A 115,343-nucleotide genomic window follows, 5' to 3' on the forward strand; every position below is an offset into this window, starting at 1 on the left:
CCCCCACCCGGGCAGTCACCCACCCCCCGCCCAGGTGCGAGAAACCACGGGAAAAACACCCACCCAAAACCACGAAACCCCACCCCCCGCCGTCGAACCCGGGACCAAACGCCAGCCAATGAACCGGCAGGTTCCGATATCCCCGCGTCGCAGGATAGCTCAGCTGCAGCTTCCCCCGATCCGATTCCCCTATCGTCATGAGTGCTGGTTTCGCCATTTTCTTCCAAGCAGACAGGGTGCCCACATGGGGCTGCATCTCCCTCCAAGAATCGGACGTCCTGCGGTATCAGCGAGGGGCAGTTCCCGGAGATAGGATCGTCATGGGAGTGGACGATGACATCTTCAGCCAGGAAATCACATGCAACGCACCTCGGACTGTTCCTCGTCGGCGCTTTGACGATGGCGGGCTGTACTGCCCCTTCGAATGCGAATAGAGGCGCGCAGACGCCCACACCCGGGGAACAGACCAGCAGCCATCCCGGTTCCCCATCGGCCCTGAATTCAGGAACCCCGGAGCCGTTGCCCAGTCAAGCCCGTGACGGATCCACGCTGATACCGACGCACGAGATCCTGACCTGCTCAGCTCTGCCTCCCGATCGTATCCGCGACATCCTGGGCGAGGTGGCTGACGAAATCCAGCCAGCTCAAACAGCGGGAACGATTGATCCGGCCGGGGTGAGGCGCGAGAACTGCTTCTACCCCCTGGATTCCAGCGGGACGACCACGCACGCCGTCATCCTCGAAATCAGCACTTATCCGGACAGGGACAGTCTCGAGGCCGATAAGCCCTTGGAATCCCCGAACGGCGCTACGGAGGTTTCCGACCTTAAGGGCGAGGCTCGCTTCTCCACTAACACGCTTAGCCAGTCGAGGGAATCTTCCTTGACGGCGGTAGATGGAACAACTGTCCGCAGGCTGGTGCTGGCGCTCCCGAACACCGACCGCTCGCTGGAGGGAACCGAGGGCTTGTCCTCACTCAAGGAGTTGGCCAAGGCCGCCGGATTCTAGGGCGCTGCTCGACTACAATGGACTCTGGCCTCGAGGCGCGGCTCCCGATCGGATCTGCCGCATGGCACAAGGCAACTAGAGTAGCACGGCTGCAAGCGCGCTAGCCGGGGGCTCGCAACAGGAGGAACCCATCATGGCTGAGCATAACGGCGGCAATCGCGGCGGCAATCGCGGCAACTTCGGCGGAGATCGCGACAACCGCGGCCCTTTCCGTGCCAATAACAACTCAGGCGGGGACCCGCGCGGCTTCCGGGCACGCGACGGCCGCCCCGGCGATCGGGATCGTAAGCCGTATGGTGACCGTCCGTCCCGTGAGGGTGGCGAGGGCCGCGGCTTTGGTGACAGGGATCGTAAGCCGTTTGGCGATCGCGATCGTAAGCCCTTTGGTGATCGTCCGCGCCGGGAAGGCGACGGCGAACGCCGCACCTTTGGTGGTGACAGGGACCGCAGGCCCTTTGAGGACCGTGACCGTAAACCCTATGGCGATCGTCCGCGCCGTGAAGGTGACGGCGACCGTCGCAGCTTTGGTGGTGATCGTGACCGTAAGCCGTTTGGCGATCGCGATCGTAAGCCCTTTGGTGATCGTCCGCGCCGTGAAGGTGACGGCGACCGTCGCAGCTTTGGTGGCGATCGCGATCGTAAACCCTTTGGTGACCGTCCGTCCCGTGAAGGAGAAGGCGACCGTCGCAGCTTTGGTGATCGTGACCGTAAGCCGTTTGGCGATCGCGATCGTAAGCCGTACGGCGACCGTCCCTCCCGTAGCGGTGAAGGTGACCGTCGCAGCTTTGGTGATCGTGACCGCAAACCCTTCGGCGACCGCCCTGAGCGTGGCCCCCGCAAGTTCGACGGCCCCGGTTCAGGACCCCGGCGCTCAGAAACCGAGGCCTACACAGAACGCCCCGGGCATACCCACAACGTTGCCGACCTGCGTAGTTCCAACCGTCCGGATCGGGAACGGTCGCCGGAAATCGACGAAGACGTCACAGGCCAGGAACTTGACCGCGCTACCAAGCACCAAATCAAGACGCTCGAGGAGCGGAGCGCCGACTGGGTTGCCAAGCACCTTGTGATGGCCGGCCGCTTCATCGACGTCGAGCCTGAATTGGCCTTCCAGCACGCCTTGGCAGCCAGCCGTCGCGGCGGACGGCTTTCGGCGGTCAGGGAAGCAGTTGGTTTGACGGCCTACGCTGCCGGACACTACGGCGAGGCTCTCCGTGAATTCCGGACCTACCGGCGCATCAGCGGCTCCAACGTTCACCTTCCGATCATGGCCGACTGCGAACGTGGCCTTGGCCGCGCTGACCGGGCACTCGACGTCGTACGCTCACCGGAAGCGCAGGACCTCGACGCCCCCGGCAAGGTTGAACTTGCCATCGTTGCCTCGGGGGCACGGGCTGATTTGGGCCAGCTTGATGCTGCAGTTGCCGAACTGGAAATCCCGCAACTGGACATCAACCGCGCCTTCTCCTACAGTCCCCGGCTGTTCCGTGCCTACGCTGATGCCCTGAAAGCGGTCGGGCGGACGGAGGAAGCCGAAAAGTGGCAGCGCCAGGCGGTCGTTGCGGAAAACGCGCTGGGCGTCGGGGAATTCGAGGAACCGGACATCATCGATCTTGGCTGGGATGAGCAAGAAGAGGAACGCGAAGCAAAGGCCCGGAAGCCCCGTAAGGAATCCGAAGAGTCCCGCCCCCAGGATGAAGAAACGTCGCCTGGCGTTGCCGAGGCTAATGCAGCCGAGGTGACCTTCTCGGAAGCACCCGCCGCGAACGCCGGCACTGTAGCGACGGAAGACGTCGACCTCGACGACGCCGAAACCGACTACTTTGAGTCCGACGACCCCGAATCCGACCTCGACTCGGTGGAAGACGTCGAGCTTGAGGGCAATGAGGCAGACGACGACGAGGACGGCTCAGCGGTAGCATCGTCAGACCTGGACGCCGACCTGGACGGCGACAGCGAGGATTTCACGGTGACGGACGTGACGGATGGCGGAGAAGACCGCAGGAATGACTGAGAGCGCGCTGATCTCGTCCTTTGATGCCATTCTCTCCGACCTGGACGGGGTGGTTTATGCCGGCCCTCATGCCATTCCCGGCGCAGTTGAATCGCTGAGGCGGCTGGAACCGGCAGGAGTCGGCCTCGGCTACGTCACGAACAACGCGTCGCGCACGCCTGCCCAGGTTGCCGAGCACCTCCGTGAACTTGGCGCGCCGGCAGAAGACCATCAAGTGGTCAGTTCGTCGCAGGCAGCGGGTGAGCTTCTGGCATCGCTGCTTCCTCCGGGGGCACGGGTGCTGATCACCGGCAGTGCGGCATTGGCTCAGGAGATTGAGTTGGCCGGGCTGACGCCCGTCCACAGCGCCGCGGATCAGCCAGTTGCCGTAGTCCAGGGATTCAACCCCGAGATCGCGTGGAAGGACCTTGCCGAGGCATCGTATGTTGTTGCCGCCGGGGCTTTATGGGTGGCTACCAACACGGATATGTCGATTCCCCAGGCTCGGGGGATCGCTCCTGGCAACGGGACCCTCGTAGCCGCTGTCGCCGCGGCCACGGGCAAGCTTCCGCAGGTCGCAGGGAAACCCGAGGCTCCGCTCTTCCACGTTGCGGCGAAGCGGCTGCAGGCTGAGCGTCCGTTGGTGGTGGGGGACCGGCTGGATACGGACATCCTGGGCGGGAACCGGGCTGGCTTCGCTACCGCCGCTGTCCTGACCGGCGTCGATACCCCGTTCTCGATTCTGGCAGCCCGAACTGCTGAGCGCCCGGGTTACCTGCTGGCCGATCTGAGGGCTCTCTTCGAGCCCTACCCTGCCATCGTCCAAAACGATGGTGGCTTCCGCTGCGGCCTGGCGACCGCTCGAGTCCTGGACGGCACGGTGCAGATTAGCGGCACGGAAGACAGCCTCGATTCCTGGCGTGCGGCCTGTTCCGCCTGGTGGGACGCCACGCCGGAGGCAGCCGCCCCGACTACGCCCCAGCTGGAATGGCTGGGTCACTAGACTGGTGGTCATGACGGAGCTGAACGACCTTCCGGAACCCGCCGTGGAGCACCCCGAAGCCGTCTGGCCGGAGAACCTTGCCACAACGGGTGACGAATGGGTTGACTCTGCCCTGGCGCGGCTCGGCGGGATCCCCGGCACTCCGGTGGCTGAGCATAGCGGGATCTATTCCGGCCTGCATGACTCGCTGCTCGCCGCGCTCAATGCCGAACCGGGAAACGCTGCCCGCGCCATGGCCTCAGGCCTGGCTGCTCCTGAAACCGGCGCTGCTCCTGAAGCCGGTGGCGCCTAGGAATGCCTCGCCTGGATCAAGTTCTCGTAAGCCGCGGCTTGGCGAGGTCACGCACCCATGCCGCCAAACTGATTGCCGACGGCAAAGTCAGCACCAGCGGCGATGTCCTGTCCAAAGCCTCGCAGCAGGTTCCCGAAGACGTTCCGATTGACGTACAGGAGCACCTGGAGGATGCCTATGTCAGCAGGGCAGGCCACAAGCTGGCCGGAGCCCTGGCGGCCTTTCCCGACGTCGTTGTCCAAGGCCGTCGCTGCCTGGACGCGGGGGCTTCAACAGGGGGTTTTACGGACGTCCTGCTAAGGCAGGGGGCCGCGCGCGTGGTGGCGGTCGACGTCGGACACGGCCAGCTGGTGCCGTCCCTCAGGGAGGATCCCCGCGTGGAAGTCCACGAGGGGCTCAACGTCCGTTACATGCAGCCGGAACAGATCGGCGGACCTGTCAACCTGACCGTCGCTGACCTGTCCTTTATCTCCCTCACGCTCGTGCTGCAGCCGCTGGCTGCCTGCACCGAACCGGGAGGGGATCTGGTCCTGATGGTCAAACCCCAGTTTGAGGTCGGCAGGGAGCGTCTCAGCCGGACCGGCGTTGTCACTTCGGAACACGAGCGCCGTCGGGCGGTTGCCCAGGTCGCCGCCGCGGCCGTTGACGCCGGACTGGAACTTTGCGGCCTCGCGTCAAGCCCGCTGCCCGGTCAGGACGGAAATGTGGAGTACTTCCTGTGGATAAGGCGAAGGATTGGGGACCTCCTGCCTAAGATCGAAGGGCGTGACGCCGAAGTAGCCGCGCTGTTGGAAATGATTTGGCCGAACCACTAGAAAGCGATACCCGATGAGCAGGCGCGTACTGGTCCTTGCCCACACCGGTCGGGAGGAATCTCTCCGCGCCGCCTGGGACGCTTGCACGCAGCTCCACCACGCCGGCTTGATTCCGGTTCTTCAGAAATCAGAACTGGGGGACGTCGAGCGCTTCTTCGGCCTGATCGACAAGCCCATCGAGATCCTTCATGAGGACGTCAGGCTGGAGGACGTCGAACTCGGAATGGTCCTGGGCGGCGACGGCACCATCCTGCGCGCCGCGGAGCTTGTCCGTGAAGTGGATGTTCCCCTGCTGGGGGTCAACCTTGGCCACGTAGGCTTCCTGGCCGAAAGCGAACGCGCTGACCTGGCCCAGACCGTGGACTGGATCGCCAGCCGTGAGTACACGGTTGAGGAGCGCATGACCATTGATGTGCAGGTGTGGGTCCGCGGCCAGAAGATCTGGCACACGTGGGCACTGAACGAGGCCGCCATCGAAAAGGCCAACAGGGAACGCATGATCGAAGTCGTCACTGAAGTGGATGAGCGGCCGCTTATGACCTTCGGATGCGACGGGATCGTCGTCGCAACACCTACAGGTTCCACGGCCTACGCATTCTCTGCCGGAGGACCGGTGGTCTGGCCCGAAGTGGAAGCCCTTGTCATCGCCCCCATCGCAGCCCATGCACTTTTCGCCAAGCCGCTGGTTGTGTCACCGAGCTCGCGGCTGGCTATTGAAGTACTGAACCGCACTTCCGCCCAGGGGGTCCTGTGGTGCGACGGCCGACGCTCGGTTGACCTGCCGGCAGGTGCGCGTGTGGAGATTACCCGTTCTCCCAGGCCCGTCCGCCTCGCCAGGACACATCTGACACCGTTCTCGGCCCGGCTCGTGCGCAAGTTCGAGCTGCCGATCCATGGCTGGCGCGGTCCTGTGCCACGCGCAAAGGAAATCCACACCGGACCGATTCCGATCGTCCGCACACCCAGGCCCCTGCCGCCCTTGTCCACGGACCGCATTGCCAGTGGCGAAGCCGGCACCAGGGAAGAACCCGCCGACCCGAAAAGTGGGGAGTGATCCATGCTCGAAGAACTTCGAATCCGCGACTTGGGCGTCATCACCGATGCAACGCTTCCGCTCGGACCGGGACTAAGCGTGGTGACCGGTGAGACCGGCGCGGGCAAGACCATGGTGGTCACCGCCGTCGGCCTCCTCCTGGGCGCCCGCTCCGATGCCGGCGCAGTCCGCAGTGGAGCCAAGTCGGCCTCCGCGGAGGCCCTCCTGAAGCTGGATCCCGGCCACGCCGCGGTGGAACGCGTTCGCGAGGCCGGCGGCGAGGCGGAGGTGTACGACGGCGGAGCTGAAGTCATGTTGGCCCGCAGCGTGGGCGCCGACGGACGCAGCCGTGCTTACGTCGGTGGTCGATCCGCACCAGTAGGCGTCCTGGCGGAGCTGGGCGAGAGCCTGGTAGTAGTCCATGGCCAGACCGACCAGATCAGGCTCAAGGGCGCCCCTGCGCAGAGGCTGGCCCTTGACCGGTTCGCGGGGGCAGGACATGCGGCCGCTCTGCAGGAGTATCGCGAGCTTTACGAGCACTGGAAGGCTATCCAAACGGAGCTGGACACGCTCAGGGGCGAGGCGCGTGAGCGCCTGCGCGAGGCCGAATCCCTGGAAGCTGCACTGCAGGAAATTGACGACGTCGACCCCCAGCCGGGCGAGGACGAAAGCCTGAAGGCTGAGGCAACCAAGCTTGCCAATGTTGAAGAGCTGCGGCTCGCCGCAGCGGCCGCTCACGAAGCCTTAATTGCAGAGGACTTTGGCGATGCCGGAGATGCCACGTCCCTGGTTGACACCGCAAAGAGGGCCCTCGAACATGTGGCCGTGCACGACGAAGCCCTGGGTGCTGCCGCGACCAGGCTCGCCGAAGTGGGCTTCCTGCTCAATGACATCGCTGCCGAACTCTCCAGCTACCAGGCCTCGCTCGACACCGAGGGCCCCGAGCGTCTCTCGGAAATCGAAGAACGCAGGGCTGTCCTGGCGAAACTGATTCGAAAGTACGCCCCAAGCATTGACGAAGTCCTCCTCTGGGCCGAAACCGCCCGTGCCCGCCTTGACGAGCTGCAGGATGACACCAGCCGGATCGAGGCGCTGGATGCGGAGGGAGGCACCACAGAAGCGAGGCTCCGGAAACAGGCTTCCGGCCTGAGCAAGGCACGGTCCAAGGCGGCCAAGGAGCTGTCCAGACGCGTTAGTGCCGAACTCACCGCCCTGGCCATGCCGGATGCCACGCTCCTGATTGAGGTGGAAAGCGGCGAACAGCTCGGGCCGAACGGAGCTGACGAAATCGCCTTCCTGCTGCGGCCCCATGCCGGAGCCCCGGCCCGTCCGCTGGGCAAGGGAGCCTCGGGCGGCGAACTGTCCCGGGTCATGCTGGCCATCGAGGTCGTGCTGGCTGCGGTGGACCCTGTGCCGACGTTTGTGTTCGATGAGGTCGACGCCGGAGTGGGTGGCCGGGCAGCCGTCGAGATTGGCCGTCGACTGGCCATGCTTGCACGCCACGTGCAGGTCCTCGTGGTGACCCACTTGCCGCAGGTGGCAGCCTTTGCGGACCAGCACATCCGGGTTATCAAGAACTCCGTGCGAGGCGCAGACGGCGGAACCGAGAGCGGCTTCACCTCCAGCGACGTGCACCTCCTGGACGGGGAGGAGCGTGTCAGGGAACTGGCGCGGATGCTCGCCGGTCAGGAAGACTCGGAATCAGCCCGCGCCCACGCGCAGGAGCTACTTGAGGATGCAAGGCTGCTTCCGCAGGGAGGCTAGCCTGTGTCTGTCTCTCTGAGTATGGTGACCGCCCGCAGCATCATTGAGCGGACCACCAGCGGGTGGACAACCCGTACCGGGGCGAAATAGATACGACCCCGCCAGCCCTTGAGCTGAACAGTGGTAGTGAGTCGCAGAAGGCGGGTCCCGGCGTCGAACGCCACCCCGCAGCGAAAGTCCAGGTGCTTGTCATCAGCCGCGATGAGGGCTTCTTCGCCCTCTACCCGGGCAACGGCGAACACGTCGACGGGCGCCCGCGGTATGCCCAGCAGACCGACAAGCCCCTGCCTGATGGCCATGAGGGTGCGGACCCAGCCTGGCGTTGAGTGCAGGGAGAAGAGTGTTTCCGCCCACACGCGCGGGTCCGTGGTTGCGGGTCGCGGGCAGGGAACGACGATTACATCGGCGTAGTCGGGCCGGGGCATCTCGTCCAGCGCCAGGGAGCGGAAAACAGGATTCCGGCTTGGGGAAGCGGCGGTTTCGCCCGGATTCTCGTCGCTCACCCCTTGATCCTAGACCGGGCCGGGGCGGAATATGGAGCATTTGGGAAACAGAAACGGAGCCGTGGGAGGCGCAATTGGTGATAAGCTCGAATTCCGTGGTGCAGCGATCAAATTCCCGTGTAAATTCCCGGTTCCCGGGCTCGTCCAAGACGACCAAACACATCTTTGTCACTGGCGGTGTGGCGTCCTCGCTCGGCAAGGGACTGACGGCTTCCAGCCTCGGTCATCTGCTGCGGGCACGCGGTTTGTCTGTAACAATGCAGAAGCTGGATCCCTATCTGAACGTGGATCCAGGCACGATGAACCCCTTCCAGCACGGTGAAGTCTTCGTTACCGACGACGGCGCCGAGACTGACCTCGACATTGGACACTACGAGCGCTTCCTCGACGAGAACCTCGAAGGATCGGCCAACGTAACCACGGGCCAGGTCTACTCCACGGTCATCGCCAAGGAACGCCGCGGCGAATACCTCGGCGACACCGTCCAGGTGATCCCGCACATCACCGATGAGATCAAGCGCCGCATGCGCCTTCCCGCGGAGGGAAAGAACGCGCCCGACGTCATCATCACCGAAATCGGCGGCACGGTTGGCGACATAGAATCCCAGCCGTTCCTCGAATCCGCCCGTCAGGTTCGGCAGGACGTGGGCCGCAACAATGTGTTCTTCCTGCACGTATCGCTGGTCCCGTACATCGGCCCGTCCCAGGAACTGAAGACCAAGCCGACGCAGCATTCGGTCGCCGCACTTCGCTCCATCGGCATCCAGCCCGAGGCCATCGTCATCCGCTCGGACCGCGAGGTCCCCGACGCGATGCGCGAGAAGATCGGCCGCATGTGCGACGTCGATATCGACGCCGTTGTGAACGCCGCCGATGCACCCAGCATTTACGACATCCCCAAGACGCTGCACTCCCAGGGACTGGATTCGTACATCGTTCGCGCACTGGACCTGCCCTTCAAGGATGTCGACTGGACCAAGTGGGACAAGCTGCTGGCCACGGTCCACAACCCCAAGCACGAGGTTGAAGTCGCGCTGGTAGGGAAGTACATCGACCTTCCCGACGCCTACCTTTCGGTTACCGAGGCCCTGCGCGCGGGCGGTTTCGCCAACGAAGCAAAGGTGAAGATCCGCTGGGTACCGTCGGACGAGTGCGAGACGCTCGCCGGGGCTACGGAATCCCTGGCCGGAGTTGACGCGATTTGCGTGCCCGGAGGCTTCGGCATCCGCGGGCTCGAAGGAAAGCTGGGCGCCCTGAAGTTCGCCCGCGAGACCAAGCTTCCGGTCCTGGGCCTGTGCCTTGGCCTGCAGTGCATGGTCATTGAATACGCCCGCAATGTGGTTGGCCTCGAAGGCGCTTCCTCGAGCGAATTCGAGCCCGACTCCAAGTACCCGGTCATCGCCACAATGGAAGAGCAGCTCGACATTGTCGAGGGCAAGGGCGACCTCGGCGGCACCATGCGCCTGGGCCTCTACGAAGCCAAGCTTGACGCAGGCTCAGTCGTCGCCGAAACCTATGGAACCACCATGGTCAGCGAACGCCACCGCCACCGCTACGAGGTCAACAACAAGTACCGCGAGCAGATCGCTGCACAGGGCCTGGTATTCTCCGGCACGTCCCCGGACGGCAAGCTGGTGGAGTACGTTGAACTCCCGCGCGAAGTCCACCCGTACTACGTAGCAACCCAGGCGCACCCGGAGCTCAGCTCCCGCCCGACACGCCCGCATCCGCTGTTCGCCGGCCTCGTCAAGGCCGCCCTGGACCGCCGCGAAGGCTTCGTGGAGGCTTCCTCGGAGGAGACATTGGCCGGAGCTGCGGCTACGGACGCAGACGCGGACCCGCGCGCCCACAAGGTCGCCGCCAAGTAATCGAACCACGTAGACAAAGGACGGCGTGATGCCCGCTACATCTGAAACTCCTCCCACAACCCGGAACGTTTCCGATGAAATGAGCCCGCGCCGTCTTTTGTCTTCATCCAAGGTCTATGAAGGCCGTATCTGGGATGTGGTCAGCGACTCCTTCCAGCTAGGCGACCACTCCGGCACCCTGGTCCGTGACTACATCGACCATCCCGGGGCCGTTGCAGTCCTGCCAATGAATGACGACGGCGAGATCCTCTTGCTCAAGCAGTACAGGCACCCCGTGGGCATGGACCTCTGGGAAATCCCCGCCGGACTGCTCGACGTCGAAGGCGAAGACTTCGTCGCGGGAGCCACGCGGGAACTGGCCGAGGAAGCTGACCTCACGGCCAGTACCTGGAATGTGCTGGCCGACTTCTTCAACTCGCCCGGATCATCAAGCGAAGCCATTCGTATCTACCTTGCGCGTGGACTCGAATACGTTGACGAGGCGGATAGGCATGTTCGGACTGACGAGGAAGCCGAAATTGAGTTCCATTGGGTCGCCCTTGACGATGCCGTGAGGGCAGTCCTCGAAGGACGACTGCACAACCCCTCCGCCGTCGTCGGGATCCTTGCCGCAGCGGCAGCGCGTGCGGACGACTTCAGGAGCCTGCGGCCGGCCGACGCGCCTTGGCCTGCGCACCCGAGCCAGCGCTAAGCATGGTTCCTCCGGCCGCCACCCGCGCAAAAACCGCAGTGGAACGCGCAGTAACTGATTACCTACAGCATCTTGGCGTGGAACGTGGACTGGCCGCCAATACCCTGGCCGCCTACAAGCGGGATCTCACGCGTTACTCAAGCTTCCTCGCGGCCTCCGGCGTCGAGGACCCCCAGGAGATCACCCGCCATCACGTGACGTCCTTCGTCCAGGCTTTGTCCGACGGATCTGACGGGGCGTCGCCTTTGGGAGTCCGTTCCGCAGCCAGGACGGTTGTAGCTGTCCGTGGCCTGCACAGGTTCTGGGCATTGGAGGGGACAACGACGTCGGACGCCGCCAGCGATGTCCACCCGCCAATGCCGGGCAAGCGGCTCCCGAAAGCGATCAGCGTTGACGAGGTCACGCGTATCCTGGAGGCCTCAGGGGAGGATTCGGCCACCGGCCTCCGTGACCGGGCGCTGCTGGAATTCCTGTACTCCACCGGCGCCCGCATCAGTGAAGCCGTCGGGCTGGACGTCGACGACATCTCCCTCGACAAGGGCGGCGACGGGCCTGCCATCGTGCGCCTCTTTGGCAAGGGGTCCAAGGAACGCCTCGTCCCGCTCGGTTCCTATGGCGCGCGTGCCGTTGATGCCTACCTGATCCGGGGACGCCCATTGCTGGCGGGCAAGGGTAAGGGCACCCCCGCCCTCTTCCTCAATGCCCGCGGCGGCCGGATCAGCCGCCAAAGCGCGTGGACCATCCTCAAGTCCGCCGCGGAAAAGGCCAACATCACCAAGGAAGTGTCACCGCATACGCTCCGACACTCTTTCGCGACGCATCTGCTGGAAGGCGGCGCCGACGTGCGCGTCGTCCAGGAACTTCTTGGCCACGCCTCCGTGACCACCACCGAGGTTTACACGCTGGTCACCGCGGACACACTGCGCGAGGTCTACGCGGCGGCGCATCCGCGGGCATTGGGCTAGGCGTGGACTAGGCTTACTCCATGACAGCCCACCACGTGGCCCTGTGCTTCCTCCTCCGCGACAGCGATGCCGGACGAGAAGTCCTATTGGGTCGGAAGCGTACGGGATTCGGCATCGACAAAGTTGTCGGTATCGGCGGGCATATCGAACCAGGGGAAACGGCCGTCCAGGCCATTTGCCGGGAAGTCCAGGAAGAAGTGAACGTCCAAGTACTGCCCGAGGACCTGGTCTCAGCCGGCAGCGTGGACTTTGTGTTCCCCGCAAAGCCGGACTGGAATATGTACACAACTGTCTTCCTGGCCGAATCGTGGGTGGGGGAACCCTCCGAGAGCGACGAGATCACCCCGCAGTGGTATCCGACAGACAGGTTGCCAGTGACCCACATGTGGGCGGACGCCGAGCATTGGCTGCCCGCAATGATGTCCGGCAGGCGCATGGACGTGCGAGTGGTCTTGGGGACGGACAACGAGAGCGTTGCTGAGGTTTTCCACACTGACTGGATCCTGGGAGGAACGGAAGGCGTCGCCGAGCAACAATGGTCCCGCGGGCTGTAGTCCGGCACCAGCGAAGTCAGGCATTAACGACGACGGGCCGGTCACCTTTCAAAACGTGACCGGACCGCCGTCGTACCCTTCCGGGAATTACGGAAGGTGCCTTTCGTCCGGACCGCTGTATTCGCTTAGCGGCCGGATCAGCGAGTTCGAGGCGAACTGCTCCATGATGTGGGCAGTCCAGCCAGTGATACGGCTGGCTACGAAGAGCGGAGTGAAGGTCGCGGTGTCGAATCCCATGAGGTGGTAGGTGGGGCCGGTGGGGTAGTCGAGGTTGGGCTTGATTCCCTTGGCCTCATCCATGGCCTGCTCCAGGCCGTTGTACAGTCCCAGCAGCTCCGGTCGGCCGTAGTACGCGATCATCTTGTCCAGGGCGGCCTTCATGGTGGGAACGCGCGAATCGCCGTGCTTGTACACGCGGTGTCCGAAGCCCATGATCTTCTTCTTTTGCGCCAGGGCGTTCTCCATCCATGCCTTCGCCCGGGTGGCTGCTTCCTCCAGCGTTTCCTCGCTGCGGATGCCAATCTCGTCAAACGTGTGCATGACGGCCTCGTTGGCGCCACCGTGCAGCGGACCCTTGAGTGCCCCAATCGCAGCGGTCACCCCGGAATGGAGATCGGAGAGGGTGGAGGTCACAACACGAGCCGTGAAAGTGGAGGCGTTGAACGAGTGCTCTGCGTAGAGGATCATCGAGACGTTGAAGGCCTCAACCACCTCATCCGCCGGGTCCTCGCCGAACGTCATCCAGAGGAAGTTTGCCGAGTAGTCGAGGTCGTCCCGCGGCTCTACGACATCCTGCCCGCGGCGGCGCCGCTGATCATAAGCGACGATTGCGGGCATGGCGGCGAACACGTCGATAGCCTTGGACATGTTGGCTTCCACGGAGGAATCTTCGGCAAGGGGATGCCGGGCACCGAGCACGGAGGCGGCGGTCCGGCAAACGTCCATGGGGTGGGCGGTGGTCGGAAGCGTGTCGATGACGCTCTTCACTACAGGGTCCAGCCGACGGCCGGCTCGCTCGCGGGCGGTGAACTCCGCAAGCTGGACGTCATTGGGGATCTCCCCGTTCCACAGCAGGTACGCGACTTCCTCAAACATGCAGCGGGCTGCCAGTTCCTGGACGGGGTAGCCGCGGTACAGCAGGGAGTTGGTGTCGGGGTTGACCTTGGAGATGGCGGTGTAGTCCACTACGACACCGTCAAGGCCTTTCTTGATGTGTTCGTCAGCCATGCTGAACTCCTTCGTTCCTTGAGCAATATGTGCCGGCACTGCCGGTGGTCGGTTGCAAACTGTGCGGGATCCGCTACTGCGTTCCCGGAACCTTGAAGTTGAATACGCCGGTATCGAAGTGGTTGTAGGCCTCGTAGTCCACGAGGTCATAAAGTCGGGCGCGAGTGAGCATGTTCTGCACCTGCCCTTCCTGAGATCCCGTGCTCTTGATCGATTCCAGCGTACGCTCCGCAGCGCCCATCGCAATGCGCAAAAGGGTAACGGGATAGATCACGATATTGACGCCGACATTCTGCAGCTGGTCCACGGTGAACAGCTCGCTTTGGCCGAATTCGGTCATGTTGGCCAGGATGGGCACATCGACGGCGTCGCGTATTGCCTTGAACTCGCCAAGGTCCTTCATGGCTTCCGGGAAGATCGCGTCCGCCCCGGCATCTACCAGGGCCTTCGCGCGGTCCTGTGCTGCCTTCAGGCCTTCGACGGCGCGGATGTCGGTGCGTGCCATGATCAGGAAGTCGGGGTCTCGTCGGGCATCCGCTGCGGCGCGGATGCGTTTGGTTGCGGTTTCAAGGTCGACGACGTTCTTGCCGTCCAGATGGCCGCAGCGCTTGGGGTTGAACTGGTCTTCGATGTGGCATCCGGCCAATCCGGCGTTCTCCAGTTCTTGGACGGTGCGGGCGACGTTCATCGGCTCGCCGAATCCGGTGTCGGCGTCCACCAGGCAGGGCAGGTCGGTCATGCGGGCGATCTGGCCTGCGCGCTGCGCGACTTCGGTGAGGGTGGTGAGTCCGATGTCGGGCAGGCCGAGGTCGTTGGCGAGGACGGCGCCGGAGATGTAGACGCCGGCGAAGCCTTTTTCTTCGATGAGCCGGGCGGAGAGCGGATTGAAGGCTCCGGGGAACTGCTGGATGGCCCCGGAGTTCAGCAGGTCCCGCAGCCGGACCCGCTTTTGTTCCGGCGTGGTTTTGGAGTAGAGCATTTAGAACAGTCCCTTGGGTGCGGCGGCGAGGTCGATGACGCCGTCGGCGGCGGTGATGTTCAGTTGGTCCAGTTCCCCGGCGGCGAGTTGGGGGAGGCGTTCGGCGGCGGCGAGGAACCGTTCGATTTCGGCGTCGTCCACGATCCTGGCGGCGAGGGTGCGGAATTTGTTGATGTACTGCTCGCGGGCGAAGGGGCGGGCGCCGAGGGGGTGGGCGTCGGCGACGGCTATCTGGTCGGTGATGACGGTGCCGTTGGTGAGGGTGATTTCGACGGAGCCGCCGAAGGCTTTCTCGTTGATGTCCAGGGAGTGGTAGCGGCGGGTCCATTCCGGGTCTTCGACGGTGGTGACTTTCTGCCACAGGTCTACGGTGTCGGGACGTGCGGCGCGGGCGGGGGTGTAGGAGTGTACGTGGTGCCAGGCGCCGTCCTGCAGGGCGACGGTGAAGATGTAGGGGATGGAGTGGTCCAGGGTTTCGCGGCTGGCCTTGGGGTCGTACTTCTGCGGGTCGTTCGCTCCGGAGCCGATGACGTAGTGGGTGTGGTGGCTCGTCTTGATCAGCACGGACTGAACGTTGGTCGGGTCGGTGGCTTCGGGGTGTTCGCGGTGGAGTTTGCGGGCGAGGTCGATCCAGGCCTGGGCCTGGTACTCGGCGGAGTGTTCCTTGGTGTAGGTGTCCAGGATGGCGCGCTTGGCTTCACCGGGCGTTGGCAGCGGAACCATGTATGACGCGTCGGGCCCGTCGAGCATCCAGGCGATGACGCCGTCTTCACCTTCGTAGATGGGCACGGGGGAGGTCTGGCCGCGCATGGCCCGGTCTGCGGCTTCAACGGCCATCTTGCCGGCGAAGGCGGGGGCGTGGGCCTTCCAGGTGGAGATCTCGCCCTTCCGGGACTGCCGGGTTGCGGTGGTGGTGTGCAGGGCCTGGCCGACGGACTGGAAGATGGTCTCAACGTCGAGCCCCAGCAGCGTGCCGATCCCGGCTGCCGCCGAGGGTCCGAGATGGGCCACATGATCGATCTTGTGCTTGTGCAGGCAGATCGCCTTGACGAGGTTCACCTGGATTTCGTAGCCGGTGGCGATGCCACGGACCAGGTCCTGGCCGTTGGAGCCCACGTGCTGGGCAACCGCCAGGATAGGCGGGATGTTGTCCCCTGGGTGGGAATAGTCCGCCGCCAGGAAGGTGTCGTGGTAGTCGAGCTCACGCACCGCTACGCCGTTGGCCCAGGCAGCCCACTCGGGCGAGACGCGCTCGTCAATGCCGAACACTTTGGCGCCCTGGCCGTTCGCCGAAGGATTGTGCGTAAGAGCCTGTGCCCGTGCGGCAACGATCGGCGCCCGGTTCAGGGAAGCGATCGCCACGGAAGCGTTGTCAATGACCCGGTTGATCACCATGTCCGTGACTTCCGGTGTAACAGCAACGGGATCAGCGGCGACCTTCGCGATCTTGTGGGCCAGCTGGTCTTCGCGGGCCAGCTTCTCTTCACTCTTGTAGACCCTGACGTGGTGTTCCTTAACCATGGTTTTCCTCTCGATGGGTGGCCTTGATGTGTGAAAGGCTGCGATGCAGGTGGACGGTGGTAGCGGCCTCCGCCAGCCGGGAATTTCCCGCTGCAATTGCCTCGGCAATCGCCGCATGTTCTGCGGCCGCGGCGCAAAGCCGGGCGACGTCGTCCGAGGCCAGCCGCCTGACCCTGACAAGGTGGACGCGCAGGCTTCGCATCGCCTGGGCCAGATAGGAGTTGGTGATCGCGGCGTCCAAAGCATCATCCAGCTGGTTGACCAGGGCATAGTAGTCGTGACGTGCGGGATCCTCTCCGCTGAGAAGTTCGGGTGCCCGCAGCAATTCGTGCTGCAGCCGAGTGAAGATACTTGGGTCTCCGCGAACTGCCGCCAGTGCGGCCGCCTTGCCCTCCAGGATTTCGCGCAGCTCGAAGAGTTCATCGATATCCTCCAGCGAGATATCGGTGACGACGACGCCGCGCCCGCCCGCCGTCGTCAATCCCTCAGCAGTGAGGCGGCCCAATGCCTCCCGCAGGGGAGTCCGTGAGACGCCCAGGCGTTCGGATTGCTCCACCTCCGCGAGTACAGTCCCCGGAAGCAGGCGCCATTCGATGATGTCTTCCCTCAGGGCTGTGTAAGCCCGTTCACTTGCCCGCATGGAAGACAGTGTATACAGAGAAGGTGATTTCTACCAGCGAATCCACTCAAAGTGCCATTGCTGTATACATCGCTCGTTTCCCCGGCTGGAAAAGCCGACTAGGACCTGTTCCAGCGGTATTCGTTTTCCGGACGGCCCGGAGTCCCGTAGCGCGGCGCCCGGGTGACGGTCCCGGCGTCGGCGAGATACTCCAGGTAGCGTCGGGCTGTAACCCGGGACATGCCCAGCGTCTCGGTGACTTCGATGGCCGAAACGGGCCTGTCACCGTTTCGGACCAGGTCCTTGACGGCCTCCAGCGTGGAAGGCGAAAGCCCCTTGGGCAACGGCAGCTCCGTGGGGGCCCGCAAGCTCGCGAACGCCTGGTCAACTTCGCTTTGCGACGCTCCGGACTTGGGGTTTCCGGAGGCGGCAAGCTGTTCCCGGAAGGTGCGGTAATTGTTGAGCTTGTCGGCGAACATCGCGAACGTGAACGGCTTGATCAGGTACTGCACGACGCCGATCGACACAGCGCTGCGGACAATGTTTAGTTCGCGCACGGCAGTGATGGCGATGATGTCCGAGAACAGCCCGGACGAATGCATCCGGCGGGCGACGTCCAGTCCGTGGAGGTCGGGCAGGTTCATGTCGAGCAGGACAAGGTCCACGGGATTGCCGGAGCTTGCGAATTCGGCCAGGAGCCGGAGGGCTGACTGGCCGTCAGGCGCCGTACCGGCCAGGCTGAAACCGGCCATTCGGCTCACATAGATGGCGTGTGCGTCCGCGGCGATCGGTTCGTCTTCGACCACCAGCACGCGGATGTCTGTCATTCGGTATCTTCCTTGGAATCCGGCGCCGGCAGCAGGACACGGAACCGTGCGCCTCCAAGGGAGCCGACATTGCCGCTGCCGGCTTCTGGCTCGGCCCGATTACCGTTCCGGCCGTTGCTGATGGACATCTTACCGCCCAGGCGCTGGACCGCCTGCCGGACCAAGGCCAGACCCACGCCGCGACGTCCACTCCCCGTTCCCGCATCACTCGCCGCATCCTTCGTGCTGAACCCGTACTGGAAGATCCTGTCCACGGATTCCGGGTCCAGGCCCGGCCCGGAATCGGTAACGGTGAACGCCACCGCACCATCGCCGGCGGATACTTCAAGCTCAACTTTGCGGGGGAGGGAGCCGTCGGACGCGGCGTCGATCGCATTGTCCAGCAGGTTGCCCAGAATGGTCACCAGATCCTGCACTTCCAGTGCGCCGAGCCCGCCTTCCCCTGAAGTGTGCAGCACCAGCTCGACGCCGCGTTCGTGCGCTTCCGCCGCCTTGCCCATGACCAGTGCACTCAAGACCGGTTCATCCACCGTCCCCAAAAGGTCATCGGTCAACTGCTGGCTCAGTTCCAGGTCCTTCGTCGCGAACTCCAGTGCCTGCTCCGAACGGCCGATCTCCATAAGGGACACAATGGTGTGCAGCCTGTTGGCGTGTTCGTGTGTCTGCGCTCGCAGTGCATCGGACAAAGTCTTCATGGTCTGCAGCTCCGTTCCCAGCGACTCGATCTCCGTGCGGTCGCGGATGGTTGCCACAGTGCCGAAAACGGCGCCCTTCCGCCCGCGCATGTTCGAAGGACCCACGGCAGGCGCCTGGTTGACCACCAGGACCCGGGATCCGGTCAGATGGATTTCGTCATGTGCGGTGCGACCAGATTCGAAGAGTTTGCGCAGGCTTCCCTCAAGGGGCAGCTCGGACAGCAGCGGCGCGTCCTGGGTGGAACGGTCGACGTCGACAGGGTCAAGTCCCAGCAGCTCCGCGGCCTGGTCGTTGTACATGACGGCCTTGCCGTTGGTATCGATGAGGATGACACCCTCCCTTACCGAATGGAGGACCGATTCGTAATAGGCGAAAAGCTGCGCCAGTTGCTCCGGACCCCAGCCGCGTGTCACCGAACGAAGGTAACGTCCCAACAGCCAGGCGGCAAGGGAACCGCCCAGCACCAGGACGAGCGCGATTGCCGCGATGCCAGCCAGCCTCCCCTCCACCGCGACGTCCACCGTACGAACGGTGACCCCGGCTGAAACAAGGGCCCTGACCGCACCGCCGTCGTCCTTGACCGGCACGATTGTCCGCACTGACGGGCCCAGCGTTCCCGAGGTGATCTCGGTGTACGTTTCCCCGCGGAGTGCCGGTTCAATGGTGCCAATGTAGGGCCTGCCGATTTCCGCCGGATTCGCGTGCGTCCAGCGGGTCCTGTCCGGGGCCATGATGGTGATGAAATCCGCGCCTGCATTGGCCATGACGGACGCGGCATAGGGCTGCAGCAGCGCAGAGGGGTCAGGCGAGTCGGCTGCCTGGAGCACCAGGGGATTGTCCGCAATGGCAGCGGCGATTCCCTGCATGCGCCGGCCTGCCTCCTCATAGATCCGGTCCCGTGCATCAACGAAGGCCACGCCGCCTGCAAGGGTGGCAAGCACCAGCACGAACAGCAGGTTCGCCACAAACAAGCGCGTGGCAATGCTCCAGTGGTGAAACACATGCACCTCCAATGACCAATATGAACGCAACGGTGATGCATGTCACTTGGTGCCCAATGATGGATATCACATCAACCGGCGACGTGGCTGTAGAAGCAGGACCGCAGCGCCTTACAGAGTATCCAAAGGAGTAAACCCATGACCTCTCAAAGAGGAGAGTCGGCCGCACCGGCCACCGGTGCACGCAAGGGGCTCGACAAGTCGCACTACTTGTACATCGCAGTCATCGCCGCCGTGGTTCTCGGAGCCCTGATCGGACTGATGTTCCCCGAGGTCGGCAAGTCGCTCAAGCCACTTGGTGACGGCTTCATCAAGCTCATCAAGATGATGATCGCTCCGGTCATCTTCTGCACCATCGTCCTCGGCATCGGCTCGATCGCCAAGGCGGCCACCGTCGGAAAGGTCGGCGGCCTCGCCCTCGGCTACTTCCTGCTCATGTCAACCTTCGCCCTCGCCATCGGCCTGGTAGTCGGCAACCTGATCCATCCGGGTGACGGCCTGAAGCTGGCGCCCTACGACCCGAACAAGAAGGCGGAAGTAGACAGCACCGTTTCCTTCCTGCTTGGCATCATCCCCGGTGACATTCCGGTCCTGCCTACACTCCTCGCCGCAATCCTCGTTGGCTTCGCGCTGCAGCGGATGGGCAAGCAGGGCGCGCCGATCCTCAAGGCCATCGGCCACGGGCAGGCACTGGTTTTCCGTATCCTCATCATGATCATGTGGCTCGCTCCGGTGGGCGCATTCGGTGCCATTGCCGCCGTCGTTGGCGCAACCGGCCCCGCCGCCATCCTGAGCATGTTCACCCTCATGGCAGCGTTCTACGTGACCTGCGCACTCTTCATCGTGGTCATCCTGGGTGGCCTCCTGCAGACTGTGGCCGGAGTCAATATCTTCAAGCTCATGAAGTACTTGGCCCGTGAGTACCTCCTCATCTTCTCCACCTCTTCTTCCGAAGCTGCCCTGCCGCGCCTCATCGCCAAGATGGAGCACCTGGGTGTCTCCAAGCCCGTCGTCGGCGTAACGGTCCCCACCGGATACTCCTTCAACCTGGACGGCACGGCCATCTACCTGACCATGGCTTCCCTCTTCGTCGCCAACGCGATGGGAACCCCGCTGGACCTCGGCGCCCAGATTTCGCTGCTGGTCTTCATGATCATCGCCTCCAAGGGTGCAGCCGGCGTCACCGGTGCCGGACTGGCCACCCTTGCGGCAGGCCTCCAGGCACACAAGCCGGAGCTGCTGGGCGGCGTAGGCATGATCGTAGGCATCGACCGCTTTATGTCCGAAGCCCGCGCACTGACCAACTTCACCGGAAACGCAGTGGCCACGGTGCTCATCGGCACCTGGGTCAAGGAAATCGACGGCGGCCAGGTGCGGCGCGTCCTGTCGGGCCAGGAGCCCTTCGACGAGCAGACCATGATCGCCCACCACGACCACGCTCCGCAGGAGCAGGAACTGGAAAAGGCAGCCGTCTAGCCTTCCTGGTTGCATCTGCTGACAGATCGAGTGTCCTATAAATGCAGCAGGGCCGGCATCCGTAAGGGTGCCGGCCCTGCTGCATTTATAGGACGTGTGTCGGGGCTAACCTTCGACTTAAACTAGAAGGTAAAGGCTCAAATGGCGGACAAAGTCAAGTTCCCCGAAATGCCGTGTCGGGCGCTGTAGCCTAGGGTGGAAGAAGCGCTGAAGCTGATCAGCCAGCGGCAGAAAATCACCGTCATCGAAAGTGTGGATAGATACGTGAGCAGCGAACGGGGTTCAGCAACTCTCGAGGGAACGGAACTGGATCTGGACGACGCCATCATGGGTCCAACAGGCCGCCCGCTCCGCGAATTTCCCGAGCCGGCGCCCTTGTCTTCGCATGGTCCGGCCCGCGTCATTGCGATGGTCAACCAAAAGGGCGGAGTCGGCAAGACCACTTCCACGATCAACCTTGCGGCTGCGCTTGCGGAGTATGGCCGTCGGGTACTCCTCGTTGACTTTGATCCGCAAGGGGCGTTGTCGGCGGGACTCGGCACCAACCCCCACGAATTGGACCTTACGGTCTACAACGTCCTGATGGACCGGAAGGTGGACATTCGCCACGCCATCCAAGGAACCGGCGTCGAAAATGTGGACCTGCTACCGGCCAACATCGATCTCTCCGCGGCAGAGGTGCAACTGGTCAACGAGGTCGCACGCGAACAGGTGCTTGACCGTGCGCTCAAGAGCGTCGAGGACGATTACGACGTCGTGCTGATCGACTGCCAGCCCTCCCTTGGCCTGCTCACCGTCAATGCCCTGACAGCGGCACATGGGGTCATCATTCCGCTGATTTGTGAATTCTTCGCCCTCCGGGCGGTAGCGCTGCTTGTGGAAACCATCGACAAGGTCCAGGATCGCCTGAACCCGCGGCTGCAAGTGGACGGCGTTCTGGCCACCATGTATGACGCCCGAACCCTGCACAGCAGGGAGGTCATCGCAAGGCTTGTCGAAGCCTTCGGCGACAAGGTCTTCGAAACCGTCATCAAGCGGTCCATCAAGTTCGCCGACGCCACGGTCGCCGCCGAACCCATCACGAGCTACGCGAGTACGCACGTCGGCGCCGAGGCCTACCGCCGGCTGGCCAAGGAGCTCATTTCGCGCGGCGGCGCTCCTTAGCCGCTGCCGTGGCAGATCCTGCCGAGCCGCTTGCGGAATCCGGCGGCGGTAAGTCCGGCTTCGAAGTTCGGCTGGCCAACTTCACAGGCCCCTTCGACCTCCTGCTGGGCCTGATTTCCAAGCACCAACTCGACATCACAGAAGTGGCCCTGGCCACTGTCACCGACGAATTCATCAAATACATCCGGCGGCTGCAGGAACTGGGCGAAGAGTGGGCCCTCGACGAAGCCAGCGAATTCCTGGTGATCGCCGCGACCCTGCTGGACCTAAAGGCGGCCAGGCTCCTGCCCGCAGGCGAGGTCGAAGACGACGAGGACATCGCACTGCTCGAGGCCAGGGACCTTCTCTTCGCAAGGCTCCTGCAATACAAGGCCTTCAAGCAGGTTGCCGGCATCATGGGCGACACCCTCGACCTTGAGGCCCGGCGTTTTCCCCGCCAGGTCGCCCTGGAAGGGCACCTCGCCGCGCTCCTTCCGGAACTCGTGTGGCGTCACAGTCCCGAGCAGTTTGCTGAATTGGCCGCTCGTGCCCTCGTGCCCAAGGACAACACGCTACCCCAGGTGGGCCTCGCCCACCTTCACGCCCCGGCGGTCAGCGTCAAGGAACAGGCCGAGATCCTGGGTCTCCGCCTCCAGCAGGGACGGCGTCTGTCCTTCCGCGCCCTGATCGCCGACGCGGAAAACACCCTGGTGGTCGTGGCTCGGTTCCTGGCACTGCTGGAGCTGTTCCGGGACCGTGTAGTGGCCTTCGACCAGGTCAGCCCGCTCGGGGAGCTCACTGTGCGCTGGACCGGCTCCGAAACCGGGTGGAACAGTGGCAAGCTGAGCGAAGACTACGAAGACTATCCAGGCACAGGCACCCCGGGGGAACTTGCGCATGTGCCGGGGGAGGAGCAGCTATGAACATCAGTAATGCGCGGGCGGCGCTGGAAGCCGTGCTAATGGTGATCGACGAACCTGCTACGTCTGACGAGCTCGCCGCAGGCCTCGGCCTCACCGTTGAAGTGGTGGAGGAGTTGCTGGTGGCGCTGCGGCAGGACTATGACGGCTATACTGTTAAAGCCCCGGACGTGGACGCAGTCGGCACTGCCGCACCAAGCGTCGCACCCCGGGGTTTTGAGTTACGGAACGTGGCCGGAGGGTGGCGGATCTACTCGAGGGCCGAGTTTGCCGACGTCGTAGGGAAGTTTGTCCTTGAAGGCCAGACCGCCAGGCTAACGCAGGCAGCCCTGGAGACATTGGCTGTCGTTGCCTACCGTCAGCCCGTCTCACGGGCGCGAGTGTCGGCAATCCGGGGCGTGAACGTGGATTCGGTGGTCCGGACCTTGACCCAGCGAGGCTTGATCGAGGATGCGGGAACGGACCCGGAATCAGGTGCAATCCTGTACCGGACCACGTCCTATTTTCTCGAGCGGATGGGTCTTGGCTCCGTCGACGAGCTGCCAAGGCTGTCCCCGCACCTGCCAGGACTGGAAGGCATCGAGGAGTTCTACGACGCCGGGCGGATGTAGGGTTTCATCCGCTGCGGCCGCAACTCAAGAGAACAATAGAAAACGGATAGCTGGATAAGGTTGTCATGGGACAACACTTGCCAGGCAGCATTTTAAAGGACGGGTCATGACACAGGCGGGACGCCAGGGTTCACCACGTAACGGTTCGGGACGCAATGGTTCCGGACGCAATGAGGCAGACGGCCGCGGCAGCGCAGGCCGCAGCAGCCGGCAGGATTCCGGCGGAGCCGGCAAACGGAGCTTCTCCCAGGGTGCCGGCTCAGGAAGGGGGGACCGCCCCTTCAAGCCCTCGCGTCCGCGTGAAGAGCGCCCGTTCGATCCGGACAACCCTACGACGGCGGCCCGCAGCGGAGGCCGCGAGGATCGCTTCGGCCGAGCCGGCGACCCCAAGACCGGAAAGCCGCGCAAACCCGGGTCCAACAAGCCCGGTGCCGGCAAGGCGCCCGGCACACCAGGTGCACTCAAGCCCAAACCCAAGCCCGGAAACAAGAAGCAGTACGGATCGCGTGCCTTTGGCAGCGAACGCTTCGGCCAGAACTTGGGACCCGTCCGCAGGCCGACCCGCGCGTCACGGCGAGACGTCGCGCAGTCGGAACAGCACGACGTCGACGGCGTCCGCCTGCAGAAAGTCATGGCGCAGGCCGGCGTCGCATCCCGACGCGTCTGCGAAGAGATGATCCTCGAGGGCCGGGTCGAGGTCAACGGGCAAGTGACCACTGAACTCGGCATGCGCGTCGATCCCCAGACTGCCGTCATCCACGTGGACGGCATCCGTATCCAGCTGGACGAAACCCTCGTCTACATGGTCTTCAACAAGCCCAAGGGCGTTGTGTCCACCATGGAAGACCCGGAAGGCCGCCCATGCATCAGCGATTTCCTTAAGAACAAGGGCGAACGCCTCTTCCACGTCGGTCGGCTCGACGTCGCCACCGAAGGCCTCCTGCTCCTGACTAACGACGGCGAGCTGGCCAACCGGCTTACCCACCCGTCCTACGAAGTTCCGAAGACCTACCTCGTGCAGGTCCGCGGGCCGTTCCCGCAGGGAATCGGCGCCCAGCTGAAGTCCGGCGTCGAACTGGAGGACGGCCTCGCCTCCGTGGATTCCTTCCGGCTCGTGGACTCTACGCCAGGCCACGTCCTGATCGAGGTTGTGCTGCACTCCGGGAAGAACCGGATTGTCCGCCGCATGTTCGACGCCGTCGGCTTCCCCGTGCAGCGGCTCGTCCGCGTCAAGGTGGGGCCCATCGGCCTGGGTGACCAGCGCCAGGGCAGTATCCGTAACCTCGGCAGGCAGGAAGTCGGCCACCTCCTGGCATCCGTAGGGCTGTAACCATGGCGGCATTCTCCTCACACGGTCGTGGCCACCTGAACGGTCCCGTGGTAGTCCTCGGCACGGGCCTGCTCGGCGCAAGCATTGGCCTTGGGCTGCGCGGACGGGGTGTACCGGTGTACTTGTCCGATCCCTCGCCTACCAACCAGGCGGTAGCGGTGGACATTGGCGCCGGCCGGCCCCTTGACGAGCTGGGCAGCGAACAGCCCCAGCTCGTCGTTGTTGCCGCGCCGCCGGATGTTACGGCCGACGTCGTGGAGGGCGCGCTGCGGAACTACCCGTCCGCCGTCGTCGTGGACATTGCGAGCGTCAAGCTGGCCATTCAGTCCGAACTCCGCAAACGCGGCGTGGACCTTTCCCGTTATGTCGGCACGCACCCTATGGCCGGGCGGGAAAAGTCCGGACCGGTGGCTGCCCGCGGGGAGCTCTTCACGTCCATGCCGTGGGTGCTGTGCCCTTCCGAGGACACCGGTCCTGAGGCGCTCCAAACGGCGCGTTCACTGGCCGGGGACCTTGGCGCGCTTGTTTCCCAGTTCAGTGCCGAAGAGCATGATGAAGCCGTCGCCCTGGTTTCCCACCTGCCACAGGTGATGTCTTCGCTGCTGGCCAGCCGGCTGCAAGGCACCCCGCTGAATGCGTTGTCACTGGCCGGCAACGGCCTCCGCGACGTGACCCGCATCGCGGCAAGCGACCCCACCTTGTGGGTACAGATCCTTGGCGGCAATGCGGACCGAGTAGTAAAGATCCTTTACGGTGTTCGCGAGGACCTCGACCGGCTCATCGGAACCCTGGAAGACCCACTGGCTCCGGGGGCGCGGCTGGACCTTGCCCAGCTCATTAGTGAGGGCAATGCGGGCCAGGCGAGGATTCCCGGCAAGCACGGTGGTCCGCCCCAGGCCTATTCGTGGTTGACGGTACTGGTTGACGACAAGCCTGGGCAGATCGCCCGCTTGCTCACCGAAATAGGGGAAATAGGGGTGAACGTCGAAGACCTGCGCCTTGACCATTCTTCCGGACAGAATGTGGGCATGGTGGAGCTCTCCGTCCTGCCAAACAAGCACGACCTCCTCGTAGAAGCCCTCAGCGATCGTGGATGGCGGGTACTGCAGTAATGACGCATAAACTCTTTGGCCCGGAGCAAGTGGTCCGCCCCGGCAAACCCCTGGTGATCGCCATCGACGGACCCTCGGGATCGGGCAAATCCAGTGTGAGCAAGGAAGTGGCGCTGCGCCTCAAGCTTGCCTATCTGGACACTGGAGCTATGTACCGCGCCTTGACCTGGTATTGCCTCGAGCATGGTATCGACCTGACAGACAGCGCTGCCGTGGAACAGGCCTCCGAGATTATGCCGTTGGAAATCAGCACGGCTGCGGCCACCGAGTACGTGGCCGTCAACGGCACCGATATCACCGAGGAGATCCGCAAGCCACGGATTTCAGAGGCTGTCAGCTCCGTAGCTACCACGCTAGGTGCGCGCACAGAACTTATCCGCCGTCAGCGGCAGCTCATCGACCAGCACCACCGGCGCATGGTGGTCGAGGGCCGGGACATTACCACCGTCGTGGCCCCCGGAGCCGAGGTACGGATGCTCCTGACCGCAAGCGAAGAGGCACGGCTGCGACGCCGGGGCCTCCAGCTGGGCGGTACCCAAAGCGCCGACCAGCTGGCAGAACAGGTCACTGGCCGCGACGCCAAGGACTCCACGGTGGTGAACTTCACCCAGGCCGCAGACGGAGTGGTCATCCTCGATTCTTCGGACCTTGACTTCGAGGAGACGGTGGGGGCTGCCCTCACGATTGTGGGCAAGGTCATTTACGGTGACTGAGGCCAGGGCCGCCCGGTCGCTCGGCTCGATAGTGCCCGGGGCATGGACAATGGCCTGGAGTCGCCTAGTTGGCTGGCTGCTTGCCAATGTCGCCTACCGGACGTCAGTGACAGGTAAAGCCAATATTCCCACCGGCGGCCCGGTAATCTTCGCCGCCAACCACATCAGCCTCCTGGATGGTCCTGTGATGTTCGGAGTTGCGCCCCGGAGCATGCACATCCTGGTCAAAAAGGAAATGTTCCGCGGTTTCCTCGGACGGGTCCTGCGGGCGTCAGGCCAGATCGCCGTGGACCGGTCAGGGGACAGGGCAGCCCTGCACATGGGGAAGAAACTGCTCGACGCCGGACGTTGCGTGGGGATCCTGCCCGAGGGAACACGGGGGAGCGGGACCGCCGGAGCCATTAGCAGCGGCGTCGCCTGGCTGGCCTTGAATTCAGGGGCACAGGTGGTTCCCGTGGCCATCCTTGGTACCCGGAGCGGGGAAGAGCACCGTGACGCGCTCCCGCCGCTGGGCAGAAGATTCCACGTCAGCTTCGGCCCGTCCCTGGCAGTCGGCCGCCGAACCGGCGAGTCGGGCCGTGTTTCAATGGACAGGGCGGCCGATGAAATCCGCAAGGCCTTGGCGAGCCACATCCAGGACGCGGTCAGCTTGACTCGACAGGCGCTGCCGTCGGTTCCGGCAACAGGCGGCGGACAGCCACAAGAACGCCATACAGAAGTAGCCGGAACGCCGGCAGACCACCACTAAGGAAAGTGCAATGAGCGATACGACTCAAAAATCCGGCAACACCGGGGCTGGCGAAGACGAATACACGCCCACCGGCACGGACCAGGTGGCGGAGAACCTTGCCGCCCTGGACGATGAGGAAGCCGAACTTCGCGCTGCCTCCCTGCGGGCAGGACTTGAGGACTACGACCTCGACGAAGACGATGCGGCGCTGCTGGACGGACATTACGACGACGAAGGCGAGGCCGGGCCGCTCAAGCTCGACCCCGTCCTGGCCATCATCGGCCGTCCCAACGTGGGTAAATCTACGCTGGTGAACCGCATCCTGGGACGCCGTGAGGCCGTTGTGGAGGATACTCCCGGCGTCACACGAGACCGTGTCATGTATTCAGCCCGCTGGAACGGCCGGAACTTCACCCTGGTAGATACTGGCGGCTGGGAACACGACGCCAGGGGCATCCACGCCCGCGTTGCCGAACAGGCCGAAATGGCTGTTGAACTGGCCGACGCCGTGCTCTTCGTTGTCGACTCCGCAGTAGGGGCTACCGCCACTGACGAAGGCGTCATGAAGATGCTCCGCAAGAGCAAGAAGCCGGTCATTATGGTGGCCAACAAGGTGGACGATTTCGCCCAGGAAGCCGATTCGGCAGCTCTTTGGGGCCTTGGCTTCGGTGAGCCGTACCCCGTGTCCGCCCTTCATGGCCGTGGCGTCGCTGACCTTTTGGACCATGTCATGGACGTCCTGCCTGAATTCTCCAATGTTGAGACAATCGAGCGCTCCGGTGGCCCGCGACGCGTGGCCCTCATCGGCCGTCCGAATGTCGGCAAATCCTCACTGTTGAACAAGCTTGCCGGAACGGAGAGGGTTGTGGTGGATCCCCTCGCCGGAACCACGCGCGACCCCGTCGACGAGTTCATCGAGCTCGGCGGGCGCACTTGGCGCTTCGTGGACACCGCGGGTATCCGTCGTCGCCAGCACATGGCACAGGGCGCGGACTTCTACGCTTCCCTGCGCACGCAGGCCGCGCTGGAGAAGGCGGAGGTCGCCGTCGTACTGCTCGCTGTAGATGAGGTCCTCAGCGAACAGGACGTCCGCATCCTTCAGCTGGCTATCGAATCCGGCCGGGCGCTGGTCCTGGCCTTCAACAAATGGGACCTCCTAGACGATGAGCGCCGCCGGTACCTTGAGCGTGAAATCGAGCAGGACCTGGCGCACGTCGATTGGGCTCCGCGCGTCAATATCTCAGCTAAGACCGGCTGGCACAAGGATCGCCTGGTTCCCGCGCTGGACAAGGCACTTGAAGGCTGGGACAAGCGGATAGCTACCGGGCGCCTCAACGCGTTCCTCGGCGAACTCGTGGCCGCCCACCCGCACCCGGTTCGAGGCGGCAAGCAGCCCCGCATCCTGTTCGGCACCCAGGCCTCCAGCCGTCCGCCCAAGTTCGTTCTGTTTACGACAGGCTTCCTGGACCCCGGCTACCGCCGATTCATCACCCGCCGCCTGCGCGAAACCTTCGGCTTCGAGGGAACCCCGATTGAGGTCAGCATGCGTGTCCGGGAGAAGCGCGGCAAGAAGCGCTGATTGCGACGCGCTTCACAAACGACATCCTCCAAGTTGTCATTGACAGCCTCCAACATCGTGTAAGCTTTTGGAGGTGGTTCGGCCGGACTGCTTAGGGAAACTGAGAATGAATCCTTGGCGGAGAACGGCGGAACTGACGGGCTGTAGCGCAGCTTGGTAGCGCACTTGACTGGGGGTCAAGGGGTCGCAGGTTCAAATCCTGTCAGCCCGACCAACAAAGAAACCCCGCCGCTTCCTTCACCGGAAGCGGCGGGGTTTTTTGTATTTCAAACCTTAGGCGTGCTGGAGGGCACCCAACGCCTTGACCAGGGGTTCCAGCTCCGGAACTTCTTCAGCCTCAGCCAGTGACTGCGCCAGTGTCGCATCGTGGACAGGGCGGGCCGAGAGCAGCAGCTTTTCTCCTGCCGCCGTCAGTTCTGTATAGATTCCCCGGCGGTCGTCGGCACACAGGACGCGCGTAAGCAGTCCCCGGTCCTCTAGCCGGTTGACCAGGCGCGTCGTCGCGCTGCTTGACAGGGCGGTGGCCCGGGCCAGTTGCTGCATGCGCATGTGCCAGCCGTCCTGCCGGCTCAGTGCGTCAAGGACGGTGTACTCCACTACCGACAATTCCGCGGCCGATTGAAGGGCCTTCTCCAGTTCAGCCTCAATACGGCCATGCAAGGCTGCTAGCGTGCGCCATCCTTGGGCACGTATTTCGACGGCGTCGTCCTTGATGCCCATGCTCTTTCCCGCTCCTTCAAATCGTGAATTAGTTGCAGACGCGCTATAGCTGTTTGCGCAATTACCCGGCGCATGCAACTATATATACAGCGTCTGCAACTATATTCTACGGTCCTCGCAGTCGTACTTCCAATGAGCAGGACCGTTCGATGTTTTACATCCCTATGTTCTAAGGAGTTCCACATGCCTGCAGGATTGCTTGCCTTGGCTATTGGTGGTTTCGGGATCGGCCTGACCGAGTTCGTCATCATGGGCCTTTTGCCGGAAGTCGCCGCGGATTTCGCTGTCAACGAAGCCGCGGCCGGCTGGTTTATTTCCGGCTATGCGCTGAGCGTTGTTGTGGGTGCGCTCCTTGTAACCGCCGCGGTGACCAGCCTTCCCAGGAAACCGGTGCTGATGGCACTGCTCGTCCTGTTCATTGCCGGAAACTTCCTCTCGGCCATTGCTGATTCCTATGCTGCAATGCTTCTCGGTCGCGTCATTGCAGCCCTGTGCCACGGAGCCTTCTTCGGAATCGGCTCCGTGGTTGCTGCCAGCCTGGTCCCGGCCCACAAGAAGGCAGGCGCCATCGCGATCATGTTTACGGGCCTCACGGCAGCCAATGTGCTGGGCGTTCCGTTTGGCACCTTCCTGGGACAGAACCTCGGCTGGCGGTCCACGTTCTGGGCCATTACCGTCATCGGCGTGATCGCGCTACTTGGTATCGCTTTCCTGGTGCCTTCCACCGCCGCTGCGGCTCCGTCGGGCGGGCTCCGCACAGAACTGGGCGCCTTTGCGTCCGGCCAGATCTGGCTCTCGATTATTGTGACCATCCTCGGCTTTGGTGGAATGTTCGGCGCGTTCACCTATATTGCCTTCACCCTGACCGAGGTCTCAGGCTTCGACGCCGGTCTGGTACCTTGGCTGCTCGTCCTCTTCGGCGCGGGCCTTTTCGTGGGCAACTTCGCCGGGGGCAAGGGCGCTGACCGTGCCCTGGACAAATCCCTTGTGATCATCCTCGCCGGACTGGTTGTGGTGCTGATCTTCTTCGCCCTGACCGCAACAAGCCCTGTCGCAACCGTCTTCTCCCTGGCCCTGATGGGCGGCTTCGGCTTTGCCACCGTGCCCGGACTCCAGACGCGCGTCATGAAATTCGCCTGCTCCGCACCGACGCTTGCCTCCGGCGCCAACATTGGAGCGTTCAACCTCGGCAATGCAATGGGCGCCTGGGTCGGCGGCCTCACCATCAGCATGGGCCTGGGATACACCTCCCCGATCTGGGCCGGCGCAATCATCACCGCCGCGGCGCTGGCAGTGATGCTCGTGGCTGCCTCCGCCGTCGTCAAGAGCAGTAGCCGGAACGGGGGAGTGACGGAAACAGCGGCGGCCGCGACCGTCGACGTCGAAGCTGTATCGGAGCATTCTGCAACAGAGCAGGCCCTTGGGGAAAACGCCGCCGTGCGCTGATCCTCAGCATCCTGCCCTCCTATTTCAGGAATTTTGAGGTCCTGCGGTCTGCCAGCAGCTTGCCTCCCGTCTGGCACGTGGGGCAGTACTGCAAGGAGCTGTCGGAAAAGGAGACCTCCTGGACCGTGTCGCCGCAAACGGGGCACGCTTCCCCGGTGCGGCCATGGACGCGCATGGATGAACGCTTGGAGTCCTTCAGCTCTGACGGTGGTTTCCCGCTGGCTTCGCGGATGGCGTCCATCAAGGTTGCGCGGAGGGCGGCGTAGAGCCGCTCCACTTCCTCAGGCTCCAGCGATGAGGCAAGCGCGAAGGGGGACAGCTTCGCCACATGGAGGATCTCGTCGCTATAGGCATTTCCGATTCCTGCGATCATCTTTTGGTTGCGCAGCACTCCCTTGATCTGCTGGCGATGAGTGAGCAGTTTGCTGAAGGTTTCAAGATCGAATGCGGAATCGAGCGGCTCGGGACCGAGTTCCGCCACTGCCGGAACGTCTTCCGGGGACCGAACGACGTAAATGGCCAGTCTCTTCCAGGTTCCCGCTTCGGTCAGGTCGAACCCAAGCTCGCGGCCATCCTTCCTGAAGCCCACCCGGGCATCGATGAGGACCTTGCCTGACTTCAACTTGGTCTGGGGAAGTTCGTCGTAATAGTGCACCCAGCCTGCCTTGGCCAGGTGGAACATGAGGTGCAGGCGTTCATTGCCGTTACTTCGGGAGTCTTCCGGGCCATCCTCCTGCCGGTCTGGAACGGTGGAAATTACGACGAATTTTCCGCGGCACCACACGGAGTCCACGATCCGGCCGGTGAGGGCGGTGTATGGGGGCTCGGCGGTCTTGAGGGCAAAAAAAGCACCAATCTGCAGTTTGGTGACTTCGGCACCTGCAAGGTGCTCATCAAGAAAACTCGCCAAGGCCGTGACTTCAGGCAGTTCGGGCATGATCAGCCTCCTTGGGCGGCATTCCAGGCTGGCCGGAATCGGTCATGTGCCAATCATTCCAGACACCCCCCTGCTGAAGGGATGGATGTGCCTATACTTTCAGCGGTGGCCGGATCCCGGGGCCGCCGTCGAGGTCTTTGACCGTCCCGATGAAAGGCGAGCGATGAGCAACATTCCCGAAGAACTGTCCTACACGGCCGAACACGAATGGGTATCTGCGCCAAATGCCGACGGTATCGTTCGCGTGGGCATCACCGACTTCGCCCAGGACGCACTTGGCGACGTCGTATATGCACAAATGCCGGAAGCCGGTACCGAAATCAAGGGAAATGACGTTGTTGGGGAGGTTGAATCCACCAAGAGCGTCAGCGACATTTATGCTCCGGTCAGTGGCGAAGTTATTGCGCGTAACGACGCGCTGGACACCGATCCTTCTCTCATTAATTCCGATCCTTACGGCGACGGCTGGCTAATCGAAGTCAAGTTGGCAGAGCCCGACGCGGTGGATTCGCTCCTCAGTGCGTCCGAGTACGAACAACAGGTAGGCTAAAGATACTCGGCCCGCCAGTCCGGCTTTCCCCACCGTGGGATAGCCGCAGCGGCGGGCCAGGAACCGTTGGGCCCGGCGGAATCGGGCAGGTGTGAGCGGCAGTCGGGGATTACTGCGGCGGATGAGGAGGAATCCATGGTTGGCGGCGGACAGAACCAGACCAGCGGCGGGTCCGGTGAAGCGGAACGGCCGGCTTCGGAGACCACCTCGATCAACCTCACCCCTATCCGGGAAGAACCAACTATCCCGCCACGGCTCTCCCGCGAGGAGATGGCTGCTGTTGAGGCCCTTCCCCCGGGATCGGCCCTGCTCATCGCCCACAGCGGCCCGAACGCCGGCGCGCGATTCCTGCTCGACTCTGACATCACAACGGCCGGTCGCCATCCAGACGCCGACATCTTCCTGGATGACGTCACCGTGTCGCGGAAACATGTGGAGTTCCGCCGTACGCCCTCGGGCTTCGAGGTGGTAGACACCGGGAGCCTGAACGGCACCTATGTGAATCAGGATCGCGTGGACAACGTCCGGCTGAGGAACGGCAACGAGGTCCAGATCGGCAAGTTCCGCCTCACGTACTACCTGAGCCCTGCACGTGCAGCAGGCCAGGGCTGACGGGGTAGCTGCCTGTGGCAATGGCCCAGCCGGAACGACGCGGACCTCTGGTCCTCAACATCGGGGAAGTGCTCGCCCAGTTGAGCGACGACTTTCCCAACATGAGCGCGTCTAAAATCAGGTTCCTCGAAGAGAAGGGACTGATCAATCCCAAACGTACTCCCGCGGGGTATCGCCAATACTCAGAGAGCGACGTCGAGAGATTGCGCTTTGTCCTTGCCCTCCAGCGGGACCAGTACCTTCCCCTGAAGGTCATCAAGGACTATCTGGACGCCATTGACAGGGGAGAACGTCCCGATAATCTTCCACCGGGAGTTACTGTGTCCCCCCGGATTGTTTCCGACGAACTGGCCGCCGAGCTCCAAGGCAGGGCCCGGGCCTTGTCTGAAGAACAGTTGCGTGCCGAATCGGGGGCAAGTGTCCCGCTTCTGCAGTCGCTACTAAGCTTCGGCCTGATCAGTCACGTCGGGGGGCAGTTCGACGAACATGCCCTGCAGGTCGCACGCGCGTGCGTCCAGCTGGAGAGCCATGGCCTGGAGCCTCGCCACCTGCGTCCCTTTCAGGCAGCGGCTGAACGCGAATTCGGGCTTGTTGAGCGGGCGGTGGCGCCTTTGATGTCACGCAAGGATGCCGCCTCGCAGTCCCGGGCAGCTGAAGCTGCCCGCGAAATCAGTGACCTGTGCCTCAGCCTTCACCGGGCGCTGGTCCAGGACCGTATCTCCCGCATGGAATCGTCATGATCGAAGTAGAGATTGTCGGCGTACGGATCGAACTGCCGTCAAACCAGCCGCTGGTTCTCCTCAAGGAGATGCATGGCGAACGGCATGTTCCGATCTGGATCGGAACTCCTGAGGCAAGTGCAATCGCACTTGCCCAGCAAGGCGTTGTGCCGCCCCGCCCGATGACACACGATCTCCTCGTAGACGTCGTGGAGGCGCTGGGCCACGCTATTATCAGCGTGAACATCGTGGCGGTTGAGGACAACATCTTCTACGGCCAGTTGCAGTTCGACGACGGCACGGTGGTGAGTTCCCGGGCCTCGGACGCGCTGGCCCTGGCACTGCGGGCAAAGTGCCGAATCTGGTGTGCCGATGCCGTGATGGAAGAGGCCGGTGTCCGAATCACTGAGCATGATGAAGGCGAAGAGGCTGAACCGGGACCGGTTGTGGATGAGGAACGCGAACTACGCCGTTTCCGTGAATTCCTCGATGACGTTGAGCCCGAAGACTTCGACGGCTAGGTCACGTTAAGGTTAAAGTTGAGGCTGAAAGTTTCGACACGCCCCGATTTCGAGCCAAGCATCTTTGACCTTGGGGCCTCGCGGGCCTAACGTCGAAGTATCAAGTTCCCATTGCGTGCAACAGCTGCGCAAGTCACACTGGAATGTGCGGACGCTGCTGAAATTACACGGCTGGTTTTTAACCCGTGAAAGCTGTTGCCTGCACCTCCCCAGCGGGAACTTACGACAAGGAGGGTTCACGTGAGTCCGAAAGGCGAAGCAGGCGAGCTAAAGCATGCCTCTACGGCAGGTGTTGCCAAGCCCGCAAGCGGTGCCCAAGGCCTCCTCTTCACGGAGGACCTTCCGGTCCTGGACGAGGACGCCGGTTATCGCGGACCCACAGCGTGCAAGGCTGCGGGGATCACTTACCGGCAGCTGGACTATTGGGCCCGCACCGGGCTTGTGGAGCCTGCGGTGCGTGGAGCAGCCGGATCCGGGTCGCAGCGGCTATACGGCTTCCGCGACATCCTGGTCCTGAAGGTCGTAAAACGCCTGCTTGATACCGGCGTTTCCCTTCAGCAGATCCGCACCGCCGTGGAGCACCTGCGTGAACGCGGTGTGGAGGATCTCGCCCAAATCACCCTGATGAGTGACGGTGCGAGTGTCTATGAGTGCACCTCTGCCGATGAAGTCATCGATCTTGTCCAAGGGGGCCAAGGTGTCTTCGGCATCGCGGTGGGCAGGGTCTGGCGTGAGGTTGAGGGCAGCCTGGCTGAACTCCCAAGCGAACACGCGGCGGAACAATCCTTTCCCGGCGACGAGCTGAGCAAGCGACGGGTTGCCCGCCGCATCAGCTGAGCTTTCCGGGCGGCCGGTTTCCTTGGCGCAGCCTGTTGATCCGGCGCTGCCCCTGTGGCTCTATATAGAGCAGCCGATTACGCTCTAGCGCTGCCTGCGGTCCCTGAGCCCGGCCGGAGCCGCAAGCATGTTCTCAAGCAGGCGGTCGTACAGCCGGGCCGCATTCTTCGCTGAGTCGCCAGGCCACTGGTGGACCGCGTGGGCCGCTCCTTGGATCTGCTGCCAGTTGGCCTGTTCGGGAATCGAGGGTGCCAGAAGAAGATCCCCGAACATAGACTCCATTTCGGCCAGTCGGAAAGCGTGCTCAGTGGAACCGGAACGCACCCTGTTGGCGACAATGCCGGCCGGTGTGAGGTTCGGTGCGAACTCCTCGCGGAAGAGCTGGATGGCCCGCATGGTCCGTTCCGTGCCGGCAACTGAGAAGAGGCCAGGCTCGGCCACGAGGACCACGCGGTCGCTGGCGCTCCAGGCTATACGGGTCAGTCCGTTGAGGGACGGCGGGCAGTCTACCAGCACGAGTTCATAACCCTTGGCGTCTGCCAGCACAGCAGACAAGCGGCGAAGGTCGCGCCTGCCGAGATCAGGCCGATCATAGATTCCCGTGTAGGCGGACCCGACAGCAACGTCCAGGACGGGGCGCCCGTGGCCATTGACCGCAGCTGTATTCACCCAGCCGCTGCTGAGGACGTTTTCGGAGAGTTTCGCCTTTCGGGGGGCCTTCAGCATGCGGCCTATATCGAGCTGGTCGCCTGACTGCACACCCAGTGCGGTGGTGGCATCGGCATGCGGATCAAGGTCCACCACCAATGTCGGAATTCCCGCCGCCAGGGCCGCAGAGGCCAGTCCTGTTGTTACCGATGTCTTTCCGACACCGCCTTTGAGGCTGCTGATGCTGACTACTTGCACTTGAAAACCCAAAACCTAACGCCGGTTGCCGTGTATTGCGGTACTCGATGCCTGGCCGCTGCTCAGGCACGGGGCCTCTCCGCCGCCCTTCAACATCATATGTTGACCTGGCGGCGAAACCTGCCTCATCCGGCCGTGGCCCCGGTGCTGACGCCAATCTTCAGGGCGCGAAGCTCAATCCTGAAAGTACACTGGACATGACATCCCAATCTGTGACGGTAGCCACAATGATTTGTATTTGATGCGAGCTGTCTTACACACTGTGACCACCTACCGATACACCCGCAATGATGCAGGAGAAGTATGTTTTCCAAGATTCTGGTGGCCAACCGCGGCGAAATCGCGATCAGGGCCTTCCGTGCCAGCTATGAGCTAGGCGCTAAGACCGTTGCCGTTTTTCCGCATGAGGACCGTAACTCGATCCACCGCCAGAAGGCAGATGAGGCGTATCTGATCGGCGAGGAAGGCCATCCAGTCCGTGCGTACCTCAACGTGGATGAGGTTGTCCGTGTCGCCAAGGAGTCCGGGGCAGACGCCATCTACCCCGGCTACGGCTTCCTTTCGGAGAACCCGGACCTGGCGCGAGCGGCCAAGGCGGCCGGAATTACCTTCGTGGGTCCTCCCGCCGAAGTCCTTGAGCTTGCCGGAAACAAGGTGGCTGCCCTCGAAGCTGCCCGCACGGCCGGGGTTCCGGTCCTGAAGTCCAGCGCGCCGTCGAAAGACCTGGATGAGCTGATTGCCGCCGCGGATGAGATCGGATTCCCGATCTTTGCCAAGGCCGTGGCTGGCGGCGGTGGCCGTGGCATGCGCCGGGTGGATACCCGCGAGGCACTGCCGGAGGCCCTGCAGGCCGCCATGCGCGAAGCGGACGCCGCCTTCGGCGATCCCACCATGTTCCTGGAGCAGGCAGTCCTTCGTCCCCGGCACATCGAGGTCCAGATCCTCGCTGATGCAGAGGGCAACGTAATTCACCTGTTCGAGCGTGACTGTTCCATCCAGCGGCGCCATCAGAAGGTCGTGGAGATCGCGCCTGCGCCGAACCTTGACGAAGGCATCCGGCAGGCCCTGTTCCGCGACGCCGTAAAGTTCGCCAAGGCGCTGAACTACGTCAATGCCGGCACAGTAGAGTTCCTCGTGGACACGGTCGGTGAACGGGCCGGGCAACATGTGTTCATTGAAATGAACCCGCGCATTCAGGTGGAGCACACCGTAACGGAGGAAGTGACCGACGTCGACCTCGTGCAGGCCCAGCTGCGTATCGCCTCGGGCGAGACCCTTGCGGATCTTGGGCTCAGCCAGGACTCGGTTTTCGTGAAGGGCGCGGCCCTTCAGTGCCGGATCACCACGGAAGATCCCGCCAACGGCTTCCGGCCAGACGTCGGAAAGATCACCGGCTACCGCTCGGCCGGCGGTGCCGGAGTGCGGCTCGACGGCGGTACGGTCTACTCGGGTGCCGAGATCAGCCCCCACTTTGACTCCATGCTGGTCAAGCTGACATGCCGTGGACGCGACTATCCTGCCGCCGTCGCCCGTGCCCGCCGCGCCCTGGCAGAGTTCCGTATCCGTGGTGTCTCCACCAACATCTCCTTCCTGCAGGCCGTGCTGGACGACGAGGACTTCGTGGCCGGCAACGTGGCCACCTCCTTCATCGATGAACGGCCCGAGCTGCTGAAGTCACGCGTCTCCGCAGACCGCGGCACCAAACTCCTCACCTGGCTTGCCGACGTCACCGTCAACAAGCCGAACGGCGAGCTCAAGGTCCTGTCCGATCCCGCCGCCAAGCTGCCCGCCGTAGACGGCGCGCTTGCTCCCGCAGGATCCAGGCAGAAGCTGCTTGAACTAGGTCCCGAGGGATTCGCCAAGGCGCTGCGTGAGCAGAATGCCGTCGCCGTCACGGACACCACCTTCCGGGATGCCCACCAGTCCCTCCTGGCCACCCGCGTCCGTACCCGCGACCTCGTTGCCGCGGGCCCGGCCGTGTCATCGCTCATGCCGCAGTTGCTCTCCGTAGAGGCGTGGGGCGGTGCCACTTACGACGTCGCCCTCCGGTTCCTCGGCGAGGACCCTTGGGACCGCCTTGCGGCCCTGCGCAAGGCCCTGCCGAACATCTGCCTGCAAATGCTGCTGCGTGGACGCAACACCGTGGGCTACACACCGTACCCGGAGGAGGTCACCGAGGCGTTCGTGAATGAAGCGGCCGCAACGGGAATCGACATCTTCCGCATCTTCGACGCCCTGAACGACGTCAACCAGATGGCACCGGCTATCCGGGCTGTCCGGGCAACGGGTACCGCCGTCGCCGAGGTTGCCCTCTGCTACACCGGCGACATGCTGGACCCGGAGGAAAAGCTCTACACGCTGGACTACTACCTGGAGTTGGCGCAGAAGATCGTCGACGCCGGTGCCCACATCCTGGCCATCAAGGACATGGCAGGCCTGCTTCGGCCGGCGGCCGCAGCCAAGCTGGTCGGTGCCCTGCGCGAGCGGTTCGACCTGCCGGTCCACCTCCACACGCACGATACCGCGGGCGGCCAACTGGCAACGCTCCTGGCCGCCGTGGATGCCGGAGTCGACGCCGTCGACGTCGCTGCTGCCTCGCTGGCCGGAACCACCAGCCAGCCTTCAGCCTCCGCACTAGTCGCCGCGCTGGCCCACACTCCCCGGGAAACCGGGCTGAGCCTGGCCAACGTAAGCGCCATGGAGCCCTACTGGGAAGCGGTGCGCCGTGTCTACGCCCCCTTTGAGTCGGGGCTGCCAGGCCCGACAGGCCGCGTATACCAGCACGAGATTCCGGGCGGACAGTTGTCCAACCTCCGCCAGCAGGCCATGGCCCTCGGCCTGGGCGAGCGCTTCGAGGCGATCGAGGACATGTACACCGCCGCGGACCGGATCCTCGGCCACCTGGTCAAGGTGACGCCGTCGTCCAAGGTGGTGGGTGACCTGGCCCTGCACCTCGTGGGACTCAACGCTGATCCCGCCGATTTCAATGAGAACCCGCAGAACTATGACATTCCGGATTCTGTTATCGGCTTCCTCTCCGGCGAACTGGGAGATCCTCCCGGAGGATGGCCGGAGCCGTTCCGTACGAAGGCGCTTCAGGGCCGGAGCGTCAAGGTTCGCGACGTCGAACTGAGTGCGGAGGATAGCGCTGCGCTCAAGGCAGACTCCAAGACGCGCCAGCAGACCCTGAACAGGCTCCTCTTCGAAGGGCCGACCAAGGATTACCTGAGGAGCGTCGAAACGTACGGCAACCTCTCCGTCTTGGATACTCGCGACTACCTGTACGGCTTCCAGCGCGGCGAAGAGCACGTGATCACACTGGAGAAGGGCGTCCGGCTCATCGCGTCCCTTGAAGCGGTGTCTGAGCCTGACGAGAAGGGCATGCGCACAGTGATGTGTACGCTCAACGGCCAGTCACGTCCCGTCGTCGTACGCGACCGCTCCGTGGTCAGCAACGTCAAGGCCGCCGAGAAGGCTGATCCTTCGAAGCCCGGGCATGTCGCAGCCCCGTTTGCCGGAGCCGTGACCGTAACCGTCAAGGCTGGCGATGTGGTCAAGGCCGGTGACACTGTAGCCACTATCGAGGCGATGAAGATGGAAGCGTCCATCACGACGCCGGTCGCCGGCACTGTATCCAGGCTCGCCATCTCTGCCGTGGAGCAGGTGCAGGGCGGCGATCTGCTGCTCGTCGTTGAGTGATCGAAATATTCAGTAGCCGGCTCCCAGCCGGCGGATGAGAAAGGGCCTCGGGCGATTGCCCGAGGCCCTTTGTCGTACGCCAGTTGTCAGACGCTTGGCGTTACGCGCCGGCCGTCTGCGCGCCTGGTTGGGGGGCTCGCGGCGCAGAATACATTTCGTCGATCACCGTGTTGAAGTCCTTCATGACCTGGGCCCGCTTGACCTTCATGGACGGAGTCAGGTGACCCGAAGCTTCAGTGAAGTCGGAAGTGACGATCCGGAAGGACTTGATGGCTTCAGCCTGCGATACTGACTGGTTGGCTTTGCTGATGAGCTCCTGGACCGCTGCCTTGACGACGGGGCTTTCCGCGGCTTCCTCAAGAGAGGTTGAGCCCGGAAGTCCGTGCCGTTCGAGCCAGCCTGGCAGGGCCTCCTCGTCCAAGGTGACCAACGCGCCGATAAACGGCCGGTTGTCTCCGACCACGAGCACCTGGGAGACCAGGGCATCGGCACGGATCTGGTCCTCCAGCTGTGCGGGCACGACGTTCTTGCCGCCCGCCGTGACGATGATTTCCTTTTTGCGCCCGGTGATCTTCAGGAACCCCTGGTCATCGAGCTCGCCGATATCCCCGGTACGGAACCAGCCGTCGTCGAACGTCTCGGCGGCGAGGTCTTCACGACGGTAGTAGCCCCGCATGACGCAGACGCCCTTGACGAGGATTTCACCGTCGTCGGCGATCCTCACCGAGTTGCCGGGAAGCGGCCTGCCCACGGTTCCGATCTTGATCAGCGACGGGGTGTTCACAGAGACCGGAGCGGTAGTTTCGGTCAGGCCGTAGCCTTCGAGGATCTGGAGGCCAATGCCCTGGAAGAAGTGGCCCAGCCGCTCACCCAGCGGCCCTCCGCCTGATACAGCGTGGGAAACATGGCCGCCCATGGCGTGGCGGAGCTTGCCGTACACAAGCTTGTCGAACAGGGCATGCCTGAGTTTCAGTCCCAAGCCAATGGACCCCGATTGGCATGCCTTGGAGAACTCGATGGCGGTGTCAACTGCCTTGTGGAAGATCGCTCCCTTCCCGCTGTCCTCAGCCTTGGTCAGGGCCGAGTTGTAGACCTTCTCGAACACGCGCGGTACGGCCAGGATGAAGGTGGGCTGGAAGCTTTGGAGGTCGGGCAGGAGGTGCTTGATATCCGGAGTATGTGCAACCTGGGCGCCAGCGGCTACAGCCAGGACCGAGATGAACCTGGCAAAGACATGTGCCATCGGCAGGAACATGATGGTCTTGGAGTTCTCGTTCACGACGTCGCCGATGATCGCCAGGGCATTTTCGGACAGCTCCACGAAATTCCCGTGCGTCAGTTCGCAGCCCTTGGGGCGTCCGGTGGTGCCTGAGGTGTAGATGATCGTGGCGACGTCCGAGAGACCGGCTGAACTACGGCGCGCCTCGAGTTCGTCGTCACTGACGCCCTCGCCGGCCTCGCGGAGGACATCCAGCCCTCCACTCTCCAGTTGCCAGACATTGCTCACCGCTTCCAGGCCTTGTGCCGCGATGGCCTGCCGGATGACGTCTTCGTGGTGAGCCGCTTCACCGAAGGCCGCAACCGCGCCCGAGTCTCCCAGGTTCCAGGCTACCTGTGAGGGTGAAGATGTCTCATAGATGGGAACAGACACGCCTCCGGCGAACCAGATGGCAAAATCCACCAGTGCCCACTCGTAGCGGGTCCTGGACATGATGCCCACCCTGTCGCCAAGGCCTACCCCGCTTGCGATCAGCCCCTTGGCCAGCGCCTTCACATCGGTGAGGAAATTGGTAGCCCTGATGGGCTGCCAGGTCCCGGAGGCGTCAAGGGTGGAGAACACCGCCGGGTTGGACGGCTTGGCTGCCTGCCGGATGACAAGGTCGGTGATGTTCGTTTCGGGGGAAACGGTGACGAGGGGCGGAACAGAGAATTCACGCACGATAGCTCCTTTGATATCAACAGACCTTTACGGGGCTGCTCTAACTCTAATACCCCGTGTCAGATCTGATGTGGCGTAGTTCACCTACTGGCGAGTAACTTTACGATGAACCTCGATCCCATGCCACTCGGGGTGCCGTTTGGACATGCTGCCGGCAGCTCGCATTCGCTGCGATACAGCCCCAGGGAAACCAATAGGATGGCTTTCATGAGCCACTCTTCCGCTGATGAGCCGTCCGCCACTGAACAGGCCTCATGGCGGAAGACAGCCGCAGCGCTGAAGGCCCTGCGGTCGGAAGGGCGACGAGCTGGACGGCCCGGCGCGTTAGGGCAGGGCTGGGCAGGCCGCGACTGGCCAAGTCAGGGATGGGCACGTCGCGGGTGGACGTCCCAAGGCCTGGTCGGGCGACGCAAGGACGGCAGGCTACATCTTGGTCGCAGGGGCCTGGCCATCGGGGTCGACATCGGCGGCACAAAGGTGGCAGCGGGTGTTGTCGACGCGGAGGGCAGGGTCCTTCGTGAAGCCCGGCGGCTGACTCCTGGAAGCAACCCGCGGGCAGTGGAGCACGTGATTGTGGAACTCGTGCGGGAGTTGAGCGAGGAGCATCGCATTGGCTCCGTGGGAATCGGCGCGGCCGGCTGGATGGACCTCGACGGCGGAACCGTCCTCTTCAGTCCACATCTGGCCTGGCGAAATGAGCCGCTCCGCGCGAACCTTCAACGGCTTCTCAGGCGGCCGGTCCTCTTGACGAACGACGCCGACGCCGCCGCGTGGGCGGAGTGGCGATTTGGAGCAGGCCACGGCGAGAGTCGGCTCGTGTGCATCACCCTCGGCACCGGCATCGGCGGCGCCATGGTGATGGACGGGCGGGTAGAACGCGGGCGCTTCGGCGTGGCCGGGGAGTTCGGACACCAGATAATTGTTCCCGGAGGCCACCGCTGCGAGTGCGGAAACCGCGGCTGCTGGGAACAGTATGCTTCCGGCAATGCCCTCGGACGTGAAGCCAGGGAGCTCGCCCGCGCCAATTCTCCCGTAGCCCAGGAACTGCTCAAGGCAGTGGATGGCGACGCAGAAACCATCACTGGCATCACAGTAACCGAGCTGGCCCAGGCCGGTGATCCGGCGTCGAAGGAACTCCTCGAGGACGTAGGGGAGTGGCTGGGACTGGGACTGGCCAACCTGGCTGCGGCGCTCGACCCGGGAACTTTCGTGATCGGCGGAGGATTATGCGACGCAGGCGAACTCCTGGTCGCGCCGGCCCGAAAGTCCTTCGCTCGCAACCTCACAGGGCGCGGCTTTCGGCCAGCCGCCAGCATCACCCTTGCCGCACTGGGGCCCAGGGCGGGCATGATCGGTGCGGCGGATCTTTCCCGCGTCAGTCGCCGGGTTCATAGCTGAACTGGGTAAGGGCGCGGGCGGCTGAAACGCGTCAGACGCGGGCGCCGTCGTCGTTCTCGTCCTTCTCCTGCGGAAGCCTCATAATCAGGTAGACCACCGACGCTACGAAAATAGCCACGATTCCAAGGATCACCATCAGCGGGGCCGTGCGCCAAAACATCACAGCCAGTAGCAGGGAGATCGGTCCGCCCACGGCACCAAGCCAGGCCAGGACCATCATCGGCTCGGCTCCGGCGAGGCTGGGAGGCTCATCCGGGACGAATCCGCCGTCGTCCTCTACTTCATAATCCCTCGGCCCGTCAGGTGATCCATCCTGTCCGTGTCCCGCCTCCAAATCCTCGCCGCGCTCGCGGGCAGACTTCTCAACCGGAGCTGAACCGGCCAGTCCCAACGGATCGAAATCGCCGAACAGGCTCTTGGTTCCCTTCTCGGGTTCAGGCGGAATGGCAGTGGGCGACTGCGCGCTTGGAGGCTGGGAACCGGGAGGCTGAGGACTTGGAGGCTGGGAACCGGGAGGCTGAGGACTTGGAGGCTGCGAACCCGGCGACTGGGGGCTTGGAGATTGCGGCCCTGCAGTCTCCTGCCGGGTGTCGGACGAGGTTGCCTGCAGCCGCGAGACAAGGTCCAGCCACACCGCGTCGTCGTCGCGGTTCGCGCTTTGATCCGGCGAGTTGGAATCGGGTCGGTTCATTGGCTCTGTCCTTGGCTCGTCTTCTCCCCAGTGGAAACCGCAGGCGCGCCTGGGTCATTCCCGGGGTCATGTCCCGTCCCTGCAATTGTGCGCCGAATGAATCGAACGGACTCGGCAAAGATTTCCGGTGCATCGTGATCCAGCGTAGCCACATGGTAGCTGTTGGCCAGGGATGTTACTTCCAGCTCGGCGCCCGTAAGCCTCCTGATCAGCAGTGCCATGCTGGCGTCCGAGATGACGTGGTCCACCGACGAGCGAAACACCCTGACCGGTGCCGTGATCCGAGGCAGCAACCGGGCCGTGTCCCGGTAGAGCCGGGCCAGTTCGTGGGCGGCTGCCACAGGGGTCCTGAGATAGGCGCCCTCGTCCTGGCCGGGTTTGAGGATGTCGTTCCCGATGGCCGGCGTCGACTTCAGAACGTACTTCAAGGCGCCGACGATCCGGGAGCGGGGATCATCGATCAGAAGGCCAGGGTTGACGATGATCGCGCCTGCCACGGGACGCGTCGCCGCCAGGCGCAGGGCCAGAGTAGCTCCCATGGAGAGACCGGCCACAAAGACGAAGTCGCACTCGGCGTCGAGCTCCCGGAAGGCCTGGTCAACAGCGGCATGCCACTCCTGCCAATGTCTCGTGGCCATGTCCTGCCACGTGGTCCCGTGGCCCGGCAGGAGCGGCAATCGCACCGCGAAGCCCTCCTGGGCGAACGACTCGGCCCACGGCCGGACACTTCGCGGGCTGCCAGTGAAGCCATGGGAAACTACCACTCCGATGCTTGGACCCTCGCCTGTGAAGGGGCTGCTGAAGGGCAGGGAATCAGGTGCGCTGGTCATGACTGCTTCGAGACCGCCGTGGCGGGTGCGTTTGCCTGGAAGAACTTCACTGACTGTTCAAAGATGGCGGGAGCGTCTATATCCAAGGTGGCTACATGGCCGCTCCCGGGAAGCTCAACAATGGAGAGCGACGACGATCCGATCCGCCGTTTGATCCTTTCCAGGGAGTTTGCCGGAACCACGCTGTCCGAAGCTGATTTGAAGACAATGGCCGGGGCGCTCACGAGCGGCAGCCTGCGGGCGGTTGACCGGAACAGCTGGCGCAATTCGTGGACGGCGGACAATGGGGTCCGGGCATAGTCGCCGTCGCTCGTGGGCAGGGCCGTCGGGTTCTGTTCCTCGATGGGCGTGGTGGTGGGCATGACATACTGCAGCAGTCCGACAAAATGGACCCTGCGGTCATAGAAGCTCAGGGCAGGATTTACGACGGCGACGCCGGCCACGCGGTGCCTTGAAGCGAGCTGCAGGGCCATGGCTCCACCCATTGAAAGGCCTGCCGCAAAGCAGCTTGTGGTGGTAGCGGAAAGGCCAAGGTAGCTCTCTTCGAAAGCGCCGTACCAGTCTCTCCAGCCTGTTCGGGCCAGGTCCTTCCAGTCAGTACCGTGGCCGGGAAGGAGGGGAACGGAGACGGCAAAACCGCGGCTGGCCAGCGCTTCGGCCCACGGCATGATGCTCAGGGGGCTGCCGGTGAATCCGTGGCAGAGAGCGATGCCGATGGTCGCATTCCTACCGTGCCCCGCGTAACTGAAGGACGCGGGTATGCCCCCTGCGCTGCTTTCCGTCATGTGTCCATCGTGTCACTGTTCGGGACAATTCTCACTAGAGTAGGGTGGCAATGGAGCGCCGGCAGGACCCGCTGGAGAGGCCGCCGGCCCGCCGGACGGGAGAGGGACGAAGTGTTCTACTGGATCATGAAACGGATCTTTCTCGGTCCGATTCTGAAGCTGCTCTTCCGCCCGTGGGTCAAAGGCCTGGACAACCTCCCCGTCGAGGGCCCGGCGATCCTCGCCTCAAACCACCTGTCCTTCTCAGATTCCATCTTCCTGCCTTTGATGGTGTCCCGACCCGTCATCTTCCTTGCCAAGGCGGAGTATTTTACGGGCACCGGCCTCAAAGGCAGGCTCACCGCCCTTTTCTTCCGCCTGAGCAATCAACTGCCCATGGACCGCTCCGGGGGTGCCGCCTCCGAGCAATCGCTGAAGGCCGGCATGGATGTGCTGGCCCGCGGAGGGCTGCTGGGGATCTATCCCGAAGGCACACGCAGTCCCGATGGCCGCCTCTACCGGGGCAAGGCAGGCGTCGCCAAGCTGGCGTTGAAAGCGGGGGTACCTGTCATTCCCGTGGCAATGATCGGAACGGACAAAGTCCAGCCCATCGGTAAGAGGGTACCCAACATACGGCGCATTGGTGTTATCTTCGGGCCCGCCCTTGATTTCAGCCGATGCCGGGGAATGGAGGACGACCGGGTTATCCAGCGCTCGGTGACGGATGAGATCATGTACGAGCTCATGCGGCTATCGGGCCAGGAATACGTTGACGAGTACGCCGCCGTCGTTAAGCAGCAGCTCGCCGGAAAGGCGCCCGAGACGAATGACGGATCCGCGGGGGGCTCGGACGGCAACGCGGCGTGACGCAGCATGACGGTCGGGGGATTGTGCTTTACGGAGCTGTCCCGCAAAACCCGGCCGGGCATCTACTCTTATATGGTGACTGAAGTTTCCGCGAAACCCGTTTCCCCCGTGATCAGCCCGTTGGGCAGCCCCCTGACCAGCACCGCCCAAAGTGGGGCGGCCAACTATCCGGGCCTCGACGACTGGCGCCAGCTGCCGATTTCACAGCAGCCCAACTGGGCCGACAGGGACGTCTTCGAATCGTCCGTCCGGGAACTTTCCATCCTGCCCCCGCTCGTGTTTGCCGGCGAAGTGGACATCCTGCGTGAACGGCTGGCAGCCGCTGCGCAGGGCAAGGCTTTCCTCCTGCAGGGCGGCGACTGCGCCGAAACCTTCGAGGCCGCCACCGCCGACAAGATCAGCGCAAGGGTCAAGACAATCCTGCAGATGGCTGTAGTGCTGACCTATGGTGCCGCCCTCCCGGTCATCAAGATGGGCCGCATGGCGGGCCAGTTCGCCAAGCCGCGTTCTTCCAACGACGAAACCCGTGACGGCGTGACCCTGCCCGCGTACCGGGGCGACATCGTCAACGGCTACGACTTCACTCCGGAATCGCGTGCCCATGACGCCGGCCGCATGCTCAAGGCCTACCACACGTCAGCGGCCACTTTGAACCTTATCCGCGCCTTCACGCAGGGCGGGTTTGCTGACCTTCGCCTGGTTCACCACTGGAACAAGGGCTTCACCGAGAACCCGGCCCACGCCCGCTATGAATCCCTTGCCCGCGATATCGACCGCGCCATCAAGTTCATGGACTCCTGCGGGGCCGACTTTGAAGCCCTCAAGCGAGTGGAATTCTTCGCCAGCCACGAAGCGCTCCTGCTGGACTACGAACGGGCGCTGACTCGCATCGATTCGCGAACTGGCCTTCCATATGACACGTCGGGGCATTTCCTGTGGATCGGAGAACGGACCCGGGAACTGGATCACGCGCACGTGGACTTCCTGTCCCGCGTCAGGAACCCCATCGGCGTCAAGCTTGGCCCGACAACCACCGGCGACGACGCCTTGCGGCTCATCGACCGGCTCGACCCCAACCGTGAACCCGGACGCCTCACGTTCATTACCCGAATGGGCGCCGGGAACATCCGCGAGAAGCTGCCCCCCGTCGTCGAGAAGGTCACGGCCTCCGGTGCTCAAGTCTTGTGGGTCACCGACCCCATGCACGGCAACACGGTTACCTCACCCAACGGCTACAAGACCCGCAACTTCGACGACGTGATTGACGAAGTCCGTGGTTTCTTCGAAGTCCACCATGCCCTCGGGACGGTCCCTGGCGGCCTCCACGTCGAAATGACCGGCGACGACGTCGCCGAGTGCCTGGGCGGCGCTGATCCAATCGACGAGGAGGCCTTCCTGGACCGCTACGAATCTGTCTGCGACCCCCGGCTCAACCACATGCAGTCCCTGGAGATGGCATTCCTCGTGGCAGGAGCGCTGTCCAAGCGGTAGAACGATCGCAGCGAAAAGGGGACGGTCCGGATTCTTCCGGATCGTCCCCTTTTTTGATTGATATTGGTGCTTGGCCTAAACGACGGTCAGGGTAACGGTGGACCCTTCCGGAACGTCCTTGTCCACCGGATCCTGGTCCCTTACGGTGCCAAAGAATCCGCCCAGGATATTGTTCACCCTGACTTCGAAGCCCAGCTTTTCGAGCTCCCGGCGCGCCTCCGCGGCCTGTTTCCCGACGTAGCTGGGGACCTTGACCATCTTGGGTCCCTTGGAAACTGTGAGTGTCACCGTGGCGCCGGGCGTCAGCGTTCCGCTGTTCGGGGACTGCGCCACCACCGCACCCTTGGGCACCTTCTTGTCGTTAACCGTCTCAGGGGAGATGACCGCCGTGAGCCCCGCTTGTTGAATAGCCTTTACGGCATCATCCTGGTCCATCCCGCGAACGTCGGGCACTGGAATCGGCTGCGGTCCCTTCGAAACAGTAAGGGCCACCGGTGTTCCCCTGCGCGACGGAGTATCCTTGGCCGGATCCTGGGCGATGACGGTCCCGGCCGGAACCTTCTCATCGTACTGCTCGGTGATAGTCCCCAGGGCCATGCTCGCGGCATTGAGCCCGTTCTTTGCTTCGTCCAGGGTCAGCCCGGTCAACGCCGGAAGGGGAAACAGCTGTGGCCCTTTCGAGACGAACAACGACACCTGCAGGAACTTCCGAACCTGCTGTCCCGCCTCCGGTTCGGTACCCACGGCGAGGCCTGCCTTCGTGTTGTCGTCGAAGACATCCTTGATTTCAGACTGGAAACCCGCTGTGCGCAGGAGTTGCTGTGCCTCGGCAACCGTTCTGTTCCTGACTTCAGGAATCGTGCCCGGGGAGCCCGGACCCATGCCGAAGAACCATCCTGCGGTAGCGGCAAGCAGGGCAAGAATGACAATGACAACTGTCCAGATAAGTCCGCGACGCCGGGGGTTGCCTTCGCGCAGGGAACGTACCGGAGTTGCTGCGGCACGGGCCTTGCTCCTGGCATCCTGCCGCTCGATCCGCCGCAGGTCACGTTTCCCCAAGGGGCGGTCTGGCACCTGGAGCGGTGGCTGAGGGTTCGGGAAGGACGACGACGGCAGCCGGGAGGGCATTACCGCCGTCGGATTGCTTTGCCGCGTGATGATCTCCGTGGGCTGCGCCGTGGCAAGCGACGTGGTTTCCGGGAAAGCCTGGGAGACGGGAAGGGCTTCGGTGGCAGGGCTGGAGCTCTCCTGCTCGCCGTCGACTGCACTTGAATCCGCCGTCCTGGAGACGGCGGACGGGGCCACGATGTCGAGCTGGGCGTCGCTGAGGCTCGTCCGGATATGCCGGAGCTCGGAGAGGAGCGCGGCGCCGTCCACAGGCCGCTGGTCGGGGTCGCTTGCTGTGCACCACTGCACCAGTTCGTCAAGGTCGGAAGCCAGGCCCGGCACCTTTGCCGACGGAGGTCCCACCACGGAGTTCACGTGCTGGTAGGCGACCTGAATGGGCACTTCACCCTGATACGGCTGCTCTCCGGTGAGGAGTTCGTAGAGCATGATGCCGGTCGAATAGATATCGCTGCGGGCGTCCGCAGGCTTGCCTAGGACGAGCTCCGGTGGCAGGTAGGCGACTGTACCAATGAGTGCCCCAGTGCTGGTGGTCGACGTCACCGCGCGCGCAAGCCCAAAGTCGCCCACCTTGATCCTGCCGTCGTCGGCAATCAGGACGTTCTCTGGTTTGACGTCCCGATGTATCAGGCCGGCTGCATGGGCGGCGGCAAGGCCATCGATGACGGGGTCGATCAGGGCCAGCGCCAGCCTGGGGGAAAGGGCGCCCTTGTCTTCCAGGACGTGGCGCAGAGTGTGCCCGGGGATGTACTCCATAACCAGGTAGGCTGTGGGACCATCCTGCCCCTGATCCAGCACGCCTACGACATGGGGATGGGAAAGCCTGGCTGCGGCCTTGGCTTCACGCCCCAGCCTGTCAAGGAAATTGTGGTCGTTGGCAAGGTGTGGATGGAGGACCTTGAAGGCTACGTCGCGTTCAAGCCGCTGGTCTGTGGCGAGGTAAACCGTGGACATTCCCCCGCGCGCCAACCTGGAACGGACAAGGTAGCGGCCGTCCACTAGCTTCCCGAGGAGATTGTCTGACCCGTTTTCCTGCACCTTACGATGGTAGTCGAGTCAGTGAAACGGGTCCGAATCGACATTCAATCCGGACCCGCATCGTTATCTGCGCAACAGACTCGTTATCTGCCCGGCAGGCTACTGGAAGTTCTTCCTGTGCGCGTTGATCGAAGCTACATACTGCTTTGTATCCTCGTACATGCCGTGCTTACTGACCGAGTACTGGCCCTGGTAGTAGCCGGCGATGGCGGTATCCAGGTCCTTGCTGGTACGCACGAGGGCCCGGATAATCGCAACGCCTGCAGTGACGTTGTCGTAGGGATCAAGAAGGTTCAGTTTGCGGCCCACAAGGTCGGAAGCCCATTCCCCGGAGGATGGGATGACCTGCATGGTGCCAATAGCATTCGCAGGGGAGACGGCTCGCTGGTCGAAGCCGGACTCCTGGTGTGCAAAGGCAAGCGCCAGGGCAGGATCCACGCCCATCTTCCGCGCCGTATCTGCCACGATTCCCCTCATTTGTTCACGGCTCGGGACCGGAGAGGCGTTAAGGAGGGCCTTGTTCTCGTTGGCGGAGTTCACCACGGCCGGAGGGTAGGTGAACCCCAGGAACGAACTCGGTACCAACGGAGTTTCGCTACTTGCCGGTTGGATAGCCGTACCGGGGATGCTCAGTTTCCGGCCAGGATAAATGATGCTTGTCATCGACAGATTGTTTGCCTCAAGCAGCGCTGAGAGCTTCACCCCGTGCCGTGAAGCAATGGCGCCCAGCGTATCGCCCGACTTAATGGTGTAGGAACCGGTGCCGGCGAGAGGCGCGGGAGCCGGAGCGGCCGGCGCTGCGGGAGCCGGGGCTGACGGCGCTGAATCAGCACCGATTTTGATCTTCTGGCCCGGATAGATGATTGAACCCATGTTCAAGCCGTTCCAGCTCAGAACATCCGAGAGTTTGACTTTGTGGCGTGAGGAAATGGCGCTGAGGGTGTCGCCCGACTTCACGACATACGTGGCACCACCGCTCGGAGTCGACGCCGGCTGCACAGTGGGCGCGGGTGTGCTGTTGCCGGGGGTGCCGGAAAGCTTGATCTTCTGGCCCGGGTAAATGATCGTGTTGGCCTGCATGTTGTTGAGGCGGAGGACATCACTTGTGTTGAGGCCGTAGCGGCCTGCGATGCCACTAATGGTGTCGCCGCGCACGATCGTGTATTCAGAGGGCGCTGCCGGAGCCATTGGCCGAAACGCCGGAATCGTGGTGGACACAGAGGCTTCTGGAATGAGTCCTCCCTGAACGGAAGCAGCCTGGGCCTCCATTGCCGCGGCGAGGGTTGCCGGAATCTTCCGGGCATGGACTGTCGGCGCTGCCACAGCCGGCTGCGCAACAGCCAACGAGGACAGTACGACGGCGGGCAAAGCTGCCGTGGTTGCCGCAATCATCGGCATGCTCGGGGTGTGCTTGGGCGAGCGGGGCGTCGTCATGGGGCTAATCCTCATCTCAGCATCGGCACCCATAAAAAGGGGCCAATGTTGCCAGTGATACAGATGTTACTAAAGTTCTTAATGGTGCAAATGTGATCATTGTGAATCTCTCACATAAATGCGATTAGCACAAGAAATTCGGCACCCATGCCAAATTGGCTTTAGACGGTGTGTCGGGCAAATCCGAGGCGGCTGCAAGACTGGCTAGGCGCAATGCGCACCTGCGTGGCACCCTTTATCCGTGAGTAATGTAGAAAGCCTTGTTGAAGAATGGCTGCCGCTTCCGGATGTTGCCGAGCTGCTGAATGTATCCATCACGAAAGTCCATGGACTCCTGGACGAACGTGCCCTCGTTGCAGTGCGCATAGGGGAGCGCAAAATCCGTTCCGTTCCAGCGGCATTCATTCAGGACGGTCACGTGCTGGATAGCCTGAAGGGTACTGTGGCGGTCCTTGGTGACGCCGGTTATACGGACGAGGAACTGATTACCTGGCTATTTACCCCTGATGAGTCGCTCCGGGGCCGGCCGGTGGATGCCTTGCGGGAAGGCCGGAAGACGGAAATACGGCGTCGGGCGCAGTCCCTGGCCTGGTAAGGGAGCTCGTAGCGGAGGCTGTTAAAGAGCTGCCTGCAAAAACCCCTTAGTCGGGGAACTTGACGTCAGGCAGCCCGACTGACGGCCGCTTCGGCAAGATGCCGGAGCGCCGTCAGTGGCAGCTCGTCCAGGGGAAGGTCCTCCAATGCGGAAAAGGCCTTCTCGCTGAACTCGTCGATCAGAGCTTCGGTGGCGGAAAGCGCACCGCAGTCGACAATAATCCGCCGGATTTCGGCTACTTCCTCTTCGCCCAGGTCCGGCCGCCCAAGCATCCGGTCGATGTACTCGGATTCGCTGGGCCTTGCCTTGTTGATCGCGAAGCCCACCAATACAGTGCGCTTGCCTTCCCGGAGGTCGTCCCCTGCGGGCTTGCCCGTTGTTGCCGGGTCGCCAAAGACTCCCAGCACGTCGTCGCGCAGCTGGAACGCCTCTCCGAGGGGCAGGGAAAAACTTGAATAGCCGTGGAGTAGGCCGGTCCGGGCGCCGGCAAGGGCACCTCCGAGAGCCAGGGGGTGTTCCGTGGAGTATTTCGCGGACTTGTAGCGGATGATGGATTGCGCACGTCCCACTGCACCGGCGCGATCCCGGACGGGCCCCGCAACCTCTTCGAGGATGTCCAGATACTGCCCGGCCATGACCTCCGCCCGCATCAGGTTGAAGATGCGCCGCGCTTCACTGCCTGCGGCCGATCTGAGGCCAATATCCGTAAAGACCTCTTCGCTGAAGGACAGGCACAGGTCACCGGTAAGGATTGCGGCGGCGTGGCCAAAGCGCTCTGCGTCCAGGGCCCAGCCCTGGACCTCGTGTAACTGCATGAAGCGTCGATGGACGCTCGGACCTCCGCGCCGCGTATCCGAACGGTCGATGATGTCGTCATGGATCAGGGCCGCCGCCTGGAACAGCTCCAGCGCGCAGCCGGCTGTGACGATGTCGGCGTCCTCGGCGCTGCCTCCGGCCCCGCGCCAGCCCCAGTAGCACAAGAGGGCCCGGAGCCGCTTGCCGCCGGTAACCAGGCTGGAGATGGATCCGATGAGCGGGGCGACGTCGGGGGAGATAGTAGCCATCATGGCCTCCTGCTCGCCCAGGAACTGGTTGAGCCGTCCGGAGACGGACGCAATGAAGTGTCCCTGCTCGCGCTGGAGCTGCGGATCAGGGGTCACTTGATGGACCCGGCAGCCACGTTCGCGCCGACTGTGAAGGTTGAAACCCCTGCCGTCTCGACCACAGCAATATTTACCATTTCCTGGTCCCCGCGCAGGAAGTCCTTGGACGCAGTGCCCTCAACGGCATCTCCCGGGACCGCTTTGAACCCCTGGGCATCGAAGGCCTGCGTATAGAAGGCGACGACCTCCGCCGTCGGAGACTTGATACTGCCGACGAGGGCCGCCGTCGCGGGCGTGGCTGACTTGTCGAAGCTGCTGGATACCACTGTGGCTCCGGGCATAACCGGAATCAGGGCCTGGGGGAAGCCAGGCACAAGAGCACCAACCGTGGCCGAGGCGCCAGGTTCAGAGGGGATGCCCGACGCCGAGGTGGTCCCGGACGCGGCCAGGGTTCCGGAGGTTGGTGATGCGGACGTCGTGGTCTCGGAAGGCGTTGATGTCGTGGCTGGGGAGCCGGGTGAAGCGGGACTGCAAGCGGCCGTTGCCAGGACAGCACCGACGGCTAGCGCCGCCAGGGCATGCGGCTGGGGCTTTCCAAAGAGCTTCACAGGTTTCCTTCAGGGGTAGGGCGCCGGACAATGCCTCCAGTTTAGTCAGAGGCCCGGCATAGTATTGCAGTTGTGAGGCCGGCAACAGATCCAGATGCGCCCGCTGGCCCGGCAAGGGGAGCGGGCGGTGCAGCCTCCGGGGACTTTGCCCAGGGTTCCTCCGAATCGCTGGCCTCGTTGCGGCGCGCAAGCATCATGCACGTGGACATGGATGCCTTTTTCGTGTCCGTCGAACTGCGGACCCGGCCCGAACTTCGTGGCAGGCAGGTCATCGTCGGGTTCCCCGCGGAGCGATCCGTTGTCTTGTCAGCGTCCTATGAGGCCCGGGCGCTTGGAGTGAAATCAGCTATGCCGATGGCAGTGGCCGCGAGGTTGTGCCCCGGTGCCGTGGTGATCGAGCCGCGGCACAGGCTGTACTACGAAGTCTCTGCCCAACTGATGAAGATCCTTGAATCAATCACGGACCTGGTGGAACCGCTTAGCGTCGATGAGGCATTCCTCGACGTAGGTGGTGCGATCCGCCGGCTCGGGCCGCCCTTGGAGATCGGGAAGCAGCTGCGGCGCAGAATCGCAACAGAGCTGGGGATTACTGCTTCTGTTGGCATTGCCGCCACAAAATTCGTTGCCAAAATCGCCTCAACCCGCTGCAAACCGGACGGCCTTCTGCTGATCCGGGAGGAGGAGACCGTTCCCTATCTTCACAGCCTGCCTGTGAACGCGCTGTGGGGCGTCGGCGGAAAATCGGCTGAGGTCCTGGCGCGGTTGGGGATCAGGACAGTTGCCGACGTCGCGGCGACACCAGTGGCCGCCCTCCGGAAGGTCCTTGGAGCCAGCGGTGAACACGTCCATCAGCTATCCCTTGGCCTTGACCCCAGGCCCGTTACTCCCACACGGCTGGAGAAGAGTATCGGCTCGGAAGAAACGTTCGCGGTGGACGTCACCGACGACGCTGTGCTGCATCGCGAACTCCTCCGGCTCTCCCACCGCACGGCCGTCCGGCTCCGGAGCTCCGGAATGTTGGCGAGGACAATTGCGCTCAAGCTTCGCTATGCAGACTTTTCGACTGTTACCAGAAGCAGGACCGTTCACTCGCCCGTGGACAGTGCCCAGCTGATCTACGGAACCGCTATCCAGTTATTGGAGTCCTTGGGGGACCGGCCTATGAGTGTCAGGCTGGTCGGCGTCCGCGCGGAACATCTGGAACCCGCAGGACAAACGTCACTGCAGTTGAGCCTGGATCGTCGCGACGACAACTGGCGGGCTGCGGAGCAGGCCCTGGACAAGGTTGCGGAAAGGTTCGGAAGCAAAACTGTCCTGCCTGCCCGGCTCCTGGACCAGCGGGACGACGGCGGCGGGAACCCTGCTCCTCACCGCGGACCTTGACGTTGGTGAAATCACGTCGGGACGCCCTTGCGGCGTCTTTCAGTACAGCGTCCAACAAACTATCCTAGAGATACATAGATTTCGAACGTCTGGACGAAAAGATCGCTCAACGTCGGGTCTGGCGGCTCCGCGTCAGTGACACGGAATTTTCCGGGAACGGACCGTTCAGCCCGAACGTTGAGGGGTCAGAAGCAGAGGCCGCGGTTCGTCCGGACGCAGGCCGACTAAAGGAGGTCGTGATGCCCCTCTCGGAGCACGAACAGAGGCTCCTCGAGCAACTCGAGAAGCAGCTGCACGAAGACGATCCGAAGTTTGCCAATTCGATGGGCTCTGACCCCAGCCGCACCTGGTCGACGCGCCACATCGTGATAGGCGTACTCGGAACAATTGCAGGGGTTTTGCTGTTGCTGGTGGGTATCTCGCTGCAGAACATCATCCTGGGTGTCCTTGGGTTCGTCGTTATGGGCGCCGGCGTCTACTTCGCGACGCTACGCAGCTCAGCGGTCGGAAAAGCAGGAGGCCGAGGGAAGAAGCCCGGGAAGTCACGGAGCTCCTTCATGAACAGCCTCGAAGAGCGATGGGATGAACGGCGAAAGGGAGAAAGCTAAGCCCCCACTTCCCACCACGGCTTTCGGCCTCCATCGAACTCAGACATAGAGACGAGCACGAAAAGACCCGATTTACGGGTCTTTTCGTCTTTTAAGCCCCGGGGTCACCTCTGATGCAGGCGCCTGGCGCCGGACCTCTCTTTCACGTCCCAACCCACAACTCCAAGGGTGATATTTCCCTCCACTTGCCTCCATTGCCTGAAATCCGCGCGATTTCAAGGCGATTTGATCATCCAAACTATGTAGAAACAGCCTGTGTCGGATTGACTGTGGAGGGTTGTGGAGTAAAGTGGAGGCTGTAAGAGGGTAGTGGCGGCATGGGGTAGTTCCGAACACCTTTGATGGACGGGCGGTGGGCCAGTGTTTCTTGGCACTCATTCACCGCGTTTGGACGAGAAGGGCCGGATTATCCTCCCCGCAAAGTTTCGAGAGGAACTTGCGGAGGGCCTGGTTCTCACAAGAGGCCAGGAGCGCTGCATCTACGTCTTCAGCCAGAGGGAATTCGAACGTATTCACGAATCCATGCGGGAGGCCCCCATCTCCTCCAAGCAGGCTCGTGATTACATCCGGGTTTTCCTCTCTGGAGCCTCTGACGAGGTGCCTGACAAGCAGGGGCGCGTGACGATTCCGCCGGCGCTCCGGGCATATGCAGGTCTTGACCGGGAACTGGCAGTGATTGGCGCCGGAACCCGCGCGGAGATCTGGGATGCCCAGGCCTGGAACGAGTACCTGGCCGAGAAGGAGTCCGCCTTCTCGGAAACCGACGACGACAACATTCCTGGATGCTTCTAGGACCAGAAAGCGGCTGACGGCCAGTCGCTTCTTGGATGGGATCTCCAGCCGCCCATCACTGCAGTCATCCTGGCTCACTTCCCCGGAGCCAGGCGGGCAAGGCGATAGGCGCGGATGGGGATCCGGCTCAAGAAGCACGGGCCGCAAAGTGGCAACTACAAGCACGATGCAAGGAACGAGGAGGAGGCGGCATGGACGGAAACGAACCTGCAAAGCCTACTTCCGAGCGCCACGTACCCGTCCTTAAGGATCGCTGCGTCAACCTGCTTGCCCCGGGCTTCGAGGCCGCACGGCTGCGCGGCGAGACCCCCGTGGCAATCGACGCCACACTGGGCATGGGCGGCCATTCCGAAGCTATGCTCCAGCGCTTTCCGGACCTGCACCTCATCGGAATAGACCGTGACGAGGAGGCGCTGGCACTGGCAGGCGATCGGCTTGAGCCCTTTGCCAACCGAACGGATCTTGTCCACGCCGTTTACGACGAGATCGCAGAGGTGCTGGAGGATCTCGGAGTGGACCAGGTGCACGGAATCCTCATGGACCTTGGAGTTTCGTCCTTGCAGCTGGACGAGCGGGAGCGAGGTTTCGCCTACTCCTACGACGCGCCACTGGACATGCGGATGGATACCAGCCGTGGACAGACGGCCGCGGACGTGGTGAACAACTACAGCGAAGAAGACCTCGTTCGCATCATCCGCAAGTGGGGCGAGGAGAAATTCGCGGGCCGCATAGCCAATCGGATTGTCACTGCCCGTGCGGAAAAGCCCTTTGCCACCACAGGGGAGTTGGTGGAGCAAATCCGGAGTGTGGTGCCGGCAGCAGCTGCCAAGTCCGGCGGTCACCCGGCCAAGCGGACGTTCCAGGCGCTGCGGATTGAAGTGAATGAGGAGCTGGACGTGCTGGAACGGGCCGTTCCTGCCGCCGTCGAGGCTATCGCCCTGGGCGGACGGATTGTTGTCATGTCCTATCACTCCCTGGAAGACAAGATCGTCAAGTCTGTCTTCCAGTCGCGCTCAAAGTCCTCGGCCCCGCTTGGCTTCCCGGTTGAACTCGAGGAGCACAAGCCGGAGCTAAAAACCATTACCAAGGGCACCGAGGTGCCAACTCCCGAAGAAATCGCAGAAAACCCCCGGGCCGCTTCCGCCCGGTTGCGAGCCGTTGAACGAATCAAGCCGAGGAGAGCCGAATGAGCGCTGCAGCAGCCAGGAACATTCCGTCCGTGGTCGGCAACACGGCTCGTGCCCTGCCAGCCGAGGCTCCGGGAACTGGTTCTCCCGGTTCCGACGCCGCCCGCCGGCAGCGCACGCCCCTCTCCCTCGTACGGAATGCCCCTGGAAAGCGGCGGGCACCGTTCGTTGTGTTTTGCTTCGCAGTCCTGGCTGCTGCCCTTTTGACGGTGCTCGTCCTGAACATCTCTGTTTCCACTGCCCAATACCAACTGGTTGAACTCAAGGGCGACGCCGCCACTTTGACCAAGCAGAACCAGGACCTGACACAGAAGGTGCAGAACTACGAAGCTCCCCAGAATCTGGCAGCCAAGGCCGCAGAATTGGGAATGGTGGCTTCCACGGTCAAGGGTCAGATCGACCTGAAAACCCTGATTGTCAGTGGCAAAGCGACGCCGGCTATCAAGGCTGACAACCCCGGGGCCGTGATTCCAGCACCGGCAGTTGCAGGGCAACTGAGCGTGGTTCCGCCACCTTCCATCAAGGAAGCCCTTGAAAACCGGAAGCCTGTGGACAAGCCAGCCGACAAGTCCGCAGAAAAGTCTGACAAGTCCGCAGAAAAGGCCGCGGACAAGGAGGCTTCGGCGGCGGACAAGAATGCCCCGCAACTCAATGGCGGCTCGGTGCCGGTGCCCCAGCAGAAGGCGCCAGGCCAGTAGTCGTCCGCAAAACCGGCCGTAAGGCAACAGCGAGGAAACAACGTGGCCCAAAGCACCGCCAAGGCTAAGAAACGGCAAGCGCCGGGGACCACCCGGCGCTTGCGCCTCGGGCTGGGAGTCATGTTGGCGCTGCTGCTGGTTGTGGGCGGCAAGTTGTTCTTTGTCCAGGGACTCGACGTCGGTGGCATGGCTGAAGCGGCCAGGAACAACAGGCTGACTCCCATGGACCTGCCGGCCGAGAGGGGCCGCATCATCGACTCCACCGGCGCGATCATGGCGGATAGTGTCATCCGCTACAACATCGTGGTGGACCAGACCGTGAACACCAAGACCGATGAGTTCAAGCGCCGCAACCCGGACACGGACACAATCGAAACCATCAGCCGCAGCCAGGGAATTGCCGAACTGGCGGCCGTACTGGGAATCGAGACGTCCAAGATCCGGGAGGCACTGACCGGCGAGAAGCGATACAACATCGTCGCCAAGGAGGTAAAGCCCGACATCGAGGATCGGATCTCCCAACTGGCCATTCCCGGAGTAGTGTCCGAAGGGGTCAGCAAGCGGGTGTATCCCAATGGCAGCGTCGCCGGAGGGATCGTGGGGTTCCTCAGGGACGGAACTACCGGGCAGTCAGGGCTTGAGCAAACCCAGGACGAGATCCTGAAGGGCACCCCCGGAAAACGGATCTTCGAAATTGGCGCAGACGGACTGCGGATTCCGGTCGCTACGGATGAACTCACCCCTGCCATTGACGGCAAGGATGTGAAGCTCACGCTGAACTCGGACATCCAGTATTTCGCCCAGCAGGCCATCCAGAGCCAGGTCAATAAGCTCAACGCCGAATGGGGCACGATTCTGGTGTTGGACACCAAGACGGGCAACATTATCGCGATGGCCGACACGAACGCTCCCGATCCCAACGACCCTGGGAAAGTCGACGCGAAGGACAGGGGAGTCCGTGCGGTCACCGCAGCTTACGAACCGGGTTCCGTGCAGAAGATGATCACGGCTGCGGCCCTGATCGAAGAGGGGAAATCAAGTCCCCTGGATCACTTCACCATCCCGCCGTCGTATGTTGTGGATGGCCAGCAGTTCACGGACTCCTTTGAGCACGGCACCGAGGAGCGCACGTTGGCCGGCATCCTTGGCTGGTCAATGAATACCGGCACGGTGATGGCCGGGCAGCGGCTCAGCAAGGAGCAGCGGTACGACTGGCTCAAGAAATTCGGCATCGGAGAAGCTCCGGACATCGGCCTGCCGGCACAGGCAGGAGGCATCCTTTCCAGGCCTGAGCAGTGGGACGACCGCCAGCAGTACACCGTTCTTTTTGGGCAGGGCGTTTCGCAGTCAACCCTGCAGACGGTGCGCGCCTACCAAAGTATCGCCAACGACGGCGTCATGTTGCAGCCCCGGTTGATTGATAGCTACATCACCCCAGAGGGGGTCGAGGAAAAGGTCCCGGCCCAGGAGTCTCGGCAGGTTGTTTCCAAGGAGACCGCGCAACAGGTCAGGGACATCCTTGAAAGCGCGGTGACCGAAGGCCAGATCAAGGAAGCGGGCATTGACGGCTACCGGGTGGGGGCCAAGACCGGTACGTCCCAGGCGCCCCGCGAAGACGGGCTGCCCGGCTTCGATGGTTTTACAGCCTCATTGGTGGGCATGGCGCCCATGGATGATCCGCGGTTTGTCGTCGAGGTCGTGGTCCAGAGACCCAAGGGAAACATCTACGGCATCACTAACGGACCGATCTTCCGCTCGGTCATGAGCCAGGTGCTGAGGACCTACAACGTTCCGCCCTCAACGGGAACCCCGGCCAGGCTCCCACAATTCGTCAAGTAAGCTTTTTGGGCGTCAGCACGTCTATGACGCGCCTTCCGGCGTCGTCGATCCCCAGCAGCGCCAGGCGGCCTGCGCCGCAATTCACGAGCACTATCGGAGAACCACTTGCCAGAGCAGAACCAGCCCGCTTTCCCGGACGACGAAGGCATTCCGGGGCGCCCGGAGGGCGCAGCATTCCGGCCCACCGCCGTAGCAGCTGTCCCCTTTGACGCCATCGCTGGTGCGCTAGGGATTGGTCTTCCCGATCCGGCGCCGGAGGTGGCCGTCACAGGCATCTCACTTAACTCCAGGGCTATCCAGCCCGGCGACCTCTACGTGGCCCTGCCCGGGTCCGCCAGGCACGGCGCAAACTTTGTGCAGCAGGCTATAGCGGCGGGTGCCGTGGCAGTTGTGACGGACGACGACGGTGCCCGCCAGCTGGCGCTCTCCGGGGAGATCCCCGTGCCGGTGCTTGTGGTCGACTCGCCGAGGGCCGCCGTCGGCCGCCTTGCAGCCCTGATCTATCGCAGCCAGCCAGCAGAAGGCGGCGCCCCCGCCCTGTTCGGCGTGACGGGCACCAACGGCAAGACCACCACCACCTATTTCATCAACTCGCTCCTGCAGTCACTGGGAAAGACAACCGGGCTGATCGGCACCATCGAAATTCTGGCGGGAGGCGAGGCAATCCCGAGCCTGCTGACCACCCCGGAATCTCCCGACGTCCATGCCCTCCTGGCCCTGATGAGGGAGCGCGGACTGGATGCTGCCTCCATGGAGGTCTCCTCGCATGCAGTCTCCTACCATCGGATCGATGGAGTCGTCTTCGACGTGGCTGGTTTCACCAACCTGACCCAGGACCATCTGGATCTCCATGGCAGCATGGAGGACTATTTCCTGACCAAGGCCGAACTGTTCACACCTGACAGGGCCCGCCAGGCTGTCGTCACCGTAGACGATGACTGGGGGCGGAGGCTGGCCGGCGAGGCCGAAGTTCCCGTGACCACTCTGTCCACCGCTGGCGGCACGGAGGCCGACTGGGTTGTGGGGGACGTGGCTCCCCGAGGCCTCGGCTCTGAATTCAAACTCAGCAACCGGGACGGCCGTACCCTCCGGATCCACACTGGGCTGCCTGGAACCTTCAACGTGGCCAACGCCGCACTGGCCACCCTCATGGTGCTCGCGTCAGGAGTTGACGTCGACGCGCTCCAGTCTGCCCTGGACTCCAAAGACCCTTTTACGGTGCCGGTTCCCGGCAGGATGCAGCTGGTGTCTACAGAGCCCGCGTCCGTGGTGGATTTCGCCCACAATCCCGACGCCCTCCAGCGCGCACTCGAAGCCGTACGCTCAGCCGAGCCAGGTTCCCGTGTCATCGTGGTCTTTGGCGCCACAGGCCAGCGTGACCAGGGCAAGCGGCCCACCATGGGGGCAATCGCCGCCCGCCTCGCGGACGTCGTCCTCGTGACGGACGATGACCCGCACGATGAAGACCCCGCGGCCATTCGCGCCGAGGTGCTGGCTGGTGCGGTCGCGGCATGTGAAAACGAGGGCCTAGGCTGCGAAATCATCGAATCCTTCCCCCGGGACGAGGCCATCAGGCAAGCAGTGGAGATCGCTACGCCCAAGGACACGATCCTGGTGGCGGGCCGGGGCCACGAGGTCTGGCAGGAAGTTAAGGGAGTCAACCTTGCCCTCGATGACAGGGTAGAGCTGCGCCAAGCCTTGACAGCCAGGGGATTCATGGTTTCACCGGACCAGCGGATAGAGTCCTAGACAGTCATGATTGCACTTACTGCGGCGGAGATCGCCCATATCACCAACGGCCAGTTGACGGCGGACCCGGGAATCGTTCCGACCTCCGTGATCACGGATTCCCGTGAGGCGACGGCAGGCTCCCTCTATGTAGCCAAGCCCGGAGAACATGCAGACGGACATTCCTTCGTCGGTGCTGCTTTCGACGGCGGCGCCGTCCTGGCGCTAACCGAGCGCATCGTTGAAGACGTCGACGGGCGTCCGTTTCCCGCCGTCGTCGTCCAGGACGCGGTCTTGGCCATGGGCGCCATCGCTGCCGAAGCGGTGCGCCGCATCCGGGCGGACCGGGAAGCCCGCGGCGAGGCCCTGACCGTCATCGGGATCACCGGCTCAGCCGGAAAGACCACCACGAAAGACCTTCTTGCAGGCATTCTTTCCGCCGAGGGCAAGACCGTCGCCCCAAAGGGATCTTTCAACGGCGAGATCGGGGTGCCGCTGACCGTCTTCCAGGCGGATCTGGATACCCGTTTTCTCGTGATCGAGATGGGTGCCACCGGAATCGGCCACATCCGCTACCTTGCAGATATGGTTGAGCCGGAAATCGGCGTGGTGCTGGGCGTCGGTACCGCCCACGCAGGTGAATTCGGCGGCATCGAAAACATCGCCCTGACCAAGGGCGAGCTGCTGGAAAAGCTGCCGGCCGAAGGCACCGCCATCATCAACATCGACGACGCCAGGGTTGCGGCCATGCGGTCACGATCCTCGGCTCCCGTCCTGGGCTTTACAGCCGGAAACGCTGCCCCCGTGGGGCGGACTGTCGAGGCCCGCAATGTGGTCGTCGACGATGCCGGGCATCCCGGTTTCGACCTTGTCTTTCCGGGCGGGGCTCCTGCCGTCCACGTGCAGAGCAAGCTCATCGGCAGCCACCACGTGACGAACCTCCTGGCAGCAGCCGGGGCCGCGTGGGCAGCCGGCGTTCCCGCAGAGCGCATCGCCGCCTCCCTCAGCACACAGCAGGCCGCCAGCCGGTGGCGCATGGAGCGCACCGAGCGTCCCGACGGCGTCACGATCATCAATGACGCCTACAACGCCAACCCGGAATCCATGCGTGCGGCCCTTCGTACGCTGGCGGACCTCGGCCAGGGCCGCCGGACCTGGGCTGTTCTGGGCGCCATGCTGGAACTTGGCGAGGACTCCATCCGCGAGCATGCCGCCGTCGGAACCCAGATTGTCCGACTCAATATCGACCGCCTGGTGGTGGTGGGCCGAGAGGCGCGCCCGCTGTACATTTCTGCCATCCAGGAAGGCTCATGGGGCAGCGAGTGCAGCTTCACGGAGACGGCCGAGGAAGCTTACGAACTCCTGCAGGCCGAGCTGCGCCCTGGCGACCTCGTGCTCTTCAAGTCTTCCAACGGCGTGGGGCTGAGGCACCTTGGGGACCGGATAGCACTACACCCGCTGGCTGACCCGAGAGGACTCAGCAACGCTGAGGCCGGCTCCAATGAAGGGAACGAGCTGCTGTGATTGCCCTCTTGATCGGCGCCGGCGTGGCCCTTCTGTTCGCGCTGGTAGGAACGCCCCTTTTCATCCGCCTGCTCGTGAACCGTGGCTACGGCCAGTTCATCCGCGACGACGGTCCGACGTCCCACCACACCAAGCGCGGAACGCCGACCATGGGCGGGACAGTGGTCGTGGCCGCGGTCCTTGTGGCGTATGGCGTTACGCACCTCATCATGTGGATGATGAATCCACGTTCGCCCGGCCCCTCGGTTTCCGGGCTCCTGCTCCTGTTCCTGATGGTAGGCATGGGCTTCGTGGGCTTCCTCGATGACTACATCAAGATCTCCAAGCAGCGCAGTCTCGGCCTCAATGCCAAAGCCAAGCTGATCCTCCAAGGCGCTGTCGGCATCCTCTTCGCCGTCCTTGCCCTGAACTTCCCGGACCAGGACGGCATCACCCCGGCCTCCATGCAGATCTCGCTGGTCCGCGACATTCCCTGGCTCAACCTTGCCTTCGGCGGAACGGTGCTGGGAGCCGTGCTGTTCGTGATCTGGTCAAACCTGATCGTCACGGCGGCAACCAACGGCGTCAACCTCACGGACGGCCTGGACGGACTAGCCTCCGGAGCGGCCATCATGGTCTTTGGTGCCTACACGCTGATGGGCATCTGGCAAAGCAACCAGGCCTGCGGTTCGCCCAGGGAAGCGGGGAGTGGCTGCTACATCGTGCGCGATCCGCTGGACCTGGCGCTTCTGGCCGCCATCCTCAGTGCCGCGCTGGTTGGCTTCCTCTGGTGGAACACGTCACCGGCAAAGATCTTCATGGGTGACACAGGTTCCCTTGCCATCGGCGGCGCAATCGCCGGTTTCGCCATCATGTCCCGGACCGAACTGCTGCTGGGCCTCATCGGTGGCCTCTTCGTCCTCATCACGCTGTCCGTCATTATCCAGGTGGGCTATTTCAGGATCACCAAAGGCAAACGCTTCTTCAAGATGGCGCCGCTCCAGCATCACTTTGAACTGAAGGGATGGGCGGAAATCACGGTGGTAGTCCGCTTTTGGATTCTCTGCGGACTCTTCGTGGCGGGCGGGCTGGGAATCTTCTACGCTGAATGGGTGGTGCTGCTGTGAACAGGACGAACGACGTCGCTCAGGCTTCGGCGAACCGGCTCGACTCCCTTGTCAGCTGGGACGCTGACTGGAGTGGACTGCGGGTAGTGGTGACGGGAATCGGCGTCTCGGGTTTCGCGGCAGCCGACACCCTCATTGAACTCGGGGCGAAGGTCGTCGTCGTTGACGCCGCCACCACTGCGAAGGCCCGGGCGCAGGCGGACACGCTGAAGATCGTCGGCGCCGTCGACGTCCTCCTTGGCGAAGACGCTGTCACGTCCATCCCCAGGATCGACGGCGAAAAGCCGGAGCTGATCGTCACCTCCCCGGGCTGGCGTCCGGACCAGGCACTTCTCGCCGCGGCCAAGCGGGCGCACATCCCGGTCTGGGGCGACGTCGAACTGGCCTGGCGCGTGCGGGAACGCAAGGGGCGCAAGACCGCGGACTGGCTGGCCATCACAGGAACCAACGGCAAGACCACCACGGTGGGCATGACTGAGGCGATGCTCCAGGCAGCCGGCCTGAAGGCGATCGCTGTCGGGAATGTCGGAACACCCATCCTCGACGCCCTCAGGGACCCCGTGGATTACGACGCTTTCGCCGTGGAGCTTTCCAGCTTCCAGCTGCATTGGAGCCATTCGCTGTCTCCCGAGGCGAGCGTCTGCCTCAATGTGGCCGAGGACCACATCGATTGGCACGGGTCCTATGATTCCTATCTGGCCGACAAGGCCAAGGTCTACGCCAATGTCCGGAAGGCCTGCATCTACAATGCAGAGCAGATTGAGACGGAGCGCATGGTGGAAAATGCCGACGTCGTCGAAGGCTGTCGCGCAATCGGCTTCACCACGAACACTCCCGCGATCAGCATGCTCGGCGTCGTGGAAGGCCTGCTCGTGGACCGCGCGTTCATCGAGGAGCGGAAGAACTCCGCCGCTGAGCTCGCCTCGATTGCTGACCTGGGGCCCATCGCCCCCCGGCATATGGTGGCCAATGCCCTCGCCGCCGCGGCCCTGGTTCGTGCCTACGGCGTTGAGCCTTCCGCCGTCCGCGAGGGGCTGAAGAAGTACCTCCCCGGAAACCACCGGATCCAGCCGGTAGCACAGGCGAACGGCGTGCTCTGGATCAATGATTCCAAGGCCACCAACCCACATGCGGCGGCGGCATCCCTCTCGGCATTCGAGAACATTGTCTGGATCGCCGGCGGCCTCTCCAAGGGCGTGAACTACGACGACCTGGTCAAGGAGCATTCCAAGCGGATCAAGGCGGTGGTCCTGCTTGGCACCGACACAACGGCCCTGGAGGCTGCGCTGCAACGACACGCCCCTGACGTCCCCGTGATAGGCCAGCCCAAGGGCGAAACTGAAGGAGTGCAGACTGCCGCGACGGACGGTGCCCCAGCAGGACATTCGCCGATCTTTGGTGAGACGGTGATGGCACGGGCCGTCGCATCAGCAGCCGAGGTTGCCGAGCCCGGCGACACAGTGCTGATGGCCCCGGCAGCTGCCTCCATGGATCAATTCTCTTCCTACGCTCACCGTGGCGACGCTTTCATCCAGGCAGTTCGCGAGCTCGTGGAAGGGCAGGCCAAGACCGCCGAGGAGTAAGAATGGTGAGCACGCCCACACGGACCCAGGGCGCCAAGCCCGGTGCCGGGAAGGCCACTCCTGCGCCGTTGCCCGCCAGGGTTCGTGGAGGGCTGAGGAGCTTTTGGAACGCGCTGGAGGGTTCCGGAAAATCCCGCAACGGATCCACTTACTACCTCATCCTTGGGTCGACGCTGGCCTTGACCGCGATCGGCATCATGATGGTGCTTTCCGCGTCAAGCGTCGAGTCCATCGCAGCGGGCGAATCCCCTTACTCGGCGGCCCTCAAACAGGGCATGTTCGCCGCCATTGGACTCGTCCTTATGACCGTGCTGTCGCGCGTGAACGTCCTATGGCTCAAGAGACTGGCCTGGCCCGGGATCTTCGTCGCCTACCTGCTCCTGGTCCTGGTGCTCCTGATTGGAACCAGCACCAATGGCAACCAGAACTGGATCGAGTTCGGTTCCTTCACCTTCCAGCCCTCAGAAGCAGCCAAGCTCGCCCTCGCGCTCTGGATGGCTACCGTACTGGCGCGCAAGGAGCGGCTCCTCATCCGCAGCCGCCACGCCCTCATCCCCGTGGTTCCCATCGCCCTGGGTATCATCGGCCTGGTCCTTGCCGGAAACGACCTCGGAACGGGCATGATCATCATGGTCATCATGGCTGCCGCCCTGTTCTTCTCAGGCGTTCGGCTGTATCTGTTCGGCCTCGCCGGTCTCCTGGCCGTTGCGGGCACCGCCATCATGGCCATTGCCAGCCCGAACCGGATGTGTCGAATCCTTTCCTGGACCGGCCAGACCTGCGCTGACGGCACGGACGTCAACTACCAGTCCACCAATGGCCTCTATGCGTTGGCCTCCGGCGGCTGGTTCGGAGTGGGGCTGGGACAGAGCCGGCAGAAGTACAGCTGGATCCCGGAAGCGCACAACGACTTCATCTTCGCCATCATCGGGGAGGAACTCGGCCTGGCAGGAACGATTGTCGTCCTGGCCCTCTTCGCCATTCTCGGCGCAGCGATTTACCGGGTTGTGGTGGCGCAGGAGGACATGTTCCACAGGGTGCTCGCGGGAACCATCATGGTGTGGCTCCTCGGGCAGGGCACCGTGAACATGGCGGTTGTAACCGGGCTGTTGCCTGTAATCGGTGTGCCATTGCCCTTCATTTCCTATGGCGGTTCGGCCCTGCTCATGTCCCTGTGCGGCATCGGCGTAGTCTTGTCCTTGGCCCGCGCACAAATGGCGCCAGGTATCCAGCCCAAGAGGATCCTGAAGCTGCCAGCGAAACCTGCACGAAAGCGTAAATAGCCCTTCATGAACTCCCAGAAATTGTCCGTGGTCCTGGCCGGCGGCGGCACCGCTGGCCACGTCAGCCCGTTGCTGGCCATTGCCGATGCCATCAAGGAGGCCAGGCCGGAAGCGTCGATCGTGGCTGTTGGTACCCCGGGAGGCATGGAAACACGCCTTGTGCCTGCCGCCGGCTATGAGCTTGCGACCATTGATCGAGTGCCGTTTCCCCGGCGCCCTTCGCTTGACCTCGCCAAGCTTCCTGGTCGGCTCGTGCGAGCCGTCAAGCAGGCGGAGGCTGTGCTTGACGCGGCCGATGCGGACGTCCTGGTCGGCGTCGGCGGCTATGTCTGCACTCCGATGTACCTTGCGGCCTCCCGGAAGAAGATCCCCATCGTCATCCACGAGGCCAACACCCGCCCAGGGCTCGCCAACAGGTTAGGAGCCCGGTTCAGCCGCCATGTGGCGGTGGCCTTTGCGGAAACTCCGCTCAGGAATGCCGGGCATGTAGGAATGCCCATGCGCAAGGCGGTGTCTACCCTGGACCGGGGTGCGGCGCGTGCCGCGGCCCGGGCCGCCCTTGGGCTGGATGCCGATCGGCCTGTTCTGGTTGTCACAGGCGGCTCGTCCGGTGCCCTCAGCATCAACCGAACCATTGCGCGTTCCGTTGAGGCCCTCGCAGAAGCCGGCATCCAGACCCTGCACATCACCGGTCGCGGGAAGGCTGTGCTGGACGTCGACGGCGGACAGCTCGCCGCCGACGGCTACCGGCAGGTGGAGTATGTGGACGGGATGGAGAACGTCTACGCCGCGGCAGATGTCCTGCTGGCCCGCTCCGGCGCGGCTACGGTCTGCGAAGTAGCGGCCGTCGGCGTGCCTGCCGTCTTCGTGCCCCTGCCCATTGGCAACGGAGAACAGGCCCTGAACGCCGCGGGCCTTGTTCGCAACGGTGCTGCTTTGATGGTGGAGGACAAGGCGCTGAACCCCGAATGGGTCCGGGAGCATCTCATTCCGCTTCTTACTGACTCCGGGCGGCTGGCTGAGATGTCACGGAAATCCGAAAGCCTGGGTATCCGTAACGCCGATCAACTTATGGCCGAACTCGTACTGGAAGCGGTATCCAAATGACCCAGCCCGTCTCACTGAACTCGCTTGGCCGTGTCCACTTTGTCGGTATCGGGGGAGTGGGGATGTCCGCCGTCGCCAGGATCATGGTGGCCCGTGAAGTGCCGGTCAGCGGCTCCGATGCCAAAGACCTTCCCGTCATGAAGGAACTTGAAGCAGCCGGCGCCCGGATCGCCGTCGGCTACTCAGCCCTTAACGTGGGGGACGCCCAGACCGTCGTTGCCGGTTCTGCCATCCGCCGGGACAATCCCGAACTCGAGGCGGCACGGGCCGCCGGCCTGCCGATCCTGCACCGGTCCGAGGCCCTTGCGGCCACGATGGGCGGGGACCGAGTGGTTGCGGTTGCAGGGACGCATGGCAAGTCCACCACGACATCCATGATCACCGTCCTGCTCAAGGAAGCCGGCCTGGATCCGTCGTTCGCGATCGGGGCCAACGTCCCGTCCCTGGGCGTCAACGCGGCGCATGGCGAGTCCGACATCTTTGTTGCCGAGGCCGATGAATCCGACGGCTCCTTCCTCAACTACCGGCCACGGATCGCCGTCGTTACGAACGTCGAAGCGGATCACCTGGACCACTACGGCACTCCGGAAGCCGTGTTTGCTTCCTTTGACAGCTTCGCTGCCCTGCTACCCGCGGATGGCCTGCTGCTCGCCTGTGCCGACGATGAGGGAGCGCGATCCCTCGCCTCCCGCACCCGCGCCGCCGGCACCACTCGGGTGCGCACCTACGGTACCTCTGGGGATGCGGACATCCGGCTGCACGACGGCGGGCCAGGAGCCGTGTGGCTCAGCGTCCGGATGCCCGCCAACGGGCAATCGCAGACGGGATTGCCGCTGCCCGCTGGGGAACGCTACCGGCTGGAGCTCCAGGTTCCCGGCCGGCACAATGCCCTCAATGCTGCGGCCGCGTTCGCAGTGGCGGTTGAGCTTGGCGTGGCGCCTGAAATGGCCGCGGTGGCATTGGGCCATTTCACCGGTGCATCACGCCGCTTCGAATTCAAGGGCGAGGGCAGGGGAGTACGCGTCTACGACGACTATGCCCACCATCCCACCGAAGTCCTGGCTGCGCTGTCCGCCGCCCGGTCAGTTGCCGGAGAGCACAAGGTGCATGTGCTGTTCCAGCCCCACCTTTTCTCGCGGACGAGGGAATTCGCACGGGAGTTTGCCGAGGCGCTCAATACGGCGGATACGGCCCTGGTCCTGGATATTTATCCGGCACGTGAGGACCCCATCCCAGGCGTCACCAGCAGGCTCATCACTGACCGGCTGACGTCGGGCCGCCTGGTTGCCGGGGGCAAGGAAGCCACCGAAGCGGTCGCTGCCGCCGCCGGCACGGGTGACGTTGTGCTCACGGTCGGCGCCGGCGATGTCACAGCCTACGGGTCGCAGATCGTCGAGGCACTGGATGGCTAGCGGACGCAAGCCCAGCTACCGGCCGGCTGCGCGTTCATCGCCCGCCGCCTCCGGTGTGTCCCGGCCCCGTTCTACCAGCAGGCCGGGCGGGCCCAGTGTGATCAGCGCCGAGCGTTCGCTGGATGCTGCCCAGGCCCAAGGGACCAACGCCCAGGGCCAGGGCGCCAAGGCCCACGCCAAGCTCCAGGAAGCCAAGGCCCCGGCCAAAGTCCTGACGTTCCCCGAATCCAGGCGGAGGAAGCTCAAGCGCAGGATCATCTGGGTTTCAAGCATTACCGCGGCGCTGGTAGCGGCGCTGATTGTCGGGGCGGTCTATTCCCCGGTGCTGGCCATCAGGACGTTCACCATCGATGGCACAAGGCTGCTCGCCCCGGACCAGGTGCGGACAGTCCTGGCACCGCTGGAAGGCAAGCCATTGCCGCAGGTGGGTAAGGACGAGGTCACGGGGCTGCTCAAACCGCTGGTTCAGGTTCGATCGGTCACCATCGAAGCCCACCCGCCCTCGGAGCTGGTGGTACACGTCCAGGAACGCGTTCCCGTGGCCCTCATGAAGCAAGGCGAGCAGTACCTGCTCGTCGACGTCGACGGCGTGCAGTTGGGCGCCACAGCCGATCCCGAGTCGGTGGCGCTGCCACTGATCGACGGGGGCGGCACGGCTGTGGGCAAGGACATCTTTGCCGCCATCACCGGCGTGCTGGGAACGCTCCCTCCGGACATCCTGGCTCGGATGTCAACGGCATCCGCCGAATCGGTGGATTCAGTGAAGCTGAAGCTCGACGACGGGAAGACCGTTGTATGGGGAAATGCCGAGGAAATGGAGCTCAAGGCACGTGTCCTGGAGGCGCTGCTCAGGGCGCCCGCGGATCCAAAGGTGCCGGTCTCGGTCTACGACGTCAGCACGCCTCGGCATGCCTTCACCAAGTGACGGCAAACCGGCAATTTCAGCAAAAACAAGCGACACGCTGCGGTGGTCATTGAATGTGGCAACCGGAGGAAATAGCGTCGCAGTCAAGAGTTACTTGACATAACTATAACCTTCAACTAGAGGGTTAGGGTCCGGGAATTCAAGTTGGACTCGATCAGTTTCGCTATAGGACACGAACAAGGGGCACGAAACGTGGCAGCACCGCAGAATTACTTGGCCGTCATCAAGGTCGTCGGCATCGGCGGCGGTGGCGTGAATGCAGTCAACCGCATGATCGAGGTCGGACTTCGCGGAGTCGAGTTCATCGCAATCAACACCGATGCCCAGGCCCTTCTGATGAGTGATGCAGACGTCAAGCTCGACGTCGGACGCGAGCTCACGCGTGGCCTGGGCGCCGGAGCCAACCCCGAGGTCGGCAAGCAGGCCGCAGAGGACCACGCGGACGAGATCGAGGAGGTCCTCCGTGGTGCCGACATGGTCTTCGTCACCGCTGGCGAAGGCGGCGGCACGGGCACCGGTGGCGCGCCCGTCGTGGCACGCATTGCCCGTTCGCTTGGCGCCCTCACCATCGGCGTCGTGACCCGCCCGTTCACCTTCGAAGGCCGCCGCCGCGCAGGTTCTGCCGAAGCGGGCATCGACGCCCTGCGGGACGAGGTCGACACCCTGATCGTGATCCCGAACGATCGCCTCCTGTCCATCAGCGACCGCAACGTCTCCGTCCTGGACGCCTTCCGTTCCGCTGACCAGGTGCTGCTGTCCGGCGTCCAGGGCATCACGGACCTCATTACCACTCCGGGCCTTATCAACCTGGACTTTGCGGACGTCAAATCCGTGATGCAGGGTGCAGGCTCCGCCCTTATGGGCATTGGCTCTGCCAGGGGCGAGGATCGTGCCGTCAAGGCCGCCGAGCTTGCCATTGCTTCCCCTCTGCTCGAAGCATCCATCGACGGAGCCCACGGTGTCCTGCTCTCCATCCAGGGTGGCTCCGACCTTGGCCTGTTCGAGATCAATGAGGCCGCGCGCCTGGTGCAGGAAGTGGCACACCCGGAAGCCAACATCATCTTTGGTGCCGTGATTGACGACGCCCTGGGTGACGAAGCGCGGGTCACCGTCATCGCCGCCGGTTTCGACGACGTCAAGGCCACCTCGCCTTCCCTCAACCAGGGTGCAGCACAGTCCGGTGCCCACGCCCAGCCAGTCCCGCATGAGGCACCGTCCGAGCGCCCTGCCGCGCCGGCAGCCGCACCCGTCCAGGCACCCGCCCATCAGCACATCGGGGCAGGAGTCGGGGCCGCCAGCCTGAGCAACTGGGGCCAGCAGCGGCCCTCGGCCCTACCAGCCGACTCGGGATTCGACGTCGACCTGCCCTCGATCGTGGAGCCCGACCTGTCCGGAAGCCGCACTGACGACCTCGACGTACCCGACTTCCTCAAGTAGGCCAACCGCCTGCTCGGACACATCTCGAAGGAGAACCTGCAACCGGTGTTTTGGTGGCGCAACGAAGTGCAGCCGGGAGTCTCGGTAGCCTTCACCGACACCGGTGCGGGCAATCTTGCCCTGCACGTGGGAGACGACCCTGGCGAGGTCCGGCAACGCCGGGCAAGGCTGGAAGAAGCGGCCGGCCTTGGCGCCCGCCGCTTTCAATACATGGATCAAGTGCACGGCAACGCGGTGGCGCTGATCGAGAGCATGTCGTCCACTGCTGCCCCTACCGCGGACGCCATGGTCTCGACAACGCAGCCCTTGGCCGTCATGGTGGCTGACTGTGTGCCCGTGGTGCTTGTCGGCGACGCCGCTTCCGGACGATCCCCGGTTACGGCTGTTGTCCATGCCGGGCGCCCCGGAGTCGCTTCGCGCGTAGTTCCCGCTGCCGTCGTCGAGATGCGGCGCGCGGGCGCGGAGGAGATCCGGGCCTGGATCGGGCCCTCCATCTGTGGGTCGTGCTACGAGGTGACTGAGTTCCTGCGCGAGGAGGTGGCCGCCGTCGAACCCTCAACATGGGCGACGACCTCTTGGGATACCCCTGCCCTGGACCTTCCGGCCGGAGTCAGCGCCCAGCTGCGGTCCGAAGGGGTTCGAATCGAGTATTCCGGTGGGTGCACGCTGGAGAACGGGAAGCTCTTTTCCTACCGGCGGAACAAGGAAACAGGACGCTTTGCAGGATTGGTTTGGACGCATGAGTGACATTGGCAACAACGCGGGAACCGTCGACGCCGGCGATACCCGCACCCATGAACTGCGGGGCCGCCTGGCCAGGGTCCGCGACAGGATCGCCGAAGCCACCATTGCTGCCGGGCGCGTCGAAGGGCCGCGACTGATTGTGGTCACGAAGTTCTATCCTGCGGCCGATGTCCGCAGGCTCGCAGGGCTCGGCGTTGAGGACGTTGGCGAGAGCCGGGACCAGGAGGCTTCCGGCAAGGCGGCTGAACTCGTCGAGCTGCCGTTGCGCTGGCACTTCATCGGCCAGCTCCAAAGCAACAAGGCAAAGTCTGTGGCCCGCTACGCTCATTCCGTCCACTCGATCGACCGTCCCCAGCTTGCAGACGCCTTGGCAAAGGCGGTGGCACTGGAACAGGAGCAGGGCGGGCGTTCACCCCTTGAGTGTTTCGTCCAGGTGAACCTCGACGACGACGCCGACGGCCACCGTGGCGGCGCCCTTCCCTCCGATGTCGGAATGCTGGCCGACAAGATCGAGTCGGCGGCGTCCCTGCATTTGGCGGGAGTGATGGCGGTGGCACCCCTCGGCGGCGATCCGGACGCGGCATTCGAAAAACTTGCCGGGATTGCCGCGCAGCTACGCGCCTCCCATCCGCATGCTACGGGCATTTCCGCCGGCATGAGCCAGGACCTTGAGGCCGCCGTCCGTTTTGGTGCGACACACCTGCGTATCGGCTCCGATATTCTCGGTTCCCGACCGGCGGTGGGGTAGCGTCAAGGTATTGGAAGCAGCGGGCCGGGATTCAGCAATGTCAGGTCATGGGCGGCCCGCCTGATGCAGACACGATAGGAGTCGACCATGGCTGGCGCTTTGCGCAAGACAATGATCTATCTTGGGCTCGCCGATGGCGACGAACACTACGAGTCTGAGCAGCACCTGATGCACAAGGACGACGACCGGTCCGTGGAACAGGAGCGCGAGGAACGCCGCGCCCCGGCCCCGATACGGGAAGTTGTCCGTGAAGCCCCCCAAGTTGTTGCCGAAGAGGAATACCGCGCACCCGTGACACCTATCAAGCGTGCGGCGTCGAGCCGCGAAGACGCCTCCGGCCTGAGGCAGATCACCACCGTCCACCCCCGCTCCTACAACGACGCCAAGATCATTGGCGAGAGTTTCCGGGACGGGATCCCCGTCATTATGAATGTCACTGACATGGGTGAAGCCGACGCCAAGCGCCTGGTCGACTTTTCCGCGGGCCTCGTCTTCGGCCTGCATGGCAGCATCGAGCGCGTCACCAACAAGGTTTTCCTGCTGTCGCCGTCCTACGTGGAGGTCATCGGAGACGACAAGAAGGCCACTGAATCCCAGGCCAGCTTCTTCAACCAGAGCTAGCGGCTAGCGTCATCAGATGCCAGGCGGGGAAACCTTCCTGGCATCTGTGCTGCAATAGAGGGACCGAATAGCGTTGCTGAGCAACAAGGAGATATGGGTTTCGTGGGATTGGTTTTCGGTCTTGTCTACATTGCACTTTTCTTGTTTTTTGTCGCCCTGATCACACGGCTGGTGTTCGAGTGGGTCCAGATGTTCGCCCGGCAGTGGCGGCCAAGGGGCGCAGCCCTCGTGACGGCACACCTGGTCTACTCGGTCACCGATCGGCCCCTGAGATGGCTGCGGCGGCTGATCCCGCCACTCCAGCTGGGCGGAATCTCGCTGGACCTGGGCTTTTTGGTGCTTTTCATCGTCGTCAGCATCGCCATGACAATCGTGTACAGTTTCGCTTAGTTTCCCGTAGCAGCCCGCAGCCGGCCGGCGGATCACTCCGATCGCCGATCCGACCGCAAATTCTCTGGTACAACACGATGTGTTGATTAGAGGAACCAGATCATATTTAGGTACCGTAGTTTTGAACGGCCGGAAGGCCTAATGACTAACTAGACCAACGAGGTGACCAGATGGCTTTGACGCCAGAAGACGTTGTCAACAAGCGCTTTCAGCCGACCAAGTTCCGCGAAGGCTACGACCAGGACGAGGTCGATGACTTCCTCGACGAAATTGTCGTAGAGCTTCGCCGCCTCAACCAGGAAAACGACGAGCTCCGCAAGAAGCTCGCCGAGAGCGGCAATGCCACACCGGCTGCTGCCACGGCGGCAGCTCCTGTCGTCGAAAAGGTTCCTGCCCCGGTCAAGTCCGAGAAGGATGCCAAGGCTGAAGCCGAAGCCAAGGCAGCAGAAGCCGCCAAGAAGAAGGAAGCAGAGCAGGCCGCTTCCGCGGCAGTCGTGCCCGCGCCTGTAGCAGGTGCCCCGGCCAACTCCTCTGCAGAGTCTGCCGCCGGGCTACTGGCCATGGCCCAGCAGATGCACGACAAGCACGTGGCTGATGGCCAGCAGCTGAAGGAAAAGATCATCGCCGAGGCGCAGATCGAAGCCAGCAGCCTGGTAAACGACGCCCAGGAGAAGTCCCGCAAGATCCTCGGAGCCCTCGAGCAGCAGCGTTCGGTCCTTGAGCGCAAGGTCGAGCAGCTCCGCGGCTTCGAACGCGACTACCGCTCGCGCCTGAAGGCCTACATCGAAGGTCAGCTCCGCGACCTTGACGCACGTGGCTCTGTTGCAGCCCCGGAAGTCGGCGAAGCCAACGCCGAGGTTTAACCAAGTATTCTGAAAGCCGGTGGCTGGGGATTCCTCGGCCACCGGCTTTTGCTGTTAAGCCTCAAACAGCCCACCTACGGATGAAAGACCTATGAGCGACGAACAACCCGGCGGCATCCCAACGCCCGCCCGACCGGCGCGCCCCCGCAGGCGCGCAGCCCTGCTTTGGCTTTTTGCCGGGCTGACAGTCTTCGCGTATGCCTTCGATCAGCTCACCAAACTGTGGGTTACGTCCACCATGGCTGAGGGGGAACGCATTCCGGTCCTCCCGCCCCTGCTGCACTGGTACTACATCCGAAACTCGGGGGCCGCGTTTTCCATCGGCGAAAACATCACCTGGGTGTTCAGCATCATTATGGCTACAGTTTCCGTGGTGATTCTCCTCCAGCTGCGCAGGCTGGGATCCATGTGGTGGGCGGTTGCCCTGGGACTGCTTCTCGGAGGAGCATTGGGAAACTTGACGGACAGGCTGTTCCGGGAGCCTTCGTTCGCCATGGGACACGTAGTTGACTTCATCCAGCTTCCGAACTTCGCGATCTTCAATATCGCAGATTCCGCCGTCGTCTCGGCTGTGGCGATCATCTGCCTGCTGACTCTTCGGGGCATCGGCCTGGATGGATCGCGCCAATCGGCTAAGGGGCAGCAGGCTTCCGCCACTGAGCAAGATTCCGCCAGTGGGCAGGGTTCCACACGCGGACAGGATGCGTCAGATGCCTGACCGGGTCATCATTCCCGACGAGCTCGGAGGGGCGCGGGCCGACGCCGGACTGGCGAAGCTCCTGGACATCTCCCGCTCCGCCGCGGCCCAGCTCATTGCGGAGGGCAATGTTGTGACGGCGGCCGGGGCGCTGGGAAAGTCTGCCAAACTCATCGCCGGAACAGTCCTGCAAGTGACCGTTCCGGAGCGGCGTGATCCGCTGGAAGTCGTGGAGGAAGTTGTGGAAGGCCTGGAGATTCTGCTGGACGACGACGACTTCGTGGTCATCGACAAACCCGTCGGGGTCGCCGCCCACCCTTCGCCCGGCTGGGTGGGGCCTACCGTCGTCGGTGGGCTTGCGGGCGCCGGCTACCGCATCTCGACGTCGGGTGCCTCCGAACGGGCGGGCATTGTGCACAGGCTCGACGTCGGGACGTCCGGCGTGATGGTCGTGGCGAAGACCGAGGACGCTTATACGGCCCTCAAGCGCGCCTTCAAGGAGCGAACGGTCGACAAGGTCTACCACGCGGTAGTCCAAGGCCTCCCGGACCCGCTTGAAGGCACAATTGACGCCCCTATCGGTCGCCATCCAGGCCATGACTGGCGCTTCGCCGTGATCGAGGACGGCCGCGCCTCGGTGACGCACTACGAGGTCCTCGAAGCGTACGGAAAGGCGACTCTGGTAGAGGTGCACCTCGAAACCGGCAGGACGCACCAGATCCGGGTCCATTTTGCGGCGCTCCGCCATCCTTGCGCCGGGGACCTTACCTACGGGGCGGACCCCCGCCTCGCCGCGAACCTGGGCCTCACACGGCAGTGGCTGCATGCCCGTCAGCTCGGCTTCAGCCACCCCCGCAGTGGCGAATGGATCGAGGTCACCAGCAAGTATCCCCCGGACCTGCAGTACGCGCTGGACCTGCTCGCCAGCGGCAACGCCTAACATCGGCGGCCACGCGCGCGTCGTCCGACAGTCTTTAGGGCAGCCCTATAGAATGTCGTGGTGACTTCCGGCAAGAACTCGTTTGTACATCTCCACAACCACACCGAGTACTCCATGCTGGATGGTGCAGCCAGGCTGGGGGACCTTTTCAGCCATGCCAAGGAACTCGGCATGGATTCCCTTGCCACCACTGACCACGGTTTCGTATTCGGTGCCTTCGACTTCTGGAACAAGGCCCGCAACGCAGGCGTGAAGCCCATCGTCGGCGTCGAGGCTTACTTGACGCCGGGCACCGCCCGGCAGGACAAGACTCGCGTCCGCTGGGGCGACGGCGGACGGGACGACGTCTCGGGTGCCGGCTCCTACACGCACATGACCATGTGGGCCGAAACCACCGAGGGCATGCACAACCTGTTCAGGATGTCGTCCCTGGCCTCGCTCGAAGGCTACCTTTACAAGCCTCGCATGGACCGGGACCTTCTTCAGACTTACGGCAAGGGCCTCATAGCAACCACTGGCTGCCCGTCCGGAGAAGTGCAGACCAAGCTGCGGCTGGGCCTGTACAAGGAAGCTATGCAGGCTGCCTCCGATTTCCGCGATATCTTCGGTGCGGACAACTTCTTCTGCGAACTGATGGACCACGGACTGGACATCGAGCGGAGCATCCAGGGCGACCTCATCAAGCTCGCCAAGGAGCTCGGGCTGCCGATGGTGGCCACCAACGACCTCCACTACACCCACGCCGAGGACGCTTCCTCGCATGCTGCGCTGCTGTGCGTGCAGTCCGGCTCCACCCTCGCGGACCCCAAGCGCTTCAAGTTCGACGCCGACGAGTTCTACCTGAAGTCCCCGGCGGAAATGCGGGCAATCTTCAGTGACCACCCGGAGGCCTGCGACAACACACTGCTCATCGCCGAGCGGTGCGATGTCGAGTTCAACACCAAGGCCAACTACATGCCCCGCTTCCCTGTGCCGGAAGGGGAAAACGAGGAATCCTGGTTCGTCAAGGAAGTCGAAAAGGGCCTGCAGTACCGCTACCCGAAGGGCATTCCTGATGCCGTCCGCAAGCAGGCGGACTACGAGGTCGGCGTCATCGTCCAGATGGGTTTCCCCGGCTACTTCCTGGTAGTTGCCGACTTCATCAACTGGGCCAAGAACAACGGAATCCGGGTCGGTCCGGGCCGTGGCTCGGGCGCGGGCTCCATGGCTGCCTATGCCATGCGCATCACGGACATCGACCCGCTGGAACACAGCCTGATCTTTGAACGCTTCCTCAACCCGGATCGCGTATCCATGCCCGACTTCGACGTCGACTTCGATGATCGTCGACGCCCCGAGGTCATCAAGTACGTCACCGGGAAATACGGTGACGAGCGCGTCGCCATGATCGTCACCTACGGCACCATCAAGGCCAAGCAGGCGCTCAAGGACTCCTCACGGGTGCTTGGTTACCCCTTCTCCACGGGAGAACGACTCACCAAGGCCATGCCCCCGGACGTCATGGGCAAGGGCATGCCCCTCTATGACATCCACAACCCGGAGGCGAAGCGCTATTCCGAGGCCGAAGAGATGCGGGAGCTGCTGAAGACAGATCCCGATTCGCAGAAGGTCTTTGAAACGGCCCTCGGCCTTGAAGGCCTGAAGCGTCAGTGGGGTGTCCACGCGGCCGGCGTCATCATGTCCTCGGACCCGTTGATCGACATCATCCCCATCATGCGCCGTGAGCAGGACGGCCAGGTCATCACGCAGTTCGACTACCCGACCTGCGAAGGCCTTGGCCTGATCAAGATGGACTTCCTCGGGCTTCGGAACCTGACGATCATCACCGACGCCGTCGAAAACATTAAGCTCAACAAGGGCATCGACCTGGTCCTTGAGGATCTTGAACTCACGGACAAGGCTTCCTATGAGCTGCTTGCCCGCGGAGACACCCTTGGGGTCTTCCAGCTCGACGGCGGGCCGATGCGGTCGCTGCTCAAGCTCATGCGGCCGGACCACTTCGAAGACATTTCCGCCGTGCTGGCCCTCTACCGGCCGGGCCCGATGGGCGCCAACTCGCACACCAACTACGCGTTGCGGAAAAACGGGCAGCAGGAAATCACGCCTATCCATGCCGAGCTCGAAGAGCCCCTGGCTGAAATCCTTGGTACCACCTATGGCCTGATTGTGTATCAGGAGCAGGTTATGGCCATTGCGCAGAAGGTGGCCGGATACTCCCTGGGCCAGGCGGATCTGCTCCGCCGTGCCATGGGCAAGAAGAAGAAGGAAGAGCTCGACAAGCAGTTTGAAGGCTTTTCCCAGGGCATGCGGGACAACGGCTATTCGGACGCGGCGATCAAGGCGCTGTGGGATATCCTCCTCCCGTTCTCCGACTACGCATTCAACAAGGCGCACACGGCCGCCTATGGAGTCATCTCGTACTGGACGGCCTACCTCAAGGCGCACCACCCTGCCGAGTACATGGCAGCGCTGCTCACCAGCGTGGGTGATGACAAGGACAAGCTGGCCATGTACCTGAACGAGTGCCGCAAGATGGGCATCACGGTCCTGCCACCGGATGTCAACGAATCCAGCGTCAACTTCACCCCGGTGGGCACGGATATCCGCTTTGGCATGGCCGCGATCCGGAACGTCGGCGTGAACGTCGTTGAGGCCATGGTGGCGGCACGCGGGTCCGAGGGCGCGTTCACGTCTTTTAAGGACTACCTGCTGAAGGTTCCCGCCGTCGTCTGCAACAAGCGGACCGTTGAATCACTCATTAAGGCCGGGGCGTTTGACTCCCTCGGGCATCCGCGGCGCGCCCTGGCGATGATCCATGAAGAAGCCATTGATTCGGTGATCACGCTCAAGCGGAATGAGGCGATCGGACAGTTTGACCTGTTCGCGGGATTCGAAGACCAGGAACCCGAAGCGTCGCTCACCACGGAGATTCCCGACCTGCCAGAGTGGGAGAAGAAGGACAAGCTCTCCTTCGAGCGCGACATGCTTGGGCTGTACGTGTCCGACCACCCGCTACAGGGCCTTGAAGGGCTCCTGAGCCAGCACGCGGACCAGACCATCACGTCCGTGATCGGCGAAGAAGGGCCCCAGGACGGTGCCATCATCACGATCGCCGGGATGATCACCTCCCTGAGCCGAAGGATAGCCAAGGCCAGCGGCAACGCCTACGCCCGTGCCGAAATCGAAGACCTCGGCGGCTCCATGGAGGTGATGTTCTTCGGGCAGGTCTACGGACCAATCGCCTCCGTCCTGGCCGAAGACCTCATTGTGGTGGTGAAGGGCCGGCTGCAAAAGCGCGACGACGGCGCCGTCACACTGAATGCCATGGAGCTCTCAGTGCCGGACCTCAGCGAAGGCGTCAATGGGCCCGTCGTGATCACCCTGGCAACTCACAAGGCGACGGAATCGGTGGTTACGGACCTCCGCGATGTCCTGCGGACCCACAGGGGTAACTCTGAGGTTCGCCTCAACCTGACCGGTGATACGAAGGTTGAGGTTATGGCTCTGCCCATCCACCTCCGCGTTAATCCCAACCCGGCTTTGTTCGGAGACCTGAAGGTCCTGTTGGGACCGGCCTGCCTGGACAACTGAGGAGGCGGGACAACCAGCCGTCAGATCTCGTAATCGAGGGGTGCGGGCTGGCTGTAGGCCCCGGAGTGGTATAGCAGGGGAGCCCCGTCTTCGCCTACCTGACCGTCCACAACTTCCACCACTACGACGGCGTTGTTTTCGAATGAGAGGCGCATCTGGATTTTGCCGATGAGCCAACCCGTCACGTCGTTGAGGATGGGTACCTCGTGGGGCCCGAATTCCCAGTGGTCGCCCTCGAAGCGGTTCCGTGTGCGCGCGAAGCGATCGGCGAGTTCCTGGTTCTCCAGCCCGAGCATGTGCAGGCCGATGTAGGTGGCGTTCGCGACGGCGGGCCAGGAGCGGGAACTCCTGGCCATGTTGAAGGTGAACCTTGGCGGTTCGGCGGACAGTGACGCGACTGATGTTGCAGTGAACCCATAGGGAACTCCGTCATGGTTGACGGTAAGGATGGCGACGCCTGCGGCATGGCGACGGAACATTTCCTTGAACGTGCCCACGAAGGCTGCGCTCTCTGGGGCCACTCTGATCGTTCTCCTGCCCTATCCGGTTGATTCAAGCCTTTCGGCAACAGTAGCGGCCGCCTGCCAACGCGACGCCCGCTCGGGATGGTCCTGACAATTTGTTAATGTTTATGTCATGACGCGACCCGAATCCGGCAGGCCCCTCTACGGTGAACTTTACGCTTCTCCAGGGGGCGAGGCTCCGGCTTCGGTGGCAACGACCGGCGCGAAGAAGGCACTCTGGCCGTGGGTGGTGTTTCAAGCCGCTGCAGGCCTGGCGGTTGGGCTGGCATGGTGGCTGCTTGCCCCGGGCGGGCTGAATCTCTTATCCGGGAACCCGTCACTGGCGGACGGAACGCGCATTGAGGCCTGGCTGCCACGGGACCTTGTCCTCGCCGGCCTCTTCCTGCTTGCAGGTAGTTTTGTCGCCGTCCTCCTTGATGGCAGGCCGCAGGATTCCCTTCTCCCGAGGAGGATTGTCCTGGTAGTCATAGGTGGAGCCGCGGGCGCCCTCACCGCCTGGCTCGTTGGTGTCCAGGCGGGGCAATGGTGGGGCCCGCCGGCCGATACCTTGGAGCATCCGAGCATGGCGTTCTCCCTGCGTTCCCTGGCAGTGCTTGCCTTGTGGCCGGGGGCCGCCGCGGCCTGCACCTTCGTCCTGAACCTCATAAGCCTGATGCGGAAGCCCTCCGTCGAACACTGACGGCCACCGACACCTGGCAGCCTTGGGTGCACGTAAAATAGCCGGGTGACCAATTCTCCGGAGAGCCCCACAGCATCCCTAGCCGCCCCAGTTGACTTCCGCACTATCGACCTGCGGGGCCGCCACATGTCACTGTTAGAGTTGCGAGCTGCCGTTCCCCGCGCCCGGCATGAAACCACGGCAGACGCCGAAGCGAAGGTCCTGGACATTATCAAGGGTGTCCGTGAACGCGGTTTCGAGGCGTTGGCCGAGCTGGCGAGCCGTTTCGACGGCGTTGAGCAGACTCATCCCCGGGTACCGGCGACGGCCATCCAGAACGCGCTGCAGAACCTCGACCCGGACGTCCGGGCTGCCATGGAGGAATCGATCAGCCGTGCCCGCCGTTTCGCGGAGGGGCAGAGGCCCGGGAACGTGGACGTTGAACTGGCCGACGGAGCTGTGGTCAGCCAAAACTGGGTTCCCGTGGCCCGTGTGGGACTTTACGTGCCTGGGGGACTGGCCGTTTATCCCTCTTCCGTCATTATGAACGTTGTGCCTGCCCTGGCAGCGGGCGTCTCCTCCATCGCGCTGGCATCCCCGCCGCAAAAGGAGTTCGATGGGCTCCCGCACCCCACCATCCTGGCGGCCGCAGCACTGCTCGGAATCGAGGAAGTCTATGCCATCGGCGGGGCACAGGCGATTGCATCCTTTGCCTACGGAGTTGAGGGGGAGGGCGAGCTTGGTCCGATTGAGCCCGTCGACGTCGTCACCGGGCCCGGCAATATCTTCGTTGCCACCGCCAAGCGACTGGTGAAGGGGGTTGTCGGAATTGACTCGGAGGCAGGGACCACTGAAATCGCCATCCTCGCCGACGCCAATGCCAAACCGGCACTGGTGGCCGCTGACCTCATCAGCCAGGCCGAGCACGATCCGAAGGCAGCGTCCGTGCTGGTCACGGACTCCGAAGAACTGGCTTACGCCGTACGCTCGGAACTGGCCCTCCAGGTTGCCTCAACCAAGCACTCCATCCGGGTACTGCAGGCTCTCTCCGGCCCGCAATCGGGCGTGGTCCTGGTTGACAACCTGAACCAGGGAATCGCCGTCTGCGATGCATACGCAGCAGAGCACCTTGAGATCATGACCGCCGACGCCCCGGCTGTCGCGGGCCGAATCCGCAATGCCGGCGCAATCTTTGTCGGCGATTACAGTCCCGTCAGCCTGGGTGACTACTGCGCGGGCTCCAACCACGTCCTGCCAACGAGCGGCACTGCCGCGTTTTCTTCCGGCCTCAATGTGACCACCTTCCTTCGGGCCGTGCAGGTCATCAACTACGACAGGAAAGCCCTCGAGGAAGTCAGCGGCCACATTGTGAGCTTGTCCGACGCCGAGGATCTTCCGGGGCACGGAGATGCCGTCAGGATTCGCTTTGGGGAACATGGCTAGCGGAGCGTGAACCTGGAAGCCTGAATGCCAGGGCGGCTGAAAACCGGGTCAGCCAGGCAACCACTACATGTGGTAATTACAAGCTTGTCATTAGGCTAAATGTAGTCGTAGACTGGTGCCGGAAGGGAAACTTCCGGCACCTTTTTGCGACTTCCGGCCACGCCGGCGTCGTACATTCCGAAAGCCGGACCCTCGCAGGGAGAGGACCAACGTGTATTGCCCGTTCTGCCGCAACCCTGATTCCCGCGTCGTCGACAGCCGCATGGCCGACGACGGATCCTCCATCCGCCGGCGGCGTCAGTGCCCGGAATGTGGCCGGCGCTTCACCACGGTTGAAACTACCAGCCTGTCCGTCATCAAGAGGTCGGGCGTGGCCGAGCCTTTCAGCCGCATCAAGGTGATCAACGGCGTTCGGAAAGCGTGCCAGGGCCGGCCTGTGACTGAAGACGACCTTGCACTGCTGGCACAGGAAGTCGAAGAGCAAATCCGTGCCTCCGGAGCCGCCGAGATCGACGCGCATGAGGTGGGGCTGGCCATCCTTGGTCCCCTCCAGAAGCTGGACAAGGTTGCGTACCTGCGTTTCGCCAGTGTCTACCAGGCCTTCGAATCCCTTGAGGACTTTGAATCAGCCATTTCGCTCCTGCGGCATGAGGGCGATGTGGAAGCGAAAGCTGCCGGGGGCAAGAGCCCGGATAAGAGCTCTGAAAAGAGCCGGCTCTAGTTCCGGTGGTGGCAGCGGAGGGGAAGCCGCAGCTACCACCGGCACAACGCCGTTATGTAAAGGTGTTGTGAACTGACGACGGCGACCAGCAAGCTTGGTTTTCTAGCCAAGTGCCGGTCGCCGTCGTGGTTTTTTGCGGCTGTCCGCCTACTCGGCGAGCTTGCGGTTTAGGGCAACTTCGAGGGCGGCGCCCACGATGCCGGCGTCGTTCTTCAGCTCGGCTGTGACGATCTTTGTGCGGAGCTTAAGGTGCGGGAAATATTCGTCCGAACGCTTCGAGATACCGCCGCCAACAATGAAGAGTTCCGGGGAGAACAGGAACTCGACATGGGAGAAATAGCGCTGGAGCAGGACGCTGTATTCTTCCCAGCTCAACCCGTCGCGTTCCCTGGCGACGGCGGACGCCTTGCTTTCGGCGTCGAATCCGTCGATTTCCAAGTGGCCGAGTTCGGCGTTGGGGACGAGCTTGCCGTCGAAGATAAAGGCTGAGCCGATTCCAGTGCCCAGGGTAATGACCAGGACGGTACCATTAACGCCTGCTCCGGCGCCGTAGCGGGCTTCGGCGAGGCCGGCGGCGTCGGCGTCGTTGATGACCTCGACGGGCCGGCCCAGGCGGGCCGTCAGCAGTGCATCGATGTCTTTGTCGAGCCAGGACTTATCCACATTGGCAGCCGACCGGACCACGCCGTGCTGGATGATGCCGGGGAAGGTGAGGCCTACGGGGGCATCGGCCGCGGGAGCATCCGGGCGGGAGGAGAGCTCCTCAACGATCTGGGCCACCACTTCGGCGACGGATTCAGGAGTTGCTGGCTGGGGCGTCGGGATGCGGAAGCGGTCACCGATCAGCTTGCCCTTTTTGAGGTCGACGATGCCGCCCTTGATCCCGGTACCGCCGATATCGATGCCGATCAGCGGGGCGCTCTTGTGTTTCTTCTCGTCCTTCTTGCTCAATGCGATTCCATTCGTGGCGGGGGCGGGTGGGCGTGGGGCAGCCACATGGCTGCGGTGCTCTTCCGGTAGCTCAGGGAAGGGTCAAAATCTCGGCGCCGGTCTCCGTGACCAGCAGGGTGTGCTCGAATTGGGCGGTGCGTTTGTGGTCCCGTGTCACAACGGTCCACTCATCGGCCCACATGTCCCATTCGATGGTGCCGAGCGTGAGCATCGGTTCAATGGTGAAGGTCATGCCGGGTTCAATGACTCTGTTGTAAGCGGGCGCGGCGTCGTAGTGGGGGATGATCAGGCCGGTGTGGAAAGCCTCGCCGACGCCGTGACCTGTGAAGTCGCGTACTACGCCATAGCCGAAACGCTTGGCATATGATTCGATCGCGCGGCCAATGACGTTGATTTCCCGGCCGGGGGCGACGGCCTTGATAGCACGGTTCAGCGCTTCCTGCGTACGTTCCACCAGGAGTCGCGATTCCTCGTCGACGTCTCCCACCATGAAGGTGTAGTTGGTGTCTCCATGGACTCCGCCGATGAACGCCGTGATGTCGATGTTCAGGATGTCCCCGTCCTGAACCACGGTGCTGTCTGGAATGCCGTGGCAAATGACCTCGTTCAGGGACGAGCAGAGCGATTTGGGGAATCCGCGGTAGCCCAGGGTCGAGGGGTAGGCGTTGTGGTCAAGGAGGAACTCGTGGCCGATACGGTCCAGCTGGTCGGTAGTAACTCCTGGCCAGATGTGCTTGCCGACCTCCACGATGGCCTGGGCGGCGATACGGCTGGCCACGCGGATCTTCTCGATGGTCTCAGCGGACTTGACCTCAGAGCCGGTGAACTTCTCGGGTCCCTTCCTGCCCACGTATTCCGGGCGCGGAATCGACGCCGGTACCGGCAGCTGGGGACTGACCGTTCCGGGAACCAGCATACCGATGGGTGCAGTCGAAGCGAGAGAAGGCATAGATTGATCATATAAGGGACGAAAGAGACGCAACTAACAGAGCCCGGAAAGACGACGCTGAGGCTTCAAAGGTTACGCCGGGCGGGACCGGCACAGGCCGGCCGGAGCCGTTTGCTGGCCGGTATCAACGACGATCAGCAGGAGGAACAGTGACCGAGTACTGGTACAACGTGAAGACGCATGAGATTGAAGAAGATGCGTTGTCTGACTGGACGCAGCTGATTGGGCCGTACAAGACGCGCGAAGAGGCGGAGCACGCCCTGGAAAAGGTCAGGGCACGCAACGAAGCCTGGGAGAAGGACGACGACTTCTAGCCGATCCTGCACTCTCCCTCCTCAGAAGGAGTGCTCAGGTCCCGGGAATTGGCCCGATCGGACATCATCCCCATAGGCCCTTGCAGCCTCGGCCAGGGTGCTGCGAAGATCCGCATACTGTTTGACGAAGCGGGCCATCTTGCCGCCCCGCAGTCCCGCCATGTCCTGCCAGACGAGAACCTGGCCTGTTGTTGCGTTCCCGGCACCGATTCCGATCGTCGGGACAGCGACGGCGGCGTCGACGGCGGCCGCCGTTTCGGCGGGGACCATTTCCATCAGGACACTAAAGGCCCCCGCGTCGGCAAGGGCGACGGCGTCTTCGATCAACCGGCTGGCGTCATCTCCGCGGCCCTGGACCCGATAACCGCCGAGGGAATGTTCGCTCTGGGGCGTGAAGCCGATGTGGGCCATGACTGGAATTCCGGCCTGTACCATCGCCTGGACCGTCTCGGCGTAGAACTTGCCGCCTTCGATCTTCACCGCGTGCGCGAGGCCCTCCTTCAGGAACCGGACTCCGCTGGCGACAGCCTGCTGGGGTGAAACCTCGTAGCTGCCGAAGGGGAGGTCCGCGACGATCAAGGCGCGCTTGGCCGAGCGGGCCACGGCACGGCACAGGGGCAGGAGCTCATCGACCGTGACGGGCAGGCTCGTCTCGTTTCCGAAAACATTGTTCGACGCAGAGTCGCCAACTAGAAGGACCTCGATGCCGGCCTGGTCAAAGATCTCCGCAGTGTACTGCTCGTAGGCCGTGAGCATGGCGAAGCGCGAGCCCTCCGCCTTGGCCTGCTGAAGGTGATGCGTGCGCACGCGTGAGGCAGGCTTCTTCGCCGTGCCGGATTCCACAGCTCCGGACGCCGCCGAAGTGCCGGTGGGACCGTTGCCGTAGGGCGCAGGAAGCTCTGTGGGCAGGTCTGGTTCAGGATTGTTGCTCGAGGCCATGATTAGAGAGTAGTGGTGGAGGCGGCGCCGTAGCCACTGGAGGCCCTGGCCATGGCGATGTAAACGCTGTGTTACGCACCCGATGCCTTCAGCATTCATTGGCAATGCTTAGTAGAGTGAATGCTGAGCTGCCGCACGCTTCCAGAAGGATGGAATCCGCGGCATGGACGTTGACCCGGGAAAGAGGGCCCTATGGACCGCCAGCAAGAATTTGTTCTGCGGACAATTGAAGAGCGTGACGTGCGCTTCGTGCGTCTGTGGTTCACCGACGTCGTCGGTTCGCTCAAGTCCGTGGCGCTGGCCCCGGCCGAGGTTGAAGGCGCTTTCGAAGAAGGCCTCGGTTTTGACGGCTCCGCCATTGAAGGCCTGGCCCGGGTGTTCGAATCCGACATGCTGGCTCAGCCGGATCCCTCCACGTTCCAGATCCTGCCGTGGCGCGGGGAGACCGAGCAGACCTCAAGGATGTTCTGTGACGTCCTGACTCCGGATGGCGAGCCTTCTACGGCCGATCCCCGAAACGTCCTCAAGCGCACGCTGGCGAAGGCCGCTGATATGGGCTTCACCTGCTACACACATCCCGAAATCGAGTTCTACCTGCTCAAATCGCAGGAGCTTGGCCCTAACGGTGCACCGGTGCCGGTGGACGAGGGCGGCTATTTTGACCATGTTCCGGGCGGCGTCGCCCAGGACTTCCGGCGCACGGCGGTTACCATGCTGGAGTCTGTCGGGATTTCCGTGGAGTTCAGCCATCATGAGGGCGGACCGGGGCAGAATGAAATTGACCTCCGGTATGCCGATGCCCTCCAGACGGCGGACAACGTTATGACGTTCCGCACGGTGATCAAGGAGGTGGCGCTCCAGCAGGGCACCTACGCCACATTCATGCCCAAGCCCTTCACGGACCACCCGGGCTCCGGGATGCACACCCACTTCTCCCTCTTTGAGGGCGACACCAACGCGTTCTACGAAGCCGGGGCGGAGTTCCAGCTCTCCAAGACGGCCCGCCAGTTCATTGCCGGCATCCTGCGGCATGCTCCGGAGTTCACCGCCGTCACCAACCAGTTCGTGAACTCCTACAAGCGGCTTTGGGGCGGGGGAGAGGCGCCGAGCTACCTGAGCTGGGGCCACAACAACCGCTCCGCGCTGGTGCGCGTACCGCTCTACAAGCCGGGCAAGGGGCAGAGCGCCCGCATCGAGTACCGAGGCATTGATTCCGCGACCAACCCGTACCTCGCCTATGCCGTGCTGTTGGGGGCGGGCTTGAAGGGCATCGAGGAAGGCTATGAACTGCCGCCGGCAGCGGAAGACGACGTCTGGTCGTTGACCTCGGCTGAGCGCCGCGCCATGGGTCACGATCCCCTGCCTGCGAGCCTGCATGATGCTATTCGGGCCATGGAGGAATCGGAACTGGTAGCGCAGATCCTGGGCGAGCAGGTCTTCGAACACTTCCTGCGGAACAAGCGTGCCGAATGGCAGGATTACCGCCTGCAGGTGACGCCGTACGAGCTGCAGCGCAATCTCGGTATTCTCTAGGCGGTACTCATGAGCCTTGCCCGGCGCCTTATTGCGTCCGGTTTTACTGATCTCGAAAAGGGGGAGCGGTTCCTTGCCGCGCCCGAGCTCGAAGGGATCGACCAGGACACGCTGTTTTCCGGACTTCAGCTTGCCGCCAGCCCAGACACTGCGCTCCAATCGCTTGTCCGGCTCATCGAGAAGAACGCCGCGGTCAGGGAACTGGCTGCCGCCCACCCGGATCGCAGTGAGTCCCTCTACAGACTGCTCGGTGCGTCCGAGGCGCTGGGTGAATTCCTGATCCGCCATCCGGAGCACTTGACGGTCTTCGATTCCCGGGTCAGCCCGGAGCCGATGCCTGCCGCGGCCGAGGCGCTGCGGGCCACCCTGTTGCGCTCTGTCCAGGCAGACCCGATGGTGGCGCGGCCGGTTGCGGCTTTGACCGGGCCTCCTGCGTATGCCGCACTTCGCACGGCGTATCGGCGCGGACTCGCAGACCTGGCCGTCAAGGATTTGTGCGCTGCCTCGCCGCAGGACTACATGCCGTCCGTCGGTGCTGAGCTGGCGGATCTCGCGGGCGCAGCCATTGAGGCGGCGCTGGCTGTGTCCCGAGCCGAAGCCTCGGCGAAGTTTGGGCCCGAGGACATTGCCGCCGTCGGCCTTGCCGTCATAGGCATGGGCAAGTGCGGTGCCCGGGAACTGAACTATATTTCCGACGTCGACGTCATCTACGTGATCGAGGCGGACGGCATGGATGACCCGCAGGCGAGCACGATAGGCAGCGCGTTGGCGGCTGGCATTTCCCGGGCCATTTCCTCCCCGGGTCCAGAGCCTGGACTCTGGGAGGTGGACGCGAATCTTCGTCCGGAGGGGAAGTCCGGGCCGCTGGTTCGAACCCTACCCTCCCATTTGAGCTATTACCACCGCTGGGCGGAAAGCTGGGAGTTCCAGGCCCTCCTGAAGGCTCGAACGATTGCCGGCGATCGGCAGCTGGGGGCACGCTACGAGGAGGCCGTGCAGCCCCTGGTCTGGGCCTCCGCGGGACGGGACGGATTCGTGGAATCCGTCCAGGCGATGCGTCGGCGCGTGACATCCAACATTCCCCCTGCCGAGGAGCAGCGGCAGATCAAGCTCGGCCCCGGAGGCTTGCGCGACGTCGAATTTACCGTCCAGCTCCTGCAGCTGGTGCACGGAAAGTCCGACGAGTCACTGCGCAGCAGGGATACCACCTCCGCCATTGCCGCGCTCTCGTCAGGCGGGTACATCGGGCGTGTCGACGCCGCCGGCTTCGATCATGCCTACCGTTACCTGCGCCTGCTGGAACACCGGATCCAGCTTTTCCAGATGCGGCGGACCCACCTCATGCCAGTTAATGAGGACGCGCTGCGATTCCTGGCCAAGGCCGTTCTTGGCCCGTTCTCCACCGAGCGGCCGCACCCCGATGCGCTCGTTGCTACATGGCAGAAGACCAAGCGTTCCGTCCGCGAGCTGCACGACCGCATCTTCTACCGCCCGCTGTTGAATACCGCTGCAAAGCTAAGTTCCGAGGATACGAGGCTTACCCCGGAGGCAGCCCAAGGGCGGCTGGCGGCGCTTGGGTATCGCGACCCGCAGGGCGCCATGCGCCATATCGAAGCGCTCACGGCAGGCGTCAGCCGCCGCGCTGCGCTCCAGCGTCAGCTGCTGCCGATCCTGTTGGGCTGGCTCGCTGAGGGTGTGGATCCCGACGCCGGCCTCCTGGCCTTCCGGCGTGTCAGCGAAACGCTGGGCACCACTCACTGGTACCTCGGAATGCTGCGCGACTCGCAGGCGGCGGCCGAGCGGCTCTGCCATATGCTGGCTAATTCCCGGCTGATTGCCGACCTGCTGGAAGTCTCCCCGGAATCCGTCGCCTGGCTTGGCACCGACAAGGACCTGCGCGCGATCAGCTTCTCGGCCCAGTGGCAGGAAATCCAGTCGAAGATGTCCCGCCATTCGGATCCCGAGAGCGCCATGCGGCTCATCCGGCTGATCCGGCGCCGGGAGATCCTGCGCATTGCGATCGCAGACAGTTCCGGCCTCCTGGAACAGGACCAGGTTGGACATGCACTCGCGGATGCGGACCGCGCTGCCGTATTGGGTGCCCTACGCGTTGCCGAAGGCATCGTCACTGCCACCGAACCACTCAAAACCCGCCTTCTGGTCGTCGCCATGGGGCGCCAGGGGGGACGGGAAATCGGCTATGGCTCAGACGCCGACGTCATGTATGTCCACAGGGCAATGCCGGGTGTCCCCGAGGATGAGGCGCAGAAGCAGGCCGAAGCCATCGTGGCGCACATTTCGAGCCTCCTGACGCAACCCTTGAAGCCTGCGATCATGGCGGAACGGGTGTTGATGGTGGATGCTGACCTGCGCCCTGAGGGCAAGAGCGGGGCGATGGTCCGGTCCCTGGAATCGTATGCCGAGTACTATCGGCGGTGGTCCCTGATTTGGGAGGCCCAGGCACTCCTGCGGGCCCAGCCGATGGCAGGCGACGACGATCTTGCGGCGGACTTCCTTCGGCTCATCGACCCCATCCGCTATCCGAAATCGCTCGCCGAGCAGGATCTCCGTGAGATACGCAGGATCAAGGCCCGAGTGGAATCGGAGCGGCTGCCCCGCGGTGCGGATCCGGCGAGACACGTCAAGCTTGGCCGCGGCGGCCTGAGCGACGTCGAATGGCTCGTCCAGCTGCTGCAGTTGCAGCACGCAGGGAAGCATCCGGAACTGCGGACAACCTCCACGCTTGAGGCGCTTGCAGCCGCGCGTTCATTGGGGCTTCTCGGCAAGGGGGACGCGGACCTGTTGGGAAAGGCCTGGCGGCTCGCCAGCCGGATCCGATCGGCCAACGTTATTTGGAGCGGACGCGCTTCGGACGTCCTCCCCTCCTCCCGGCGGGACCTGGAAGCCGTGGCACGCTGGTGCGGCTATGAACCAGGGATGGCGGCCGCGTTCGAGGAAGATTACCTGCGGCTGAGCCGCCGCGCCCGCGCCGTCTTCGAGAAGGTGTTTTACGGGCAGTGACTTCCCCGGGACCGGCTGCTAGCTTGGGTCGCATGGCTACCCAATTATTCGTCAACCTGCCCGTCAAGGATCTGGACAAGTCGGTGGAATTCTTCACCGCCCTCGGCTTTTCCTTCAATCCGGATTACACCGATGAAAATGCCACGTGCATGATCCTCAATGACAATGCCTTTGTCATGCTCCTGGTAGAGAAGTTCTTCCAGACATTCACGAATAAGCCGGTCGCCGATGCGCGCGCCAGCACGGAGGTGCTCATGGCCATCTCCACTGACAGCAGGGACGAAGTGGACGACATGGTGCGCAAAGCCCTTGAGGCGGGCGGTTCACCCTCCAACGAACCCCAGGACCTCGGTTTTATGTACAGCCAGAGCTTTCAGGACCTGGACGGCCACCAGTGGGAGGTCCTGTGGATGGATGAGAGCTCGGTTCCCGAATAACTGTTTGGATAGGCTCTGAGGATGTCCCAAACCGTTTGGCTCATCCCCTTGAAGAGCCTCGATTCCGACGCACGCGATATCAAGCTGGGCGATGTCGCGGCTTTGAACCTGGGGCCGGGCCAGGAAAAGTTCGTCGGTGAGCCCCTCAAGATGACCCTCCTCGCCCTGGAGGATGAATCCCGGCTGCCCTATGTCATTGAAGCCAATGGAGAAGTAGTGGGCGTCCTGACGTTGCAGTTCGGAGCCGCGTCACTCGCCGGATGGCCCGACGACGATTCAGTGTGGCTCCTGCGGGGATTCCTCATTGACAGAAAGAGGCAGGGGGAAGGACTGGGAAGCAGTGCGGCTGCCGCAGCAGTGGACGAAGCCCGAAAGGTGACGGTCCGAAACGGGGGCGGCCAGGCCGGCGTCGTACTGTCCGTCAACGAGGGCAATTCCACAGGACTGGCCGCGTACGCCAGGGCCGGTTTCGTGGACCGCGGCCGGTACTTGGGCGGAAACTCCGGTCCGCAGCGGATTATGTACAGGAGCTTCTGATCCTCAAACCTGTTCCTGATACTTTTCAGGGAGCTTCCCGCGTTCTACGAGGTCGGCCAGCGAGGGCCGGATCCCGCGGTGCAGGACCATGCCGTCGGGCAGCCCCTTGAGGGAAACGCGTGAGCCCGTGACGTCGAGGGTGAGCCACCCTCCAGCCATCGGCAGATTGGTGGTGTGCAGCGACCCCCAGCTCCTGGGCAGCACCGGATCCAGCCAGAGACCGCCTTGGGAGACGTGTGCTTCGTAACGCAGCAGGCTCCGGATAAGCATCACCGGCGTGCCTGACGCCCAGGCCTGCGGGGAGCACGCGGTGGGGTAGGGCAGCGGCTCCGGGTAGTCGGACCGGTTGAAGCCGCAAAAGAGTTCTGGCAGGCGGTTGTCGGTGTACTCGGCTGCTTCCATGAGGGCAGTGGCGAGACGCTGTGCCTCCGAAACAAAGCCGTATCGCAGCATTCCGGCTACGATCAGGGAGTTGTCATGGGGCCAGACGGAACCGTTGTGGTAGCTCACCGGGTTGTAGGCGCCCATTGTGGTCGCGAGGGTGCGCACTCCCCAGCCGCTGAACATCTCGGGGGACATCAGGCGTTCCACGACCGACGCAGCCTTGTCCTTGTCGATGATGCCTGACCAAAGGCAATGACCCATATTGGATGCCAAGGCATCAACAGGGCGCTTGTCCCGGTCAAGTGCGACAGCGAAGTAGCCCTTGTCCGGCAGCCAGAACTGTTCGTTGAACTTCTCCTTCAGCCGCTCGGCGCTGTCCCGCAGTTCGGCGGCCAAGGTGGTATCGCCGGCCTCGTAGGCCATCCAGGCTCGGGCAACGTAGGCGCTGTACACGTAGCCCTGAACTTCGCAGAGCGCGATCGGAGGCTCGGCCAGGGTACCGTCCGCAAAATTGATGCCGTCCCAGGAGTCCTTCCAGCCCTGGTTGACCAGGCCCTGGTCATTGAGCCGCTGGTACTCCACGAAACCGTCGCCGTCGAGGTCGCCGTAATCCCGGATCCAGTCCAGCGCGCGGTCGGCATGGGGGATGAGCGCAGCAATGTCTTCAGCATGCAGGCCCCAACGACTGGCTTCACCCAGCAGCATGACGAAGAGGGGAGTGGCGTCCGCTGTTCCGTAATAGGCGGACTTGCCTCCAAGGGCCAGGCCGGTTCCGACGCCGAGACGCACCTCATGCAGGATCCTGCCCGGCTGTTCTTCGGTCAGGGGATCCACCTTGGTGCCCTGCCGCTCTGCCAGGGTCTGCAGGGTGCCTAGGGCGAGGGTGGCGTCGAGGGGCAGGACCATACAGGAGGCGAGGAGCGAGTCCCGGCCGAACAGGGCCATGAACCAGGGGGCACCGGCAGCAACGACCATCCGCTCGGGATGTTGCGGGTCGACGATCCGTAGCGCTCCCATATCGTCATGGGCGCGCTGGAGGGTACGTTCTACTGACCTGTTCCCCAGGCGGGTATTGGGGATGCTGGCATTCCAGGCCTGTTGACGCCTGTCCTGAGGGGATACTGTGTCCGGCGACAAGTGAAGCGGCGGCGCCGCCGCTTCAACCCCGTCTACTGTCGGCACAGCCGCGATCCGCACGGTCCATTCGCCCTGCGCGGGAATGGTCCACCCGAAATAGAGGCCTTCATCAGTGGCCTTTGGCTTGGCTCCCAAGGCGCGGATCACCACTCCCTTTCGGAGCTCCTGCCAGGCCGCTTCGATGCTGAGGGAGGCGTCATCGTGCCGGCGCTCCTGCTCCCAGGTCCTGTGTACGCGTCCATCCTTGACCTCGAAGAGGTCAGCAAAGTCGGCATCTACAGCCATCATCACTTCGCACACCGCGGGCTCCCGCCCATAGTTGTGGATGATGATGTCCTCGACGATTCCGACGCCCAGTTCCCGCCGCCGTTCGACCGTGAGGGGACTGTCCGCCCGCCCGTCGGACCTTGTGGCCCGGCCCACATAGGTCCCCTCATAGGGCACCTGGGTCCAGGCGCCAAGAGGTTCCAGCGGCTGGCCATTCACTGTGAGGCACCAGCGCGAAATGATCCTGGTGTCCTGGTAAAAGACGCCGTGGGGATGATGGGGGAAGATGTCCCCGTTCTGCAGCGAAATGCAAAACGACGAACCCTCGACCAGTGTTACTGCACCCGGTCCAGTTGGACCAGCCGCGATATCAGCATTCCATCCGGCCATTCCTGGCTCCCTTGAAAACCCTGGCTTCCTTGAAAAGTGTTCCCGCCATCACATTCTATCGGCTGGTAGCGACGAAAAAGGCGGCCACGGGTTGTGAAACCCATGGCCGCCTTTTTGCTATTCAGGAATTCCTGGAATTCCATGTGGACTGAAACAATTTCAGTCCGAGGAAGAATTAGACGCCGTAGTAAAGTTCGAATTCGTACGGGTTCGGACGCAGGGCCAGGGGCCTGATTTCGTTCTCGTACTTGTACTCAATCCAGGTGTCGATCAGGTCCTGGGTGAAGACGCCGCCTGCCTGCAGGAACTCGTTGTCCTCGCGCAGTGCCTCCAGTGCCTCCTCGAGGGAGCCCGGAGCCTTGGGGATGTCCTTGGCTTCCTCGGCGGGGAGTTCGTAAAGGTCCTTGTCGATCGGAGCCGGGGGCTCGATGCGGTTACGGATACCGTCGATGCCGGCCATCAACTGGGCGGCAAAGGCCAGGTACGGGTTGGAGGAGGGGTCCGGTGCGCGGAACTCGATGCGCTTGGCCTTAGGGTTGCTGCCCGTGATCGGGATGCGGATACCGGCGGAGCGGTTGCCCTGCGAGTACACCATGTTGACCGGAGCTTCGAAGCCCTTGACCAGGCGACGGTAGGAGTTGACGGTCGGGTTGGTGAATGCCAGGACGGCGGAAGCGTGCTTCAGCAGGCCACCGATGTACCAGCGGGCGGTGTCGGACAGTCCGGCGTAGCCCTTCTCGTCGTAGAACAGCGGGTCGCCGTTGTTCCACAGCGACTGGTGGCAGTGCATGCCGGAGCCGTTGTCGCCGAAGATCGGCTTGGGCATGAAGGTGACGGACTTGCCCCACTCCCAAGCGGTGTTCTTGACGACGTACTTGAACTTCTGCAGGTCGTCAGCAGCGTGCACCAGGGTGGTGAACTTGTAGTTGATCTCGGCCTGGCCGGCGGCGCCGACCTCATGGTGGGAGCGTTCAACTTCAAGGCCGGCCTCGTCCAGGTTCACGCACATGGCGTCGCGCAGGTCAGCCTGGTGGTCGACCGGTGCAACGGGGAAGTAGCCGCCCTTGAACGGGGTCTTGTAGCCGAGGTTGCCGGCCTCTTCTTCACGGCTGCTGTTCCAGGGAGCCTCGATGGAGTCAACCTTGTAGAACGAACCCTGCGGGGAGGACTCGAACTGGACGTTGTCGAAGACGTAGAACTCAGCCTCGGGGGCGAAGAAGGCGGTGTCGGCGATGCCAGTGGATGCCAGGTAGGCTTCGGCCTTCTCGGCCACACCGCGGGGGTCACGGTGGTAAGGGTCACCGGTGCGCGGGTTCACGATGGAGAAGTTAAGGGCCAGGGTCTTCTCGACGCGGAAGGTGTCGATGAAGGCGGTGGTCACGTCCGGAATGAGCTGCATGTCGGACTCGGCAATGCCCTGGAAGCCGCGGATGGAGGATCCGTCAAAGAGCTGGCCGTTGACAAAGAAGTCAGCGTCAACGCTCTTTGCCGGCACGTTGAAGTGCTGCTGGACGCCCGGAAGATCGGTGAAGCGGATATCGACGAACTTAACATCTTCGTCTGTGATGAACTTGAGGACTTCGTCCGCAGTCTTGAACATCTATGCTCCTTATGCATATGAAATAACAGGCCTACGAGGCCGTCTGGTCCAGCGCAAACCAAAAGCAGGGAGACACAAAAAATCCCCCTGCGCCATGGTCGCTAGCAACTTTTATCACCCTATGGACGTGGGGTTTCCCGGGAGTGTCCGTATTGTTTCGGGCATGTTACATAATTGCACCTTGTGTAAACGCTAGTGCGGAGTTTGCGTCCGGGTCCACTCGATTCCGGAGTGTGAACATTCCGCGCAAATACTGGCAAGGGCGCCTGCCATGCCGCAGCCCCCCGGTAAGCTTCCGGGCCGATGAGCCGTTAGGCTTTAAGGGTGGTTGATCGCAAAGACATAGGGTCCTGGCTCAGCGGGCCGGACACGTCCGGCATCTCGAAGTATCCCGGCGAACGGCTGGGGCTTCCTGAATCAGGTCCCGGCTCCATTGCCCGTGCAGGACGACGTATCCTGGCGATCGTCATCGACTGGACCATTGCGCTGCTGATCAGCAATTTCGCCTTTGGCGGGAACCAGTGGGCCACCCTGTCGATCTTCGCTGTCGAACAAATCCTGCTGATCGCGACCCTCGGTTACAGCATCGGTCACCGCATTGCCGGTATCCATGTTGTCCGGCTTGGCGGCCGACCGGCTGGCCCCATGGCCGCCGTCGTCCGGACCATCCTGCTCTGCCTCGTTATCCCCGCAGTCATCTTCGATCCTGACCAGCGCGGCCTCCACGACAAGGCAATGAACACAATGCTTATCCGCATGTAGCCTTTCGCCTGGGCTGTAACGCTCGACACGCTCGACGCCTGCTGCGGCCATTCACTAGACGCTTATCTTTTCCTGCTCTGCGCCATGAACGGCCGGCGTCAGCCAGCCGCGCGCACCGGCCCAGCGTTCGAAGGCGATCGTGGCAAAGGGCAGGACAGCGGAAAACCCTGCGGCAAGGGCCACCCGGAAGGGCCACCGCTGGATCCGCCACAGCGCCAAGGCCGTCACACCATAGCCAATGAACAGCGCGCCGTGGATCGGGCCGGCAATCTGCACCCCGAGCTCGCTCGACTGCACGACCCACTTGAAGAACATGCCCACGATCAGGGCTGCCCAGCTGATGGCTTCAGCAACAGCGAGTATTCGGAAGATCCTGAGCGTCGCGGGGGCAGGGGGAAGCTTCATCCTGGGGTTCCTGTCGTGTAGGGGGTAAAAGAGAAGCGCCCCGTCGGCGTGTTTGCCTCCGGGACGCTTCTGGACGTATCTTGGCTAGCGGCCCCGGGCGGCCTTGCGGTCTGGCCTTGCCTTGTAGGGGTCGATGCCCTTAGGAATGGGAAGCCTGGTTCCCAAGGAGGAGATGCGCTTGCTGACGGCGCTGACTTCAACCTTGGTGAGTTCGGACTTGAGCTTGCCCATGGTCTTGGCCACCTGGCTGATGGGCACCTGTCCTTCGCCACGACCGGTTTCGATGACATGGATGGTCACGTTCGGCAGGATTCGGGCCAAGCGCTTGCGCTCACCATCGATGAGGGGCTTGACGCGATGGGACGGTCCCTCGGAGACCAGGACAACGCCAGGCCGGCCAATGGCACGGAACACAGCGTCCTGGGTCCGCGGATTTACGGCAACAGGCTGGTCCTCAGTGATCCAGCCCCTCCGCAGGGTTCCAAGGGCAGCGCCGGAAGCGCCAGGCTGGTTCTCGATTTGGGCGAAGGCAGCCCGTTCGGCCCGACGGGACAGGATAAACGTCGCCGCAAGCAGGCCCAGGGGGATGCCGATGATGAGCCCCGTGATCGGGTTCTGCAGCAGGAATCCAACGAGGAAGCTTACGGCCACAATTCCAAGGAACGCCAGCAGCATCAGCCACGGCACCGTGGGATCGTGGCGACGGGTCATCTGGAAGACCTCGCCGATCTGCTTCAGCCTGCTCGGCTTCTTTGCTTTGGCTTCCTTGGGCTTCCGTGAGAAGAGTCCACGCTTGGGGGCGTCGGCAGCCGCAGGGGTCGGGTTGCTGGGATCAGGGGATTTCGCCATAGTGCCTTAATTCTACGTGATAAAGCCTGACGGCCCGACGCCGAAACTGCCAGGCGTTCGGCTGTCTGAGAGGTGCTAGGCGCTCCGGCTGCCCTGCGCGGCGAGCACTGAACTGGCCTCCTGGCGGGTGCTGCCCGAACTTTCGATGTGGGCGAGTTCGGCGGGAATTTCCCAGCCCTTCTTGCGCATGGCAGTGGCCCAGAGGCGTCCGGCCCGGTAGGAGGAGCGAACCAGCGGTCCGGACATGACGCCCAGGAATCCGATCTCCTCGGCTTCCTCCTGAAGCTCGACGAATTCCTGCGGCTTGACCCAGCGGTCTACCGGGAGGTGGCGTTCGCTTGGGCGCAGGTACTGGGTGATAGTGATCAGGTCGCAGCCCGCTTCGTGCAGGTCACGCAGGGCGCCGGAGACTTCCTCACGGGTCTCGCCCATGCCAAGAATGAGGTTGGACTTGGTGACCATACCAAGGTCGCGGCCCTGCGTGATCACGTCAAGCGAGCGATCGTAGCGGAACGCGGGGCGGATCCGCTTGAAGATCCTGGGCACCGTCTCAACATTGTGGGCGAAGACCTCGGGCTTGGAGTCGCAAATCGCCTGGATGTGCTCGGGCTTGCCGGAGAAGTCCGGGATCAGGAGCTCGACGCCGGTCCCCGGGTTGAGTTCGTGGATCTTGCGCACGGTTTCGGCATAGAGCCAGACGCCTTCGTCTTCGAGGTCGTCGCGGGCCACGCCCGTGACGGTTGCGTAGCGCAACTGCATGGCCTGCACAGACCGGGCAACCTTCGTGGGTTCGAACATGTCCACCGGGGAGGGCTTGCCGGTGTCGATCTGGCAGAAGTCGCAGCGGCGGGTGCATTCCGAGCCGCCGATGAGGAAAGTTGCTTCCTTGTCTTCCCAGCACTCGAAAATGTTGGGGCAGCCGGCCTCTTCACAAACGGTGTGAAGGCCTTCCTTCTTGACCAGGTTCTTCAGGCCGACGAACTCCGGGCCCATCTGGACTTTGGCCTTGATCCAGTCCGGCTTGCGCTCCACGGGGGTGGCAGCGTTGCGCTGTTCAATGCGCAGCAGCTTCCGGCCTTCTGGTGCCAGGGTCACAGTAGAGCTCCTTCGGTGCTCGAAACGAGTGCTTCTTCGTGCTTCCGGAATTCTTCCACGATCCTGTCCACGATGTCGGCGGGGTGAATCTCCCGGCCGGTTTCCAAGGACATGGTGGTTACGCTCGCATCCGTGATCCCGCACGCAATAATCTGCGCGTAGGGGGAGAGGTCATTGCTGCAGTTGACGGCGATGCCGTGCATGGTCACGCCGTCCAGGACACGGATGCCGATAGCACCGATCTTGCGGTCCGGGCCCTTGGAGTCGGCTTTGATCCAGACGCCGGCCCTCCCCTTGACGCGTTCGGCCTTGATGCCGTAATCCTCCATGACCGCGATCATGACCGCCTCGAGCCGCTCCACATAGTCGCGAATGCCGGAGCGGTTCTTCAACTTCAGGATGGGATAGGCGATCAGCTGCCCCGGGCCGTGCCATGTCAGCTTCCCGCCGCGGTCAACGGGGACCACCGGAGTGCCGTCGAAGGGCCTCTCATGGTCTTCGGTGAGCTTGCCGGCGGTGTAGACGGCGGCATGTTCCAGAAGCAATACGGTGCTGGGTGCCTCGCCGGTGACGACTTTGTCGTGGAGTTCGCGCTGGACGTCCCAGCCGTGCACGTAATCGACGAAATCCGGGGCAAGACCCAGCTTGGAAAACTCAAGAGTCATGGGGTCAAGCTTAGACCCCGCAGGCGTAGGCACCGGCTTTTGTGTTCAACCTCTCAGTCACGTTCGGTCGGGAGTTCTGAGGAACAGGGCCCTGTGGATAACTTCTGCAAGGATCGGCTGGATCCGGTATCACTGGGACATGGAGAACTTGGATTCCCACGTCCGGCCCGCCATACCTGGATTTACTACCATCCGGGAGCTTGGCCGCGGAGCCAGTGCCGTCGTCTGGCTTGCGAACCGGGACATTGACGGCGGCTTGTACGCCATCAAATGCCTGGAGACAGCCAAGCCAGGCGAAGCAGACGTGGACCCGGCGACCTCTGAGGACCGGGTACGGCGCGAGGTAAGAATCCTTTCGGCGATGGCCCACCAGCACCTGGTCCGGATCCACGACGTCCTGGCCTTTGGACCGGATGAACAGCACATCGGCCTCGTTATGGACTATGCTCCCGGCGGGTCAGTGGGGGAAGTGGTTGCCAGCCGGGGCCGGCTCGGTGTTGGCGAAACCGTGACTGTCCTGACCCCCATCGCACAGTGCCTGGCCTACCTCCATCACAACGGCCTCGTACATGGCGACGTTTCGCCGGGGAATTTGCTTTTCACGGAACACGGAAAACCGCTCCTTACCGACCTTGGCCTGGCACGCATGGCCGGAGATCACAATGCCGTCACCGACGGCGGGACACCCGGTTTTGTTGCACCAGAGGTTTTTGTTGGACCCGACGCCGTCGCAGCCGCGGACGTGCTCCGTCCGGAGCGGGACGTCTTCGCCCTGGCGGCCCTGGGCTGGTTCTGCCTTACCGGCGCCGCGCCGGGCAGTACCTCCAGCCGCCCTCCCTTGTCCCTTCTCGTGCCGGACGTGCCGGCTAACCTCGCCGCTGGGCTGGAGGCCGGGCTCAACCCCGACCCGCTCCAGCGGCCTACAGCAACTGAATTTGCAACAGCGGTTTTCCGCAGCGCCGCGGCAGAACCGCTGGACCTGTCGACGTCGGTGCACGCCTCCGTGGTGCCGGCCCTGCTGACCCGGCGCGAAGCCAGGGCGGGACACAGGCACGGTTGGGCCAGCTGGATCCGGTATCCCGGGAAGAAGCGGAACCCGCAGGCGACGCTCGGATTCCCGCTCGAGAGTCCTGGTCGCCGGACATTGGCTCCGGGCGGGAGCCGTACCATTCACGCCCCCCGTTACGGCCTCGGTCCGGTGACCATCTGCGCCGTCGCCGCCCTGCTGGCGGCCGGGACGGCGTCGGCGGCAGGCTGGCTGCCTCTCGACCTGCCGCAGGAAACATCGACGCGGGCACAGGCCGCAGGGCCGCAGTCGGCCGAGGTCCCCGAAGGGGTCGTCCCCTCTCAAGTCGGTGCGAGGCTGCCGGAACATCTTCTCGAGCAGGTGCGTGTGGAGGATCCGCTGCTTGCTGCCCACGGTCTAGCGGAACTTCGTTCGATGGCGATTGGCGCGACGGACCAGGCCCTTCTTGAGCGGGTGAACGTTCCTTCGTCTCCGGCAGCCTTGTCAGATAAGGAAACACTCGAGGAACTCCGCGCGGCCGGCATCGTCCTGGAGGGATTCACCACCACCCTGGAAAAGGCGGTGCTGGTGTCCGCGAGCACAGACGGACGTGCCGTGGTGGAGGTTGAAGCTGCCACTTCTGCCTACCGCGAACGTGATGCCCGCGGCACCGTTGTTGCGGACCGGTCGGCCGGCCCGGCCCGGACGGTCCAACTTGTGCTGTTGAGGAGCGAAGGCAGCTGGAAGATTTCCGAGGTTCTCGCCTCTGGCCAGGACGCCACAAGCAAGGATTCGAATACCCCCTGCAATAGGGTTCGGCCCGCCGATGAAACCTGCCGGTTGCCCGCCAACTCTTGACTATGATCGAACAATGACTTCTTCGCGTTACCTCCGTTACCCCCATCTGCACGGTGACCTGGTCACATTCGTTGCCGAAGACGATGTCTGGATCGCGCCTCTGAATGGCGGACGCGCATGGCGGGTTTCCTCTACGCAGTTGCCAGCCCGGAACCCGCGCTTCACCCCCGACGGCAAGAGGCTCGTGTGGACCGTGATCCAGGGAACTGCGCCGGAAGTCGTCACGGCCAATGTCGACGGCGGCGGTTTCCGTCAGTTGAGCTACTTCGGTCACAGCACAACCCGCGTTAAAGGCTTTACGAGCAATGGCGACGTCCTCGTCACCAGCGCCTTCCAGCAGGCCGAAGGCCGCCACACCTATGCTTACAGCCTGCCGATCGAGGGTGGCTGGGCGGCAGAGCTGCCTTTCGGCCCGGTGGAATCTGTAGCCTTCGGCCCTGAAGTGGGCGACGAGCGCCCGGTCGTCGTCGGTAGCGTGTTGTCCCGGGAACCTGCCTGGTGGAAGCGATACCGGGGCGGGACTGCAGGGAAGCTGTGGCTGGATTCCGACGGGAACGGCGAGTTTGAGCGCCTGCTGCCTGAACTGAACGGTAACTTAGCCGATCCCATGTGGGTGGAGGGCAGGATTGCTTTCCTGTCAGATCACGAAGGCTACGGCAACCTGTACTCCGTATTGCCGGACGGGAGCGACCTGCGCAGGCACACGGATCACGAGGACTTCTATGTCCGGCACGCCAGCACGGACGGCCGCCGCGTAATCTTCGAGTCGGCGGGGGAGCTGTGGTTCCTGCCGACGCTCGAGGGCGACCCGGTCAACGTCGCCATCACGCTCGGTTCCGCCTCCGAAGCCCGACGTCCTGCTTCCTTGAAAGTGGCCGGGTACCTAGGCGACATCGTTCCTGACGCCACCGGTGGGGCCAGCGCTGTGGAGACCCATGGCACTGTTCATTGGCTGCGGCACAAGGACGGGCCCTCCCGGGTCATCGAAGCAACGTCGGGGGTAAGGGCACGACTGCCTCGCCCGTTGGGCGAAGGACGCATTGCCTACATCGCCGATCACGGCGCAACAGAGGCGATCTACGTCAAGGACGTTGCGCCCCGCCTTGCGGACCGGTTTTCGGTAACCAGACGGGCAGTCCAGCAACCAGAATCCGGCAGCGAGGGCGCCCTACCGCTGCCCGTTGCCGCCTCACGTGTGACTGGAACCCTTTCCGCCCCGCCCGCACGAATCCCGTCTGCAGGTCTGGTTTCAGGGATAACGACGTCGGACGTGGCGGCAGCGGAGCCGGGTTCAGCGACGTCGAATGCAGTGCCGTCGAACACAGCGACGTCGAAGACAGCGACGTCGAAAACGGTGGGGGCAAACGGCGCAGCCGGCCCGAAAAGGCTGGACTTCCCCAAGCCGACCCGTGCCAGCGCCCTGGAGGCCAGCCCTGACGGGCGGTGGCTGGCTGTGGGGACCTCCTTCGGCGAGGTCTACGTAGCCGAGGTGGACTCGGGCGAACTGCGGCTCCTGACGAGCGTGGGCGAAGGAACCATCAGCGACCTGTCCTGGTCACCTGACTCGGAATGGGTCGTTTGGTCTGAACCGGTTACTTCCTTTGGCTCTCGCAGCAAACTCCGGACGGCCCGTCCGGCCTCTGCTGCCGAAGGCATCATCGACCTCACTGACGGACGCTTCCGCGACGAATCCGCCGTTTTCACTCCTGACGGCAAATACATTGCATTCCTGTCCAACCGCAGCTTCGACCCCGTGTACGACGGACATTCCTTCGACCTGTCCTTCCCTAGCCCAATCAAGCCCTACCTCATAGGGCTCGCGGCAGACACCCCTTCGCCTTTCGGCCCGTCAGTGTCCTTCCAGGATGTCCCGGTTGATACCGTCGTTCCCGCCGGCCTCCCGCACCTGGCTTCGGCTAATACCGAGGCAGAAGCCGCCGTGGAATCCGGGGGCAGCGACGCGACGACCACTCCGACGACGGCAGTGCCGAAAGTACGGATCGATGCCGAAGGCGTCGCTCACCGTGTGATCAGCGTTCCCGTCCCTCAAGGCAATTACTCCGCCCTCGCGGCCGTGGACGGTGCGCTCCTCTGGCTCGATGCCCCGCTGTCCGGCGTCACCGGTGACGGCAAGGGCTCCCTTCAGGACAAGGCTGCGTCTCCGGCCCTGGTCCGTTACGACCTGGCCAAACGGAAGCGGTCAACCCTGGTCGGTGCCGTGGAGCGCTACCGTGTGTCCGGGGACGGCAAAAAGGTCGCCTACGTCCTGGAGAAACAGCTCACGGTGGTCCCCTCGGATGCCAAGGTTGACGAGGACGGCGGAGACTCAGCCAAGGTGGACCTCAACCGGATCAGGGTCACTTTGGACCCGCTGGCAGTTTGGGGCCAGGCCTTCGATGAGGCCTGGCGGCTCCAGCGCGATTTCTTCTGGACAGAGGACATGGCGGGCCAGGACTGGGAAGACGTGTACAAGCGTTATCGCCCAATCGTCGAACGGCTAGGCTCGCATGACGATCTTGTGGACCTTCTGTGGGAACTGCATGGAGAACTGGGCACATCACATGCTTATGTTCGTCCGGCAGCTGTTTCCGAACCGGGAAGCAACGGCCAGGGCAGGCTCGGCGCCGATCTCCGCTTGACGGATGCCGGATGGGAAATCACCCGAATCCTTGCCAGTGAATCCTCTGACCCGCTGGCCACGTCCCCGCTGACCAGGCCGGGAGCCGACGCGAAGGCGGGAGACGTGCTGCTGGCGATTGACGGCGTCGAGCTCTCTGCCGAACGTACGCCCGCGATGCTGTTGGTTGGCGCTGCCGGGCGCACTGTGGAGCTCACACTGCTCAACGGCGCTGCCCATGGCGGGAACGCGGGCCGGCAGCGCCGTATCGCCGTGGTCCCCCTGAAGGACGAAGAGCGACTCCGCTACCAGGACTGGGTACACGCGAACCGCAGGACCGTCCGCGAGGCGTCGGGCGGAAAGTTCGGTTATCTGCACATCCCGGACATGATGGCCAACGGCTGGGCCCAGCTTCACCGCGACCTTGATACGGAGACCTCGCTGGACGGATTGATCGTTGACGTACGGCGGAACCGGGGCGGACATACGTCCCAGCTGGTGGCGGAACTGATCGGCCGCAAGGTAACCGGCTGGAGCATGCCGCGCGGCGAGAAGCCACGTACCTACCCGCATCACGCACCCCGCGGGCCCGTCATCATCCTCGCTGACGAATTCGCGGGTTCCGACGGCGACATCATCACCCAGGTGTCCAAACTCCGTGGCATCGGTCCTGTCATCGGAACACGGACGTGGGGCGGCGTGGTCGGTATCGACAATCGTTTCGCCCTTGCCGACGGTACTGGTGTAACCCAGCCCCGCTACGCCACATGGTTCGGGGGAGGCATCGGCTGGAACGTCGAGAATTATGGCGTGGAGCCCGACATCCGTGTCGACTTCCCGCCGCATGCCTACGCTGCGGGAAGCGATCCTCAGCTTGAATATGGCATCGGCGCGCTGAAGGAGATGGTGCAGGAATTGCCAACGGATCGCCCGCCGCTTCGGGAAGGCTACAGGAAGCTGCGCCCTGAGCCCTTGCCGGCCCGCCCGCAGGGCTAAGCGTCCGGCCCGGCGTTTAGGGCCGGCAGGCCTTCGCAGACAAATGAGGCCCTGCCGATGCTCTTCAAGGAGCGTCGGCAGGGCCTCAGTGTTTCTTTAGTACTCCGGCTTGTCAGGAAGCCGCGAGCGTGGCGTCGAGGGTGATCTCGATGCTGGCCAGGGCGCCGGAAACGGGGCAGCCTACTTTCGCCTCGGCGGCGATCTTCTGGAATTCGTCCTCCGAGATGCCGGGGATCTTCGCGCTCATGGTGAGGTGGCTTCCGGTGATGCCGGTGCCGGGCTTGAACGTCACGTCGGCCTTGGTGTGCACCTCATCAGGGGTGTGGCCGGCCTGGGCAAGCATGTTGCTGAACGCCATGGAGAAGCACGCAGAGTGTGCTGCAGCGATTAGCTCTTCCGGGCTGGTCTTGCCTTCGGCCGCCTCGGTGCGGGCCTTCCAGGTAACGTCGAAGGTTCCAAGGCCGGAAGAATCCAGCGTGGTGACTCCGGAACCTTCCATCAGGTCGCCGTTCCAAACGGTGTGTGCGGTGCGCGTTGCTGCCATTTCCACTCCTCAGCGTTTCTATGAATCGGCAGGCGGCGGATGCCGGCTGCCGCCGGATTCAATCCTATGGATTCCAGTGGCGCCTTGCACTGCTTGTCCGCTCTCGGTGGATTATGACCGATGACGCCTGCTGGTATCTGGCGAGGGCTTGCTGCCTCGCACGGAACCTGAGGGAGCGTCGCGAGCCAGAGGGCGGCGCTAGTTCCAGAGGGTGGCGATGGCAACGTTCAGGAGTGCCAGGCCGCCAACGCCGTGTGCCAGGCCCTTGCTGATGGGTTCTTCCTTCTTGTATTTGCGGCGGCCAATGAAGGCCAGGACAACTACAGCAAGGCCTATGGCAAATTTGATGCCCAGTTTGAAGTAGTTCGGGTTGGCAAAGTCCGGGTTGGTTGCGCCGAGGCCCGGAAGTAGGCCCATCATCACGATGCCCGTGAGGACCTGCAGCGCAGCACCATCGAATTGCCGCGGGTGCACGGTTGGCTTCTTCATGTTGCCGATCCAGATGCCCACGATCATTGCGGCGCCAACGATGTGCAGGAAGACCATGATGTTGTAGACGATATCCATGGGCTCAGTCTAGCCAGACGATTCTACGCTCCGTAGCAAACACCCCGATAGGTGCCGAAGAACGCCGACGGCGGGTCAGGTTCCGGAATTCCCGGAACCTGACCCGCCGTCGAAGATGTGCTGCTGCAGGGAAGGTTAGAGACCCAGGTCCGCTTCGAAGGCACCTTCCTCAAGGCGGGCCTTGAGGGTCTGCAGGAAGCGGCCGGCATCGGCACCGTCCACCAGGCGGTGGTCGTAGGTGAGCGACAGGTACATCATGGAGCGGATGGCGATCGAGTCGTCGCCGTTCTCGTCCTGGATCACTACCGGGCGCTTCACGATGGCACCCGTGCCGAGGATACCCACCTGCGGCTGGTTGATGATCGGCGTGTCGAACAGGGCGCCGACCGAACCGATGTTGGTGATGCTGAACGTGCCGCCAGAGAGTTCGTCGGGGCCGATCTTGCCGTTGCGGGTACGGTCAGCGACGTCGACGATCTTGCCGGCCAGGCCGGCCAGGTTCAGGCTGCCGGCGTCGGAGATGACCGGTACAAGCAGGCCCTTGTCGGTGTCGACGGCGATCGCCAGGTGCTCGGCGTTGTGGTAGGTGATTTCCTGCTTGGCTTCGTCATAGGCAGCATTCAGCTTCGGGTGCTGCTTGAGGGCCTCGGCGACAGCCTTGGCGATGAAGGGCAGGAACGTCAGCTTGACGCCATTCTGGGCCTGGAACGAGTTCTTGGCCTTGAGGCGGAGCTTGGCCACCTTGGTCATGTCCACTTCATGGACCTGGGTCAGCTGGGTTGAGATATCCAGCGACTCACGCATCCGGCGGGCAATGACCTGACGGATCCGCGGCGCCTTTTCGGTGGTGCCGCGCAGGGAGGAAACGGCTACCGGGGCCGCAGCCCTTGCGGCCGGGGCCGGAGCAGCGGCAGGGGCGGGAGCGGCCGCCTTGTTCGCCTCCGCTGCGGCAATGACGTCTTGCTTGCGGATACGACCGCCGACGCCGGTGCCAGCGACCGCGGTGATGTCAACGCCGTGCTGGTTGGCGAGCTTGCGAACCAGGGGAGTGACGTAGCCGGATTCCGCAGGAGCAGCTGCGGGGGCCGGAGCAGCAGCGGGGGCCGGTGCCGGAGCCGCCGGGGCAGCTGCGGGAGCCGGAGCCGCGGGGGCAGGGGCCTCTGCCGGGGCAGGTGCGGGAGCCGCCGGGGCTTCGGCAGCAGCGGGCGCGGCAGGAGCGGGTGCGGCAGGAGCGGCTGCCCCGGCGCCGGAACCGATGACGGCCAGGACGGAACCCACTTCTGCGGTCTCATCCTCGTTCACGCGGATTTCCTGCAGGGTGCCGGCAATCGGCGACGGGATTTCGGTGTCGACCTTGTCGGTGGAAACCTCGAGCAGCGGCTCGTCGACCTCGACGGTGTCGCCCACGGCCTTCAGCCAACGGGTGATGGTGCCTTCAGTGACACTTTCGCCGAGGGCGGGGAGTGTGACCTCGTGGCCTTCGCCGGCCGGTGCGGCAGACGGTGCAGCTTCTGCCACAGGTGCGGCAGGTGCCTCAGCGGCGGGGGCCTCTTCGGCGGCCGGGGCAGCAGGTGCTTCCTGGGCAGGAGCAGCTTCGGCGGGAGCCTCGGCTGCGGCGGAACCGGAGCCGTTACCGATGCGCACCAGGGGTGCACCAACTTCGGCTGTCTCGTCTTCAGCGACGAGGATTTCCTCGATGACGCCAGCGATCGGAGAGGGGATTTCAGTGTCTACTTTGTCGGTGGAAACTTCGAGCAACGGCTCGTCGACCTCTACCCGGTCACCTACCTGCTTGAGCCAGCGGGTGACAGTTCCCTCGGTGACACTCTCACCGAGCGCGGGCAAGTTAACGGATTCAGACATGTCGTCCCCGTTCTCCTTATTGATCTTTGTGCGGATGAATTCTGTGGTGGGCCCGTGCGCCTGGCAGATTATGCCTGGCACACGGGCCCTGGGTGTCCTGTATTTAGACTTAGCCGTGGAGCGGCTTGCCCGCGAGGGCGAGGTGGGTTTCGCCCAGTGCTTCGTTCTGCGTCGGGTGGGCGTGCACCAGCTGTGCGACGTCCTCCGGGTACGCTTCCCAGTTCACGATCAGCTGTGCTTCGCCGATCTGCTCGCCCATGCGCGAACCGATCATGTGGACGCCGACGACGGGGCCGTCCTTCTGGCGGACAAGCTTCACGATGCCGCCCGTGCCCAGGATGGAGCTCTTGCCGTTGCCGGCAAGGTTGTATTCCTGGGTTTCCACCTGGTCCTCGCCGAACTTTTCCTTGGCGCCCTTTTCGGTGTAGCCGACCGTGGCGATTTCGGGTTCGCAGTACGTGACCTTGGGGATGTTGACGTCTTCGACGATGACCGGCTTGAGCCCGGCGATTTCTTCGGCCACGAAGATGCCCTGCTGATAGCCACGGTGGGCCAGCTGAACACCCGGGACGATGTCTCCAACCGCATAGATGTTGCCGACGCCCGTGTGCAGGCGCTCGTTGGTGATCACGAAGCCGCGATCGATCGTGACACCGGCTTCCTCATAGCCAAGGTTGGCCGTGACGGGTCCACGTCCGACGGCGACGAGCAGGAGTTCGGCTTCGAAGGTCTGGCCGTCCACCAGGGTGACCTTGACGCCGTTTTCGTCCTGTTCCACGCCCTGGAAGAAAACGCCAGTGCTGAACTTGATGCCGCGCTTCTTGAAGGCGCGCTCAAGGTTCTTGATGATCGAGGCGTCTTCGTTGGGGACCAGCGAGGGAAGGCCTTCGACGATGGTGACGTCTACGCCGAACGACTTCCAGACGGAGGCAAATTCGACTCCGATCACGCCGCCGCCAAGGACGATTGCGCTCTTGGGAATGTAGTCCATGGTGAGGGCTTCATCCGAGGTGATTACGCGTCCGCCGATTTCCAGCCCGGGGAGGGAGCGGGAGTACGAGCCGGTGGCGAGGACGATGTTCTTGCCCTTGTAAGCTGTGCCGTTGACTACCACGGTGTCGGTGCCCTGAAGCTTGCCTTCACCCTCGATCACGGTGATGCCCTTGGACTTGATGAGGCCCTGCAGCCCCTTGAACTTGCCCGCGACGATTCCGTCTTTGTAGGCATTGACGGCATTGATGTCGATGCTGTCCAGCGTGACATTCACGCCGTACTTTGCGGAGTCCCGTGCGTGGTCTGCCAGTTCAGCGGAGTGCAGCAGTGCCTTGGTGGGGATGCAGCCGTTGTGGAGGCAGGTACCGCCGAGCTTGGCCTTCTCAACGAGGCCAACGGTAAAGCCCAGCTGGACGGCACGGAGAGCAGTTGCATAGCCGCCGCTACCGCCACCGAGTACCAGGATGTCAAATTCTTGCGCAGTTGCCTGATCGGCCACTTAAACGCTCCCTCGCGTGAACGATGACACGGGACTACGCGTCATCTGGTCTTGGAACTTGTTCTGCCGTGATTATGCCAGCACCAAAGTTCTCTTGCATTTGTGACTACCGTGGTTCACCTTAGCGAACCACCAATCCATGCTCCACCCTTCATGCGCGTTTGTGGAGCGCTTGTGTCCAGACTCACGTTATGTGGACATGCAGGCGTTCACATACCTCAGGAGACGCCGGAAACCAGGTCTTCCGCATAGGCAACCAAGGTGCGTACAGTGCAGCCGGTGCCCTGCTTGGGTGTGTAGCCGTACGGGCTGCCGTTATTAAAGGACGGGCCCGCAATGTCAATGTGGGCCCAGGGGATCTGCCTGCCGTCCCCGTCGCTGCCCACGAACTCGCGAAGGAAGACAGCCGCCGTCATCATTCCTCCGTGGCGTTCACCGATATTGGCAATGTCCGCGACCTGCGAATCGAGGCTGGGCCGCAGTTCCTCGGGCAGCGGCATCGGCCAGACAAGTTCGCCGGCACGGTCCGCAGCGGCTTTGAGGGCGCCGGTAACGTGCTCCGAACCCATAACCCCTGCGGTTCGGTTGCCGAGGGCGATCAGCTGGGCGCCGGTGAGGGTGGCGACGTCAATGATGGCATCGGGGTGTTCAAGGCTCGCAGCAACCAGGCCGTCTGCCATCACCAGCCGGCCTTCGGCGTCGGTGTTAAGGACTTCTACTGTCTTTCCGCCATAGACGGTGAGGACATCGGCCGGCCGCTGGGCGGCCCCTGAAGGCATGTTCTCCGCAATGCACAACCAGGCGGTCGCCTTAATGGGCAGCCCCAGTCCGGCCAGGGCCAGGACTGTATTAAGGACGACGGCGGCACCCGCCATGTCGCTCTTCATGTCTCCCATGTTGAGGGCCGGCTTGATGGAGATGCCGCCGGTGTCGAACGTGATGCCCTTGCCTACCAAGGCGATTTTCTTCGTCGCCTTGGCAGGGGAGTACTCCACCTTGACCAGGCGGGGCTGCCTGATAGAACCCTTGCCGACGCCCAGGATCCCCCCGAACCCTTCCTTTTCGAGCCTCTTCTCATCCCAGACAGTGACCTTCACCGGCAGACCCTTGGCAAGGTCCTTCGCGGCTTCGGCGAACGAATCCGGGTACAGGTGGCTCGGTGGCTGGTTGACCAGAGTCCGCGTCGTATTGACGGCCCGGCCAAGCAGCAGCGCACGCTCAAGGACCGGCTGGATTTCCTTACTGTCGGCCAGGGGCGTGAAGATGGTTACCTTCTTCACCGGGTCCTTGAGCCCGTCCTTGTTGGTGCGGTGCTCCGTGTACGCGTACGCGCCAAGAACCGCGCCCTCGGCGACGGCGGCAACATCGGCGAGCGTCGCCGTCGGCAGTGCGACGGTGACGGAAGGAATGCCGGCAAGTTGCCGAATGGCCGATCCTGCAGCCCTGCGCAGGGCTTCCGGTTCAAGTCCCTCCCCGGCTTCAACCTTGCCAATACCGGCCAGGACAAGGATGTCCGAACCGGTATCTGGGAGCCCGGGCAGTCGATGGGCCTGGTCCGGTGCGCCTGTAACGCCCAGGATTTCCAGCGAGGCCGCAACGGATTCAGCTCCCTTGGCACTGAGCGGATTGTCCAGCAGGACGGGACCGTCGGCACCCTTGCCAACTCCGATGACGAGGGCACCTGCCGGGGATTTCTTCAGGTCCCTGGAAATTGCCCCAAGGGTGATGTCAGTAGCTTTGACCACGAGGATCCGTCCTCATCTCTCTCTGGATTCGTTCAACGGGCAGCATGTTTGGCGTCCCGTCCGGACAACCCGAGGCGCCCTTAATGCCACGCCATCGGGTGTGCCTGCAGGCCGCGAAGGCCTTTTCCGATCGTAGTCTCTTGGCGGCGTAACAGGGCAAACAAATGAGAGATGCGGCACATTCGATCCTAGGAATGCTTCCCGGCTTGCCGGCGTTGTAAAACTACATAAGGCCGGAATGGCCGCCGCGGAGCAGAAGCCGATTGGCAGGCCAGCCCGACGTTAGACCAACTCCACCGTGAAAGGAACAAGCCGTGTTCGAACGGATATCCGGTTCCCTCCTGGACCCCGATGCCCTCTACGCGAGCAACATCGAGCTGTTCCACAGCCCCGAAATTCGGGGCCTCAACATGCTGATGGGCTTCACAGGATTCGCCGATGCGGGGCATGTCGTCAAGCAGATCAACGCCGAACTTCTGGACACCCTCGAGTCAGAGGTGGTGGCTGTCTTCGACGCCGACCAGCTCATCGACTACCGCTCGCGACGCCCACACGTATCCTTCGTCGAGGACCATCTCCAGGACTACCAGGCACCCCGGCTGGCCCTGTATCGGCTTTTTGACGGACTCGGACAGCCGTTCCTCCTCCTGGCGGGATTTGAGCCAGATCTCCAGTGGGAGCGGTTCTCCCGTGCCGTGCTGCGGCTGGTGGAGCAGTTGGACGTCAACCTTGTGACGTGGATCCACTCGATTCCCATGCCCGTGCCGCACACGCGACCCGTCGGAGTCACCGTCCATGGCAACCGCCCGGACCTGATCGAAGGGATCTCGAGCTGGAAGCCGACTGTGGAAGTTCCCGCTGCCGTGGGTCACATCCTGGAACTGCGCCTCGTTGAAGCCGGCCGTAAGGTGGCTGGCTATGTCATCCACGTCCCCCATTACTTGGCCGATGCCGAATATCCGAATGCGGCTGTGGCTGGCCTGGAGTACCTTGGCGCGGCGACGTCCTTGATGCTGCCTACGGACAGGCTGCGTGAATCCGGCCGGGAAGTCGGCCGCCAGATCGCCGAACAGGTCGAAGCGTCGGAAGAAGTGCGGCAGGTCGTCTCGCGGCTTGAATCCCGGTATGACGAAAAAACCGAAGGGACCGTCCGCCGTTCACTGCTCGCGGACAAGAACCATGAATTGCCCAATGCCGAGGATATTGGGGCTGCCGTGGAAGCCTACCTTGCCCGCAAGGACGCGCGTCCTTAAATCTGGTTATACGCTCCCTTGGGCATAATTGAAGGGTGAATGCACCCCGCGCCTGGCTCATCTGGACGATCGGGGTGCTGGCCTACCTTGTTGCCGTGGCCCAGCGCACCTCCTTTGGGGTGGCAGGGCTGGAGGCAACCGAGCGGTTCCACGCCAGTGCGGCTGCTGTCTCCTTCTTCACCGTGTTGCAACTGCTCGTCTATGCCGGGCTGCAGATTCCCGTTGGTATTCTCGTCGACCGCTTTGGCTCACGCGCAATGATCGCCAGTGGCGCCGTCCTCATGGGCCTGGGCCAGCTACAGCTGGCCAACGCAGACAGCGTGCCCGGGGGCGTCCTGGGCCGGGTCCTGGTCGGGGCGGGCGACGCGATGACCTTTGTCTCGGTAATACGCCTTGTGCCCCTGTGGTTCGCCCCGGCCCGCGTCCCCATCGTGACCCAGCTGACCGGCATGTCAGGACAGCTCGGCCAGCTTTTCAGCGTGGTGCCTTTTGCGATCCTGCTGAACACCGCCGGCTGGACCCCTGCCTTCCTGACCCTCGCGTCGATGTCAGCCCTCGCCGTCGTGCTGGTCCTCGCGCTCCTCAGGGACCTCCCGCCGGGGCATCCGCCGCGTGAAGCGGCGCAGGGGCTGAGGGCGACCGGAATCTCACTGACGCGCGCCTGGCTTCAGCCTGGGACACGGCTCGGCTTGTGGAGCCACTTCACTGTCCAGTTCAGCGGAAATGTGTTCGCCATGACGTGGGGTTATCCGTTCCTGGTCTCTGCGCAAGGCCTGGATACCGGAACCGTCTCGGGACTCATGGCCCTCTTTGTTGCCTCGGGCATCGTGGTGGGTCCGGGATTCGGCCGCTTCGTTGCACGGCATCCGATGCGGCGCTCAGCCATGGTTTTGCTGATCACCCTGGCTACGGCCCTGGCCTGGGCAGCCGTCCTGCTGTGGCCCGGGAAGGCCCCGCTGTGGCTCCTTGCAGGGCTAGTCATTGTTCTCGCTGTTGGTGGGCCCAGTTCAATGATCGGCTTCGATTTCGCCCGCACCTTCAATCCTGCGCATCGCATCGGCACCGCGACTGGCATCGTCAACGTGGGGGGCTTCATCGCGGCCCTCGTGACGATCTACCTCGTCGGACTGATCCTCGACGTCCTCCACGCTTCGGGTGCTTCCGGTGGCGAGCTCTACAGCCTGGCCTCCTTCCGGATTGCGCTGAGCGTGCAGTTCCTCCTGCTCGGCCTCGGAACGGTCCTCATCCTGGCCACCAGGCGCAAGGTTCGGCGACAGATGGCTGCCCAGGGAATCCATGTTCCGCCGCTCCTGCAGACCCTGGCCCAGCAGCGCAGGGAAAGGATCGAGCTGCGTCGCTCCCGGGCGGCCAAGTAATTTTGTCCACATAGCCCGGTTCGACACTGCCGCCCGTGCTGGCTACTGGGAATGCTGGAGTCATGACTTCAGAAGAGCGTTTGACCGTCTCCCGGCCGGAGGACATTCTCGGATTCGTGCCGCATACCCTTGGATACTGGCCGCACGAAAGCCTCGTGGCCATGACACTGCAGGGCAAGACCCTCGGCGCCACCCTTCGGGTGGACCTGCCTCCACCAGGCCCTGAGGAAAGCCTGGCCCTTTTCGCCACGCGCATTGGCGAGTACCTGGCCGCGGATGACCAAGCCGACGGCGTCCTCCTGGCCCTGTTCACGGACAGGGGATGGGACGACGCCTCGATTGTTAGCAGTACGCTGCCACTGCTGGACGCACTGCGTGAGGCACTCGCCGACGGCGGCCTGCCCGTGAAGGACGCGTGGCTCGTCGGAGGCGGCTA

General features: G+C 63.3%; 102 protein-coding genes and 1 tRNA gene (1 of these 103 running past the window's edge). 70 read left to right on the forward strand and 33 right to left on the reverse strand.

The window, feature by feature from the left end; all coding sequences use genetic code 11:
* The first annotated feature begins 197 nt into the window (after positions 1-197).
* The 8 genes from J7E82_RS00315 (at position 198) to recN (ending at position 7,908) form a co-directional block, all read left to right on the forward strand.
* Entirely contained in the window at positions 198-434 is a 237-nt protein-coding gene (locus tag J7E82_RS00315; protein WP_214859247.1) for a hypothetical protein, read from the forward strand.
* Positions 435-519: 85 nt separating this feature from the next.
* Positions 520-1,008 (forward strand): hypothetical protein, encoded by a 489-nt coding sequence (locus J7E82_RS00320; RefSeq protein ID WP_214859249.1) that lies wholly within the window; start codon positions 520-522, stop codon positions 1,006-1,008.
* A 133-nt stretch (positions 1,009-1,141) separates the two neighbouring features.
* Entirely contained in the window at positions 1,142-3,022 is a 1,881-nt protein-coding gene (locus tag J7E82_RS00325) for a hypothetical protein (RefSeq protein WP_251041252.1), read from the forward strand.
* The gene (locus J7E82_RS00330; RefSeq protein WP_214859251.1) at positions 3,015-4,004 is read left to right on the forward strand and encodes an HAD-IIA family hydrolase; all 990 of its coding nucleotides are present in this window, start codon (positions 3,015-3,017) and stop codon (positions 4,002-4,004) included. Before J7E82_RS00325 ends, J7E82_RS00330 begins: the two co-directional genes overlap by 8 nt.
* A 10-nt stretch (positions 4,005-4,014) precedes the next feature.
* Positions 4,015-4,296: a hypothetical protein gene (locus tag J7E82_RS00335; RefSeq protein WP_214859253.1), complete on the forward strand. Its 282-nt coding sequence runs from the start codon at positions 4,015-4,017 to the stop codon at positions 4,294-4,296.
* Positions 4,297-4,298: 2 nt separating this feature from the next.
* Positions 4,299-5,111 (forward strand): TlyA family RNA methyltransferase, encoded by an 813-nt coding sequence (locus J7E82_RS00340; RefSeq protein WP_214859255.1) that lies wholly within the window; start codon positions 4,299-4,301, stop codon positions 5,109-5,111.
* A 13-nt stretch (positions 5,112-5,124) separates the two neighbouring features.
* Positions 5,125-6,165 (forward strand): NAD kinase, encoded by a 1,041-nt coding sequence (locus tag J7E82_RS00345; protein WP_214859257.1) that lies wholly within the window; start codon positions 5,125-5,127, stop codon positions 6,163-6,165.
* 3 nt (positions 6,166-6,168) lie between these two features.
* A complete protein-coding gene (gene recN, locus J7E82_RS00350; protein ID WP_214859259.1) occupies positions 6,169-7,908 on the forward strand; it encodes a DNA repair protein RecN in 1,740 nt (579 codons plus the stop codon).
* Here recN and J7E82_RS00355 read toward each other — a convergent pair.
* Positions 7,905-8,411, reverse strand: a complete 507-nt coding sequence (locus J7E82_RS00355; protein ID WP_308113500.1) for a DUF2867 domain-containing protein — start codon at positions 8,409-8,411, stop codon at positions 7,905-7,907. The two genes, recN and J7E82_RS00355, sit on opposite strands and share 4 nt — an antisense overlap.
* A gap of 77 nt (positions 8,412-8,488) precedes the next feature.
* Here J7E82_RS00355 and J7E82_RS00360 point away from each other — a divergent pair, with 77 nt between their 5' ends.
* From J7E82_RS00360 to J7E82_RS00375, 4 genes are read left to right on the forward strand one after another with little or no spacing between them, the layout of a single operon-like run.
* Positions 8,489-10,279: a CTP synthase gene (locus J7E82_RS00360; RefSeq protein WP_214859261.1), complete on the forward strand. Its 1,791-nt coding sequence runs from the start codon at positions 8,489-8,491 to the stop codon at positions 10,277-10,279.
* 28 nt (positions 10,280-10,307) lie between these two features.
* Positions 10,308-10,970, forward strand: a complete 663-nt coding sequence (locus J7E82_RS00365) for an NUDIX hydrolase (RefSeq protein WP_214859263.1) — start codon at positions 10,308-10,310, stop codon at positions 10,968-10,970.
* A 2-nt stretch (positions 10,971-10,972) separates the two neighbouring features.
* A complete protein-coding gene (gene xerD, locus J7E82_RS00370) occupies positions 10,973-11,935 on the forward strand; it encodes a site-specific tyrosine recombinase XerD (protein ID WP_214859264.1) in 963 nt (320 codons plus the stop codon).
* A gap of 20 nt (positions 11,936-11,955) precedes the next feature.
* On the forward strand, positions 11,956-12,489 hold the full coding sequence (locus J7E82_RS00375; RefSeq protein WP_214859265.1) for an 8-oxo-dGTP diphosphatase: 534 nt from the start codon (positions 11,956-11,958) through the stop codon (positions 12,487-12,489).
* Positions 12,490-12,576: 87 nt separating this feature from the next.
* On the opposite strand, the gene J7E82_RS00380 is transcribed toward J7E82_RS00375, so the two are convergent.
* The 6 genes from J7E82_RS00380 to J7E82_RS00405 form a co-directional block, all read right to left on the reverse strand.
* Entirely contained in the window at positions 12,577-13,716 is a 1,140-nt protein-coding gene (locus tag J7E82_RS00380) for a bifunctional 2-methylcitrate synthase/citrate synthase (protein ID WP_214859266.1), read from the reverse strand.
* Between the two features lie 73 nt (positions 13,717-13,789).
* Entirely contained in the window at positions 13,790-14,695 is a 906-nt protein-coding gene (gene prpB / locus J7E82_RS00385) for a methylisocitrate lyase (RefSeq protein ID WP_214859267.1), read from the reverse strand.
* Entirely contained in the window at positions 14,696-16,216 is a 1,521-nt protein-coding gene (locus J7E82_RS00390) for an MmgE/PrpD family protein (protein WP_214859268.1), read from the reverse strand.
* The gene (locus tag J7E82_RS00395; protein ID WP_214859270.1) at positions 16,209-16,856 is read right to left on the reverse strand and encodes a GntR family transcriptional regulator; all 648 of its coding nucleotides are present in this window, start codon (positions 16,854-16,856) and stop codon (positions 16,209-16,211) included. Before J7E82_RS00395 ends, J7E82_RS00390 begins: the two co-directional genes overlap by 8 nt.
* Before the next feature lie 98 nt (positions 16,857-16,954).
* On the reverse strand, positions 16,955-17,662 hold the full coding sequence (locus J7E82_RS00400) for a response regulator (RefSeq protein ID WP_214859272.1): 708 nt from the start codon (positions 17,660-17,662) through the stop codon (positions 16,955-16,957).
* Positions 17,659-19,359 (reverse strand): sensor histidine kinase, encoded by a 1,701-nt coding sequence (locus J7E82_RS00405; RefSeq protein ID WP_214859274.1) that lies wholly within the window; start codon positions 19,357-19,359, stop codon positions 17,659-17,661. Before J7E82_RS00405 ends, J7E82_RS00400 begins: the two co-directional genes overlap by 4 nt.
* A gap of 138 nt (positions 19,360-19,497) precedes the next feature.
* Here J7E82_RS00405 and J7E82_RS00410 point away from each other — a divergent pair, with 138 nt between their 5' ends.
* The 10 genes from J7E82_RS00410 to J7E82_RS00455 all read left to right on the forward strand — a co-directional run bounded on the left by J7E82_RS00410 (position 19,498) and on the right by J7E82_RS00455 (position 29,187).
* Positions 19,498-20,835 carry a cation:dicarboxylate symporter family transporter gene (locus J7E82_RS00410; RefSeq protein WP_214859276.1) on the forward strand — a complete coding sequence of 446 codons (1,338 nt, stop codon included), beginning with the start codon at positions 19,498-19,500 and terminating at the stop codon, positions 20,833-20,835.
* A 264-nt stretch (positions 20,836-21,099) separates the two neighbouring features.
* A complete protein-coding gene (locus J7E82_RS00415; protein WP_214859278.1) occupies positions 21,100-21,999 on the forward strand; it encodes a ParA family protein in 900 nt (299 codons plus the stop codon).
* Positions 22,000-22,007: 8 nt separating this feature from the next.
* Complete coding sequence (locus tag J7E82_RS00420) at positions 22,008-22,901, forward strand: ScpA family protein (protein ID WP_214859280.1); 894 nt, start codon at positions 22,008-22,010, stop codon at positions 22,899-22,901.
* Positions 22,898-23,509: an SMC-Scp complex subunit ScpB gene (locus tag J7E82_RS00425; protein WP_214859282.1), complete on the forward strand. Its 612-nt coding sequence runs from the start codon at positions 22,898-22,900 to the stop codon at positions 23,507-23,509. Before J7E82_RS00420 ends, J7E82_RS00425 begins: the two co-directional genes overlap by 4 nt.
* Positions 23,510-23,615: 106 nt before the next feature.
* Positions 23,616-24,839, forward strand: a complete 1,224-nt coding sequence (locus tag J7E82_RS00430; RefSeq protein WP_214859283.1) for a pseudouridine synthase — start codon at positions 23,616-23,618, stop codon at positions 24,837-24,839.
* Between the two features lie 2 nt (positions 24,840-24,841).
* Entirely contained in the window at positions 24,842-25,951 is a 1,110-nt protein-coding gene (locus J7E82_RS00435; RefSeq protein WP_214859285.1) for a prephenate dehydrogenase, read from the forward strand.
* Positions 25,951-26,664, forward strand: coding sequence for a (d)CMP kinase (cmk, locus tag J7E82_RS00440; RefSeq protein ID WP_214859286.1), 714 nt, complete (start codon positions 25,951-25,953; stop codon positions 26,662-26,664). Before J7E82_RS00435 ends, cmk begins: the two co-directional genes overlap by 1 nt.
* 49 nt (positions 26,665-26,713) lie before the next feature.
* Positions 26,714-27,412: a 1-acyl-sn-glycerol-3-phosphate acyltransferase gene (locus tag J7E82_RS00445; RefSeq protein WP_214859606.1), complete on the forward strand. Its 699-nt coding sequence runs from the start codon at positions 26,714-26,716 to the stop codon at positions 27,410-27,412.
* Positions 27,413-27,422: 10 nt separating this feature from the next.
* Entirely contained in the window at positions 27,423-28,973 is a 1,551-nt protein-coding gene (gene der / locus J7E82_RS00450) for a ribosome biogenesis GTPase Der (RefSeq protein ID WP_214859287.1), read from the forward strand.
* A 137-nt stretch (positions 28,974-29,110) separates the two neighbouring features.
* Positions 29,111-29,187: transfer RNA gene (locus J7E82_RS00455), tRNA-Pro, on the forward strand.
* A gap of 59 nt (positions 29,188-29,246) precedes the next feature.
* Here the strand turns inward: J7E82_RS00455 and J7E82_RS00460 are convergent.
* Positions 29,247-29,693 carry a MarR family winged helix-turn-helix transcriptional regulator gene (locus J7E82_RS00460; RefSeq protein WP_214859288.1) on the reverse strand — a complete coding sequence of 149 codons (447 nt, stop codon included), beginning with the start codon at positions 29,691-29,693 and terminating at the stop codon, positions 29,247-29,249.
* Positions 29,694-29,876: 183 nt separating this feature from the next.
* On the opposite strand from J7E82_RS00460, the gene J7E82_RS00465 reads away from it, so the two are divergent.
* Positions 29,877-31,139 (forward strand): MFS transporter, encoded by a 1,263-nt coding sequence (locus J7E82_RS00465; protein ID WP_214859289.1) that lies wholly within the window; start codon positions 29,877-29,879, stop codon positions 31,137-31,139.
* Between the two features lie 19 nt (positions 31,140-31,158).
* Here J7E82_RS00465 and J7E82_RS00470 read toward each other — a convergent pair whose 3' ends face one another.
* The gene (locus J7E82_RS00470) at positions 31,159-32,076 is read right to left on the reverse strand and encodes a DNA-formamidopyrimidine glycosylase family protein (RefSeq protein WP_214859290.1); all 918 of its coding nucleotides are present in this window, start codon (positions 32,074-32,076) and stop codon (positions 31,159-31,161) included.
* Positions 32,077-32,239: 163 nt separating this feature from the next.
* Here J7E82_RS00470 and gcvH point away from each other — a divergent pair, with 163 nt between their 5' ends.
* From gcvH to J7E82_RS00495, 5 genes are all read left to right on the forward strand, one after another.
* On the forward strand, positions 32,240-32,626 hold the full coding sequence (gcvH, locus tag J7E82_RS00475; RefSeq protein WP_214859292.1) for a glycine cleavage system protein GcvH: 387 nt from the start codon (positions 32,240-32,242) through the stop codon (positions 32,624-32,626).
* 135 nt (positions 32,627-32,761) lie between these two features.
* The gene (locus J7E82_RS00480) at positions 32,762-33,238 is read left to right on the forward strand and encodes an FHA domain-containing protein (protein ID WP_214859294.1); all 477 of its coding nucleotides are present in this window, start codon (positions 32,762-32,764) and stop codon (positions 33,236-33,238) included.
* A gap of 20 nt (positions 33,239-33,258) precedes the next feature.
* Positions 33,259-33,978, forward strand: coding sequence for a MerR family transcriptional regulator (locus J7E82_RS00485; protein WP_214859301.1), 720 nt, complete (start codon positions 33,259-33,261; stop codon positions 33,976-33,978).
* On the forward strand, positions 33,975-34,478 hold the full coding sequence (locus J7E82_RS00490; protein WP_214859303.1) for a bifunctional nuclease family protein: 504 nt from the start codon (positions 33,975-33,977) through the stop codon (positions 34,476-34,478). Before J7E82_RS00485 ends, J7E82_RS00490 begins: the two co-directional genes overlap by 4 nt.
* Before the next feature lie 240 nt (positions 34,479-34,718).
* Positions 34,719-35,315, forward strand: coding sequence for a MerR family transcriptional regulator (locus J7E82_RS00495; protein ID WP_214859304.1), 597 nt, complete (start codon positions 34,719-34,721; stop codon positions 35,313-35,315).
* An 84-nt stretch (positions 35,316-35,399) separates the two neighbouring features.
* Here J7E82_RS00495 and J7E82_RS00500 read toward each other — a convergent pair whose 3' ends face one another.
* Positions 35,400-36,221 carry a ParA family protein gene (locus J7E82_RS00500; RefSeq protein WP_214859305.1) on the reverse strand — a complete coding sequence of 274 codons (822 nt, stop codon included), beginning with the start codon at positions 36,219-36,221 and terminating at the stop codon, positions 35,400-35,402.
* A 303-nt stretch (positions 36,222-36,524) separates the two neighbouring features.
* Between J7E82_RS00500 and J7E82_RS00505 the strand changes: the two genes are divergently transcribed.
* Complete coding sequence (locus J7E82_RS00505; protein WP_214859306.1) at positions 36,525-39,920, forward strand: pyruvate carboxylase; 3,396 nt, start codon at positions 36,525-36,527, stop codon at positions 39,918-39,920.
* Positions 39,921-40,020: 100 nt separating this feature from the next.
* Here J7E82_RS00505 and J7E82_RS00510 read toward each other — a convergent pair whose 3' ends face one another.
* Positions 40,021-41,859 (reverse strand): long-chain fatty acid--CoA ligase, encoded by a 1,839-nt coding sequence (locus J7E82_RS00510; RefSeq protein WP_214859307.1) that lies wholly within the window; start codon positions 41,857-41,859, stop codon positions 40,021-40,023.
* A gap of 207 nt (positions 41,860-42,066) precedes the next feature.
* Here J7E82_RS00510 and J7E82_RS00515 point away from each other — a divergent pair, with 207 nt between their 5' ends.
* Complete coding sequence (locus tag J7E82_RS00515) at positions 42,067-43,257, forward strand: ROK family glucokinase (protein WP_251041255.1); 1,191 nt, start codon at positions 42,067-42,069, stop codon at positions 43,255-43,257.
* Positions 43,258-43,288: 31 nt separating this feature from the next.
* Here J7E82_RS00515 and J7E82_RS00520 read toward each other — a convergent pair whose 3' ends face one another.
* The 3 genes from J7E82_RS00520 to J7E82_RS00530 are packed head-to-tail and all read right to left on the reverse strand — an operon-like array spanning position 43,289 to position 45,563.
* On the reverse strand, positions 43,289-43,948 hold the full coding sequence (locus J7E82_RS00520) for a hypothetical protein (protein ID WP_214859309.1): 660 nt from the start codon (positions 43,946-43,948) through the stop codon (positions 43,289-43,291).
* The gene (locus J7E82_RS00525) at positions 43,945-44,778 is read right to left on the reverse strand and encodes a carboxylesterase (protein WP_214859311.1); all 834 of its coding nucleotides are present in this window, start codon (positions 44,776-44,778) and stop codon (positions 43,945-43,947) included. The genes J7E82_RS00520 and J7E82_RS00525 overlap by 4 nt, the downstream gene beginning before the upstream one ends.
* The gene (locus J7E82_RS00530; RefSeq protein ID WP_214859313.1) at positions 44,775-45,563 is read right to left on the reverse strand and encodes a carboxylesterase; all 789 of its coding nucleotides are present in this window, start codon (positions 45,561-45,563) and stop codon (positions 44,775-44,777) included. The genes J7E82_RS00525 and J7E82_RS00530 overlap by 4 nt, the downstream gene beginning before the upstream one ends.
* Before the next feature lie 111 nt (positions 45,564-45,674).
* Between J7E82_RS00530 and J7E82_RS00535 the strand changes: the two genes are divergently transcribed.
* Both J7E82_RS00535 and J7E82_RS00540 read left to right on the forward strand, forming a co-directional pair.
* A complete protein-coding gene (locus J7E82_RS00535; protein WP_214859315.1) occupies positions 45,675-46,409 on the forward strand; it encodes a 1-acyl-sn-glycerol-3-phosphate acyltransferase in 735 nt (244 codons plus the stop codon).
* A gap of 72 nt (positions 46,410-46,481) precedes the next feature.
* Complete coding sequence (locus J7E82_RS00540; protein WP_214859317.1) at positions 46,482-47,900, forward strand: class II 3-deoxy-7-phosphoheptulonate synthase; 1,419 nt, start codon at positions 46,482-46,484, stop codon at positions 47,898-47,900.
* Between the two features lie 75 nt (positions 47,901-47,975).
* Here the strand turns inward: J7E82_RS00540 and pknB are convergent, their stop codons facing one another.
* Both pknB and J7E82_RS00550 read right to left on the reverse strand, forming a co-directional pair.
* Positions 47,976-50,063, reverse strand: coding sequence for a Stk1 family PASTA domain-containing Ser/Thr kinase (gene pknB / locus J7E82_RS00545; RefSeq protein ID WP_214859319.1), 2,088 nt, complete (start codon positions 50,061-50,063; stop codon positions 47,976-47,978).
* Positions 50,064-50,162: 99 nt separating this feature from the next.
* Positions 50,163-51,497 (reverse strand): lytic transglycosylase domain-containing protein, encoded by a 1,335-nt coding sequence (locus tag J7E82_RS00550; protein ID WP_214859321.1) that lies wholly within the window; start codon positions 51,495-51,497, stop codon positions 50,163-50,165.
* A gap of 241 nt (positions 51,498-51,738) precedes the next feature.
* Between J7E82_RS00550 and J7E82_RS00555 the strand changes: the two genes are divergently transcribed.
* The gene (locus J7E82_RS00555; protein WP_214859322.1) at positions 51,739-52,092 is read left to right on the forward strand and encodes an Rv2175c family DNA-binding protein; all 354 of its coding nucleotides are present in this window, start codon (positions 51,739-51,741) and stop codon (positions 52,090-52,092) included.
* 65 nt (positions 52,093-52,157) lie between these two features.
* Here the strand turns inward: J7E82_RS00555 and J7E82_RS00560 are convergent, their stop codons facing one another.
* Positions 52,158-53,252 (reverse strand): polyprenyl synthetase family protein, encoded by a 1,095-nt coding sequence (locus tag J7E82_RS00560; RefSeq protein WP_214859325.1) that lies wholly within the window; start codon positions 53,250-53,252, stop codon positions 52,158-52,160.
* Entirely contained in the window at positions 53,249-53,803 is a 555-nt protein-coding gene (locus J7E82_RS00565) for a hypothetical protein (RefSeq protein WP_214859327.1), read from the reverse strand. The genes J7E82_RS00560 and J7E82_RS00565 overlap by 4 nt, the downstream gene beginning before the upstream one ends.
* Before the next feature lie 195 nt (positions 53,804-53,998).
* Here J7E82_RS00565 and dinB point away from each other — a divergent pair, with 195 nt between their 5' ends.
* The 23 genes from dinB to dnaE all read left to right on the forward strand — a co-directional run bounded on the left by dinB (position 53,999) and on the right by dnaE (position 81,009).
* On the forward strand, positions 53,999-55,186 hold the full coding sequence (gene dinB / locus J7E82_RS00570; RefSeq protein WP_214859621.1) for a DNA polymerase IV: 1,188 nt from the start codon (positions 53,999-54,001) through the stop codon (positions 55,184-55,186).
* Positions 55,187-55,425: 239 nt separating this feature from the next.
* Positions 55,426-55,794 (forward strand): DUF3040 domain-containing protein, encoded by a 369-nt coding sequence (locus J7E82_RS00575; RefSeq protein ID WP_214859329.1) that lies wholly within the window; start codon positions 55,426-55,428, stop codon positions 55,792-55,794.
* Positions 55,795-56,154: 360 nt separating this feature from the next.
* Positions 56,155-56,586 carry a division/cell wall cluster transcriptional repressor MraZ gene (mraZ, locus tag J7E82_RS00580; RefSeq protein ID WP_214859331.1) on the forward strand — a complete coding sequence of 144 codons (432 nt, stop codon included), beginning with the start codon at positions 56,155-56,157 and terminating at the stop codon, positions 56,584-56,586.
* 191 nt (positions 56,587-56,777) lie between these two features.
* Positions 56,778-57,776 (forward strand): 16S rRNA (cytosine(1402)-N(4))-methyltransferase RsmH, encoded by a 999-nt coding sequence (gene rsmH / locus J7E82_RS00585; protein WP_214859333.1) that lies wholly within the window; start codon positions 56,778-56,780, stop codon positions 57,774-57,776.
* Positions 57,773-58,471, forward strand: a complete 699-nt coding sequence (locus J7E82_RS00590; protein ID WP_214859335.1) for a hypothetical protein — start codon at positions 57,773-57,775, stop codon at positions 58,469-58,471. Before rsmH ends, J7E82_RS00590 begins: the two co-directional genes overlap by 4 nt.
* Positions 58,472-58,513: 42 nt before the next feature.
* Complete coding sequence (locus tag J7E82_RS00595) at positions 58,514-60,310, forward strand: penicillin-binding protein 2 (RefSeq protein ID WP_214859337.1); 1,797 nt, start codon at positions 58,514-58,516, stop codon at positions 60,308-60,310.
* A 147-nt stretch (positions 60,311-60,457) separates the two neighbouring features.
* Entirely contained in the window at positions 60,458-62,059 is a 1,602-nt protein-coding gene (locus tag J7E82_RS00600; protein WP_214859623.1) for a UDP-N-acetylmuramoyl-L-alanyl-D-glutamate--2,6-diaminopimelate ligase, read from the forward strand.
* A gap of 6 nt (positions 62,060-62,065) precedes the next feature.
* Positions 62,066-63,562, forward strand: coding sequence for a UDP-N-acetylmuramoyl-tripeptide--D-alanyl-D-alanine ligase (murF, locus tag J7E82_RS00605; protein ID WP_214859339.1), 1,497 nt, complete (start codon positions 62,066-62,068; stop codon positions 63,560-63,562).
* The gene (gene mraY / locus J7E82_RS00610) at positions 63,559-64,668 is read left to right on the forward strand and encodes a phospho-N-acetylmuramoyl-pentapeptide-transferase (RefSeq protein WP_214859341.1); all 1,110 of its coding nucleotides are present in this window, start codon (positions 63,559-63,561) and stop codon (positions 64,666-64,668) included. The genes murF and mraY overlap by 4 nt, the downstream gene beginning before the upstream one ends.
* Positions 64,650-66,251 (forward strand): UDP-N-acetylmuramoyl-L-alanine--D-glutamate ligase, encoded by a 1,602-nt coding sequence (murD, locus tag J7E82_RS00615; RefSeq protein ID WP_214859342.1) that lies wholly within the window; start codon positions 64,650-64,652, stop codon positions 66,249-66,251. Before mraY ends, murD begins: the two co-directional genes overlap by 19 nt.
* 2 nt (positions 66,252-66,253) lie before the next feature.
* Complete coding sequence (gene ftsW, locus J7E82_RS00620) at positions 66,254-67,534, forward strand: putative lipid II flippase FtsW (protein ID WP_214859343.1); 1,281 nt, start codon at positions 66,254-66,256, stop codon at positions 67,532-67,534.
* 6 nt (positions 67,535-67,540) lie between these two features.
* A complete protein-coding gene (gene murG, locus J7E82_RS00625) occupies positions 67,541-68,641 on the forward strand; it encodes an undecaprenyldiphospho-muramoylpentapeptide beta-N-acetylglucosaminyltransferase (protein ID WP_214859344.1) in 1,101 nt (366 codons plus the stop codon).
* The gene (gene murC, locus J7E82_RS00630; RefSeq protein WP_214859345.1) at positions 68,638-70,053 is read left to right on the forward strand and encodes a UDP-N-acetylmuramate--L-alanine ligase; all 1,416 of its coding nucleotides are present in this window, start codon (positions 68,638-68,640) and stop codon (positions 70,051-70,053) included. Before murG ends, murC begins: the two co-directional genes overlap by 4 nt.
* Positions 70,046-70,978: a cell division protein FtsQ/DivIB gene (locus tag J7E82_RS00635; protein ID WP_214859346.1), complete on the forward strand. Its 933-nt coding sequence runs from the start codon at positions 70,046-70,048 to the stop codon at positions 70,976-70,978. Before murC ends, J7E82_RS00635 begins: the two co-directional genes overlap by 8 nt.
* A gap of 192 nt (positions 70,979-71,170) precedes the next feature.
* A complete protein-coding gene (gene ftsZ / locus J7E82_RS00640) occupies positions 71,171-72,415 on the forward strand; it encodes a cell division protein FtsZ (RefSeq protein ID WP_214859348.1) in 1,245 nt (414 codons plus the stop codon).
* Positions 72,416-72,460: 45 nt separating this feature from the next.
* Entirely contained in the window at positions 72,461-73,162 is a 702-nt protein-coding gene (locus tag J7E82_RS00645; protein WP_214859350.1) for a polyphenol oxidase family protein, read from the forward strand.
* Positions 73,155-73,907: a YggS family pyridoxal phosphate-dependent enzyme gene (locus J7E82_RS00650; RefSeq protein WP_214859355.1), complete on the forward strand. Its 753-nt coding sequence runs from the start codon at positions 73,155-73,157 to the stop codon at positions 73,905-73,907. Before J7E82_RS00645 ends, J7E82_RS00650 begins: the two co-directional genes overlap by 8 nt.
* 87 nt (positions 73,908-73,994) lie before the next feature.
* The gene (locus tag J7E82_RS00655; RefSeq protein ID WP_214859356.1) at positions 73,995-74,528 is read left to right on the forward strand and encodes a cell division protein SepF; all 534 of its coding nucleotides are present in this window, start codon (positions 73,995-73,997) and stop codon (positions 74,526-74,528) included.
* A 102-nt stretch (positions 74,529-74,630) separates the two neighbouring features.
* The gene (locus tag J7E82_RS00660) at positions 74,631-74,918 is read left to right on the forward strand and encodes a YggT family protein (RefSeq protein ID WP_214859357.1); all 288 of its coding nucleotides are present in this window, start codon (positions 74,631-74,633) and stop codon (positions 74,916-74,918) included.
* A gap of 170 nt (positions 74,919-75,088) precedes the next feature.
* Positions 75,089-75,781, forward strand: coding sequence for a DivIVA domain-containing protein (locus tag J7E82_RS00665; RefSeq protein WP_214859358.1), 693 nt, complete (start codon positions 75,089-75,091; stop codon positions 75,779-75,781).
* 91 nt (positions 75,782-75,872) lie between these two features.
* Positions 75,873-76,499 carry a signal peptidase II gene (gene lspA / locus J7E82_RS00670; protein ID WP_214859359.1) on the forward strand — a complete coding sequence of 209 codons (627 nt, stop codon included), beginning with the start codon at positions 75,873-75,875 and terminating at the stop codon, positions 76,497-76,499.
* A complete protein-coding gene (locus J7E82_RS00675; RefSeq protein ID WP_214859360.1) occupies positions 76,492-77,418 on the forward strand; it encodes an RluA family pseudouridine synthase in 927 nt (308 codons plus the stop codon). Before lspA ends, J7E82_RS00675 begins: the two co-directional genes overlap by 8 nt.
* A 60-nt stretch (positions 77,419-77,478) precedes the next feature.
* Positions 77,479-81,009 (forward strand): DNA polymerase III subunit alpha, encoded by a 3,531-nt coding sequence (gene dnaE, locus J7E82_RS00680; RefSeq protein ID WP_214859361.1) that lies wholly within the window; start codon positions 77,479-77,481, stop codon positions 81,007-81,009.
* 20 nt (positions 81,010-81,029) lie between these two features.
* Here the strand turns inward: dnaE and J7E82_RS00685 are convergent, their stop codons facing one another.
* The gene (locus tag J7E82_RS00685) at positions 81,030-81,488 is read right to left on the reverse strand and encodes a flavin reductase family protein (protein WP_214859625.1); all 459 of its coding nucleotides are present in this window, start codon (positions 81,486-81,488) and stop codon (positions 81,030-81,032) included.
* Positions 81,489-81,645: 157 nt separating this feature from the next.
* Between J7E82_RS00685 and J7E82_RS00690 the strand changes: the two genes are divergently transcribed.
* The 3 genes from J7E82_RS00690 (at position 81,646) to nrdR (ending at position 84,355) form a co-directional block, all read left to right on the forward strand.
* Positions 81,646-82,212, forward strand: coding sequence for a hypothetical protein (locus J7E82_RS00690; RefSeq protein ID WP_251041260.1), 567 nt, complete (start codon positions 81,646-81,648; stop codon positions 82,210-82,212).
* Positions 82,213-82,257: 45 nt separating this feature from the next.
* Positions 82,258-83,634: a histidinol dehydrogenase gene (gene hisD / locus J7E82_RS00695; protein ID WP_214859363.1), complete on the forward strand. Its 1,377-nt coding sequence runs from the start codon at positions 82,258-82,260 to the stop codon at positions 83,632-83,634.
* A 211-nt stretch (positions 83,635-83,845) separates the two neighbouring features.
* On the forward strand, positions 83,846-84,355 hold the full coding sequence (nrdR, locus tag J7E82_RS00700) for a transcriptional regulator NrdR (protein WP_214859369.1): 510 nt from the start codon (positions 83,846-83,848) through the stop codon (positions 84,353-84,355).
* A 147-nt stretch (positions 84,356-84,502) separates the two neighbouring features.
* Here the strand turns inward: nrdR and ppgK are convergent, their stop codons facing one another.
* Positions 84,503-85,306: a polyphosphate--glucose phosphotransferase gene (gene ppgK / locus J7E82_RS00705; protein WP_214859371.1), complete on the reverse strand. Its 804-nt coding sequence runs from the start codon at positions 85,304-85,306 to the stop codon at positions 84,503-84,505.
* A 70-nt stretch (positions 85,307-85,376) separates the two neighbouring features.
* Positions 85,377-86,255, reverse strand: coding sequence for a type I methionyl aminopeptidase (map, locus tag J7E82_RS00710; RefSeq protein WP_214859372.1), 879 nt, complete (start codon positions 86,253-86,255; stop codon positions 85,377-85,379).
* 149 nt (positions 86,256-86,404) lie between these two features.
* Between map and J7E82_RS00715 the strand changes: the two genes are divergently transcribed.
* Positions 86,405-86,569 carry an SPOR domain-containing protein gene (locus J7E82_RS00715; protein ID WP_214859374.1) on the forward strand — a complete coding sequence of 55 codons (165 nt, stop codon included), beginning with the start codon at positions 86,405-86,407 and terminating at the stop codon, positions 86,567-86,569.
* A gap of 21 nt (positions 86,570-86,590) precedes the next feature.
* On the opposite strand, the gene panB is transcribed toward J7E82_RS00715, so the two are convergent.
* Positions 86,591-87,508, reverse strand: a complete 918-nt coding sequence (gene panB / locus J7E82_RS00720) for a 3-methyl-2-oxobutanoate hydroxymethyltransferase (protein WP_214859377.1) — start codon at positions 87,506-87,508, stop codon at positions 86,591-86,593.
* Positions 87,509-87,700: 192 nt separating this feature from the next.
* Here panB and J7E82_RS00725 point away from each other — a divergent pair, with 192 nt between their 5' ends.
* The 4 genes from J7E82_RS00725 to J7E82_RS00740 are packed head-to-tail and all read left to right on the forward strand — an operon-like array spanning position 87,701 to position 93,036.
* Positions 87,701-89,041 carry a glutamine synthetase family protein gene (locus J7E82_RS00725; RefSeq protein ID WP_214859379.1) on the forward strand — a complete coding sequence of 447 codons (1,341 nt, stop codon included), beginning with the start codon at positions 87,701-87,703 and terminating at the stop codon, positions 89,039-89,041.
* A gap of 9 nt (positions 89,042-89,050) precedes the next feature.
* A complete protein-coding gene (locus J7E82_RS00730) occupies positions 89,051-92,062 on the forward strand; it encodes a bifunctional [glutamine synthetase] adenylyltransferase/[glutamine synthetase]-adenylyl-L-tyrosine phosphorylase (protein ID WP_214859381.1) in 3,012 nt (1,003 codons plus the stop codon).
* A 32-nt stretch (positions 92,063-92,094) separates the two neighbouring features.
* On the forward strand, positions 92,095-92,499 hold the full coding sequence (locus J7E82_RS00735) for a VOC family protein (RefSeq protein ID WP_214859383.1): 405 nt from the start codon (positions 92,095-92,097) through the stop codon (positions 92,497-92,499).
* Positions 92,500-92,520: 21 nt separating this feature from the next.
* Positions 92,521-93,036: a GNAT family N-acetyltransferase gene (locus J7E82_RS00740; RefSeq protein WP_214859385.1), complete on the forward strand. Its 516-nt coding sequence runs from the start codon at positions 92,521-92,523 to the stop codon at positions 93,034-93,036.
* A gap of 3 nt (positions 93,037-93,039) precedes the next feature.
* Here the strand turns inward: J7E82_RS00740 and J7E82_RS00745 are convergent, their stop codons facing one another.
* On the reverse strand, positions 93,040-95,214 hold the full coding sequence (locus tag J7E82_RS00745) for a glycogen debranching N-terminal domain-containing protein (RefSeq protein WP_214859387.1): 2,175 nt from the start codon (positions 95,212-95,214) through the stop codon (positions 93,040-93,042).
* Positions 95,215-95,389: 175 nt separating this feature from the next.
* A complete protein-coding gene (gene glnA / locus J7E82_RS00750; protein WP_214859394.1) occupies positions 95,390-96,814 on the reverse strand; it encodes a type I glutamate--ammonia ligase in 1,425 nt (474 codons plus the stop codon).
* Positions 96,815-97,138: 324 nt separating this feature from the next.
* Here glnA and J7E82_RS00755 point away from each other — a divergent pair, with 324 nt between their 5' ends.
* Complete coding sequence (locus J7E82_RS00755) at positions 97,139-97,576, forward strand: RDD family protein (protein WP_214859396.1); 438 nt, start codon at positions 97,139-97,141, stop codon at positions 97,574-97,576.
* 54 nt (positions 97,577-97,630) lie between these two features.
* On the opposite strand, the gene J7E82_RS00760 is transcribed toward J7E82_RS00755, so the two are convergent.
* The 4 genes from J7E82_RS00760 to lipB all read right to left on the reverse strand — a co-directional run bounded on the left by J7E82_RS00760 (position 97,631) and on the right by lipB (position 100,590).
* Positions 97,631-97,981 carry a DUF3817 domain-containing protein gene (locus J7E82_RS00760; protein ID WP_214859398.1) on the reverse strand — a complete coding sequence of 117 codons (351 nt, stop codon included), beginning with the start codon at positions 97,979-97,981 and terminating at the stop codon, positions 97,631-97,633.
* An 84-nt stretch (positions 97,982-98,065) separates the two neighbouring features.
* A complete protein-coding gene (locus J7E82_RS00765; RefSeq protein ID WP_214859399.1) occupies positions 98,066-98,830 on the reverse strand; it encodes a DUF4191 domain-containing protein in 765 nt (254 codons plus the stop codon).
* A 75-nt stretch (positions 98,831-98,905) separates the two neighbouring features.
* Complete coding sequence (gene lipA, locus J7E82_RS00770; protein ID WP_214859401.1) at positions 98,906-99,925, reverse strand: lipoyl synthase; 1,020 nt, start codon at positions 99,923-99,925, stop codon at positions 98,906-98,908.
* Positions 99,922-100,590 carry a lipoyl(octanoyl) transferase LipB gene (gene lipB / locus J7E82_RS00775; protein WP_214859403.1) on the reverse strand — a complete coding sequence of 223 codons (669 nt, stop codon included), beginning with the start codon at positions 100,588-100,590 and terminating at the stop codon, positions 99,922-99,924. The genes lipA and lipB overlap by 4 nt, the downstream gene beginning before the upstream one ends.
* A gap of 139 nt (positions 100,591-100,729) precedes the next feature.
* Here lipB and J7E82_RS00780 point away from each other — a divergent pair, with 139 nt between their 5' ends.
* Together J7E82_RS00780 and J7E82_RS00785 are read left to right on the forward strand one after the other, a co-directional pair.
* Complete coding sequence (locus J7E82_RS00780) at positions 100,730-102,454, forward strand: serine/threonine-protein kinase (protein WP_214859404.1); 1,725 nt, start codon at positions 100,730-100,732, stop codon at positions 102,452-102,454.
* Between the two features lie 13 nt (positions 102,455-102,467).
* Positions 102,468-106,067, forward strand: coding sequence for a S41 family peptidase (locus tag J7E82_RS00785; RefSeq protein ID WP_214859405.1), 3,600 nt, complete (start codon positions 102,468-102,470; stop codon positions 106,065-106,067).
* A 112-nt stretch (positions 106,068-106,179) separates the two neighbouring features.
* On the opposite strand, the gene J7E82_RS00790 is transcribed toward J7E82_RS00785, so the two are convergent.
* From J7E82_RS00790 to J7E82_RS00810, 5 genes are all read right to left on the reverse strand, one after another.
* Positions 106,180-106,611: an OsmC family protein gene (locus J7E82_RS00790; RefSeq protein WP_214859406.1), complete on the reverse strand. Its 432-nt coding sequence runs from the start codon at positions 106,609-106,611 to the stop codon at positions 106,180-106,182.
* A 198-nt stretch (positions 106,612-106,809) separates the two neighbouring features.
* Positions 106,810-107,178: a hypothetical protein gene (locus tag J7E82_RS00795; protein WP_214859407.1), complete on the reverse strand. Its 369-nt coding sequence runs from the start codon at positions 107,176-107,178 to the stop codon at positions 106,810-106,812.
* Positions 107,179-107,313: 135 nt separating this feature from the next.
* Complete coding sequence (sucB, locus tag J7E82_RS00800) at positions 107,314-109,041, reverse strand: 2-oxoglutarate dehydrogenase, E2 component, dihydrolipoamide succinyltransferase (RefSeq protein WP_214859408.1); 1,728 nt, start codon at positions 109,039-109,041, stop codon at positions 107,314-107,316.
* Between the two features lie 109 nt (positions 109,042-109,150).
* Complete coding sequence (lpdA, locus tag J7E82_RS00805) at positions 109,151-110,533, reverse strand: dihydrolipoyl dehydrogenase (RefSeq protein ID WP_214859410.1); 1,383 nt, start codon at positions 110,531-110,533, stop codon at positions 109,151-109,153.
* Between the two features lie 218 nt (positions 110,534-110,751).
* Positions 110,752-112,278, reverse strand: coding sequence for a leucyl aminopeptidase (locus tag J7E82_RS00810; protein ID WP_214859416.1), 1,527 nt, complete (start codon positions 112,276-112,278; stop codon positions 110,752-110,754).
* Between the two features lie 314 nt (positions 112,279-112,592).
* Between J7E82_RS00810 and J7E82_RS00815 the strand changes: the two genes are divergently transcribed.
* From J7E82_RS00815 to J7E82_RS00825, 3 genes are all read left to right on the forward strand, one after another.
* Complete coding sequence (locus J7E82_RS00815) at positions 112,593-113,531, forward strand: proteasome assembly chaperone family protein (protein WP_214859418.1); 939 nt, start codon at positions 112,593-112,595, stop codon at positions 113,529-113,531.
* 35 nt (positions 113,532-113,566) lie between these two features.
* Complete coding sequence (locus J7E82_RS00820) at positions 113,567-114,907, forward strand: nitrate/nitrite transporter (RefSeq protein WP_214859420.1); 1,341 nt, start codon at positions 113,567-113,569, stop codon at positions 114,905-114,907.
* Positions 114,908-114,969: 62 nt separating this feature from the next.
* Positions 114,970-115,343, forward strand: the 5' end (the start) of a protein-coding gene (locus tag J7E82_RS00825) for a DUF4192 domain-containing protein (protein WP_214859421.1). It continues 865 nt past the right edge of the window; the window shows 374 of its 1,239 coding nt (coding positions 1-374); it begins with the start codon at positions 114,970-114,972; its stop codon lies off the right edge, out of view.

The sequence above is a fragment of the Arthrobacter sp. ISL-30 genome, assembly GCF_018613855.1.
Classification (GTDB): Bacteria; Actinomycetota; Actinomycetes; order Actinomycetales; family Micrococcaceae; genus Arthrobacter.

What these genes read in the sequence shown, in the direction of transcription:
- J7E82_RS00315 (WP_214859247.1), top strand. Translation starts at nt 198, where the DNA reads ATGAGTGCTGGTTTCGCCATTTTCTTCCAAGCAGACAGGGTGCCCACA.
- J7E82_RS00325 (WP_251041252.1), top strand. Translation starts at nt 1,142, where the DNA reads ATGGCTGAGCATAACGGCGGCAATCGCGGCGGCAATCGCGGCAACTTC.
- J7E82_RS00330 (WP_214859251.1), top strand. Translation starts at nt 3,015, where the DNA reads ATGACTGAGAGCGCGCTGATCTCGTCCTTTGATGCCATTCTCTCCGAC.
- J7E82_RS00335 (WP_214859253.1), top strand. Translation starts at nt 4,015, where the DNA reads ATGACGGAGCTGAACGACCTTCCGGAACCCGCCGTGGAGCACCCCGAA.
- J7E82_RS00340 (WP_214859255.1), top strand. Translation starts at nt 4,299, where the DNA reads ATGCCTCGCCTGGATCAAGTTCTCGTAAGCCGCGGCTTGGCGAGGTCA.
- J7E82_RS00345 (WP_214859257.1), top strand. Translation starts at nt 5,125, where the DNA reads ATGAGCAGGCGCGTACTGGTCCTTGCCCACACCGGTCGGGAGGAATCT.
- recN (WP_214859259.1), top strand. Translation starts at nt 6,169, where the DNA reads ATGCTCGAAGAACTTCGAATCCGCGACTTGGGCGTCATCACCGATGCA.
- J7E82_RS00365 (WP_214859263.1), top strand. Translation starts at nt 10,308, where the DNA reads ATGCCCGCTACATCTGAAACTCCTCCCACAACCCGGAACGTTTCCGAT.
- xerD (WP_214859264.1), top strand. Translation starts at nt 10,973, where the DNA reads ATGGTTCCTCCGGCCGCCACCCGCGCAAAAACCGCAGTGGAACGCGCA.
- J7E82_RS00375 (WP_214859265.1), top strand. Translation starts at nt 11,956, where the DNA reads ATGACAGCCCACCACGTGGCCCTGTGCTTCCTCCTCCGCGACAGCGAT.
- J7E82_RS00380 (WP_214859266.1), bottom strand. Translation starts at nt 13,716, where the DNA reads ATGGCTGACGAACACATCAAGAAAGGCCTTGACGGTGTCGTAGTGGAC.
- prpB (WP_214859267.1), bottom strand. Translation starts at nt 14,695, where the DNA reads ATGCTCTACTCCAAAACCACGCCGGAACAAAAGCGGGTCCGGCTGCGG.
- J7E82_RS00390 (WP_214859268.1), bottom strand. Translation starts at nt 16,216, where the DNA reads ATGGTTAAGGAACACCACGTCAGGGTCTACAAGAGTGAAGAGAAGCTG.
- J7E82_RS00395 (WP_214859270.1), bottom strand. Translation starts at nt 16,856, where the DNA reads ATGCGGGCAAGTGAACGGGCTTACACAGCCCTGAGGGAAGACATCATC.
- J7E82_RS00400 (WP_214859272.1), bottom strand. Translation starts at nt 17,662, where the DNA reads ATGACAGACATCCGCGTGCTGGTGGTCGAAGACGAACCGATCGCCGCG.
- J7E82_RS00410 (WP_214859276.1), top strand. Translation starts at nt 19,498, where the DNA reads ATGACCTCTCAAAGAGGAGAGTCGGCCGCACCGGCCACCGGTGCACGC.
- J7E82_RS00425 (WP_214859282.1), top strand. Translation starts at nt 22,898, where the DNA reads ATGAACATCAGTAATGCGCGGGCGGCGCTGGAAGCCGTGCTAATGGTG.
- J7E82_RS00430 (WP_214859283.1), top strand. Translation starts at nt 23,616, where the DNA reads ATGACACAGGCGGGACGCCAGGGTTCACCACGTAACGGTTCGGGACGC.
- J7E82_RS00435 (WP_214859285.1), top strand. Translation starts at nt 24,842, where the DNA reads ATGGCGGCATTCTCCTCACACGGTCGTGGCCACCTGAACGGTCCCGTG.
- cmk (WP_214859286.1), top strand. Translation starts at nt 25,951, where the DNA reads ATGACGCATAAACTCTTTGGCCCGGAGCAAGTGGTCCGCCCCGGCAAA.
- J7E82_RS00445 (WP_214859606.1), top strand. Translation starts at nt 26,714, where the DNA reads ATGGCCTGGAGTCGCCTAGTTGGCTGGCTGCTTGCCAATGTCGCCTAC.
- der (WP_214859287.1), top strand. Translation starts at nt 27,423, where the DNA reads ATGAGCGATACGACTCAAAAATCCGGCAACACCGGGGCTGGCGAAGAC.
- J7E82_RS00460 (WP_214859288.1), bottom strand. Translation starts at nt 29,693, where the DNA reads ATGGGCATCAAGGACGACGCCGTCGAAATACGTGCCCAAGGATGGCGC.
- J7E82_RS00465 (WP_214859289.1), top strand. Translation starts at nt 29,877, where the DNA reads ATGCCTGCAGGATTGCTTGCCTTGGCTATTGGTGGTTTCGGGATCGGC.
- J7E82_RS00470 (WP_214859290.1), bottom strand. Translation starts at nt 32,076, where the DNA reads ATGCCCGAACTGCCTGAAGTCACGGCCTTGGCGAGTTTTCTTGATGAG.
- gcvH (WP_214859292.1), top strand. Translation starts at nt 32,240, where the DNA reads ATGAGCAACATTCCCGAAGAACTGTCCTACACGGCCGAACACGAATGG.
- J7E82_RS00480 (WP_214859294.1), top strand. Translation starts at nt 32,762, where the DNA reads ATGGTTGGCGGCGGACAGAACCAGACCAGCGGCGGGTCCGGTGAAGCG.
- J7E82_RS00485 (WP_214859301.1), top strand. Translation starts at nt 33,259, where the DNA reads ATGGCCCAGCCGGAACGACGCGGACCTCTGGTCCTCAACATCGGGGAA.
- J7E82_RS00490 (WP_214859303.1), top strand. Translation starts at nt 33,975, where the DNA reads ATGATCGAAGTAGAGATTGTCGGCGTACGGATCGAACTGCCGTCAAAC.
- J7E82_RS00505 (WP_214859306.1), top strand. Translation starts at nt 36,525, where the DNA reads ATGTTTTCCAAGATTCTGGTGGCCAACCGCGGCGAAATCGCGATCAGG.
- J7E82_RS00515 (WP_251041255.1), top strand. Translation starts at nt 42,067, where the DNA reads ATGAGCCACTCTTCCGCTGATGAGCCGTCCGCCACTGAACAGGCCTCA.
- J7E82_RS00520 (WP_214859309.1), bottom strand. Translation starts at nt 43,948, where the DNA reads ATGAACCGACCCGATTCCAACTCGCCGGATCAAAGCGCGAACCGCGAC.
- J7E82_RS00525 (WP_214859311.1), bottom strand. Translation starts at nt 44,778, where the DNA reads ATGACCAGCGCACCTGATTCCCTGCCCTTCAGCAGCCCCTTCACAGGC.
- J7E82_RS00530 (WP_214859313.1), bottom strand. Translation starts at nt 45,563, where the DNA reads ATGACGGAAAGCAGCGCAGGGGGCATACCCGCGTCCTTCAGTTACGCG.
- J7E82_RS00540 (WP_214859317.1), top strand. Translation starts at nt 46,482, where the DNA reads ATGGTGACTGAAGTTTCCGCGAAACCCGTTTCCCCCGTGATCAGCCCG.
- J7E82_RS00550 (WP_214859321.1), bottom strand. Translation starts at nt 51,497, where the DNA reads ATGACGACGCCCCGCTCGCCCAAGCACACCCCGAGCATGCCGATGATT.
- dinB (WP_214859621.1), top strand. Translation starts at nt 53,999, where the DNA reads ATGCACGTGGACATGGATGCCTTTTTCGTGTCCGTCGAACTGCGGACC.
- J7E82_RS00575 (WP_214859329.1), top strand. Translation starts at nt 55,426, where the DNA reads ATGCCCCTCTCGGAGCACGAACAGAGGCTCCTCGAGCAACTCGAGAAG.
- rsmH (WP_214859333.1), top strand. Translation starts at nt 56,778, where the DNA reads ATGGACGGAAACGAACCTGCAAAGCCTACTTCCGAGCGCCACGTACCC.
- J7E82_RS00590 (WP_214859335.1), top strand. Translation starts at nt 57,773, where the DNA reads ATGAGCGCTGCAGCAGCCAGGAACATTCCGTCCGTGGTCGGCAACACG.
- murF (WP_214859339.1), top strand. Translation starts at nt 62,066, where the DNA reads ATGATTGCACTTACTGCGGCGGAGATCGCCCATATCACCAACGGCCAG.
- murD (WP_214859342.1), top strand. Translation starts at nt 64,650, where the DNA reads ATGGGTGGTGCTGCTGTGAACAGGACGAACGACGTCGCTCAGGCTTCG.
- ftsW (WP_214859343.1), top strand. Translation starts at nt 66,254, where the DNA reads ATGGTGAGCACGCCCACACGGACCCAGGGCGCCAAGCCCGGTGCCGGG.
- murG (WP_214859344.1), top strand. Translation starts at nt 67,541, where the DNA reads ATGAACTCCCAGAAATTGTCCGTGGTCCTGGCCGGCGGCGGCACCGCT.
- murC (WP_214859345.1), top strand. Translation starts at nt 68,638, where the DNA reads ATGACCCAGCCCGTCTCACTGAACTCGCTTGGCCGTGTCCACTTTGTC.
- J7E82_RS00635 (WP_214859346.1), top strand. Translation starts at nt 70,046, where the DNA reads ATGGCTAGCGGACGCAAGCCCAGCTACCGGCCGGCTGCGCGTTCATCG.
- J7E82_RS00650 (WP_214859355.1), top strand. Translation starts at nt 73,155, where the DNA reads ATGAGTGACATTGGCAACAACGCGGGAACCGTCGACGCCGGCGATACC.
- J7E82_RS00655 (WP_214859356.1), top strand. Translation starts at nt 73,995, where the DNA reads ATGGCTGGCGCTTTGCGCAAGACAATGATCTATCTTGGGCTCGCCGAT.
- J7E82_RS00665 (WP_214859358.1), top strand. Translation starts at nt 75,089, where the DNA reads ATGGCTTTGACGCCAGAAGACGTTGTCAACAAGCGCTTTCAGCCGACC.
- lspA (WP_214859359.1), top strand. Translation starts at nt 75,873, where the DNA reads ATGAGCGACGAACAACCCGGCGGCATCCCAACGCCCGCCCGACCGGCG.
- J7E82_RS00675 (WP_214859360.1), top strand. Translation starts at nt 76,492, where the DNA reads ATGCCTGACCGGGTCATCATTCCCGACGAGCTCGGAGGGGCGCGGGCC.
- J7E82_RS00685 (WP_214859625.1), bottom strand. Translation starts at nt 81,488, where the DNA reads ATGTTCCGTCGCCATGCCGCAGGCGTCGCCATCCTTACCGTCAACCAT.
- J7E82_RS00690 (WP_251041260.1), top strand. Translation starts at nt 81,646, where the DNA reads ATGACGCGACCCGAATCCGGCAGGCCCCTCTACGGTGAACTTTACGCT.
- map (WP_214859372.1), bottom strand. Translation starts at nt 86,255, where the DNA reads ATGCCTTCTCTCGCTTCGACTGCACCCATCGGTATGCTGGTTCCCGGA.
- panB (WP_214859377.1), bottom strand. Translation starts at nt 87,508, where the DNA reads ATGGCCTCGAGCAACAATCCTGAACCAGACCTGCCCACAGAGCTTCCT.
- J7E82_RS00725 (WP_214859379.1), top strand. Translation starts at nt 87,701, where the DNA reads ATGGACCGCCAGCAAGAATTTGTTCTGCGGACAATTGAAGAGCGTGAC.
- J7E82_RS00730 (WP_214859381.1), top strand. Translation starts at nt 89,051, where the DNA reads ATGAGCCTTGCCCGGCGCCTTATTGCGTCCGGTTTTACTGATCTCGAA.
- J7E82_RS00735 (WP_214859383.1), top strand. Translation starts at nt 92,095, where the DNA reads ATGGCTACCCAATTATTCGTCAACCTGCCCGTCAAGGATCTGGACAAG.
- J7E82_RS00740 (WP_214859385.1), top strand. Translation starts at nt 92,521, where the DNA reads ATGTCCCAAACCGTTTGGCTCATCCCCTTGAAGAGCCTCGATTCCGAC.
- J7E82_RS00745 (WP_214859387.1), bottom strand. Translation starts at nt 95,214, where the DNA reads ATGGCCGGATGGAATGCTGATATCGCGGCTGGTCCAACTGGACCGGGT.
- glnA (WP_214859394.1), bottom strand. Translation starts at nt 96,814, where the DNA reads ATGTTCAAGACTGCGGACGAAGTCCTCAAGTTCATCACAGACGAAGAT.
- J7E82_RS00760 (WP_214859398.1), bottom strand. Translation starts at nt 97,981, where the DNA reads ATGAAGCTTCCCCCTGCCCCCGCGACGCTCAGGATCTTCCGAATACTC.
- J7E82_RS00765 (WP_214859399.1), bottom strand. Translation starts at nt 98,830, where the DNA reads ATGGCGAAATCCCCTGATCCCAGCAACCCGACCCCTGCGGCTGCCGAC.
- lipB (WP_214859403.1), bottom strand. Translation starts at nt 100,590, where the DNA reads ATGACTCTTGAGTTTTCCAAGCTGGGTCTTGCCCCGGATTTCGTCGAT.
- J7E82_RS00780 (WP_214859404.1), top strand. Translation starts at nt 100,730, where the DNA reads ATGGAGAACTTGGATTCCCACGTCCGGCCCGCCATACCTGGATTTACT.
- J7E82_RS00785 (WP_214859405.1), top strand. Translation starts at nt 102,468, where the DNA reads ATGACTTCTTCGCGTTACCTCCGTTACCCCCATCTGCACGGTGACCTG.
- J7E82_RS00790 (WP_214859406.1), bottom strand. Translation starts at nt 106,611, where the DNA reads ATGGCAGCAACGCGCACCGCACACACCGTTTGGAACGGCGACCTGATG.
- J7E82_RS00795 (WP_214859407.1), bottom strand. Translation starts at nt 107,178, where the DNA reads ATGGATATCGTCTACAACATCATGGTCTTCCTGCACATCGTTGGCGCC.
- sucB (WP_214859408.1), bottom strand. Translation starts at nt 109,041, where the DNA reads ATGTCTGAATCCGTTAACTTGCCCGCGCTCGGTGAGAGTGTCACCGAG.